The sequence below is a fragment of the Bacillus sp. 7705b genome (assembly GCF_002289525.1).
GTDB classification, from domain to species: Bacteria; Bacillota; Bacilli; order Bacillales; family Bacillaceae; genus Bacillus; species Bacillus halotolerans.
Map to the genome: position 1 here is coordinate 1 of NZ_NSDH01000016.1, position 97,668 is coordinate 97,668.

Below are 97,668 nucleotides of genomic sequence, written 5' to 3' on the forward strand. Positions count from 1 at the left end.
ACCTTTAAGTTACACATATAAACATGTACTTTGACATTATAATATAAGCCTTCAGTCAGGTCAACTAAGTGAGTTCACTTTTCCGTCATGAGCGGGACTGCCTGTCTATATAATGATAGAAAGGGGTTGGTGAATAAAATGTTGCTTCTGATTAGTTTTACTGCTCTTATATTATTCTTTCTCGCAGGAATGAACATGCTTCGGAAAGGTTTAATTTCGCTGACGTATTCAAAAATTGAAGAGCAGCTGCTGATTTTTACGGATCATCCATTAAAAGCATTCCTCATCAGTATTGTTTTTACAGGATTTCTCCAAAGCAGCTCCGCCTTTATGGTAATTGTCATCGGATTTGTAAGTGCGGGGGCCCTTTCTTTCAAACGGACAATACCGATGATCCTTGGAACAAATGTCGGATCTACCTTTACAACCGAATTTCTTGCAATCAAAATGGATGTGTTGATTTGGATTCTATTGATTGGCGGTTTGCTGTTTTTTCTGACGGGCAGGTATCCGTTCAAACAGCTGGGAACAAGCTTTCTCGGACTCGGAATTATCTTTTTTTGCATCAGCGGCTTCAGCCGTCTTGCAGAACCGCTTACTCAGCTGAAAACAGGTGCAGGGATTCTTCATCATGTAAACGACTCAAACTGGTCTGCTTTGCTTATCGGCATGGTGTTAACTGCAATCATTCACTCAAGTTCTGTCTGCATCGGCATTTTAATGAGCTTTATGAATGAAGGCGTTATTGGACTGACACAGGCAATGAGCGTTGTGCTTGGGTCAAACATCGGGACATGCATTACAGCTGTCATGGCTGCTGTATCCGGCGGATATGCCGCAAAACAGACAGCGTGCGCCCATGTTTTGTTTAACATAATCGGTGTAGCAATTGTATTCCCGTTTTTGGCGGCAGCGACCGGATTTGTTGAACAGCTCTCGGCAGACCCTGCCCAAAGAATCGCCCATTTCAGTCTGCTATTTAATGTCGTATCAGCTCTTTTGTTTTTACCGCTTACCAACTTGTTCTACAGCTTTATTAAACTGCTTATCCCAGCTAAAAACTGAACATAAAAAACCGGCACATTCAGATGCACCGGTTTTTCAGATTAAGAAGACATACGCATTTGTTCTGTTATGTCATCCTCAACAATACGGACAAACTGTCCTTCATTGTATGGATAGCCTGCTTTTAGTATTTTTACTTTCACGATTTTGCCGATCATGTCTTCCGTACCTTTGAAAACAACTTTCATGTAGTTGTCTGTGTAGCCGACATACATGTTTTCTTCATCTGATTCTTTAAATGCTTCCTCAGGGATAATTTCAAGGACTTCATTTTCATAATCAGAGGCATATTCCTTCGCAAGCTGGTCAGAAAGTGCAATCAGGCGGTGTACACGTTCGTTTTTGACGTTTTCATCCACTTGGTCTTCCATCCGCGCAGCTGGCGTTCCCGTACGTTTGCTATAAGGGAAAACATGCAGTTCAGAGAATCTGTTTTCTTTGATAAAGTTATAGGTTTCCATAAATTCTTCTTCTGTTTCACCAGGGAAGCCTACAATGACATCGGAGGTTACGGCTAAGCCCGGAAGTGCTTTTTTCAGCTTATTTAAACGGTCAGCGAAAAATTCCATAGTGTATTTGCGTCTCATCCGTTTAAGCACTGTGTTTGATCCGGATTGAATCGGAATGTGCAAATGGCGCACAATCTTATCTGAACGGTCTAAAACTTCAATTACTTCGTCTGTGATCTGGCTTGCCTCGATGGACGAAATTCTGATCCGTTTCACACCTTGAACACGGGCGTCAAGTTCTCTCAAAAGCTTGGCAAAGTTGTAATCTTTCATATCTTCACCGTATCCGCCTGTATGAATACCAGTAAGTACAATTTCTTTATAACCCGCATCAACAAGCTGCTGTGCTTGTTTAATAACTTCCTCCGGGTCACGTGAACGGAGAAGTCCGCGCGCCCACGGAATGATACAGAACGTGCAGAAGTTATTGCAGCCTTCCTGTATTTTTAATGACGCTCTTGTCCGGTCTGTGAAAGCAGGTACATCAAGCTCTTCATATACTCTCGCTTTCATAATGTTGCTGACGCCATTGATCGGCTGACGCTCTTCACGATATTGATCGATGTAGCCGAGCATTTTTTCTCGATCCTGAGTTCCGACTACAATGTCAACACCCGGGATTGCCATAATCTCAGCTGGCGAGGTTTGCGCATAACAGCCTGTGACGCAGATGACGCCGTCAGGATTTTGACGAATGGCGCGTCTGATCACTTGTCGGCTTTTTTTATCTCCCGTATTTGTTACCGTACATGTATTAATGACATATACGTCAGCTGTTTGTTCAAAGTCTCTTCTTTCATAGCCCGCATCTTTGAAAAGCTGCCAGATTGCTTCTGTTTCATAATGATTGACTTTGCAGCCAAGCGTATGGAACGCAACAGTTGCCATTATTGATCACCTCTTAATAACTCTGTATGATAAGAAATTGCGCTCAGCGCGTATAGCGGAGCGGTTTCTGTTCTTAAAATTCTCGGTCCGAGGCCGCACGGAACAGCGTTTTTCGCCGTGAGCCGCTCAACCTCCGCTTCTGTTAAACCGCCTTCGGGACCGAATACGATCAAAAGAGATGATCCTTTCGGAAGGCTGCTTACAACTGCGCTGAACGAGCTTGTTTCTCCTTGCTTCGATGACTCTTCGTATGCAACGACACATTTATCGAAATTCTGCACCTTGTCAAGAAGCTGCTGAAAGGAATGGATATCCAGCACTTGCGGCACTTCGTTTCGGTACGATTGCTCCGCCGCTTCCTTCGCAATTTTTGTCCATCTTTCCCGCTTTTTCTTAGCTTTCTTGTCATCCAGCTTGACAACAGAGCGTGCGGCTTGCAGAGGAATAAAGGCATGAGCTCCCAGCTCAGTCCCCTTTTGGATAATCCATTCAAGTTTATCCCCTTTCGGGAGGCCGCTTGCAATATAAACCTTTATCGGAAGCTCTCTGTTTTCATTCGTCCATTCTATCATAAGACAGGACACTTTTTCTTTGGTAACAGATTGAAGTTCACATTTTGCTTCGAAGCCATCCTGAGAACAGCAGATAATCTCGTCTCCCTCGTTCATTCTCATGACATTGACAATATGATGAACATCTTCTCCGGTAATTGAAATAGCCGGCGCTTCCTCCATTTGCTGCTTCGTGAGCTCGATAAAATATCGTTGCATACGCTGTGACACCTACTAACTGTTATTTTTTCGCAATAATGCTGACCCAATCTTCCATTGAGAGAATTTCCACAATGGTAAAGCCAGCCTGTTCCAATGCTTCTTTTACCTCTTGCTTTTTATGGCTGATAATTCCTGAAGTAATAAAATGCCCGCCGTCTTTCAGCAGATGGTATGCCTGTGAAGTAAAACGAAGGATGACTTCAGCCAAAATGTTGGCAACGATCACATCATATTCTCCTGAAATCCCGTCTAACAAATTATTTTGTTTGACTTGAGCTATATCGCTAACCTTGTTTAACTTCAAATTGAGACGTGCGCTTTCTACAGCAACGGGATCAAGATCATAGGCATGAACCGATTCAGCCTCAAGCATTGCAGCCGCAATACTTAAAATTCCGGAACCTGTACCTACATCAATCACCTTATCACCCTTTTGCACAAAGCGTTCAAGCGCCTGAATACAAAGTACGGTTGTCGGGTGTGTGCCTGTTCCGAATGCCATTCCCGGGTCCATTTCAATAATCAGCTCATCCGTATGTACCGGCGTATATTCCTCCCACGTTGGTACAATCGTAAACTTTTCGGAAATTTTCACAGGATGGTAATATTTTTTCCAGGCAGTCGCCCATTCCTCTTCATTCACTTCGGAAATGGTGATATGGTTTCTGCCCAAATCAATATCATAAAGAAGCAGATTATTAATTGTTTCTTTAATGCCCTCTACCGTTTCTCCAAGAAAGCTGTTGACCGGCAGATACGCTTTGACAATGACACCCTCGTTCGGATAATCATTGGGGTCGAGCTGGTAGATTTCCCCGTATACATTCTCACGTTCTTTAATTAAATCAAGCGGGTCCTCTATCACAACCCCACTCGCACCAGCTTCATGCAAAATATTTGAGATAGGTTCGACCGCTTCATGTGTTGTGTGAATGCTTAATTCGGACCATTTCAAAACTACCAACTCCTCATCCAATAATTAATCGCCTTTAAACGCGCGTTTTACCTTATCAAAGAAACTCATTTCCTGTTCATCAGGCAGGTTTCCGCTGACTTCGGCAAATTCGCGGATAATATCTTTTTGTTTATCTGTCAAGTTTGTCGGAGTGACAACGCGGACGACGATATGCTGGTCACCCTGTCCATAGCCTCTGACATTTTGAACGCCTTTGCCTCTTAATCTGAATTTTGTTCCTGTTTGTGTACCGGCAGGGATTTTCAATTTCACTTTCCCGTGAAGCGTCGGAACTTCCACTTCATCTCCAAGCGCGGCTTGAGCAAACGTTAACGGCATTTCACAGTAAATATCATCTCCGTCGCGCTCAAAGAATTCGTGGGCGCGCACGTGGAATACGACAAATAAATCCCCGGCAGGGCCGCCGTTTACGCCTGGTTCACCCTGTCCTGAGAGACGCAGCTGCTGCCCGTCATCTACACCGGCAGGAATTGTGACGTTGATTTTTTTGCGTTTTTTGATTTTTCCTTTGCCGCCGCAATCCGCACATTTGTTTTTAATGATTTTACCTGTACCTTCGCAGTGGTGGCAGACTCGTCTGTTGACAACTTTACCAAACGGCGTGTTTTGCTCCACATTTAGCTGACCGGAGCCTCCGCAGTGTGAGCACGTTTCCGGATTTGTACCAGGTTTCGCCCCTGAGCCTTTACATGTATCGCATGTTTCCTCACGCGGAATCTCGATGGTCGTTTCTTTTCCGAAAACGGCATCCTCAAATGACAAAGTCATCGTATATTGCAGATCCGCCCCTTGACGCGGTGCATTCGGATCTCTTCGTCTAGTGCCGCCGCCGAAAATACTTGAGAAAATATCATCGAAACCAAAACCGCCGAAGTCGCCGCCGCCAAAACCGCCGCCGCCGAAGCCTTGGTTAGGATCAGTATGGCCAAATTGGTCGTAATGAGACCGTTTTTGGTCATCAGACAGCGTTTCGTATGCTTCTTTGACTTCTTTAAACTTTTCATCTGATCCGGCTTCTTTGTTAATGTCAGGATGATATTTTTTTGACAGCTTTCGATAAGCCTTTTTTATTTCATCCTTTGAAGCGCTCTTACTTACACCCAGCACTTCATAGTAATCACGCTTACTCATCTACTTCACTCTCCCGAATTTCTCACATAAATTAGATTGTATCATTTTGAATTATGATTTTTCAATTCCTTTTATCCCGGGCAAGAAAAAAAGTCAAAGCCAAGAGATGCCTGACTTTGACTTTCTAACCATTGAATCAGATTATGAAATATGTTCTTTTCAGCCAGCCCAAAAGCGGGCTGACTCAAAAAGAAACTTATTTTTTGTTTTGGTCGTCGTTTACTTCTTCGTATTCAGCGTCAACAACGTTGTCATCAGCTTTGCCTTCAGCGTTTGCTCCGTCTTGAGCTTGCTGTGCTTTAGCAGCTTCTTCGTAAAGCTTCATAGAAAGCTCTTGAACGATTGCTTGAAGCTCATCTTTTTTCGCTTTGATCTCTTCAAATTCGTTTTTCTCAATCGCTGCTTTTAAAGCGTCTTTGGCATCGTTGGCTTTTTTCACTTGTTCTTCGTCCACTTTGCCTTCAAGATCTTTTAATGTTTTCTCAGTTTGGAAAACAAGCTGATCTGCTTCGTTGCGGACTTCGATTTCTTCTTTTTTCTTCGCATCAGCGTCAGCATTTTCTTCCGCTTCTTTTACCATGCGTTCGATCTCATCATCAGAAAGACCTGAAGAAGATTTGATTGTGATGTTTTGTTCTTTTCCTGTGCCTAAGTCTTTTGCTCTTACATTTACGATACCGTTTTTGTCAATATCGAAAGAAACTTCGATTTGAGGCACGCCGCGCGGTGCTGGCGGGATATCAGTAAGCTGGAAGCGGCCGAGTGTTTTGTTGTCGGCAGACATTGGGCGCTCACCTTGAAGAACATGGATATCAACAGCTGTTTGGTTATCAGCAGCAGTTGAGAACACTTGTGATTTGCTTGTCGGAATTGTTGTGTTGCGGTCGATCAGTTTTGTGAACACGCCGCCCATTGTTTCAATACCGAGAGAAAGCGGTGTAACGTCAAGAAGAACAACGTCTTTTACGTCACCAGTGATAACGCCGCCCTGAATTGCAGCACCAAGCGCTACAACTTCATCCGGGTTTACGCCTTTATGTGCTTCTTTTCCAGTTTCTTTTTTGATTGCTTCTTGTACGGCAGGAATACGAGTTGATCCGCCGACAAGGATGACTTTGTCGATTTCGCTTGCAGAAAGTCCTGCATCTTGAAGCGCTTGACGGACAGGGCCCATTGTGCGCTCTACTAAATGAGAAGAAAGCTCTTCGAATTTAGCGCGAGTTAATGTAAGTTCAAGGTGAAGCGGTCCTGCTTCTCCAGCTGTGATAAACGGTAAAGAAATTTGCGTAGAAGATACGCCGGAAAGATCTTTTTTCGCTTTTTCTGCTGCGTCTTTCAAACGCTGAAGCGCCATTTTGTCTTTTGACAGATCAATGCCGTTTTCTTTTTTGAATTCAGACACAAGATGATCGATGATAACTTGGTCAAAATCGTCTCCGCCCAGACGGTTGTCACCGGCAGTTGAACGAACTTCGAATACACCGTCGCCAAGTTCAAGGATGGAAACGTCGAATGTACCGCCGCCAAGGTCGTATACCAGGATCGTTTGATCTTCATCTGTTTTATCAAGTCCGTATGCAAGCGCTGCTGCAGTCGGCTCGTTGATGATACGTTCTACTTCAAGACCTGCGATTTTACCAGCGTCTTTTGTCGCTTGACGCTCAGCATCGTTAAAGTATGCAGGAACTGTGATAACTGCTTTTGATACTGTTTCGCCAAGATAGCTTTCAGCGTATGATTTAAGGTGTTGAAGGATGATAGCAGACACTTCTTGAGGAGTGTAATCTTTTCCTTCAATTTCAACTTTGTAATCTGTACCCATATGGCGTTTGACAGACATAATTGTGTTAGGGTTTGTGATAGATTGGCGTTTAGCCACTTCCCCTACTTGGCGTTCGCCGTTTTTGAATGCGACAACTGATGGAGTTGTGCGGTTTCCTTCAGCGTTAGCAATAACTTTAGGCTCGCCGCCTTCAAGCACTGCCACACATGAGTTTGTTGTACCTAAGTCGATTCCGATAACTTTACTCACTTGAATAACCTCCTGCTATGTAATTATTGATTCACTTTTACCATGGAAGGGCGAATGACGCGATCCTTCAGCTTGTAGCCTTTTTGCATTTCCTCAACGACAATGTTGGAGCCGTAGTTTTCATCTTCAGCCTGCATAACGGCTTGGTGAAGGTTCGGATCAAATTCCTGTCCTACAGCTTCGATTGCTTCTACGCCTTCTTTATTCAAGGCTTCTACGAGCTGGCGGTGGACCATTTCCATTCCTTGGAGCAAACTTTTCGTCTGTTCATTGTCGGCTTCAACCTGAAGCGCTCTTTCAAAGCTGTCAAGAGCCGGCAGCAATTCAGTAACGATGTTTTGAGAACGGTATTTCTGTGACGCTTCCATTTCTAAGCGGCTGCGTCGTTTATAGTTTTCAAAGTCTGCTTGAACACGCAAAAGTTTGTTTTCCTTTTCCTCAAGCAAACCTTGCAATTCGTTAATTTGATTTTGAAGAAGTTCGCTTTCGTTTGTTTCTTCCTGCTGTTCTTCAGCGGCAGCTTGTTCTTCGATTACTTCTTGCTCTTCTGTTTCGTTTTGTTCCGCGGTTTGTTTTTCTTCTGACATTGTGTTCACCTCCCTCAAAAGTGTAAGGAGAAGGGCGGGTGATGCCCTTCGATAAAATTTGCCAAATTTCCCTTACTCATCATACAAACTTGTTAATGCTTTTGACAAGTCTGAAGTCACATGCTGAAGCAGACTGACGACCCGTGAATAATTCATACGGGTTGGTCCGATGATCGCAATTGAGCCTATTTGCTTCTTATCTACTGAATAAGAGGCTGTAATCAGGCTGCAGTTTTCCATCTCTTCATAGTCATTTTCTTTTCCGATTTTAATCGAAATGCCTGTATCTGAAGATTGGACGAGCTTCAAGACGTCCTGCTCCTTTTCGATTAGAGAAAGCAGCGACCGCACTCTGCCGATATCATGGAACTCGGGCTGGTTCAGCATATTGATTTTCCCGCCGAAAAACAATTTTTCAACGTGACTTGTCGAATGAAATGTTGAACGCAGCGCTTCAAGGATGTTGTCGTAGTTCTTAATGTGCTGCCTTAAGTACATGACAACTTCTTTAAAAATGCGTTCATTCAGTTCATCCATCGGAACACCGGTTAAACGGTCGTTCAATATATTTACCAGCTTTTCAATATCAGACAGATCCATTTTGGTTGGAAAATTAATCGTTTTATTTTCCACATGCCCCGTATTGGTTACGAGAATGGCTACCGCTTTATCGGGCTGAATCGGTATGATTTGAATCTGTTTAAGATAATTCTCGCTCAACTTCGGCCCGAGTACGATAGACGTATAATTCGTAAGATCGGACAAAATTTGTGCTGATTTTTGAACTGTCTTTTCCAGCTCGAATATTTTTTCTTTGAAGATCGAGTGGATTTGGTCTAGGTCGGTTTTTGTCAGTTTGACGGGCGACAGCAAATGATCAACATAATACCGGTACCCTTTTTCCGACGGAACACGTCCTGAGGAAGAGTGGGTTTTCTCAATAAAGCCCAGCTCCTCCAAGTCAGCCATCTCGTTTCTTATTGTTGCAGAGCTAAATGTGATTTCATCTTTTTTCGAAAGAGTTCTAGATCCGACCGGCTGCGCCGATTTAATAAAATCGTTGATTATGACCTGAAGGATCAGCAGCTGACGATTTGTTAACATCATCATCACCTCTGTTAGCACTCTCAACAAGCGAGTGCTAAATCTATAACAAAAGTATCAAACCACAAGAAAAATGTCAATTATAACTCACCCAAAAAAGCGCCAAAAACTTCATTACCCAATAATTTTCCCTGATGAGTCAAACAAACGGCAGACTCTGTGTTAAGAATCAGTCCCTTTTCAGAAAGCTCTTTTAAAACGCCGGGAAAAAGTTTATCAAGAGAACGACCGTATTTCTCTTCAAACCGTTTTTTGCTGACTCCGGATGTTTTTCTTAATCCTAAAAACATCTCTTCTTCAATTTGTTCTTCCATCGTCACTTCATGTGTATCCCGGTAAGGAAAACCTTTTTCAGCTATCAGGTCAATGTAATGCTTAACAGGTCCGACGTTTACTGTTCGAATTCCGCCGATATACCCGTGGGCTCCTGCTCCGAAACCGAAATATTCCTCATTGCTCCAGTACGTCAGATTGTGCTGAGATTCCATGCCTTGTTTTGCAAAATTGCTGATTTCATATTGATGAATACCGGCAGCTTCCATCCGGCTCATCACCGTTTCGTACATTTCGGCTTCCTGTTCCTGCGCCGGCAGATGAAGCCCCCCTTTTTGCATCAAATTATAAAATACCGTTTTCGGTTCTACAATGAGAGAGTAAACGGAATAATGCTCTGCGTTCAGGGATAAAGCAGTTTTTAAAGAATGATCCAGATGTTTAAGCGTTTGTCCGGGAAGACCGAACATCAAATCGAGACTGATATTTTCAAAACCAATTTCCCTTGCACGTTCAAAAGAGGCAAATACGTCTTTTTGTTTATGCACCCGTCCGATTTTTTCTAGAAGGTCGTCTTCGAATGTTTGCACACCGAAGCTTAAACGATTAACGCCCGCTTCCTTGAGTATTTTCAGTTTTTCTGCCGATAGGTCGTCCGGGTTCGCCTCAACAGCGAATTCTTTTAAAGTGTCTGCAGGCTTCAGCACACGGCTGACCATGTCCATCAATTTTTTGAGCTGGTCCTCTGAGAGGGATGTCGGCGTGCCTCCTCCGATAAAAATCGTATCCAAATCAGGCTGCCCCGTTTTTTCTATCGTATTTATCATTTCCTTCTCGAGTGCGTTTAAATACTCGCCGACGGGCTGGCTTTGAATAAAATATTTATTGAAATCGCAGTAGTGGCAAATATGCTCACAAAATGGAATATGGATATAAGCTGATTTCAATGTATTCACCTTCTTTACAGAAAGAAGCCGCAGTACAGGACTGCGGCGGCTTCTATTATTTTTTCGGACTGTCGTCCATTTTCAGGACCGCCATAAATGCTTCTTGCGGCACTTCAACTGAGCCGACCTGCTTCATTCGGCGTTTTCCTTCTTTTTGTTTTTCAAGAAGCTTCCGTTTCCGCGAGATGTCTCCGCCGTAACATTTAGCCAATACGTTTTTACGCATCGCTTTAATGGTAGAGCGGGCCACGATTTTTTGGCCGATCGCCGCTTGAATCGGTACTTCAAAGTGCTGGCGCGGAATGAGCTCTTTCAGTTTTTCTACAATTACTTTTCCGCGTTCGTACGCGTAATCGCGATGCACGATAAATGAAAGGGCGTCGATTTTTTCTCCGTTCAGCATAATGTCCATCTTGACAAGTTTAGACGGTTTGTAGCCGATCAGTTCGTAATCAAAGGACGCGTAGCCTTTTGTGCTTGATTTCAGCTGATCAAAAAACTCATAGACGATTTCCGCTAATGGCATGTCATAGACAATGCTGACACGATTTGCGTCTAAATATTGCATGTCGATAAAATTACCCCGTTTTCCTTGGCAAAGCTCCATCACCGCACCGACATAATCGTTCGGCACCATCATTGTCGCTTTTACATACGGCTCCTCGATTCTTTCGATCTTTTGTGGGTCAGGCATGTTGGACGGGTTGTCGACAACAACCTTTTCGCCGTCTGTCATATACACATCATAGATAACACTCGGTGCCGTTGTGATCAGGTCGATTTTAAACTCACGCTCAATCCGCTCCTGGATGATTTCCATGTGAAGCATACCTAAAAATCCGCAGCGGAAACCGAATCCGAGCGCTTGGGATGTCTCTGCTTCATATTGAAGCGATGAGTCATTCAGTTCAAGCTTCTCAAGAGCTTCCCTTAAATCGTTGTATTTGGCCGTATCGATCGGATACAAACCGCAATACACCATCGGGTTCAGCTTGCGATATCCAGGCAATGCTTCGGCAGCTTGATTGGCCGCGCTTGTTATCGTGTCACCGACGCGTGTGTCACCGACATTTTTGATCGCAGCAGTTAAAAAGCCTACATCGCCGACGGTCAGTTCATCTGTCGGAGTTGCTTTCGGCGTGAACACACCGACTTCTGTCACTTCAAACTCTTTGCCGGTTGCCATCATTTTGATTTTTTGCCCCGGCTTTACCGTTCCTTCAACGACTCTGATATAAGCCACGACACCGCGGTAAGCGTCATAAAGCGAGTCGAAGATCAGCGCTTTAAGCGGCGCCTCTGGATCTCCGGTCGGAGCAGGCACCTTTTCCACGATCTGCTCTAATATCTCTTCAATCCCGATCCCGGCTTTTGCTGAAGCGAGCACGGCTTCCGATGCGTCAAGGCCGATGACATCCTCCACCTCTTGGCGAACTCGTTCCGGCTCTGCGCTTGGCAGATCGATTTTATTAATGACTGGAAGAATTTCAAGGTCATTATCAAGCGCCAAGTAAACGTTCGCAAGCGTCTGCGCTTCAATTCCTTGCGCCGCATCCACGACAAGTATCGCTCCTTCGCAGGCAGCAAGGCTTCGGGATACTTCATATGTGAAATCGACGTGTCCCGGTGTGTCAATCAGGTGGAAAATATATTCCTCTCCGTCTTTCGCTTTGTATTTAAGCTGAACAGAGTTTAATTTAATGGTAATGCCCCGTTCGCGTTCAAGATCCATAGAATCAAGCAATTGTTCTTTCATTTCTCGTTGAGTGATTGCCGACGTTTTTTCTAAAATTCGATCCGCTAAGGTCGATTTTCCGTGGTCAATATGGGCGATGATGGAGAAATTCCGAATTCTCGACTGCCTCTCTAAACGCTTTTCTTTATCTGTCACAATCTATCACTCCTACTATTAAACGCAAAATACACTAGCTTAGATTATATCAATAGGATTGTAAAGATTCAATGTAAAACAAGAAAGAGAAAAGTTCCCTCTCATACTGGGGCTGCTTTTCTCTTTCAAGCACTTATTTTCTCATATCCCGTATCCATTCATACATCGATTGGGCTGTGTTTGTCACTGTGTCAGAAAGCGTTTTTCCGGCTTTAGAGAAAACGTTAAAGGTTTCCACCTGTTCCAGCTCTTTTTGTTTTTCTTCTAAATCTTTCGAGGTTACTGTTTCCCCTAAAACGGTCGCTTCTTTTTCATTATTTTCTCCGTCTGTGAGCGTAAACGCGCCTTTCAGTGAAGGATCATGATAGCCTTTCATGCTCAGCATGCCGTTATTCGCCTGCTGCATGCCGAACAGGACGCCTATAAACATCATCGCCACAAGAAGCAAGCATTTGCCAAGATATGCAATCAACTCAACCACCTATTTCTTATTGTTTTTTCGTCTCGCCGCTTTCAGCGTTAACCTTTTCAGCATCCCAGTACATTTCGCTGAATACGTCAGCGGTTGCGTCAGCCGCCCGCTGCAGCTCTTCGAGATTGTTATCCACTCCGCCGAATTCAAGCAAAAGCGCTCTGTCGTTTAAGTCTTGGTTGTAAACTCCGTTATCGCCTGGTGAGCCTTTAGAAAAGACCCCTGTGCTGAGTCCCGGGTATTTTTTCTCCATCAGCTTGTGAAGCTCACTTGCAATTTTGTAGTTTTCTTCGAAATTCTTGCTTTTTTTGCCGACCACAAACGCCACCCGGGCATAGCTTTTCCCTTTAATGGTTGCCGTCGTATTTTTCTTGCGCCTGGAGTCTCTATGGATGTCAATGATATATTGCAGATTTTTATTTGACGCAAGGGCTTCCTGCACGACCGGCCTTGATTCATCATAGGATCTGGCATAATTCAACCCTTTTTTGCTCAGTTTTGCCTGTATATCCGTTTTATTAACTGTGGCTCCGATACCTTGAGATTGCAGCGCTTTTCCGAACATGTCTCCCACGAGGGTGACGTTTGCTTTAGAATGACGCGCCATATCGGGGTCGGTCTCACCTTTTAATAACGGGAGATAAGATTCTGTATTGTGCGTGTGATAGATAAAGACAACCTTCTTATCGCCGGTTGTTTGTTTTGGCGGGTCTTTTTTCGTATTGTCTGTTTGCGTCTGCTGTTTTTCAATCTCCGCCAAATTCGCTTCTCTTTCTTCCTGCATCACCTTTGAAGGCGGCGGGGATTCCGACGGCATGTTTGTATAATCGGTGCCTTGTCCCGCTAAAAGAATCTCTGTGTCAAATTGCGCAAACCCAGGCAGCTCGCGTCCAAGAAAACTTCGCGGATCTTCGAGATTAATACTTGTCGCCAGCTTTAAAGAAAGACGTGATAGATGAAATGAGCTGTCGGTTTGAGAAAGGTCAGAAGCGAAATAATGGTTTTCCATCCGCAGCAAGTGTGCAAATACGTCACCCGGCAGTTCGTCGGCAATCCCGTAAAAAGAGTCAGACGAAGGCCTGAGTTCCGGCCGGAGAGACGTCAGCACACCAGATAAAACAAAAATCACTACTAGGCTTGCGATAAATAGAAAGATCGCCTTTATCGCTTTCCCGCCATTCACCGCAACAACAATTTGTCTGTTTCTGCGTTTATTTCTCATTGAATCCCTCCAGCGCTTGTCTAGTAATTACTCTATGAACAAGCTAGAGGAAGTAGAACCGTTTAGTGATTATAGGAGCCTTTGTTTTCTTGAGACACCTTTTCATGAAGCGCTGTATTTAATCCGTTTGCCAGCACATTTGCCATATCGTCAATAAATGAATCGACTTCCTTCGGTGTGACCATCAAATTATGGCCCAGAGGCGCCAGCACCTCATGAATGAGCTGCCGCTTTTCGTTTTCTTCAAGAGTCCCGACAATGCCGAGAAACGATTGACGCTGTTTTGGGTCGGGAAGATCCTCTTCAGTAAGCACTTTCTTTTTCCCAAACGTCATTCCCGCCGGAACAAGCGATCTCGACGGACTGTCATCTCTCATTTCTCTGCCAAAATGCTTTAATATGTAGTCAACCGTATCGCTGGCAATTGTTACCGCGTCAACGACTGTCGGTACACCGATTGCAATGACAGGTACGCCCAGGGTGTCCTTGCTCAAGTCTTTGCGTTTATTTCCAACGCCTGACCCCGGGTGAATTCCTGTATCTGATATTTGAATGGTTGTGTTGACCCTTTCTACCGCACGCGCCGCAAGTGCATCAATGGCAATCACAAAATCAGGTTTTGACTGTTCGATTACCCCTTTAATAATGTCGCTTGTTTCGATGCCTGTAATTCCCATGACACCAGGAGCAAATGCGCTGACAGGCCTGTAGCCCTCCTGCACATTTTCAGGCTGGAGTTTAAATAAATGTCTTGTCACCAATAGATTTTCTACAGCCATCGGACCGAGCGCATCAGGTGTCACGTTCCAGTTGCCGAGGCCGACAATTAAACAGCTCGCATCCTTTGAGATCTTAAGGCTTTCCAGAAAGGCTGAGAATTCTTCCGCAAATACAGCAGAGACTTTCTCTTGCATTTCCGAGTCATTTTCTCTGATCCCTTGGGCCTCAATTGTTAAATAACGTCCTTCTTTTTTTCCTGAAAGCTCAGCGCCTTCCTTCGTGATATCAACAGTGCGGATTTTTATTCCGCCATGATCGCGTTCTTTTTCGATAAAACCTTTTATCTCTTTTGCAGGCACAGCCTGCTGATTAGCCATGGCTTCCTTCGTTTCAACCGCTAAATCCGTACGTACCAAATACTGATTTACATCCAGCTCACTCTTTTTCATACAGGGCCTCCTTCGATATTCAGTATCCATATTGTTTCCATTTATAAAATGAATCATGCTTAAAAGCATTCCTTCAATGAAAAATACTTTACATTTATATTGCAATCTAAAGGTGTGTTTGATAGAATACAATTTGTTCTATTGTGAAGAAGATTTAACCTTAAGACACTGTGCTACAGGTTGTATCTTAGGAGGTGAAACACATGCCAAACATTAAATCAGCGATTAAACGTACAAAAACTAATAACGAACGCCGCGCTCATAACGCGACAATCAAATCTGCTATGCGTACTGCAATCAAACAAGTTGAAGCTTCTGTTGCAAACAACGAAGCTGACAAAGCGAAAACTGCTCTTACTGAAGCAGCTAAACGTATTGATAAAGCAGTGAAAACAGGTCTTGTACACAAAAATGCCGCAGCTCGATACAAATCAAGACTAGCGAAAAAAGTGAACGGACTTTCTGCATAAAACAAAAACGATCCTCAATGATGAGGATCGTTTTTTTCATTTCTTTTTAACAGCTGCAAGAGAAAAAGCTCTAGTAAAAGCTGCTTGTCCTTTTTCCCGGTTTTCATCTCATAGTCCATAACGGCAAGCTGTTCAATAATAGACCGGAGCTCGGCTTCTGAAAAAAGCCTTGCTTGATCCATCGCCAGCTTTACCCGGAATGGATGCACCTTTAAATTAGAGGCAATCTGTTTTTGGCCGTACCCTTGTTCCGCGAAATATTTTGTCTGCAGGATCAGCCGGAACTGGTTCGATATAAGAGCCATAATTTTGATCGGTTCTTCATTTTGTTTGAGCAAATCATAAAAAATTTGCAGACTCTCAGTTCGTTTCCGATTGACAATTTTATTAATCAGTTCAAAGATATTTTGTTCCAGGCTTCTCGCTACAAGCATTTTTACATCATCCAGCGTAATTTCTTCACGGTCTCCAATAAACGTGCAGAGTTTCTGAATCTCCTGAAAAAGGGATGACAGATGCCCGTTTACAAGCAAAACCAAATGCTCTGCCGCCTCGGTGCCGATCGTTTTCTGCTCGGTTCTCGCCAGATTGATCGTAAAGTCTGTCGTTTCCTTCGCGTTTAATTCCTTTGCCTCCATCATGAACGCCTGCTTTTTTAGCGCTTTGGTCAGTTTTTTCCGCTCATCCAGTTTTTCATAAGGCGCAAGCAGAACAAAGACCGTATATGGTGCCGGTGATTGTATATACGATTCAAGCGCGCTGACGTTGTGCTCAACTTTTTCTTTCTTTTTCTCACCCGTTAAAAAATATGGATTTTTCACAATGACAAGGCGCCGCTCCCCCATAAACGGGAACGTTTCAGCGTCGGCAATCGCCTGATCCAGCGGGTCTTCTTCCAAATCAAAAACAGACAGGTTGAAATCTTTCGTCTCTTGATCAATCACCGTCTGTCTGATCCTGCTGACGGTTTCTTGGAGCAGATACGTCTCTTTTCCGTATAAACAATAAACCGGATGGACTTCTCCTTTTTTCAGGCTTTTCCACACATCAAATACCATTGTTGTACGACTTCCTCTCTTTCATCATCCCCTTCTATCCTAAATTGAGTTTGCAAAATAGTAAAGAGGAAGCCTGACAGCTGCTTCCCCATTTATATTAAACGCCTGTTCGCAAGCCCCCGGGACAGCTTGTAAAAAGGCGATAATCACCAGAACAGAAAACGTTACCTTAGCTTCTAGATTTTTCAAAACGATTCCATTATACTTAAGTCAGTCAGGGGGGATGAAATTGAATGATTTTGAAAAAAACGTTCAAAGCAAACGAAATGATGCTGTAGATTCAGCGGTTGGTTTTGTTGTGTCCTTCGGATTTTTCGCCTTATTGTTTGTCATGGCAACGGTTATTCACCTGGTTGGTTCATAACGCGACTGCCCGGGCTGCTGATTTCTCGGCAGTCTTTTTTAATTCGTCTCTGTCATATCTGATGTATCATATGGAGGATAAACAGAAAAGGTTCCAGATCCGCTTTTGTACGTGTATTGGATCGTGCCGCTTTGATCAGTGCGCAGCACACGAATGGATCGGCTCTTTAACAATTGAAGAACTTCTTGATGCGGATGATGGTACCTATTGTTTTCACCCGCTGAGATGACCGCCGTTTTGGGCTGAAGCTGTTTGATGAATTCTTCACCGGTCGAGCCCTTGCTTCCATGATGCCCCACCTTTAACACATCCGCTTTTATATTTGGGAACACATCGATAACCTCCTGTTCCCCCTCTTTTTCCAGATCACCCGTCAGGAGCCAGCTGATCCTACCTGTTTTCATCCATAGAACGAGAGAAGAATTATTTTTACTTTCCGGATCAGGCGTTTCCGGTGACAGCACATGAAACTGTAAGTCCTTTATTTGCAATACATCACCCCGCTTCACCTCTTCAATTGCCACACCCTCCTGTCTGGCAGTCCGCAGCACTTTCTCATCATGAGATTCAGAAACAAACCCTTTCGGAATGATGAGACGCTTCACTTTATGAAGCTTCAGCAAAACCTCTGCCTCTCCGATATGATCTTGATCTGCGTGCGTCAGTATCAGCGCATCAAGCTGCTTGATGCCCTTTGCCGTTAAAAAAGGGATCAGCACCTTTTCCCCCAGTGAAAAAGGATGCTGTTTTTCCCGCCAAGGCTCTGACGAATAAGATAAAGTGCCTCCCGTATCAATTAAAACACGGCCTTTCTGATACGGTGCACTGACAAACATACTGTCACCTTGTCCGATATCAATCATATCTACTTCTCCCTCGGAACTAACATAAGGGGAAACAAAGAGCAGGATAAGCGTTGCACAAAAAAGGCCTGTGGACACTGTCAGCCGGGGAAATGAGGGTTTCTCAATACTCATAAGCAATATGATGACAGTGAGCGTGAATAAGAGAAGAAGAGCAGGTGCAGGGCGAGAGATGATGATTGTGAATATTTCTATATCAGCGATTTTAGTGATCAGTCTGTTGATCCAGGTCATCATTACATCAAACCAATAGAACAGAAATTGACCGACGGACGTTGAAAAAAATAATAGAATAACTCCTAGAATAGCAGCCGGTAAAATACAGAATGTATAAAAAGGCACCAACACCATATTCATCGGAATGCTAATGATAGAAAACTGCTGAAAATGATACAGAAGAATGGGTAGTGAGCCTAGCTGGGCAATAACAGATACAATCGTCAGCTGTCCCAGACTCGTTTTGATATGCTGAAAAATAGACGATGAGAGAATTAAAGAAAAACTGACCGCAAATGAAAGCTGAAATCCAGCTTCAAAAAGGTAGTAGGGATTAAAAAGCAAGAGGACAATATACGAAAGACAGATTACCCCGGCAGAATTCACCCGCTGCTGAAAAAGGCTTCCCGCTAAGTAGATGCCGGACATCAGAGCGGCTCGGAGAACAGAAGGCGCTGCACCTGTCAAAATAACATAGATCGGCAGAAACAAAAGCAATAGGATTGACGCATTTTCTCTTGTTATGCCCAGACGGATCATTGCGTAAAATAGGCCTGCTGTCAAAATCCCGATATGGAGTCCTGAGATGGCTAACAGATGGACAACACCTAGACTTTGGTAAGCATTAAGCACATCGTCATCTAAATAAGATCTTTCACCTACTGTAAGCGCCTGTACGATTCCTGCTGAATCTGGCGGAAGCTGTGTGTTCGTGAATGATACGATGTATTTTCTCAAACCGAGAAGCTTATACCGGACACCTGAAGGCTCGCTGCAATTTCCAATAGATGTGACAGAATAGCTCCAATGAATATGCTGCCGGTAAAGATACTGTTGATAATCAAATGTTCCCGGCACTGTTGCTTGTTTTGGCTTCTCCAAAGCACCAGTCAATTCGCATGCCATACCCGGCTCTAGATGTGACAGTTTGTCTTTTTCAGCTAAAGACTGAATCCGATAAGAGGCAGCCCATTTTTCGCCATCGGGCGTCTTGATCAGCATAGACATCCGATCCCCGTCAATTTTAGGAATACTATGAATAACCGCCTTGAAGTGATAGCTGCCCTGCTGATACGAAGAAGTATTTTGAGAATCTGTGATCTTAAACAGGGCAAAATTGAGTACAAAAGAGAATAAACAAACAAAAATGAGTGGAGCGTGCCTTGTTTTGATTGACACAATAAGAAGAAAGAGGAAGAAGAGAAAGACAGCGGAGAAATAAGAGGCGGCAGCAATTCCAGCCGTTGCTGAAGCTGCCGCCAAAGGCAATAATAGACGCGAATTCCGCATCAATCACACATAACTCGTAAAAAGTTTATTAGCCTGTTCATGTATTTTCTTCAAATCTTCCTCTGCAAGACCGGCATCCGCTAATTTTTCTAAAAGCCCCGCTACAAATGAAAGCTTTTCTCTGTTTTTCAGATCAACGATCATTTCATCGAGTTCAACCTGTTCAACCGTAACGCCTGATTGCTCAAATAGCTCCTGGGCATACGGATGTGTTTTATAATCCTCAGCGTAATATACTGTTTTGATACCGGCTTGAATGATAGACTTACAGCATTGAATACACGGATAGTGCGTGACATATATCTCCGCTCCATCTGTCGGCACTCCAAATTTAGAGCATTGAAGTATCGCATTCATTTCCGCGTGAATCGTTCTCGCGCAATGATCGTCTATCATTAAGCATCCTTCGTCCGCGCAATGTACGCCGCCTGCGATTGATCCGTTATAGCCTCCTGCAATCATGCGTTTATCTCTGACAATGGTAGCGCCGACAGACAATCTCGGGCAGGTGCTGCGCAGTGCCAGTAAATGGCTTTGAGCCATAAAATATTGGTTCCATGAAATTCGTTCCACGTTGTTCCCTCCAAATGTTGTGTTGCCTGTTCTTTAGTTTACCTATCATCATGCATGACCGTCAATTCACTTTACTGTAATGGAAGACTTTATTTTTTCAAAAGATTTTTCGCCAATTCCCGAAACCTTTGTGATATCTTCGATTGTCTGGAAACGCCCGTTCTCTTCCCGATACGCAATAATCGCTTCGGCTTTTGAAGGTCCTACTCCCGAAATGCTTTGTAAATCCTCTAATGTTGCTGTGTTGATATTGACCAATGTCTCCTTCCCCTTACTGCTTTGTACAGCGCCGCCGGCCGCTTGCTGCGCCGCCTCTTCTCCCTCACTCGGTATGTACACCACTGTACCGTCCTGTAAAAGTTCCGCCAAATTCACTTGCGTTTCATCTGCTTTTTCACCAATGCCACCTGCTTTCTCAATAGCCTGCGATACTCTGTCTCCCGTATGCATTTCATAAACGCCGGGATGCTTAACAGCGCCTTTTATATCAATTACAATATTTTCTTCCGCTTTGTCTTTTGTTGCTTCCTGCTTGACCTCCGCATTTCCCTTTTCACTAGATATAACTTGTTTTACAGGCTCTTTGTTATGTCCGCTGAAAAAAAAGAGGCAAAGAACTGCAATGAGAACAGCAGCAGCGCCCGCTGACATGATTATCGTTTTATGTTGATTCAACCAATTCAACTTGCATGCACCCCGCTTTCGTCATATTTTGTTTCTTTATCACATATGGTTTAGAGGATAATAGCTCAAAGGAGGGGAAATCATTGAAGATTGGCTTTATCGGCACTGGAAATATGGGTACGATCCTTATAGAATCATTTATTGAATCACAAGCAGCCGATCCCTCAAACATCACAATCACAAACCGCACAATTGAAAAAGCGTTGAAGATAAAAAACCGCTACAACAGCTTAAACGTAACAGAGAGCCTCGAAAAGCTTGTTGCAGAAAATGAGATCATTTTCATCTGTGTAAAGCCGCTTGATATATATCCATTATTGTCAAGGGCAGTCCCTTATTTAACAAAGGATCACATTCTCATTTCAATTACAAGCCCGCTTCAGACTGATCAGCTGGAACAGTATGTGCCATGTCAAGTGGCACGAGTTATCCCGAGTATTACAAACCGGGCGCTTGCTGGCGTTTCTCTTGTCACCTTCGGTAAAAGTTGCGGGGAGGCAGCAAAAACAAAAATCAACGAGCTGATGAAGCACATTTCTAATCCGCTGCAAATTGAAAGTGACATCACAAGAGTAGCGTCAGATATCGTAAGCTGCGGACCCGCTTTTATGAGCTATCTGATTCAGCGGTTTATAGATGCAGCCGTTACGGAAACGTCAGTGTCTAAACAGGACGCTATACTCATGTGTAAAGAAATGCTTGTCGGGCTGGGAAAACTGTTAGAAACAGAATTGTATACCCTTCCTGCATTACAGGAAAAGGTTTGCGTAAAAGGCGGCGTGACAGGAGAAGGCATTAAAGCACTCGAAAGCGGTGTACAGGATATGTTTCATCGGGTGTTTCAAAATACGCATTTGAAGTACGAAGAGGATATTTCCGCGGTGAAGAAGCAGTTTCATGTGTAAACGAGTATGTCATAGCCGTTTGTTATATGCAAAAGGGTAAAAAGGCATTTTAAAAACCATCGTCTTAGTAAACGATGGTTTTTGATTTCTGCGCTTTAAAGAACAGGCGTTCAGATTGTGGTGACGGCGCTGAATCGGTAAAATCAGCGGTAACCTTATGAAGCTGAAAGCCGCAGCTTGCCAGCATTTCTTCGTATTCATCCACTCGGAACGTTCTTTGCTCATGTGTTTCGTCGAAGCGGTCGTACGCCTCTCCGTTCCAAACAAAAAACGACATATCATGAATGGCGGAAAGCTCTTCACTTCCGGCAAAGCTTTTCCAAATATAGCTGATATCTTCGTCCTGATCAGCAAACGTGCTCCCAGGAAAAACCTCGGTTATTTTATACGGTGAATGAACATCAAACAGCAATATGCCGTCCGGCTTCAGCACCTGAAATACACTTTTAAAGGTATTCATTACGTCATTTTTCGTTTTTAAATAATTCAAGGAGTCACAGCAGATCACAACCGCGTCAAACTGGCCTTCAAATCCGGTAATCTCTCTCATGTCCTGCTGAAGGAAAAGAATCGGCTGTTTAGCTGGTACTTTTTGCTGGGCGTAAGAAAGCATTTCTTCACTGAGATCAATCCCGGTGACTTCAAAGCCTTTTTCGGCAAGCCGGATTGAAATTTCTCCGGTGCCGCATGCCAAATCGAGAATACGGCCTTTTTCCGGTAGAGATGCTTCAATCCACTTTGTCCATTTGTCGTAAGGTGCGTGAGACATTAACTCGTCATACACGCTTGCAAAGCCTTGGTAAATCATTGGTTCATTCCAAGTTCCAGGTCTGCGAGAGGAGCGTCTCCCCACAGTTTTTCTAGGTTGTAATAGCTTCTTTCATCCTTATGAAACACATGGGCAATGACATCCCCAAGGTCAACTAATACCCATCTTGCTTCATCGAAGCCTTCCATCTTTTTGACTTCAATGCCGTTTTCTTCAGCCTGGTCCTTGATTTCACGCGCAATGGCCTGCACTTGTTTGTCTGAATTACCGTGGCAGATCAGAAAATAATCCGCAACCAGAGAAATTCCTTCCATATCCAGTGCTAAAATACCCTCTGCCCGCTTATCGTCGCAAGCCGCAGCTGCAATCTTTAAAATGGACGTTTGATTCATTCACATATTCCTCCTGTTCATTTGCCAGACACAAGCCAGTTATAAGTTAAACATGTATCTGGGAAAACCTGTTGATTTTTTTTCATTAGAAAAATCATTGTATTTTTGATCGACTGAATCAACGCTTGATTCAAATCCGTTTCTGCAAGTTCACGAACCTCATTTACACCGGGAAATTTACGGCCTGGTTCAATATAATCAGCAACGTAAATGACTTTTTCCAAAAGCGTCATGCCCGGACGCCCAGAGGTATGGTATCTGATCGCGTCAAGAATATCTTCGTCATGAATTCCCGCTTCTCTCTGGACTAGGTAAGCGCCGACCGGAGCATGCCACAGTTCCGGGTTGTGATCCAACAGATGCGCGGGCATTTTTTCTCTGGCTATAATTTGTTTCATTTCTTCTTTCGGGCGGAATTTGGCGTAATCATGAAAGATAGCCGCCGTTTCCGCTTTTTTGGAGTCGGCGCCAAAGCGCTCCGCAAGTTCAATCGCCGTGTTCATTACGCCAATTGTATGGATATATCGATGCTCGGTCAATTGCTGCTTGACGCAGGCAAGTGCCTCCTCACGATTCATATAAACCATTCTCCTCTACATACTTCTTCACTTTATCAGGGATTAAGTAGTCAGTGGGCTTCTTGCTTTTAAACCGTTCCCTTATCATAGTCGATGATACCTCAAACTCCGGAACGTCTGCAAAGAGAAGCGGATAAGGGGTTTCAACATGAAAACCGGGGCGCTTTACTCCGATAAATTGAATAAGATTCAGCAGCTCGTCCAGCTTATACCATTTCGGCAGGTATTCAATCATGTCAGCACCGATAATAAAGAAAAGCTGATCATTCGGATATCGCTGCTTTAGTAAAGAAACGGTATCAAAGGTATATGACGGCCCTTCTCTTTCCATTTCAGCCAGCTGCAGCTTAAAGGATGGATTAGACTGAATAGCAAGCTTCAGCATTTCCACCCGATGAGTGCTGTCTGTATAGTCTTCATCCTGTTTATGCGGAGGAATTTGATTGGGCATAAACCAAATTTCGTCGAGCTCCGCCTGATACAGCACCTCATTCGCCATTAAAAGGTGACCGTTATGCGGAGGATCAAACGTGCCTCCGAAAATTCCGATTTTCTTCATTTCAACCACCTTAAGGAAGCTCGATTTGTTTATTTTCCTTTGATTCCTTATATAAAACAATTGTATTGCCGATCGTCTGAACCAACTGTGCGCGGCTTCCTTTTACAAGAGCTTCCGCAACATCATTTTTATCGTCTTCGCAGTTTTGAAGAACGCTGATTTTAATCAGCTCTCTCGCTTCAAGCGCTTCAGAAATTTGTTTAATCATGTTGTCATTGACTCCGCCCTTTCCTACTTGAAAAATCGGGCTTAAATGGTGCGCTTTTGAACGCAAGAAACGTTTTTGTTTTCCTGTTAACATTATTTTCCTCCTAATTTCCCTACTACAATAGATCTCATTTTTTCAACATCAGGCTCATGTCCCGTCCACAAGCGGAAAGACAATGCCGCCTGCTCAACAAACATGCCGACTCCATCCAGTGTTTTCAGACCTTTTTGCTTTGCTTCTTTTAATAGTGAAGTCTGAATCGGATTATACACGATATCGCAAACAACCGCACTGCTTGCAGCACGCTGCAATGAAAGCGGAATATCTTCCACGTTTGGATACATGCCTACAGATGTTGTATGGATAATTACATCATACTGCTCAAGCCGTTTTTCTGCTTCTTTTATGCTTAACACTTCTACATTGCGGAACGAGGGAGCAGATTCTGCGAGCTGTTTGGCTTTTTCTATCGTTCGGTTGCAAATATCAAACTTTTCCGGATTGTCGCGGACGATCGTTGTAAAAATCGCTCTGGCTGCCCCGCCCGCGCCGATCATTAAGAAAGACAGTTCGGAGACTGGTTTGTCCAAAATTCTCATTAAAGATTTCACAAAGCCTTCTCCGTCTGTATTATATCCGACAAGCTTGTCTCCTTCTCTTCTGACAGTGTTAACGGCACCAAGCACTTTTGCGCTCTCATCAATATGATCGAGATGATCCATGATGGAAACCTTGTGCGGAACAGTCACATTGATGCCTTGTACACCAAGAGCTCTTATCCCTTTTACCGCATCTTCCAGACGATTCTCTTCCACCTTAAATGCATGGTAGTGTCCGTCCAAACCAAGATCCTTCAAAGCCGCGTTATGGATATCCGGCGACATGGAATGCGCAATCGGATTTCCGATAACCCCGTACAGCTTCTTCATACTCCTCTCCCCTTTTTGTTAAATTAATGAGCGCCGAACAAATACGTGAACGCCTTTTGGCGCATAAGCCGTTATTTTTTTATTCGCGTCATGCACCGTTACCCAGCCTAACCCAGAGAAAACGATATCTGTCTTTTGCTCTTTCATCGTAAACGTATGGGCAACCAGCTCTGGAAACTCATCCATATCATCTTTTCCCGGCGGTGTGAGCAATTCTCCTGCGTGCTTTTCATAAAGCGCGTCTGCATTTTCCAGTTTCGTTCTGTGAATCATTAATTCATTCGGCATATAGCAGACAAAGGCAGCTCTTTCACCTGAAACATAATCAAACCTTGCCAGTCCGCCGAAATACAGCGTTTGCTGATCGTTTAGCTGGAATGTGCGCGGCTTCAGTTCCTTTTTGGGCGAGAGTACTTTTAAATCCTTTTTGTTTACATAGTGCGCCATTTGATGGTGATTGATGATTCCCGGTGTATCATAAAGCGCAGAGCCGTCATCTAACGGAATTTCAATTGCATCAAGAGTTGTGCCCGGGAATTGGGATGTCGTGATAATGTTGTCTTCACCTGACACTTCTTTAATAATCCGGTTAATGAACGTTGATTTCCCTACATTGGTACAGCCGACAACGTAAACATCCTTGCCGTTACGGTAATGCTCAATCGCATCAATGACTTCTCTGATTCCCTGGCCGCGTCCCGCACTGACCAAAAATACGTCAATCGGTTTTAAGCCAAGCTCTTTCGCTTCGCGCTTCATCCACTGGATCAGCCGTTCTCTTTTGAGCGATTTAGGCAGAATATCCGCCTTGTTTCCGACTAACAATATAGGATTGCCTCCGACTAAGCGCTGCAATCCATTAATCCAGCTGCCGTTAAAATCGAAAATATCAACAATTTTAACAACGAGAGAATCAGTTTCTCCAATTCCATGAAGGATGTTTAAAAAGTCATCATCCGTTAAGGAAACGTCTTGTATTTCATTGTAGTTTTTCAGTCTGAAGCAGCGCTGGCAAATCACACTTTCTTTAGAAAGCGAAGCCGGCGGCGCGTATCCCAGACCATTTTTGTCTTCGGTTTGGATTGTGACTCCGCAGCCGATACAAACAACCTTTTCCATTCTTACTCCTCCCACTGAATGTGCCCTTTTCGTTTGAGAGCACTCAGTATTCTGCGTTCGACCTGGCGGTTAAAGCGCGTAATAAAGCCATCCGAGGAAGCGACAGGCACGACCAGGATCGTATGGTAGCCGTTACGGTTCCCGCCGAGTACATCAGTCAGCAGCTGGTCTCCGATGACAACACAGTCCTCTTTTTTCAGCTCCATATTGCGCACTGCTCTATTAAAGGCTTTGCCCATCGGTTTTCTTGCTTTATAGATGAATGGTATGCCGAGCGGTTCCGAGAAAAGTTTTACTCTTCGCTCATTATTATTAGAGACAATCGTCACTTTAATGCCGTGCTCTTTCATTTCTTCAAACCACTCGATCAATCGCGGCGTCGCGTTTGGTCTGTCCCATTCAACAAGTGTATTATCCAGGTCAGTGATAATTCCTTTTACATTTCGTTCCTTTAATTTTTCAGGTGTAATATGAAAAATATTTTTAACAAACTCGTCAGGTAAAAAAAACTTTTTTAACAAAACCCGCACCCTTCCCTTTTCTTTCTCTTAAAATTCATGTCGAAAAAAATCGAACTTGCGCTTAAAGAAAAACTGAGCAAAAAAATTTCGACAAAAATTGGGTTTCTTCACCAGGTGTGGATAAATTTACACACACTATCCACTCTTATTACATCACTCTTTAGACAAATTATAAACACGATACTCACAAGTTATCCACTTTTTGGTGTGGATAACAGAACGATTGTTCTTATATGCAATTCATGGTAGATTAAAGATAATCTTCAGCTTCAGATGAACGCAACCTATAAATGTATGTCACAAAGTCATGAATGATTCCAACTATGAAGGAGGTGTCTCTCCCATTAATTGGGTTCCTAGCATGAGAAAATTATCTGATGAATTATTAATAGAATCTTATTTCAAAGCCACCGAAATGAATTTAAACCGTGACTTTATCGAGTTAATCGAAAACGAAATAAAAAGAAGATCGCTCGGACATATTATTTCCGTATCTTCTTAATAGGAATTTGTCTATTTTTTCCGGGCGTATTTCCTTTTTTTACTCAGATGACTGATATTATATCACTTCAGTTACGCGCTTTACTACTGTTTTCAGCAAAAAACACCCCTAAAAAGAGGTGTTTCCAGGGCTGGATTTCATGTGAACCAATACACTCCGCCCACAATCAGGAGAACAACAATCAAAACAACGATAAAAGCGTATCCGTATGCTCTGCTTGCGCCATATGGCCAGCCGCCGAAAGGATACGTGTATAAATAACCGCTGTACATGTGAAGCGCGCCTCCTTAAAAATGTTTCTATAACAGCCTATGTAGGAGAAATAAAACCGCTTAGGCCTTTGTCCGGATCAGCGCTTCAGGACCTGCCCATCTTGTATTCCTTCATAAACAACCCTTGCTCCTTTAGGTGTCATATGATTGCCTGAAGGATCTATCAAGCCGGATTGGATAAGTGCTTCATCAGTAGCTTTTCCGCCGTCTGCTTCTATAAAGTGCTTCCAGTTGTCTACGAGAGGCACATTCATATGTTTCGCGACATCTCTTGTAATATCATTGTATGAGTTATGCCACTTTCTCGCCCCGCCTTTTGATTCAAAAGCAGCCGCTTTATACCTGGAATAGTAAAAGAGGTGATGCTTCCCGTTTCCTTCAATAATAGGGATACACGTCATTAAAACAGGCTTGATGCCGTGTTTTCTGCTTTCTTTTATAAAGTAAACCAGATTCTCTCTGAAACGCAGCTTTGACACTCTTGGCTTTCCTTCAGCCAGAATCCCAGCGTCATTAGTGCCAAACATAATAAAAAGATGCTTAGGTTTTGGATCGAGTACATCTGTTTGAAACCGTAAACGGGCATCTTCAGTCGTTTGTCCTCCAATTCCTGCGTTGAGGATATCAAGATTCCCGCGTTCAGCCGTTTTTAAAATATTGACCCACTGCTGCGCTTTTGGATAGTCACGATAATCCCAATTAGAGCCGCGTGTATTGCTGTCACCAAATGCTACCACGTCTTCGTATCCCTTTCCTTCACATCCTGCTGTAACGAACAGCAGAAGGAAAAGGATGAACATATACTTCATCTTTACACCCCCAAAAGCTTCATCTTTATGTTATACCTCTGTTCTGTTTCATTCAACGCAGAGTTTTTTCGTTATAGCGTTCTCTCTATTGTTAACGTGTCCCTCTCAACTAAAATCATTCTGTTTCCAGTAAGGGATGAGATATCTATTTCAGTTCCCGACTTTTTCTGCGAAAAAACACTTCAAAGAGTTGAATGCAATAACCTGCTTCCGCCAGAGGAAACAGGCTATTGATTACCTCTGCATTTATTTTAATTTCGCTTTAAGCTTGGCCTTTGTTTTTGGTCCGTATATACCATCAGCTTTTAATCCATTCATCAGCTGAAAACGTTTCACGGCATTTGCTGTTTTCGGTCCATAAATGCCGTCAATACCGTTATTCTTCGCGCCTTTATCGGGGTAAAAATGAAGGGCGGCTAAAGCCTTTTGCAGCTGAAGAACTTTAGTGCCTTTTCTATAAGGCGCAGTGAGTTTTATTACTCCTGAAGGCAGAGGATAAGATTTGGGTGATTCTTTAGATGGCGTATCAGAGGAAGAAATTCCGTTTTTGAAAGCACTCCATTGATGTAAGAGTTTGCGGGGACATTCTTTTCCAGACCATTTTTTGTGGGGAACAACACGATCCAGCGAAATATTGTGATCCTTCATTAATTTTTTGATCAGCCACTGCGCATTAGCTACTGCTTTGTCAAAATCGCCGTCTGCATTTTCACAGATTTCAATCCCGATTGATTTGCGATTCCCTGTCCCATTGGTGCCGTCGCCAGCATGCCACCCGTTTTCAGTAAGAGGAAGATGCTGATAGATGTCTGAATCGTCTACTGTAAAATGCCAGCTGACAGATGTACTTGGGTTTTTCACATAATCAGCGTGCATTTTTGCATCGGCACCTTTGGCGGTATTTGCTGTATTGTGCACCGTAATATAGGCAGGTGTCATCGCATAGCCGGGACGGTTATCGTTTGATTTTGGTATAAAATCCCTTTTTATCGCTACCATTTCTATCCCTCCCTACTATTAAAGAATGCAGCAACAAGAGAAATGGACAGCCTATTTTACTAGATAAAAAAAAATTGTATTTCCCCCCACTCGTATGACAGTTGAACCACCGAAACGGTACAAGTTATACTAACGTAGATGCCGGAGATTCTGCCTCCTGACATCGCCACAAGTGTTGGGAGTGGATAATTGATATGTTAAAAAAGACTTTAGGTATAATCTTGATCATCGCCGTTATTGCAGTCGGGTTCTATCAGAAAGAAGCTTGGCTTGATGCTATAAAAGCAGGCGGATTGATCTCCGTTTTATGTAGTATGCTGCTGATAGCCGCCGACGTCTTTTTCCCGATTGTGCCGTTTGCAATCATTGCAGCTTTAAATGGCGCTGTGTTCGGAATTGCAAATGGTGTTTGGATTACACTGGCCGGTTCAATGCTCGGTACGATATTGCTGTTTTTTCTCGCGAGGTACAGCTTTCGAGATTGGGCCAGAAAAAAAATAAAAGCTTATCCTGCTATACAAGGCTACGAGGCTTCATTCGATAAAAATGCGTTTACTGCAGTTTTATTGGGAAGGCTTATCCCTGTTATCCCTTCTCTAGTCATGAACGTTATATGCGGACTAAGCAGTGTTCGGTGGCATGTTTTTTTCTTCGCCTCTTTAATAGGAAAAATTCCGAACATTTTAGTTGTTACCATTGCCGGCGCCAATTTCTCCAGCAACAAATTGCTGTCTTTCAGTATTTACGGGGCCTACGTTCTGATCCTGATGCTAATCATATATATAAAGTTTCCTCATCTGGTGAAAGCGTCAAAAAAATAAGGGCGGCCCGCTTCGCCCCCCTTACTTTTTTTCTGTTGCATGTCCTCCAAATTCATTACGGAGCGCAGCAACGACCTTTCCTGTAAACGTATCGTCTGTTAACGAACGGTATCTCATCAAGAGCGACATCGCGATCACCGGAGCTGCTGTCTGCAGATCTAGTGCCGTTTCCACTGTCCATTTCCCTTCCCCGGAGGAATGCATGACGCCTTTGATCTGGTCCAGCCTCGCGTCTTTAGAAAAAGCTCGCTCAGTCAGCCCCATAAGCCACGACCTTATGACAGAGCCATGATTCCATACCCTTGCAACTTTCTCATAGTCAAATTCAAACGGACTGTTTTCCAGCACTTCAAATCCTTCACCAATGGCAGCCATCATTCCGTACTCAATGCCATTATGAATCATTTTCAAAAAGTGGCCGCTGCCCGCTTCTCCGGCATATAAATATCCATTTTCTACAGCAGTATCCCGAAACAGCGGCTCCGCGATACGCCATGCTTGCGGGTCTCCTCCAACCATATAACAAGCCCCGTGACGCGCTCCCTCCATACCGCCCGAAGTTCCGGCGTCGAGATAATGAAGACCGGCTTCTTTCATTTGATTGTACCGCCGGATCGACTCTTTATAATGAGAATTTCCAGCCTCAATGATAATATCCCCTTCGTTTAATAACGGTGCCACATCACTCAGTACAGCATCCACAACGTCATGCGGCACCATCACCCACAGAATTCGCGGCGTATCTAATAATGAAATCAATTCTTTTATATTTGTTGTCCCCTCAGCCCCATAAGATATCAGTTCATCAACAGCCGCTTGATTCACGTCATAACCGATTGCTTGATGATTGCGGTCGATCAATTGCTTTCCTATGTTTATGCCCATTTTCCCTAAGCCGATCAATCCTATTTTCATGTGAGTTCCTCCTGGTTGTCTAAACTCTAAAGCCATTACTCTTTATGTTCCCTGTGAACTGCTATGTGATACGTCCTGTTTTCTCAAATAAAAAACAAAAGCGGGCCGCGATCAGCAAGAGTAATTCCTTTTATCCCCAGTAACTTACTGCTCCGTGTCATATCGTTTCTGTATGATCTTTATCATAAAGAAGGCTTGATAATCATTTGGCGGCTTCATGCATGACAGCAAAAATAGCGGAAACATTCTTGATTTCCTCTCTATTTAAGTTAAAATATGGGAAGGGAATTCAACTTATTTCTAGCTAAGAAGGTGACAACTTGCAGGATCAAACACAAACTATAATTGGAATTACGAAAACCGCGAAATGTTTATTATACGGTACACTTGCAATCATCGGTCTTCTCATTGGTTATTTTTTTCATCAGCTTGCGAAATGGGCATTATCCCTGCCGTGGATTCCATTAGAAGGCCCTCTTCGGCTTGTTACCTCTTTTCACGGATCACCGGTTAAGTTTATCACCGCGCTGCTTGGCCTGATTGCCGGTATATGGTTCGCTCATTCAATCATGAAATTGCTATTAACTGTACAGATTACAAACGACTCCGTAGCATTAATGAAAGGCAAGCATGTTCAAACGATCAACTCCGAAGACATTGCTCTGGTATTTATTGATCACAAACGGCTTGTCCTCTTAGGAACAGACGGATATGAACTGGCACGTGAAGAAATAGATGAAAAACCTAAAATCATTGAGCAGGCCTTTAAAAAGCACCATTACCTGTGGTCGGCTGAAGGTGACCCGTTTAAAGATAAATTTAGACGATGGGTACCTGAATCACCCGCTCTCTCTCCAAGCGCTCATGCTATATTGAAGGCTCGTCAGAAAGCACTGAAAGAAGAGGAAACAGACGACATTGAAGATTTCCGTCTTGAACTCGCAAAGATCGGAATTGTTGTACGTGAAGAAGGAACACGCCAGTATTGGCGAGAAACAGAATCGTATCCTCCTCAGGAGAATCAGCCTAGCGGCAAAATAGGATCATAGCAAAAGAGGCTCAGAATTGAGCCTCTTCTTTTATCACTGAACAATAAACAACACTTTGGTGCCATCTGGATAACTGCTCATTTGATTTCCTACCCATGAACCGGCGCCGCGATTATCAGAAGGCGTTACATATCGGACATCGGCTCCGGCACCTCCTTCTTCACAAACTGCCATCGGCCATTCATCCCGATCGTAGCCAGGCTTCGTCGGAATTCCTTTTAATGATTCCTCCCGCCTTTTGTCCGCTCCATCACGATCAATTGTACATATATCAGAATGTCCTTCGGCAATCGCATCTCTTATATGATCCCCGGTTTCCGGATAACGAGACAACGGAAAATATAAAACTTTGTCATATAAAGCAGCCCCCTTGACCTGTTGCGGAGCCGTCATATCCTTTCCCAATAAACCAAGAAAAACTGCTGCCGCCAGAAGAAGCATTGCCATCCATCTTTTCATCCTCATCCCCCCATACAGTTTCGTTCATTTAAATGTATGGGGGCAGCGTAAAGATTATTTTAAAAAACAAAACCTAAGCTCCCCATTGAGAAATTTCCCGGTACAGACACAGACAGCCTTCCGATCACATACATTGACATATAGGCTTTTGCCTACATAATCATGTGGAGGTGACGATGGTGACAGGTGTTTTCGCAGCGCTCGGTTTTGTAGTTAAAGAGCTTGTCTTTTTAGTATCTTACGTGAAAAACAATGCCTTTCCACAACCGCTCTCAAGCAGCGACGAAAAAAAATACTTAGAGCTCATGGCTAAAGGGGATGAACATGCCAGAAACATGCTGATTGAGCATAATCTTCGCTTGGTCGCCCATATTGTAAAAAAGTTTGAAAATACAGGTGAAGACGCAGAGGACTTAATCTCCATCGGAACAATCGGGCTGATCAAAGGAATTGAAAGCTATTCCGCCGGAAAAGGGACAAAACTGGCGACGTATGCTGCGCGGTGTATTGAAAATGAGATTGTAATTACAAAAGGGGGGTGCATACACCCCTCTTTAATACGTTTCAATATATACGGTGTCAGAATCCACAACGGTAACTTCTTTCACGATAAAGTTAACAATTGTTTTTTTATCTTCAAGAGTTAAGTTATCTGCACCGATTGATTGAAAATAGTCGATGGCTCTCTTTAGAGCATTTTCGCTTGAGCTTGTATCATCTAATACTTTCATTTTTGATTGAATTTCGTTACACTTTTCAGTAAGCTGGTTTTGCTTTTTTTGCAGCTCAATAATTTGTGCTTTGATTTCATCAATATCTAAATCATCGTCATCGCTTAGGCTGATTAGCGTTAAAAGACGCTTGCGGCCTTTTTTTGTTTTCTCTATCTCTTTCTGAATAAGTTCTAATTCATCAGACAGGTGATTTGAGTGTTCAATTTCTTTAAAAGAAGCATACTTTTGAGGATTTGTGATGAATTTAAAAATCTCACTCCATACATGTCGGTTTAATTTATTCTCAGACATTTCTTTTCCGCAGCCGCGATCCTTTGCTCCAGAATAATTTTTCCGGCAAGTATACACATAGTAGTCTTTACCGTGTGACTTTCTTTTCTTCCCTGTCATGGTATTTCCGCATTTCCCGCATCTAACCAAACCCGATAACAAGTAATTGTGAGGGCTGATACTCAAGTGTTTTCTTTTACTTTGACCTAAGAGTTCTTGAGCATAATCCCATTGTTCAGCTGGAACAATTGCTGGAATTGCCACAGTGATTTGCTCTTCTTCAGGCCTTATTTTAATTATAGATTTGTTCCCTGCCTGTTTTGAAACATAGGAACCCTCTGTATCATATTTATACTGTCTATGTTCACCCTTATAAGAAGAGTTCATTAATATCTGTCTAACAACCTGCCTGTGCCATACTTTAGCGCCTTTTTTTGTTTTAACCCCCATCTGAGTTAAATGTAGAGCAATCCCATTTACTCTGCCGAAAAAAGGGCTTTTATGATCGGTGAAATAGTTAAAAATCATCCGAATGATTTTTGCTTCCTCTTCAAATATCTCAAGAGTTCTTTTCTCTTTAACAAATTTATAGCCATATAGTTTAGAATCTTTAATGATCATGCCTTTTTTCATTTTTTGAAGTCGACCGCTTGATGTCCGTTCTTTGATTTTGGCTTTTTCAAATTCTGAGATTGCTCCACGCATAGCGAAAAATAATTGACCTTCTGGAGAATTGGCGTACTCTCCATTTACAAATATCAATGGTATATTTCGCTTTCGTAGTTCATCATCAATGATAAGCTGATTCATTAATTTCCGAGAAAGACGGTCTGGATCGTAACAAATGACTTGACTTATAAGTCCTTTGCTTGCATCCTCCCTCAAGCGATTCAAAGCCGGACGTTCTAAAAGCTCTCCAGAAAATCCTTCATCGGCATACTTCAGTACATCCTTAGTCCCTGCTTTCTTTATGCAGGCCTCGATCTGGCTGTCGATGCTCGATCCCTTGATCGCTTGTTCCTCGGTCGATACCCTTACATATATTGCTATCACCCTGAATCTCCTTCCTATATAGTTTTATTAAATAATGATAGCAATCGTTAATGCATTTGTCAGCTTGCGGTCCCTCGATGATTATGACCTTCATAAAATGCATCACCCCTTGGGTAATGCTATGTAGGAGCTGTTTGTCCAAATGAGGAGATTTTCAATGAGTATAAAAAAGCAGTAAAAAAACCGATGGTAAAAACCACCGGTTTTCACTACACTAATTAGGCCCTCACATGGTATATCTATATTATTGGTTATGAAAACTTAATTTTTATTACCCTCTTTATATTCACTTTGATCATTTCTATACGTTAAATGAAATATGGTTAAAAAATGGTGAGCTAAAACAATAAAGATACCAACCTGTTCATTTGGTATCCTCATTCTTCAAATACCTCAATAAAATGGGCACTGTTTTTAGGTTATTAAACCACTGAATATTTTATGTTATTGCACGTGTACTGGTGCCAATAACCACCATTCCACTTTCGATATCAAAATTTCCCATCTAGTTTAAAAAAGCTGGCGAGAGATAGTTTATCCCACACTCTTTTTAGTATTGTTAATCTGTCTATGTTTTTTCGCCCATAGTCTTCCAATATAACCTGTTCCAAATAGAACACCCGCTACAATAAATACAAATCCTATTAATTGTGAAATTGTAATTGTTTCATTTAAAAAAATAGCGGAGAATACAAGACCAAAAAATGGAACAAAGTTGTTAAATATGGCTGTTTGACCTGCACCTATCTGCTGAATAGCTGCATTAAAAACAATATATCCAATTCCCGTTGCTACTAACCCTGATACGATAAATAAAAAGTAAGTAAATAAAGGTGCAGAAGTCATTTCATTGACCCCACCAGGTTCCGTTATAAAACTAATAATCAACAATCCAATTGAGCCAGCTAGGTACATTATTGTTGTTACCTGTTTTGAATCAAGTGTTTCTGTTGCCTTTTTTACGAAAATAAAACTAATTGCTTGGACAAACATGGCAATAATTAAAATTAATTCTCCCTGAGATAATTGCATGTTACTGAATGATCTACCCTGAATAAAGAAGACGCCGGTTAATGCTAGAATAAAACCAAGCACTCGTAATTTTGTCAGTTGTTCACCTAAAAAGAGAACAGCAAGTATTGCGGTTGTGAGTGGAACTAATGCAAGAATTAAAGAAGCATTCGAAGCATCAATCATTGTTAAGCCTACTGCTATTAGCGAATGATGTAAGATGACACCAAATAACATTCCAAGTAATGTATAGATCCATTCCTTTTTCGTTAAACGACGAAATGATTTCCCCAGAACGATTATGATTAATGCTGTAATCCCAGCCATCATAATTCGAAAAGCTGTCATTGTTTGAGGGGGTAAATCTTCCACCAATACTTTAATTATAACAAGATTAAGTCCCCAAATAGCTGTAACAAAAAACACTAAACCGTATAGTAATAAGCGTTTTTGATTCACAAGTTACTCCTCCATTTTCCAAGTGTAATGCTATGTTTAACTATAAGTGCCATATTACTTTAACGTTTGTATAACACTCAACACATTTCTATAACACTTATCCTTTATGTTTTCATCTGTGGAACTACTGTATGAAGACTTGCTTAATAGCGTTTTATTCTTATGTATGAATAATTTTCATTCAAGGGTTAAAATAAATATATTAAAATCTGCTATATCAGATAAGACTATAATACTAACCAAATGTATAACACTTAGGAGGATTTCTGGTGCGAATTGATATTCAAAGAAATAGAGGGGAATCACTATCTAAACAAATATATCAATCTATTGTTGACCGAATCCGTTCAGGACTTTTGGATGAGGGGTCGAAATTGCCTTCTGTACGTAGTCTTTCCAAACAACTGGAAGTAAGTTTGGTTACAGCTGTCAAGGCTTACAAACAATTAGAAAATGATGGATTTGCTACTTCTATCCAAGGAAAAGGTACTTTTGTAAAAGCAAAAATAAGCGATAAAAAGAAAGAAGAAGCAATACCTTCATACGATTGGCAATTATCACTTCAAGATTATCTACCAAGATCCCAGTTTGCTCGTTATCATATAGCTCCTCAAAAAGTTCATCTTTCATCGTCCATGATAGATCCTAAACTACTTCCAAACAGATATTTTGAGCATGAGGTACAACAGGTTCTTTCGGAGAACCCAGAGTTATTGTCTATATACGGCAATGTTCAAGGTGATAATCAACTAAGGAGTGAAATGTCTGCCTATTTAAAAAGGTCAGGGGTTACTTCCACACCAGAAAATATCTTAGTTACAAGTGGTCTTCAACAAAGTATAGATCTTGTTGCTCGTACATTTGTTGGACCTGGGGATGTGGTTGTAATGGAAGCACCGACATACCCGGGGGCAATTGATATTTTTCGGGGAAGAGGTGCCACCATACTTACGGTGCCTGTTGATAAAGATGGAATGCGAATAGATATACTCCAAAACGTGTGTGAAAAGCATAAACCAAAAGTAATCTTTACGATTCCTACATTTCATAATCCAACAGGTGTTGTTATGTCTCTAAAACGACGTAAGCAGTTACTTGATATAGCCGGGAGTATTCATTGTATTATTGTGGAGGACGATCCATGCAGTGAGATTTATTTTGGAAAAAAACCACCTGTCACCCTTAAAAGTATGGATCAGTTTGGTAATGTAATTTATTTAAGAGGATTGAGCAAAACGATTGCTCCGAGTTGCAGAATAGGAATATTAACAGCTTCTGGCTCTATTTTCAATCGTTTATTAGCTGCAAAAGCAAATGCTGATTTAGGAAGTCCTTTACTTACACAAAAGGCTATTCTTCCCTTGATTAACTCTAAAAGAATGATAGATCACTCAAAGAAGTTGAGGACGGCTCTAAAAATCCGAAGAGATTTAGCTCTTGATTTACTTACAAGTCTTTCTCCTGAGGGTGTATCTTGGACGATACCAGAAGGAGGATTAAATTTATGGATCAGTTTGCCTTCTTGGATTGATAGTCATCTTCTTTTATCAGAAGCAAAAAAACAACAGATAACATTTTTACCAGGATCAGCATGTTATCCAGTGGGGCAAGAAAATAATCATTTGCGTATTAGTTACTCATATATAAATGAAGAACTATTAGCACATGGAATTAAAACATTATGTAATATCTTTCATACTGCGATTTCATCCCAAAAAATAAGTGAAAATAGACCAAATTTTTAAAGTAATCATTGATAATATAAACTGAATTTTAGATTTCATCGTTCACTTCTAAGAATCTTCGAAACAGCTTATATTTTGAAGATTCTTGGTCAGTATTTAATTTCTCAAGTCCTCAAAATATTCAAATGTCTGTCGGTTATTGAAATAATCTTCGTATTGGATCATGGGTATCTTATCCGCTTTTCTTCAATATATTCCACATTACGAGTAATGTAGTTTTATGAAGAACAGCAAGAGTTACAAAAGCAAGTAATCCCATCGGTTGAATTGTTTTCGGACCGACTGTTATTTTGCATACAAAACGGTCGGTAGTTGCTTCTTTACATGTTATCCCTAACGCCCCAATCCAACCTGCCAAATCGTTTTTCATTTTGCAATTCTTTGTTTTTCCTTATCCTGTATCTCAAACGTTAAAGCCCATTCAATCCTTATATTTGCATAATGTTACATTCATTTTGTGTACAAAATAGTCACTGATACCGCATCATGAATAATTCTATAGAGATTTAATAACCTATATTAAAAACAAAAAAGATACCAATTTAATCTTTGGCATCTTCTCTATTTGATTCCCTTCACAATTATTTACATATTTCATCCTACTAATTGAAAATATAAAGTTAACTTAACGAATAAAAGCAAGGTCTTTCTTTGCTAAAGCATCTTCCAACCACCTAGGGTGCATTGGCAATAGATTATCTGGTAACTCGTGAATATTAAAATACCTAACTTCTAAGGCCTCCTCTGTGGATTTTTTCAATGTCCCTCCAATAACTTCACATTGAAAACAGTTGGTAATAAAGTGACTGACTCTTCCGTCAGGGTAAATAAATGTTTGTGAGCTTGGATCTGAATAAACTCCTATCATTTTAGAAACTTTAACAGTTAATCCGGTTTCCTCTTTTATTTCTCTTATTATCGCTTGCTCAACTGATTCACCAGGTTCCACATGTCCTGAAGGGATGCCCCATAGACCATTATCAGCACGCTTCATTAATAAAACCGAACTTGATTCTTTGATTATTATTCCAGCGACTCCAGCTTTAACTTGTTCTGTCCATTGATAATCTGGTTTCTCACGCACTTCTATCTTAACTTCACTATCGAACAAATACTTCAAATCTCGGATCACAACATCTGGATTTCTAAAGTCATGTTCTACAGGAAATAAAGTATTTTGATCAGAAACTAAGATTGAAGCTATCCCCATTCGATTCGCTCCAATAATATCTGTCTCAGGTGTATCTCCAATCATGACGCATCTCTCTTTGTCTTCAAAGGACTCAAGTACTTTTTCAAATATTGAAGACTCCGGTTTTCCAATTATAATGGGCTTTTTATCTGCTCCCGTTTTAACAGCCTCAACTATGGCACCTGTAGCTGGAGCTGGTCCTTTAGCGGTGGGAAATGTTTTATCCCCATTTGTAGCAATAAATGAAGCTCCACGGCGGATGAGATTTACCGCCTTATGTATATCTTGAAAAGTAATATTGTTATCCCATCCAATAACAACAGCCTCTGCTAGGTCTTCTTCAAGATCAATACCAGCTTTTTGAATCTCGTTTTTTAGTTCATCATTTCCTAATATATATGCTCTCTTTATTCCAGCCTTAACAAGGTAATCAGCTGTTGCCCACCCCGAAGTAATCACTTCATCAATACTTGCTGAAAAACCGAGTTTATGAAGCCTTTTAACAATCGTTTCTCTTGTAACACAGGGATCATTCGTTAAAAAACGAATGGATTTCTTTTCTTCACGGAGGCGTTTTAAAGAAGAAACAGCTTCTGGTAAAGCTTTGTCTCCTATATAAATAACTCCGTCTAAATCGAATAAAAATACATCATATTCCTTATAGATCATCGTAACACTCCTTAAGTAGATGTCTTTTAGTTAATGATTGAGCGATACGCGAAATGATTTGTAGGCCCATGTCCCTTCCCAATCCCTAAAGGATGTTTAATCGCAGCTGAAATAAATTCTTTTCCAGTTGCTACAGATTTCGGTATACTGTGCTGCTTTGCTAGCTCTGCAGTTATAACGGCAGAAAAAGTACAGCCTGTTCCATGAGTATGTTTTGTATCAAAGCGAGGAGAAACAAATTCCTCGAAGGCCTCATCAAAATACATAATATCGCGAGCTTCTCCGTTCAAATGCCCCCCTTTTACTACAGCACTCTTTGCTCCATATACTTCCACAATTTCTTTAGCAGCATCTCGCATCTGCTGTACAGTTTTTATTGATTTGCCGATTATTACTTCTGCTTCTGGAATATTTGGTGTAATAACAGTTGTTTGAGGTATTAATAATTTTTTCAAATGATTAACGGCATCCTTTTGAAGTAGATGATGCCCACTTTTAGCAACCATAACTGGGTCCATCACATACGATTGGATATTAGCCGCTTTTAATTTTTCAGCTATCAGTTCTATAATTTCCACACTTGCAAGCATACCAGTTTTTACAGCATCCGGTTTTATATCTCCAATGACACAGTCTATTTGCTGAGATATATTATTCAAGGATACCTCCTCAAAACTTTTCACACCAAGTGTGTTTTGAGCAACAACTGATGTAATAACAGCCATTCCAAATACTTGCTGCTCCTGGAAGGTTTTTAAGTCTGCATGAATTCCCGCTCCCCCGGTTGGATCTGTTCCAGCAATCGAAAGTGCTTTATAGATATCCGTCAACTCATACACCTCCTAAGGTAGGTTTCACTGCTTCAAAAATTATAAAAGGCGGGTATTCCTTTTCACTTTTCCAATTATTAAATTTAAATTTTTGTTCGATGGCCTTTAACTGCTCTCCGTCAATATCGTTTAACGTTGGTTCCAGTAATGTTACACTTTCAAAACCTACATTAGATAAAAGTTTATAGTACATTGACTTCGGCCAATGAAAGTCATTTAAAATTAAATCTTCTTGTTCAGGAACATGAAGCCACTCATTTCTTTCTTCTCCATAAGAATACTCTTTCCCCGGTATTCCGTTGCGAAAGGTTGAAAATTCTATTCCAGTTGAGTCAGGGTTTGTATCGAGTATAACAAAAGAAGCACCTGGTTTTAACACACGAAAAATTTCATCCATGATTCTTTTGATACGTTGATCACTATCTGTATTAATAAAGACGTAACAGGCCATAGCAGCATCAACTGAATGATCTGGTAAGAAGGAAAGATTATCATGTTCAATTAAATGATAGTCAACATGTGGATGTTTTCTTTTTGTCTTTGCTATATCCAACATCTTACTTGATTCATCTACTGCGATTACATTGCAATCTATTCTGTCAGCTAACCTATATGCTACCTTTCCGGGACCACAGCCAAAATCGAGCACCTTTTTAATATCCGCTTTATCAAATTTACGAAAAACATACTCAAAACCTAATGTTTGTTCTAAAACGTCGTTATAAGCATCGAATTTACCAGCAACACTGTCTTCTTTCCAAGAAGTTTTCATTAAATTTCCTCCTTTTGTTTAGTTGAGAAGTAATTAAACCACTTATTTCTAACAAAAAATTGATAAGTAGGAAGTAAGCCTTGAAATAGAGAAAGGTCCATATCTCGCTTATAAGCAATATGCTGATATATACTGAAAAGTAAAAGAACCTGTTCCCAATACTCAGGTAATTCTAGAGTTTCAATATCATGCCTTGACAATGAAATTTGATCTTTTCTAAGCAAAGACTCATATTCTAAAACTGTTTCAATGAAAGGCCAATTATTCCCGGCAGGCATTTTAGGAAATTCAAAAGCCGAGGTATCATTATAATTTTTAGCTTCCTCAAGTACTGTTTTTGCCCATTCGTTGTCGGACTCGTAGATATGAAAGGAACCAACATTATGGAAATATTCTCCGACTTCTAAATGAAGTTCTCTCGCCATTAATTCTTGCATAAATGTAAAAGAGAAAAGATCACTAATCATTCCTCGAAATGCATCATTTGCACGCATTACGGAAGACATGTATAACTTGTTTTCTCTTATGAAAAATTGCAAACCGATTGTGCAAGAAACATCAATGTTTCCAGAAACGAAGAGTTCCGAGGCATCGAATATTTGAATAAATGCCCTTTTTGAATCAATGTCTTCTTGTGTCAAAAGATTTTTTATTCTATTCCATTGATTTAGTTTTGCGTTTCCAAATTCAAATATTTTAGGTCCATACGCAGTGCCTGTTAATGTTTTTTTATTCATTGAATATAAAGGCATTTTTTTATTGTAATAACTAATAAAATCTAAGTTGTTACTCCCCGACAAATACCATAAAACTTCAGCAAAATTAAACACGATATTTGTTTTTCTAGAGGGTAAGTAAGTGACACGTTCTACTGGATTTTCAAGGGTCAGATGATAGTTCAATTTTTCTTTGCTTTTTTGTCCACGCGGTGAATTCAAAAATTCAGGGTTGTGATAGATGTCATACAGGGTTTCCATATATGCTTCATGAAAAGTTCTCTTTCTCATTTAGATTCCACCTTTTATTTCATAAGGATACTTTTAATCTTCTGTAATAAATCATCGGTATCTTTAAAATTAATGTATTCAACATCAGCTACTACATTTAACCCTTGGATTAAGAATGCGTAATCTCTATCTTTTTCTAGTAATAACACTATCTTTTTTTTCAAGGCAGAAGCCCATCCAATTTCTATATGTGTTCCAGGAGAAGCCGGTGAGCCAGGAAAAGCTACAAAAAGGTCACAAGTGCTTATTTCATCAAAATCAATTTTAGTGCATTGTTGAGGTGTCATGAAATCTTTCCCCCATCCTTCTCGCTTGTGAGCATTATGAACTAACCATCCTTCATTTTCAAAAAAAGAAATTAAAGATTCCAACTTTCCCCTTTCATGTAAGCTCATCAATCCAGTATTCTCGTCTACTAAACTTTTAAAAGGCCCTGCTAAAAAAACTTTTTTAGTTGTCACTTTAATATCATCCTTTCAAAATAAATAAAGCCACTTTCATATGGAAAGTGGCTTAAAAATAGATAAGATAAAAAATCTCTCTAATTTTCTCACTTCCCTACGCTGGTGTTAACCAAATCAGGTTCAAAGGGTCAGGACTTAAGTCTCTTCTCAGCTTCTAAAAGCTCCCCTAGTGGATAAAATATAAATATTTACTTTAATCCTAAACTATTCCACATGATTAGTCAAACAATGTTAGGTTAACAAGAAAGCAGCTAATTATAATTTAAAAAATGATACCTATAAGTTTTGGTATCTTCATCTAAATCGAGTCCCTCAATAAAGTGAAAGTATATTGTCAATTACAAAAGCCTGTTATTTCAAGCATATGAAGTCATTCAATACATCTATTTATATCGGTTTATATCTATTTTGGACACAAAATGGGCGCAAGTTCAGCAATCCGTCCAAATAAAAAAGGAAGGTCTAATCACCTTCCTCTTTATGGACCAACTCGATCTGCGCCAATTTTGAAACCACCATTTGAAGCATTGTCTGTATCTGAAAAGTTAGTAAATGCTAGACGCTTTTTAACACCATTACTGTAAATTGAATTCGGCCTATCTTCATTAATATTGTTTAATATTTTAAAGAATAAAGTTATACTATAAGAAAAATTGGAAAGGTGAAGATTTGAACATGGAGAATTATTTATTATTTATCTTTACAGCAATCCTAATCATAATTATGCCCGGACCAGGATTTGCATTAGTTACAAAAAATACTCTCTCACATGGTAAAAAAGGTGGTATAAAGACAGTATTAGGAACGGTATCTGGAATGATGATTCATACAGTAATGGCTACACTAGGACTTTCTGCTATCCTAATGAAATCAGCGATACTATTTACAATAATAAAATATGCTGGTGCTGTTTATTTAATTTATTTAGCTGTAAAATCAATTAAAAGTGCTTTTTCTAAAAAAGAAAACATAATAGTAACAGAGGACGCAAAAGTTAAGGTAACTAGTACAGTTAAAAGTTTCAGACAAGGATTTATTACTGCTATATTGAACCCAAAAACAACCGTATTTTTCCTTAGTTTTCTACCGCAATTTATCGTGAGTAATCAAAGTCATTTTTTCCAATTTCTTTTCCTTGGACTCACGTTTACAATTTTGACAGGTATCTGGTATTTGTTTTATATCGTTTTAATACATAAATTACGAATTTTCTTAAAAAAAGAGAGTATAAACAGAACGATAGAAGGGGTTATGGGAACGGTATTATTAGCATTTGGTATTAGATTATTTTTTCAAAAATAAAAAAAAAAGAAAAGAGAAATATCCATCATAAAGGATTTCTCTTTTTTTACTTAACTCTAATCACCATTGTAATTTTTTAAGGAATGATAAAATATCTGAATGGATGATTTCTTGGTCTTTTCCTAATGTCATCAAGTGCTTTGAATTAAGATAACATTTGACACTTTTATTAGTCGTAATTAAATTATCATATATATAGTTCGCACTTTCCTTATATAATGGTTCATCTAACTCTCCGTACATGATTCTGATTGGTTTATTAATCTCTAAGTCTTGCATTGTCATATCAATATGATCCTTGAGGAACACTAGTCTTTCGGACGACAATTTTTCTAGTTTTTTTATTTCAATGCAGATTTGTTGTTCTTCTTTTCCTTCAAATTGTTTGTAAGCCCTCGCAAATTTTAAAATACGATCTTTTAATGAATCAACTTCTCTTTTATATGGTACAGACATGATAACAATGCCATTAACATCATTGAATCTTTTCCCTACATTTAACGCAAGCACTCCTCCTAGAGACACTCCGATAACGGCAATATGTTTACAGCCTTGATTTTTTAAGAAAGAATAACCTTCTTCAACACTTTTCCACCAATCAGTGGGGGTTGTTTGAATTAATTGTTCAGGTGATAATCCATGTCCTTTATAGAGAGGGGCAAAACATGTATAGCCTTTTCCATTTAAATACCTTCCTAGTTGTTTCATATCACGAGGATTACTAGTGAAAGAATGTAATAATAAAACTGCTTTTGTTCCTCCCTTTAAGAAGAAAGACTTTGGTTTAATAACTTTCATCATTGTTTCACACCCTTAAATCAATAATTTCTTCATTAATACTTTCATACTAATATGATTATAGCATTATCAAATTCAGCAAATTGACCATTTTTTACTTACCTTTTTTACCTAACCTTCTTCGCGTTATTTAAATAATTAATTTATAAGTAAATAGGAGTAAACATGTGGTTACTCCTCTAACTTTGTCTGTTCACCTTTTGCTTCTTCATAGTCTGGTGTTTTCTTAAATAGAGCAAGACAATCATCTCTCCATAACCTGGTAGAAGCTCCTTAATTAAAAAGCCAAAAAGTTCTTGCGGTCCCACCGAAAATTTAAATTGCGGTGCCCTATTGCCTTTTTCTGCGAACGAAAACTTGTTAATATTTACATTACTAGTAGAGTTAAGGGAAGGGTGAATTTCTTGATATCAATCACATCAGCTGAAGTGGGAATGAAGATTAATGAATGGCATAGGCATATTCAAAAATTCAACGTTACTGATGCTGAAATGTTAAAGGCTGAAATAGAACGTGATATAGAGGTTATGGAAGAAGATCAAGACTTGCTTATTTATTATCAACTAATGGCCTTTCGCCATAAAATCATGTTGGAATACACGCTGCCATCTGATGAAAACCGAATGGAACTTTCAGAATATTCGAAGAAAATTGAAGGCCATAAGAAAAAACTAGACAATATGCGTGCATACTATTATAACTTCTTCCGTGGGATGTATGAGTTTAGAAACGGTGAATACACAAAGGCCATTACATATTACAAAAAAGCTGAACGTAAAATTCCAACAATCTCCGACAAGATTGAAAAAGCTGAGTTTTATTTTAAACTGTCTGAAGTCTATTATCATATGAAAATGACACACATTTCGATGCATTACGCTGAGCTTTCATACAACATCTATAAGAAACACGAGCTTTATTCTGTTCGACGTATACAGTGCCATTTTGTTATTGCTGGCAACTACGATGACCTTGAAAATCATGAAAAAGCTCTCCCCCACCTTCAAGAAGCTTTAAAAGGTGCTGAGCTGCTCAAAAGTAAAAATACTCACATCTATGCCACTGCATTTTTCAATCTCGGCAATTGCTATCACAAAATGGACAACTTAAATAAGGCTGCACGTTACATCGAACAAGCCTTGGTTCAATACAGAAAAATAAACTCTGACGTACTTCCGCAAGCTTATCATGACCTAGCGTTGATTTATTTTAAACAAGGCAAAAAAGAACAGGCAATGGATTGCTTCCGCAAAGGAATCAGAAGTGCTGTAGATTTTAAAGACGAACTTTTTATGAACTTATTTGAAGCATTAGACGTTCTTTATATAAGAAATGGCGATACACCTAAACTCCTCAACATTTTTTCTCGTTTAGAGAACGGCAAAGGATACCCTTATCTGGAAGAGCTGGCATTGTTAGGAGGCAACCTTTTCGATTATAATGGAAAAATAGAGGATAGTATCATCTGTTTCAAGAAGATGGTATATGCTCAAAAGCAAATATCGAAAGGGGAATGCATGTATGAAATCTAAATTGTTTATCAGTTTATCCGCCGTTTTAATTGGACTTGCCTTTTTCGGATCTATGTCTAATGGCGAAATGAAGGAAGCATCCCGGAATGTAACTCTAGCACCTACTCATGAATTCCTTGTTTGATTCGATAAACAACATTAGTTCTGATTCCCTTTAGGCCGTTTCATAACGGCTTTTTCTTATTTCTAATACTGAAAAAACCCATCATACATAAAGCTTTTGAGGTGAAAATTTTGGACTTATATGATGAATGCTTAGAAGCTCTAGGAAAAAACAAAGAAATCTTATCAGAAGAATTATCGGCAAAATATTATGAACTACTTTCAAACAGTTTCCCCTTTACATCTTGGGGACGAATCAAGTGGGAAGAAGTTTGTTGTCACCAACCTATAGATTACGAGGAAGAGATTGACGAGTGGCTAGCTAAACACCATTTTAAAGATAGGAACATTATTATTCTTTGGGGTTACGGAGATCAGCCAGCATTAAAAACCAGTCTTGAGCATGCATTAAACGTAATTGATGATGTAACTGCCGTTGGATCAGATACTTTTATGTTTAGTGAATCCGGCTACGTTATCGAATTTTTTCATGATGGCGATGTTACAATTGGAAAGTCCCCTTTTATTGAAAGGATCAGAAAATAGGTAAAATGACACAGATCGAATGATTCATTTCCACCCTTTGATCCACATAACAGTTAGTTTCATCATTCTTCCATGGTAATATTTTGTTATATGATTAAATGAGAGGGTATGATTATGAAAGTCTTTGAAGCTAAAACACTTATGTCTGAAGCTACAGACCGCGCCAAAGAATATAAAGAACTAAGGACGCAAATGGTCAACTTGAGAAAAGCTTTACAAAGCGTCGCTGAACTGGACGACAGCGAATTCTCAGGTAAAGGCGCTAATAACATTAAAGCATTCTATCACGATCATGTTGGTGTCACTGATCAATGGATCGACTACATTGACATGAAAATCGCATTCTTCAACAGCATTGCCGGAGCTGTCGAGGACAAAGGACTCTCTGACGCATACGTGGAAGAATCCTTTTTAGAACATGAACTGGCTAACGCCCATAAAAAATCAAAGTCCATCGTGTCTGAACAGAAAAAAGCCATGAAAGATATCCTAAGCGATATTGACGACATCCTCCCGCTCGACTTGTTTTCAACAGAAACCTTCAAGGATGAGCTTGCAGATGCCAATGACAAACGAAAAAAAACAATTGAAAAACTAGGTGACCTTGACGAAGATTTACTGACAGAATATGTTCTGTCAGAGCCAAATGAACAATTCATCAAGTCAGATTTCCAAAAGCTCCAAGAAGCAACGGGCAAAGGGAAAAACGCTACGCCCATTCACTACAACGCCAAGGCATACCGTGAGAGTGATATACATAAGAAAAAAGGTGATATTGAGAAGCGTACAGAGGCTTATTTGAAGATCAAGAAAGAAGAAGCGAAGGAACGCGAGATAAAAGACTTAAAGAAAAAGCTGGCGAATGGTGTCTCAGATCCGGATGAGTATTTAGAAATTGCGAAGAAGATCGGGTATGAGAACCTTGAACCTGCACAGTTACAGTATGTGGTGCAGCTAGAACAAGCAAAACAGCTGAAGTCCGTCGGTGAAAGTGTAATCAATGCAGGTAAAACGGCATTGGATATCATCGATGGGGTTAATGATGGGCTTAACGATGCGATTGATGATACGATATATGGCATCAAAGACTTGGTAGTAGGAGCCTGGGAATATTCACAGCTTCCTATGGAACTAAAACTTGCAAAAACAATTACAACAGTCTTAAGTGTCCCCTCCTACCCTAAAATAATTTGGACAAACATCGTCGATTCATGGAATGATAAAATGATAAATGGCGATGCATACACAAGAGCACATTATATCAGTTATGCAGTCGGTAATATCGTTGGTCCAAAAGGTGCGGGTGCCGCAGTGCAAACCACTACTAAGCTGTCAAAAGTAGGTAAAGTGGTGGAAGGTGGAACAGCCGCTGCTCATGTGAATAAAGGAATTACAAAAGGAAACAACCTTATTAATCCCTTTTTTAAAAACAGATATGAACCTGCACTTGTAGGAATTGCACAAGATATTGAGAATACTCATAATGTAAAGAATACGTCTATATTAAAAAAAGCAATACAATCCAAACATGATCAATTTGTTAAAGCTGCACCATACACGTACGAAAACAGTGCAGGTAAAACAACGACTATTAACTTAAGAATGGGTCACTTGAAAAATGATGTCCACCCAGTAACAAAAGTTCCCTATGATAAAGATGGATTTCCAATATTCGAATCAAAGCATACACTCACACTTGATAAAGCCGACTTTAAAAAAAGTAGAGACCAACATTTTGACAAATTAAATAAACAATTATATAAGCAGATTGAAGAAGACCCATCATTGATTAAAAAGCTTGATTTGAACGAAGATGATTTACTTGATCTTCAAGATGGAGTAACACCAGAGAAATACACATGGCACCACCATCAAACTCCTGGAAAAATGGAGCTAGTGGACCGAGTAATTCATGCTAAAACAGGTCACACTGGCGGATATAAAATTTGGGGGAAAGATGAGAAATAGGAGGTTAACCAATGCAAAGTATTAAATGGAGAAAACGAAGCACCTTTCAAGAGGCTACAAACAGTCAGATCAAAGAGGTAGAAGAGAAATTAAAAATCAAGTTCCCGACAGATTACAAAGAATTCATTAAAGACCATAATGGATGTTCCCCTATAGATAAAAAGGTTGTTTTATTCCAAGATTCTCGAGAATCAATCAACAATTTACTGAGCATAGGAGATCCTACTCGGCCAATTGATCTCCTTAGTACAATTGATAATGTTAAAGACCGGTTAGTTGATAAGATCATACCTTTTGCTACAGATGCAGGGGGAAACCTCTTTTGTTTTGATTACAGAATGTCTTCTCAAGAACCCGTAATTGTTTTTTGGGATCATGAGATCGCTTATGAAGATAAGGAAAGTTCCATTAGCTATGTTTGTGATTCATTTACAGAGTTGATTAATAAACTATACGAGGGATAAACGGATAAAACCTTTCCCCTTCTTTTTGTGAGGAGAGAGTAAAAAAAGGTGGAAAGCCCTTCTTGTTATGAGAGGGCATAATTCGGTGTAAAAATGAAATGGATAATAAAAATAAAGCATTAATTAATTATTTCTTTAAGGTTATGGGTGATGAACGATTTATACAAATTTTAGAGAAATTCTCCAACGGAGAAGGTTATGGTATAGAGAATGTTTGGTGTGTATTTGCTGATGACTACAAAGAGTGGGAAGAAGATTACTTTGGAGATGAGGGTATAGCTTTTTATTTCGATTACCCAGCAGTCGAAGAAGATGAAGAAGTCATATTAGATTACGAAAATTTTTATAAATATTTAAATGAAATTGTTGGTCAATATGTAGAACGACACCCAGACAATAAATTAGAAGTAGAAAAATACATGGGAACCATTAAAGAGAAATATAATATTAAGCTATAAGGAAAAGCTGAATATTTCTATGTTGTACATTGTTATGTTATTTTAAAGCCCCATGAAATTTCTAAGGGGCTTTGTTCTATTTCAAGAAGGCTTCGCTTTGAGCAAATGGTAAGGCTATAACTGGACGTGATATGTTCAGGAATAAAGTCTTCAAAGAAAGGCAAGAACATAGCCTCAGTAGCGCAAAATGTTGGTTCCTTTTGGAGTACGCAGAATTAACAAAAGCTTAACTCCAAGTCAGGTTTTTAAGTTAACGAATCCTAAACTAACAACAAAAATCCAGAGCTTTATCAACCTGAATTACCTTTGTCCTAAAGGAGTATACTTTGGTGATTAGGAGAGATTGTCTAATGGGCGTTACACAAGAAAATAAAGTAAATGCTAGAACAGTTTTAGGAGCTTTTGGGGGTAAACCTAAGGTTACGAAATATTGGGATGATAACAAGAGTAGCAGCATTGATATTTTATCGGTTAGTGACCAACCTCAGGAAGGTATCACATCATATTCAACTCTAGGCTTGTCGGATTATTCTATTAATTATGAGGTGAATGGCACTCCCTTACGGATAGAAATCGTAGCTGCAATGGAGTCAGCTTCAGACATATATGCTAATGTTTTATCAACTTGTGCCTTTAATATAATCAACTCAAATTTCTCTTGTGCACCAGGTGTTATTTTTAAAGATGTGATTAGTATGTATGATCAGGAAACCGATATGAAACATGTTATGTTCGTTCCCCCATTTTTATGGGAGGAAGATTTAGAACTACTTGAATTTAGTAACAAAAATGTTACTTGGCTAATGGCTTTACCTATTTCAGAAAGAGAATTGCAAGTAGCTGAACAACACGGTCCAGACCATTTACAAGATCTTTTGGAATCAAAGCAGATTGATATTTTTGATATAAAGAGAGAATCTGTTGCTTAAATAACATTCATTCAAAATTGATGTTTTATTTAATAAAGAAGAGTACTTTACAAGTCCCTCTTAATGGGGGCTTATTCCAACCAACCATATAAAAAAGAGAGGAAGTACCATGGATGAAAGTTATGATTTCTTAGACGAATTAGTAAATTTTTTAGGTGGAACATTTCATCAAGATATCCAATCGCCTGAACACGCATTAGACGAATTTATTGAGGAAATTAGTAAAGAAGGTTTGCTATTTACAGTAAAGTATTGCGAAGAGTTTCTAAATAGCAATCTAACTAAAGAAGAAAAGGAAGACATTATAAAGTGTAATGCAGAAATATATTTCCCGACAATTGGATTACCACCAATAGAATGGTTGAAAAGTGTAATAGAACAACTAAAAGAAGCTATTTTAAAAAAACACTGAAAGGCCCCCATTTTATGAGAGGGCCTTTTATATTACTTCAATTTTAGCTTTAGTCTTAGGACCATAAATGTCGTCCTAAGTAACCTACACATAGACTAAAATCGTTTGACGCACTCTTGTGTTCTGCGAAACCTTATTTCACTAGCAAAAGTAGAACCTAATAAAAGAATTCCACCTATAATTTGTAATAACGTGAATTGCTCTTGTAATACTAGACCAGAAATGAGAATAGCAACAAATGGGTCAACATAACTCAACACAGCTATGCTCTGACCTTTTAATTTTTCCATGCCAGAGAAGAACAACCAGAACCCTATTCCTGTGTTTACAATCCCCAGAAAGATTATAAAAGGAATTGATGATGATGATACACTTAGCATGTTAAGTCCTTCTGTAATAAGGACGTATGGTAGAAGAATTAAAGCTGTGACCAACAGTTGGATAATGGTTACTTCCAGCCGATTCATCTCTTTAATAAACTTATTTAACAACATTAACGCAGCATAAAATGCAGCTGCAATTAACCCCAAAATAATCCCAATTAAATCCTCTCTTCCGGATGCACTAACACCATTTCCGACAATGAACATCATCCCTAATACTGCTACGAAGATACATATCACTTTTTTAAATGAGAGTTTTTCCTTTAAAAAAATAGGTGAAAGTAACATCACAAAAACAGGTGCAAAATAATAACCTAACGTGGCATTCGTTAGTGTTGTATACTCATAGGATTGATAAAGAAATATCCAATTTCCTCCCAAAGCAATACCCGATAAAAAAAGAAATATCCCACAACTTTTTATTTTTTGCCACGAGAAGCTTTTTCTCTTATTAATAAACACAAGTGTTAAAAAGAGAAAACCAATTGAGCTACTTAAAAATGCTGTTTCACTCGAAGATAAGTCAATGTATCTCACAATTAAACCAATTGTACCAAAAATAATCATTGATAATATAAACTGTATGCTAGATTTCATTTTCTACTCCTTCGAATCTGCGAAACAGCTTATATTTCGCAGATTCTTAATCTGTTTTAAATATAAGCGTGTTTATGAGTAGAAACGGTGGTGGTGGAGAAGTAGCAAGTCTAACACTCGGATTTGTCATTGAATTTGATAATGGCATAAATAAACCAACCTCCAGTTTTTTTGGTTAGATAAGTATATAATAAAAATATTTGGATGTATATTAAGAATTTTTGGATATAAAGGTTGTAGTGGCTAATGGTAAAAGTCACTAGACCAAAATTGTGCTATTTAAAAGGATAAAGAGCTGGTTATTATTCTTAGAGCTTGTTCAGTTCCTCTTTGATAGAGCTTCAAGTTTGGCTTTAGTCTTAGGTCCATAAATTCCATCAGCAGAAAGCCCATGCATCAACTGAAATCGTTTAACCGCGTTCGCCGTTTTCGGACCATAATAGCCGTCAATGCCGTTGTTTTTCGCTCCTTTATCCGGGTAGAAGTATAGTTCAGCCAGTGCTTTTTGAATTTGTGTTACCTTTTCTCCTTTCATCATTGGGCTCTTCACTTTAAAAATACCGGAAGGCAGCGCATATGACGTTTTCTTGCTGCTTAATTTTGTTGTTTTCTTTTTAGCTGTACTTGTTTTACTTGTGCTTGTTTTCCCACCTAGCGCTTTCAATTCTTTTTCAATGGCAGCCTTAACCTCGTCCCATCTTCTTTCTGACAAGATACGGTGTGGGCAATACTTCCCGTTCCAGTCTTGGTGTTTGCGGACTCGATCAACACCCCATCCGCGTTCTTTAAGTAGTTGCGCTACAAACTTAATAGCGAGTTTTTCCGCTGCCTTATATCGTGCCCCTCCTGATTTGCTATAACAAATTTCGACACCAATCGACTTACGATTCCCTGTACCGTTTGTTCCATCTCCGGTGTGCCAAGCGTTACGATTCGTTGGAATCCCTTGAATGACTTGTTTATCGTCTACTGCAAAGTGAAAACTCGTTGAGCTAGAGTTATTCTTCATGTAAGAAATCTCATTGGCTGCTGAAGCATCATTCGCAGTGTTGTGAATAGTGATATATTCAGCTTTCATTGGATTAGGACATTTCAATTCATACTTTGATTTAGAGACTAAATTCTTTACAACTTTAATGGCCATATATCCTCTCTCCTTCTGTCTGTGTAATAAAAAAGTCACTGGCTTAGCCAGCAGCTCTGTCTGCGTTATCCTTACTCTGTTCTTTTTCGTTCTCAATGGTTTGTAATCGATCTGTTATTGTTGAAGGGATTTTAACACCGATCTGTGCTAAGTTTTCAGTTATTGACAAACCTTCATTAGCGATATAAAAAAGAACGGTACCAAAGGTTAAGACACCGTTCAAATTGAGTACTGTATCAATCACGTTTGCTAAAATGACCGCAAAGAAATTGAGTAGCTTGCGGACATAGCCAAACCATGCGCTTCGGCTTCGCAGTTTTTTGAATTTCCATGCCTTGATTACTCCTGTTAAAACGTCAATTATGCTAAGTACTAGAAGTAAATCAAGGTACTTCACCCCTCCAAATAAATATACTCTTGCTAAATCTAATGTTTCAAAATTGATAAACAAACTTGTCTCCTCCATTCTAATCACCTCCTCCGAGGCAAATAAAAAAGGACAGCCGGATCTTATGAGACGGCCGTCCCTCTAACTGAAAAGTTTCCATTTGTTAAAGCTGTAAGCTCCATAACAATTTCTTTAAAGCCAGTAATGCTAAAAGACCAAGCTTCTGATTTCCCTTTGGTGCTAGTGGCAAATGTTCCGTCATCTACTTTCTGCCCTCTAAGGGCTCTTTTTGTTCCCGATAAGGATTTACCCCAGAACTTCAATTCACTTGTCTCAGCCGTCCCATAAACCTCAATGAGTAACGTTTTGAATGATCCAACGGTGAATGGGTTACCCTCACCTATGGTTTCTGTTTTATCGTGAAAGACAATATCCATTGTTTTTGCTTGAGTGTCTAATGAGCTAAGGTTCAAGCCTTCAGTTTGAACTTTTAAACGACCATCATTAGTTAAACCGTTTTTATCTAACTGGACTGACAACGGAGCAACTGCTGTAATAGGAACAGTGTGGTTAATGTTTATATCCTCTTCACCTGCGCCCAGTGACTGGTATAGTAAAAATTCAGATTGCTGCAGGTTACCATTTGCGTATCTGAAACGGAAATAGCGTTTAGTTAAATGAATCCATTCAGTCTCGCCAAGCGTATTTGCTTTAACTACCAATGAAGAGACAGTGGTCCATGTATTCATATCATTACTTTCTTCGATGAATAAGGTTCCTTCACGATCAGAATAAGCGTGACCTTTTACTTTTGAAATTAAAACCTGACCTAATCGATCTTGTCCATATTGCGTGTAGACTTCAGTGGCTTTTAAAACTGCGTTCGTCAGCAGCTCTGAATTACCGGAGATTGAAGCTACCGGCACAACAAAATCTCTGTTTCCTTCTCTGTATGGCTTGGCTGCCCCCGGCTTACCAGTTGCATCTGTTGAAAATTGAAAACTATATGATGCCATTATAAATCCTCCTTGCTATTGTAGATCATTAGTGGTGAGCATGGGTTTACAACGGAACCACCTCCTTTAAGGAAAAATAAAAAAGCCCTAAATGGCTTCTCCTGTGATCTCTTTATACTGTTCAGCTGTAATGAGTTTTTTCTCTACCCCTTTTTGTAAATCCTCAGGCGAGCAATCTTTATAATGAATTGCCTGTTTCACCATTTCAGGAGTAGCCCAGTCATAATGTAAAGCCCAAATCCAATAATTCATGAATCTTTCCCTCCTTGTAGAGTAAGCAGTTGCAACTTTATTTTTGAGAGCTCGCTTCCCAAAGTTTGGTTTAATTCTTCAAACTGTTTACGGGCTAGCTTCTCCTGAGATAACTCTCTTGCAAGTAGATCCACTTGAACTGGTGGTTCATATGCAGATGTACTCTGAAGCTCTTCCCACCAAGTTTTTAACTCTGCTTCCGTTGGTATAGGTGCCCTAATATTCCACTCTGCTATATATGAGGGAGTTCCGTCACCATTATTCTGGACAATAAAATCCTTTGTGGGATCAGCTGTTGGGTATTTAAAAAGAATAGCTTCACCTATATTCATCGTTACCTCCTAAAATCTTGGATAATTTCTCCCGCCTAATTCCTGTATGTCAATAAAGTTAAACGATCCATCCTTATCGTCCACGCCCCTTTGACCATTTCCTACGTAATTACAATAACACCAGATTTCTAAGTAATCACCTTTGTTCATTGGGACAGTTGCATTACCATTTAAACCGAGGTACATTTCATTATCTCTATTTTCATAATACCCTCGAATATGATGTAGCGTTTTGTATTTTTTTCCATTTAAATAAACTTTTAAATGAAGGTTAATATAAGAAGGAGAGTTTATCACATAAATTCCTGAACCAACCAAATACATTCCATCATTCGGTGCAATAAACCTGTTATTTTTAATGTCAAAAGCATTGTGACTGTCCTTGATTATTCTATTGAAAGCTATTTTAGTATGGTCAACTTTTTTTAAGTATTGAATGCCTGTAGTTCCCACATTTGCATGAGCAAAACCCGATATTTTCTCCCATTTTGTCCAGCCTGAACCACTCCACCAGTGCCTAATCCAAACTCCTGTACTGTAGTAGTAAGTCCCAGACTCATTTCCTGTCCCATAAAAGTATTGCGTAAATCGGTAATTATTATATTTTTCATTTTTGACAATGCCATAACTCAAAGGGTACCCTGTAGTATTGCCCTGACCAATGTCCATTAAGGTCAGTCCTAAAGGATATTCTTCCCCTCCCTTTCTAGCATCTTGAATAGCATTGTCACCAGTAATTAATGTCAGATTGTTATTTTTGTAGTTGGTATCTACGTAATATTTTGCATCCGATAAAGCCTTATCAGCTTTTTCCTGAGCTCCGGCAGTTGTTTCTTTTGCATTCCAATTCTCCCGCTCTACTGGTGTTATGTGCCGTTGTGTATCATTAATATGCTCTTCAAATTCTTTTTTCGAAGCTTGCTGTACATTATCAACGTTCCCTAGCCCGATTTGCGCCTTTGTTGTATTGTGAGGGTTGTTCATGTCATTTTTATGTACATCTAAATCTTTATGCGCGTCTTGAATACCTTTCTCCCAACGGTTCACATCATCCTCATTAATAGGATCATCTGGCAGCCAGTCTGTTTTTGCTTCATATGCCATTTGTTACACCACCTCAAAAGTAATCCTAAAATCAAGCGTTCTATTATTACTGACGTCTAAATCTGTTGTTCTTCCCGTAATCACGTTGTTTTGCTCATCAAGGATCTGCACACTCTCAATGTGTTTGATATCTTCTTCTCGATGAGTAAGCACCGTGACAACGGCCCCCTGAATAGTGACTTCCACAATTTTTGTTTCATTTCCATTCAGCAGCACTTTCGATATTCTATTTTTCAAATCTGCAGCTGTTCGCTCTCTATAAAGCTGTGTAATCATACAAGGACCACCTCGTTATTATTGAGCGTGACGGAATAACCTACCTTTAGCTCACTTGTTTTTCGATACCTTCTGTTATTCAGAATGACAGTATCTTTTATCTTGAGTGGCTCATTCAAAGCAGCTCGCAAGGTATATGCCAAATGAGCTGGCTTCATATTCTCCAATGTTTCTATGAGCTCGCTCATATGCTGCATATCATCTATATCAATATCAACATTAAAACGGTACTCTCCGGGAAGCAGCCGAACCTGAGCAGACGGATTTTTCAGGAACCGATTTAATGCCTGTTCAATAGCCTTATATGTTGCCGGCGGTATATTGGACATTTTAGAGATTATGCGCAATCGGCGGATCTCATCGGTGTCACCTGATTCCCGCGGTACGTTCAAAATCTTTTCCCATCGTTCAAGCCCCCAGGTTGCTGTAGTAACAAACAGCTGATCTGTCAGATCAAAGATGCTGTTATTTTGCTTCTCAAATTCCGGAGCTTCCGCTTTAAGGAGTTCAGCCATTTCCTTTAACTTGGTAAGGAACGGCGGCAGGTAAGCGGTCATTTCATCGAGTTTGCTCAATGATTGTCACCTTCCCAAGCTTAGGAATTTCTACGTCACTAAGAATTAAATTTTCATCCATGCCGTTGATTTTGATATCTGCATAATCACTTACTGAGGGTGAATTATAGACAATATTATTGATCTGCGATAAGCGGATGACATTGTCTTCGAACGCCATCTTTTTAAAGAGATTTAATACACCTGATTCGATTTCTTGCTTTACCTGATCGATAGAGCTATTGACCTCGGGAAGTACCTCGGCTGAAATCTCAACCTCTTTCCATACCGCACTCTCCACTGTGACAAAGGCACCTATTGGCGCTTGTCCCTCACCTTGTCCGGGTTCAGGATCAATATAGTTTTTAACCTTAGAAATCAAAATATCGGAAGCAGGTTCCAAATTAGCATCGGTTACGACAATTTTGACTGTGCCGTCCCCGTTCCATAGCGGAAAGATCTTCGCCTTCCCCACTCCGTCTACTTCCTCTGCCCATTGTTTATAGTGAGCTTTATTGGCACTGACAGCTTCCCGACGCACGCGGGTAAAATATCTAGCTCTTAAACTGTCATCATCCTCTTCTTCACGTCCAGGAATCAGAATCTCTTTCACAATCGCTTTTTGAAGCCCAGGTATAGTGTCTAATGACAATAGATTCTGGCCAGAAATATTCGCGTTCCCCGCTTCTCCGGCTGTTTCACATTCCAACGTCCCGTCAGCTGTGTATTGAAAATAGAGGTTATCGACAAAAAAACGGGAACCCACTGGAATAGTTACTCCTTCAGTAAACTCCGCTGCCCGGACTGCTTTCGTGGCAGCCGTTCGCTCGATGCCGGCTTCAGTAGCCCGACGATCTAAAAATTCCCCTTGTGCTGTGTCTGAGAAGACAAGTTCCAGCACAGTATCGAGCCAAATATAAGACTTGGCTAACTCTGCAGCAGCAGGAGCTAAGGCATTATAAATCACGCTGCCTTCCCTTGTATCGATGTCCGCTGAAATGTTGTTTAACATCCGATCCATAATCACTTCAAAGGTTTGATTTTCAAACATCTTCGCCAAGCACCTCCTCGATCTCCAATGTCCCCTCGTCAGTCTCGACTGTAAAGGAAACATGGAACGAATCGCCTTGTTTTTCTATTTCAAAATCTGTAACAGCAGAAATTCGGTCGTCATAGATCAGTGCTTCCTCTATCAGCCGAGGGATCTCCATTTTCTTATATGCGTCTGTTGTTTCGTTATCTGTAAGAACGTCTTGAAGCTCATTCCCTATGTCATGACTGAAAACAGAATAGGCGTATCGCTCAGTATGGAGAGACAGATATACAAACTGCTTGATCGCCTCAAGGCCTGTGATGATTTCATTTGTGATACGGCCATTTTCAAAATCTATTTTGTAGGTTTGCGAGGTCTCTATGACTTCGCTGTCATCTTCAATATCATCAAATTCAACTTCTGGTGAAAGGGCCAACCTAGGCACCCCCTATATTTTGTCGAGAATAAAAAATGATTGCCCGCCTTTTAAGGAGACAATCATCACACGCTCACCTGTATTCAATGCTTCTTCTTCACCGGCCCGCAGCCGCTTTGGAACAATAATCAAATCGGCAGGTATTATTAATTTGTCACTTTCATTAAGCTTTATTTCAATAGGTGAAACGGAAACCACTTCAGCCGGCATAATATCCACTGGTGACTCAGAATCAACTGCACCGACAGCCAAATGTTTGATTGCTTCACTTAATCTCATGAGGAAACACCATCAGGGATAGAATTTTTCTCAACCACATCAATGGTCATCGTGTGTGTCGATCCTTTAAATTCGTGTTTATCTGTATCAATCCAGTATGTTTTCTTAACCCCGACTTCCGGAATTGAAATATAGACGGGCAAACCGCTCTGAAGATCTAGAATCCCAATTGCTTGAATACTTTTGAGTTCTTTTTTGACGCCTTTCTTCTGTGCCTGTTTAACTTTCGCACGCTGCTGAAGCTGTGCTTGGTTAATGTTATCTGATACTGTTTCAACATACTGAAGCACGCCGTATTTGCTGATACCCGTGTTGTCACTTGCGGTAGCCGTATAAGTTTTATTGTCTTTCTGACGCCGCAGCTTTACTATTGTGGCTGTGTCATTAATGGAAGTGCTGTATTGATAACCAGTAATGTTCACACCCGATTCTAGCACCCATACTTCTGAGGGATCAGGCCAAGCGCGAAGGCCGAGCTTCCCCTTCGCCGAATATAATTGATAATTCCTTCCGGTTTGGCTCTTCGTTTGTTTCAAGGCTTTCAGAATCATGTCATAAAGGCTCGTATCATCTTTAAACACTAATGATTTAATGGTGTAACCCGTATTTGCAATGGATGTCGTTGGGATTTGAAAATCTCTTGCCAGGCGTTTAATAATCTCGTCTGCACGCTTATTGGAGAACACATAAACATCTTTGTTCTTAACCAGATATTGCAGCATGTCATAAGCCGTAAAGGTCAGCCCATGTTCTTCCGGATTGCGAGAAAACACAATACCTCGAAACAGCTCTTTCCCTTTCCACTTAAACAGAACCGTATCCCCTTCTGATACGCTGTAATATGAATGGGTTCCTTGTTTCGTAATGATCTTTGCTGTGATCGATCGGGGTGCCTGATACCGTTGTCCCTCAAGAGAAACACTTTCAGTTACCAGCTCAAGCCACTCCGTTTCTTTAATGACGAAAAGTTCTATCATGTCATCACCTGCTTACTGCGGTATCTTTAATTTTTGACCAGGAAAGATCCAGTGCCCTGGCTGCCTGATATTCCGTTTGCTTCGTTTGATCATAGCCTTTTTATTGACGTTCCAGATCTTGCGCCATTTTGTGCTGTCTCCATAAAATTTGCCGGCAAGGTCCCACAGTGTATCGCCTTTCTTAACGGTGTACGTTTTAGGAGCTGATTTAGATGGCCGTTTCTTCTTCGTCTTTTTCTTCTGCTTGATCTTCCGCGGCGAAGCAGTTTTGTATTCCTTCAGCTTTATTTCATAATCACGATCACCTATATCTTTTTGGCCCTCGCTATAAGAAAAAACCTCGATACTGCAAGTTAAATTAATTTTCGTTCCAGTAATTAAGAATTGAACCGGCTTTTTAGATTTCACCCATTTCTCGATCTTTGCAATAGCATTTTCAGGAGAAGGAAATCCTTTATACTCAGCAAGCGGACTGTGTTTCTTTGGAAAAAAAGAAGAAAACGAAATTTCTTTCGCTCCCGGTTTATCAATAAAAGTGATCTCCCCAAAACTAGCCACTTTTACTGATTCATTTTGAATTGTGTTTGAAATATCAATTTGTTCAGGAAGGACAGGAAGCCGCAGCTTGTCCTTCCCTTGCGAAATCCAGAATTCATATATGGATTTAGTCAAAAGCAACGACTCCCTTCGTTCCAATGTTGATATCCTGTTCAAGCTCATCGACAAGGGCCTGCTTAATCTTAGCTACAAGGCTGTTCATGTCTTTGTCATTGTGAAAATGCTGATCACCATTAAATTGAATAATAACCTCTTTACCTCCTGATGCTGTAACAGTTGTTTGCTGACTGCCTGTTGTAGCTGCTGTTACCTGACCGGAAGATAATTCAGTTTGACCTTTTTGAGATGGGTCTGTGACTTCCATTCCGAGTGCCTTAGCTGCTTGGGCTAATAAATAACGTCCACGGATACCTCTCTCCTCTGGGATGATCCATTCCCTTTTGTTTCCTTCACCGACACGTGCAATCTGCTCTTTGGTAATAAGTCCGCCGTTAGCGTAGCCAACATATGGACCTCCGTGCCTCATGCTTCTAATGCCTGGTACATTATTAATTGATCCATATCTGCTTTTGATATAGCCAATCGCAGCAGCAGCGTTGTGTATCGGGTTAAGAATATTATTCATTCCCGGCAATTTGTGTGCGTTGAAGGTACTTGGGATTGTCTGCATGAGCCCCTGAGATGGATGTCCTGCTTTCGCATTACTATCCCATAAGTTGATTGCCTTCGGATTACCGCCTGACTCATGCTGAGCAATTGTCATCAGCCCTGGAAGCCAGCTCATCGGTGTCTTTGTAGCCATGATAGCAGCCATGAGCCATTGCTTCACATTTCCGCTTACTGCGCCCATTCCAGAATAAGCGGCAGCTAGTGAGCCTGCTTGTTTTTCAGCAAACTTTTTTACATCAACAGAATCCAGACCTTTTACAATACCTATAGAGGCAAAACGCCCAAGACTCATCATGACACGGGAAGGTGAATGAATATCCAGCTCTTCACGAAATGCCTTCTCAACTTTTTTCGCCAGTTCCTTGGCAGCCTCATTGACTTCACTTGCCTTAGAAGTCATGCCTGAAACAAAATTACCAATCATACCGCTTCCCCATCCGTTTGATGATTCTTTAGAGCGGATAAACGGCTTGTTAATATGAGTGCTGACGTATTGATCAGTACCAGATTGTGAACTATTTTGTCCAGAAGCAAAACCTTTGACCGTTCCACTTCCCCATGAAGAGGATTTATTTACGGTGTTCTGGAATGGTGTTTTAACCTTCGTCTGCAAGAAACCATCTGTACCGGTAGAAGTGCTGTTTTGACCTTTAGCATAACCATTGACCACTTGCTTTCCGTAATTCGGAGAATAAGAGATTAAATTGTTCATTGGCTGTCCAACGTTTTTCTGTTTCCATGCTTCCATAGAAACAACATTATCTCTAGTTCCTTGATCAAAGCTCTTCGTGAACTGTTGACCAAATGATGTTGCTTGTTCATCAAGACTGGATGTGTCAATAATAGGAGATACAGAAGCAGTCACCGCCGCACTACGAACTAGCGGAGAAGTTGCCGGTTCACCTCCTGCAGATGAAGCAGACGCTATATCATCAACAACACTCATCCCTAATTTCGAAGCAGCTTGAGAAAGGAGCATTTTGCCGCGACCTTTATTATTCTCAACAGGAATAACAAACTCTTTACCTGCTTCACCAATCCAAGATATTGTTGGCTTCGTAATGTAACCACCAGTAGCATGTTTCTTTGGCTTTTCTTTTCCCGTACCAAATAAATAATTTACGCCACTCTTCACATACCCCCACGCTTTACCAGCAGTTTTTTTCGCACTTGAAGCTACTTTCCCACCGACTTCTTTTACTCCGCCCAAAATACTGCTTCCCAATTCCTTTACACTTTGCCACTTTTCAGACCACCACTTCTTACTAAAAAGGGTTTCTGAGATGGAACTCTTAACACTTTTCCATATTGATTTAACATTGTCCCATTTATTTTTTGACCAGCTTTTTACACTTTCCCATTTTCCTGACCACCACTTCTCGCTAAATAAAGTGGATTTCAGTTTTCCTTTAACAGATTGCCAAACAGAAGACGCGCTGTCCCATTTACTTTGAGCCCAACCTTTTACGCCTTCCCACTTTCCTGACCACCACTTCTCACTAAATAAAGTGGATTTTATTTTTCCCTTTACGGACTCCCAAACAGATGATGCACTATTCCATTTGTCCTGTGCCCAGCTTTTAACACCAGACCACTTCTCAGACCACCATTCACTATTAAATAAAGTAGACTTCACCTTTTCTTTTACATTAGACCATGTCTCACTTAACCCATCGAGAGAAGTCTTCGCATTACTCTTAATGCCCGACCACTTTTCAGACCACCATTTTTGATCAAATAATGTACTGTCTAGTTTCTTCTTTACTTCTGAACCATCAAACGCTTTACCTAAACTTGAACCACCCATGGTGCCTGCTATACCACCAACTATTCCACCAATGGCTGTTCCCACTCCTGGAATAACACTGCCAATAGCTGCTCCTGTAGCCGCTCCAGCAAGACCACCGCCAGCTGATCCAATTTTTTCACCAACATTGTCTTTATTCATCCCAATTAAATCGGTTGCCGCTAACGCTGTTCCTAATAGAGGGAATCCCTTTGCAAACTTGCCAACACTTTTCATGGGACTTAAGACTTTCCCGAACTTCGATGTACCGCCTGCAGCTCTACCAGCTGAGTATAGCTCCGATCTCGTAGTGGTTATTGCTGGTCTTGATCCTCTGGTTGGATTAGTACCTACAGTTCTACCGGAACGCCTTCTCTCCAACCGTTCAGATGACACAACAATTGAACTGTCAGAAGGGTTCATTCGGTTTGGATTACCGAGTCGTCCTAAAACTCTTTTCCCTCGTCTTCTACGAATGCGATCATTTTCACCTCCATCGCTACAACAGCAACATGTTAAGCAGCAGCTACGAGGTAAACTCGTTGGACCTGTGGCAGTTTTGGATTCTCTGCTCCTTGTGCTGGCATTACGATTACTGTTTCTGTTCCTCCTTTCACTTTGCGTATTAGTGACAGCTTTAGGAGTACGTTTTGGAATTAACTTTCGGATTACGCCTGCTGCATCACTTCCGACAGTACCTATCCCTTTTAACAGCGGACGTAGTATTTTCAAATAACCAATCAACCCAATTAAAGAAGGGATCACAACTTTAATCGCTGTTTTCAAATCATCCCAATGGTTGACGCTCCACTCAATGGCTACGTTTAACTTATCACCTATCTCCTCACCAAGATCGGCAATATCTTTTTTGATCTCTTTAAGCTTTTCCTGACCTTCTTTACTGTTAATGAACGAGCTGATTTTATCAAAGGCCGGCCCTAATCCAGTTAGCAGAGAGGTTCCCATATCCTTAGATATGCTTTCAAAATCTCTCATGGCATCATTAACCGGTGTCATCGGGTTATTATCCCGAAGTTTCGTAAAGCTTCGTTCCAATTCACCGCTTGTTTTGGCACTTGTACCAATACCCTCAGCCATATCTAAAATAGGCTGCTTAAGGTCTTCATATTGTGTACCGATAAGCTCAGTCGCAATGGCAGCCCGCTTTGTTTTGTCTTTCACTTTAGAAAGGGCTTTTGCCACCCTAAATAAACTTTCCTCACCGCTTATTGAACCATCTTTGAAGCCCTTGAACATTTTCTTAGTTTCCTTGGCTCCGAACAGCGTTTTAAATGCGTCCACTTGGCTATCAGACATTTCGGTTCGACGAATGTTAAACTCACGCATACTATCAGCTAGGTTATCGAAGTTTCTGGCTCCACCCTTTGTTCCTTTTATCATGGCGTTTGCAATTTGGCCGCCTGTGAGCTTCAAGTCTTTAAAGGTGGAACTGTATTCATTCATCGTGTCCAATAAATCGTCAGCTTGGTCACCGGCATTCCGATATACATAAGCAATTAAGTCTCCACTTTGTTTCCCGGACAATTTCAAGTTGTTATACATTGAACTGAAAGCACGATCTACCTCTGGCTGATCAGCATTCATGAGCTGGGCAATCTTACTTGACGACTCAGTCAATTCAGCAAGAGCTTTTTTAGAAGCCCCTGTCTGTTGCGATAAGTTTCTCAAAGATAAACTGACTTCTTCCCGAGAACTGCCCGCTTTATTGTTGAAATAGATCTGATCCGTCATTCTTGCAACATCTTTCTTATTAACGTTTGAAGTTGCTGACACATAAGCATCCTGAGACATTGTACTTTTACCAGAACCCATAATTGAACCTGCAGAAAAACCACCTGCAACTGCCAGAGTAATGGTAGCATCCTTCAAGTTGTCTATTTTCGCTTCAATTGCATCCAGAGCCGTTGAAGCTCTATCCTTAATAGAAACAGTTGGTTCAGCATGTTCGCTGTCTACATCGGACACATGATGACGGATCTCATCTAATTGGTTTGACGCATGATCACGTACAGATACAGATGGTTCAGCGCTTGAGTGGTTCAAATCAGAAAGACCTCCACGGATTAAGCGAAAACGCGGTGTAGCTTGATCATTTACGGAAACCGTCACCTCATGGCGGCTCTCGGTAAGATCCTCAGCTTGCTGACGTATAGAATGTAAGCCATTTGAAGCTCGATCATCTAAATCCACTTCAATCGATCGTGCCCGACCGGTCAAACGGTTAGCTGATCGGTCAATTCGCCGCATAACTCTTTCAGTCCGATCTTCAGCATCAAAAATCAGAGGGCCATTAGCGGCCCTCTTAAGTCTTTCAGCATTGCCTTGTATCATTCGAAGCTTGCGGGAAATCTTATCATGTAATTCAAACGTGGCTGTTAGTTTAGCCATAGTTAATTACCTCCCTTCTTCGCTTCTTTTTCTAACAGCTCAAGCTTATAACCGATTAACCCATATAAGAGCGCCTTGAATTCTTTCGGAGCCTCATATAGTTCTCTTAATTCTGACGGGGCGTATTTGAGCTCATGCATCGCGTAATAAAGATATACAGCCTCTTTGTCCCCGTCCTTTACTAGTTTTTTGCCGCTTCTTCAAGGTCTTCGAGATTATCATCAAATCCATTGATTTCAATTGCTTTGTTTAGCCAGTTCGCATACTCACCGCCGACTGAAAGAACACGTTTGGCGACTTCCACTGGATCTTCTGTTTTGTAAGCCTCACGTAGTTCCTTAGCTTTAAAGTTCGGGTAAACAGTCGTTTCAACCGCAATACGAGCATAAAAGCGTTGGCTGTCCAATTCCTTCACACGGCCGCGGCCTTTTACATTCTTGTAAGTCGTATTCTCTTTCTCAAGTTCGTCAATTCGTTCAGTCGTAATTGCTTTGAAAATGAATGGAACAACGTTGCCCTCTTTGTCTACAAATCGTTTAGAAATCGGCACTTTTACTTCTTCCGCTTCAATTGTTTGTCCTGGCATAAAGAATGAAAGATCGTATACTTTTTCGTTTTGTTTTTCGCTCATGTCCATTAGCTCCTTTGAAATTAGATTCAATTGATTTAAGCCCCAACAAAAAAAGACAACCACAATATGGTTGTCTAGTGTATAATTATTCCTGTACATTTGCACGGCTAACTCAAAGGTGGTCTGCTGGCTAAATCCCCCGCGAAAGGGGGTGACGCCTATGTCAACATTTCAAGCAATTACTTTAATGCTTGGATTTGGGATGTTTATCCTCGCATTGTTGACGTATTTAGACAAAAAGAAATAGACCACCCTTTGAGCCTGAGAAACTTCTAGGGTTGGTCCATAGCGTACCTTCATAGCCAGCGCTCCAATGAGGGGCCAGCATTTGTACAGGCCGGAGTGTTGGCGCACTCCGGCGTTTTTTATTTTATGCAAAATCCAATGTTATAGTATCTGTTTTTTACATTAGTTCTATTATTTATTACTAATGTAAAGTATATATCCAGTATATACCGAGTATATACCGTTTGCAATGCAAACAGAGAATTAACCCTTATTATAAATAGCTGCTAATTAAAACGTGGATTTAAGCTTTTCCGGCACATCGAAGTCCTCAAAGGTAAACGGTACCTCTTCCTCTAAAGCTTCCGAGTCCACATCAAGCCCAGCGATTTTCGCAGAATCAAAGTTCACATCATACAAGGTGACACGTTCAGTGCCACGTCCTGAAGAGGCATCATCCAGTACAGCTTGTAAAGTGAAGTAAGGATCACTTCCCTTTTTCACATAGTCCATCATAATAAGAACAAATTGAGAAGTCACTTTATAAAAAGTGGCTGTTCCCGTTCCATTTGCTCCGGTCGTTTTGTGCCCCGTCATCCGACGACCCATGATATTGACCTCGGATTTGTTTTTCTCTACATTGGCTTCAAACGTTTTGATATGGGCCATTTCTTCTCCATCAAGAAACAACCTGCCCTCTTTACCTGAAATGGTGTTTTGCGCTTTTAATGCCATTCCTATTTCACCTCAACATTAAAGTAGAATTTTTCAGCTGCATCCACCGGTTGAACTGCAAGATCAATCAGGAAGCCGTCACGATCATTATTCAGAGCAATTGTAATGTCATTCTCTGAATCAAAATCAGTAATGCCCTCGTTATCTTGAAGAACACTCAAGTATTGAGTAATTAGCGTTTTTACAAACTGCAGTCCGTCATTTGTAGCGGGAACATCACTGCCGCTCGCTTTTCGAGACTTGATCAATGCTTTCAATTGTGATGTCAGGTCATTATTGATTGCATCAAGTACACGGACAATTTTGTTTTTCTGGAACATCTTATTTTTCTCTGCTGTTAGGCTTGTGAGTGAATTAATGTCCTTTTCAACCGATACTGATTTATCACGAGAATCATAAGTAAACAAGAATTCCCCATTTGACAATCGTTCAACGATTTCGTCGTTGTCAATTCGGTTAAGAACATCTACAGCTCCCTCGTATTCTACAAATGTAAGTGATTGATTAAATGTAGCCCCCGCACTCGCGCCGGCAACCCAAGCCGTAGCTTTTTCAGGAGTGATCTCCGTTCCATTTTCAAGTAGGACTCCACCAGTTACATTGATAATACCCTCATGGTCTCCCTTATAATTTGAAAGTACACCTTGAACCTTTTGCCCTTGGTTGTCTCTCAGCCGTTTGATAAACGCAACAAACGTTGCTTTTAATTGCTCGTTATCCTCTACAGGCAGTGCGATTGTGTCAAAGTATTCCGTTTCAGCCGCTTCCAAGAAAGCTGTATAATCGGCATTTGTCGGTGTTTTGTCTGTCCCGCCTGACAAGCGGATTCCGGAAGATGCCGGAAGAGCCCCGCTAATGTCTTCAGGGGCCGTACCGGTTAACGGAATAGTGACTGTTAAATCACCTTTCCCTGTAAACGTGACATAGTTATTTTGTTTAAGCTCTTCAGCTTTAGACACTGTTTGTTTATCCACTTCTGACTGATCAAGGTAGGTAGTGACATCAACTTTCGAAGAGTCAATAACGTTCTCAGTGATGCTGATAATGATGTCATTACCCTTTGTGCCGCCATAAAGAGCAGTAGCTTTTACACCTTCGCTAATGTCTGCTGAAGCACGAAGACCTTCCGTCAGACGATAAAGCAAGACTGTACTTGCCTTTTTCATTGCTTCACGTAAAAGCAATAGCGATGGATCATCAATATTCAACCCTACTTTTTTATTCAAGTCCTCGATGGAAGAGATAGAAATGAATTTCTTAACCTCACCCCAGCTGGATGCTATCGGCAGCGCAACTGTTCCACGTTCTCCGGCAGAAACACGGTTCTCCGCGGTCGTTTTGAAGTTAAAGTAAATACCGGCACGCTCTTTTTCCTTGCCGGGTGTGAATGTTCCGCCGTTCATCTATTTGACCTCCTTTTGAAGAAACTGAGTAATCAACTTCTTCGCTTCCGATTTTGTAATACTCGTTTTATGAACATGAAAAAGAGCACCGTCAAACACCTCGGGTTTTACCCCAAAGAGCTCTCGACTGTGCTCTCGCAAATCCTTAATATAAAAAGCATTTTCTGCTTTCTCTTTTTTAGTGGCCATCATTTCACCCCACTTTTAAATTTAAAACCATCTATTGAACGCTGTTCTTCTCGCTCATACCAATAGCGGCTCGTCCAGTTTAAGACAATGGTCGCGTAATCATCTGATACCCGCGTTTCTATTCGAGATAGCCGAATAAAATCACCTGTATCCTCGCCAGATTCTTGTATAAGCGGAATTATGCCCCTTTTGCTTCTAAGTGTATCCACAATCCTTTCTGCTTCATTATGAGCCTTCTGTGCGTTTTCGTGAAAGAGTTTTACGTTTAAAATATAGGCTTTCTGAAACGTAGATACTGTGTCCGCCCCATCGACCGTGGAAGCCGGTGGAAAGTAAAGAGACGGAACAGCAAAGTTCTGCGGTATTTCTTCTTCATACACTTGAACAGGATACAGTTTGTATAGATAGCCCATAATTGAACCTACTTCTTGATTCATGGCAACACCGCCTTAAAATTCTTCATCAATCCATTGCTGCAGCTTCCGCTCAAGGCTTCGCTCAAACATCAACTGAAATATAGCCATGGCGTTATCCCAAAAGCCAGAACCGTCGACCCATTGGAACTTCAGTAGCATACCGGAATTTCTTTCGGCAGGGTCATATTCGAAACGGTCGCCTTTCCAACGCCCCGGGACCCACCGTCTATCCTGATTTTTAGACGGATCGATAGTAAAGTGCCCGTCATTGATGTATGAGGCGTATTCCAGATTTGTTCCAACATCCAACTTTAAGCTGCCTTTTGTCATTGAAAAGATATTATCCTGGTCACCTCGTTGAAAAGAGTTAAGCAAGCGGCGTGTGTACACCGTCTTCGTCCTGATAATTTCATCTTGGATAATGTCTAGGAACTCAAAACCCATAGCTTCAAGCCACTCTTCGTATTTCCCTTTCAATCCTCCACGAGAAGCATGGTTTAATGACTGAATGAACTGATCAAGACCTTTGATCTTCACAAATATTCAACCTCCCGCACTGCTGTAACCTCCCAATGGTGGTTCCTGATTTTGCTGGGCTTCTGTAATTTATAAGCAGTACCATCCCAAACCACCCTGTCATTTACTCGAATATCAGCAGTAGCAGGGAAATGCACAAGGAATGATTGATAAATAGCTACATTCGGTTCCTGTTGGATAATGGACTGACTCTTTTCTGTAAAATAACACGGCTGATTTTCTATGTCCGGCTCATCAGGGTACGAAAAAACCGGTTGAACATCTTCAACCGGCACCCCGAATTTTTGCTTTCTATTTTCTTTTTTCTCCTGCAGATGGTAAATGTCGCATCTGTGAGTCAGTAAAGATCGATAACTCATATTGATCTCATCCGCACTTTCGCTTCAACCCCTTCTAAATCAGGGTCAGCCGGTTTTACATAATCTTTTATTAATGCATACACATCAGGTTTTTGAAGAGAACTGCCATCCCCTAGAGTATATGAATAGTCACCAATTTTTTCAGTTGTATATCCTTTAATAATTGACTCGTCGCCATTTATAAGAGCATAAAACTGAGACAACTTTAATAGGGCCAGTCGAACCGTTTCAGGCAAAGGAATATACTCTGCATCTGAAAAATCATGTCCAACTTTAAGAATGATATCGGCAGTTGCCTCAAGTATATCCTGTTTTAACAACTCGTCAGGTCTGGTCTTTACAGACTCAAAAACTGAATAACCCTTTAATTCATCGGGAGTGATTAACAGCATAGGTCACTCCCCTTTGTTATCTATTTGGTTAAGGATGTAGGCAATTCTTTCATCTGCGTTTTTGAAGTCAGACGGATTGCCACCAAGATTAGAAATAATGGATTCATGCTCTGCTTTATTCATACCTTTCAATTCCGATTCAGTATAATTTATCGGATCATCCTTTTGATTATTAAGCTCTTGGGTTAGTACAAAATATGGATTTTCATTTAAATACTCATAGAGCTTTTTTGATACTGTTTGACTGACACCTGCTCGAAAGGTTATTCCCATAACATTGTACGTTTTGCCTTTAATAAGCTTTGCAGTATACACGCCAGACCACCTACTCCTTCACTTTCACGATCTTGGCTACGGCGTCCTCTTCTTCAAAAACACTATCCAATTTCGCTGTCAAAACAATGATAAACATACGGCGACGGATGTCCTTATCTACTTCAATCCGAATGTTACGAGAGAATCCAAGAATAATATTCTTCGGATGAGTTAGGATGATATCAGAAACATCGGCTGCAGTATCTCCCTCTCCAATCGTATAAGGCTGTAAATTTGCAATACCTTTGATCGGAACACCAAAAGCAGAAGAAAGGCCACCTTGAACAGCTGCATCCCCTAAATTTGTTTGACGATCAGCTACGCGATCTTTCCATTCAACCTCAATACCAGGCGATGTATAGAAGCGGAACTCCTGTGGAATTCGCAAATATTTAGGAGGTACAGCTTTGTATCCTCGCTTGAACGTTTGGCGTGTCAGTTCCTCACCCGCAGCATCGACAATGTGAGATGTAGCTTGTTTTCTGATGCCATCTAATTGTGCAAGATATGAGTCGGATGAAGATGTATCTCCATTTACAAGCAACTCTTCAATATCAACCGCAGCACGCTCAGCTATCATTTGCATAATTGTATTTTGAAGACCATCTTTTTCGATGTTGTTTTCAAGTGTGTCATAGGTAATGTTAACTTCAGCAATAACTTCTTTTGTGCTTAAGTTAACTGTGCTAGTTGATGGAACTGATTTTTGATCTTTAGTTAACGCAACTCCCTCTTGGGCTGCCCTTAAAATACGCTGACCAAAACCGATCTTCTCGATTTTCTGTGTGTCATGGTCCATTTGAATAACACGCGCATCTCTTAAAATAGTTGGCGTATCTTGAACCATTCGAATAAAAGTTGAAGCTTGAGTAGGGTTCATAATCCCGCCGCTCTCTAAAGTAGAAAGCGTCATTTCTGCTTTATTAATAACTTCTTGATTTCTCATTCGTATCCTCCTTATACATTAAAACAACCCTGACCAGATTGATTTTTGAACTTGTTCGGAACCCCTTTCTTCAGTTTGCTTAGATGTTCCCCGGCTTTTTTCGATTGCTTCAATTCGATCAACGAGCGGTTGAACAGCTTCTGAAATTGCCTTTTTCAACTTCTCGCCCTCTTTTTCAACCTCTTCTTCTGTTTTTTCTTTATCTTTCTTTTTAGGATCTTCTTCTTTTTCTAGATCTGCCAGCCGCTTCTCAATCGGCTCTAAAGCGGCTTGAATTGATTTCGTTACTTCCTCCGAAGTCATTTCTTTTTCCTCCTCTTCTGTCTCAACCTGACTCAGCAAGTTACCGAGAGCAGTATGAGCATTTTTAATTTCTTGCAGGTTTGAAGCGGAAAACTTTCTGCCCGCCTTTTCAACTGGCTCATCATATGACTGCTGTTGCTTTCCCATAAAAAAGTTTTTGAGCAAATTAAAAAGCCCTTTCTCATCTGTTTTCTCTTGAGAAACGGGCTTTTTTTCTTGTTTTTCAATTGTCTCAGCAGTCCCTGCCATTGAATAACCGGTAATTTCGCCTTTTTTGATTTGCTCCCATACTTCATCAGAAGCCTTTGTGACAAGGACCCATGAACCCTTTTTGATGGTTTCCCCATTCATTTCAAAGTCAGCAGGTGCAACATAGGACTCTACCACCTCGCCAACACCACCTTGAAAATCATGTTGCTTATCAATTTCACGGGCATCTTTCAGGAATCCATGAGCGGCCTTTTCGATTTCTGTAGCTGTCATGAAATCCCCGTGGGCGTCCACTGTGTCAGGTTCATAAACAATACCGTAAACGAGTTTTTCCTCGCCTGCTTCTTTTGCAAGAACCTTGACCTCCTTTTGAAAGTCAGGCTGTTTATCTGATTTCATAAAAAAGAACTGCTTTTGATTAGCAGCCTTATCCACGTAAGAAACATGTGTGATTTTTGCGTTCACCAATTCTCTTGGCATGTTGTTCACCTCCTTTCAAATATTAAAACGCCACTAAAAATTTAATGGCGTTACAAGTGCTAAATAGGACGTCCCTTTATCAGCCCTCAGCTCACCTAGAGCTCCTAAGCAGGTGTAGAGTTAAATGAAACACACATTTACACTTTTTCCACTTCTTTAAATTTCATTGTTTTTATAAACTGTATCGTGGCTAAAGTATTTAGGAGTCTCAAGACGTCCGCTTTTCCCCAGTGTTGAGGATTATCCCGACCATGAAGTATCCAGTTTCTATTAATCATAGGTTGTCTTTCTTTATCAAAAAAATGAGTTTTGAAAAGCTTGTCCTCAAAAAAATAAAAAATAGAATACGATGCAATTGCTAAGTATTTATCACTCTCATCAATCTTGTCTTTAAATTCACTCATCAATTTCATCCCGACTTTTAAACTCTCCGTTAACTCGCTAATTTCACCTTCAATAATTGTGATGAGTGCAGGGACTGATATCCTAAATCCACCTTTCTTATATAATTCAAACGAATGATCAATAAGTTCCTTCCATCTATCACCTAGACCCTCCAATAAGACTTCTTTTAGCCCATCAAGTTGCTTATAGTTATCTTTTTCATAATATGACACAAAGGTATTATCTAATTCCTCTTGATTGTATTCTAGGAAATCATCATCAAGATAAAAATGTATTGGAATTTCTTCGGTTAAAGTCCATCCATGACGAGAGTTGTGATATGTAATTTTTTCAATTCTTGAATAATCAATTATAATCTTTGGCAATCGCAAGTTGATTTTAGGAAATGTCGGAAACCTCATTGCTCTAACAGAAGATGCAGCAGATGCAGCCTTCATAACTCGTTGAATTCTGGCGGCGGGGTTAGTATGAACCATCTTTGTTAAAGCTTTTTGTTGCGCCATTAGCGACTCAAATCTTTGTCTTGGTAAATTTAATGTTCGGTGGAGAGAATGAATCTGTGAAGACATACTGGTAGCCTTAAGAAGTTCTCTATTTCTCTTCTCCATTTCTTCAAAAACCTTTGCGATCTGACTATAATAATTCAACTGCTTCACCTCCCATTTTTTAGTAACGAGGTAATTATACTACTTTATTCCATATTTGCTAAGACTTCCCTTCGAATCTCTTCTTTTTCATCTGCTGACAACCCCAAAATCTCGTTATCAACCACGGGCGATAATACACAATGACAATGTACCCGCTCTCCGGCTGATAGTCTAGGATCTCTCGGAAACATGCAGGTCTCGCTACTACCTGGTATCTCAAATTCTTCATCTACGCCAATTACTGTGCCGTCAAGATCGATGTGATTCTCACGTGGGTTGTTCTTCTTCCCGCCGCTGTGCCGCCACTTCTTTTTCTTTACTGCCGGCGATTGTGCATAAGATTCATGCTGCGCGGCAGAGGAAGCGGCAAGTACTTCAGTAATAGCCGTTGTGCGAGCCCTTCCCCTATCAAATTGAGGCATGTCTTTGAGAGTCAATTCAATGTCTTGAATAGATGACCCGTGTTCGATCGCCTTCACTAACACGTTCTCCACCGCTTCATGAGTGTTTAACTTCATGATCTCAGCTAGCTTCTTTGACCAATCCTTAATCCAACTAATCGCCCGATTTGATAAGACTTTAAAAGGAATTTCTGGATCTATAGAGTCCATGATAACTTCGGCCAGCTCTTCAATGGTTTGTTGCAGGAATCCCTCAGTCAGTTCCTGAAATTCCTCCTCGAAGTCATCCTCCGCAAAAAGGTTCTGAGTAAAAAACACCAGAAGGGCTTCCAGCGTCTCTTTTGAGTCTTTGCTTACAAAACCTTTCAGACCATCTAAAAACTTTTTACGTTGGCGTCTGAGTAATCGAGCGATGCCTTTTTCATATACCTCTACATATTTGGGTATATTAGATTTGCCAGGAAAGTCAGGTACCATCTCCCCCAATTGCTTAAACTGATTTTCCTCGGCTTTTAGAATGAATACGTTCAGACTTTCCAACAACTTATCCGTTTTGTTCATCTCTTCAGATCCTCCAGAACATCCCGCATATCTTTTAATAAACCGATCATATCAGGAGTACCGTTCTTAGATTTAAACAGCGTAGCCAAAGGATCGGAAGCGGACTCAGTGCTATTCTTACCAAGCGGCCTGTTATATTCTTCTTCAGGCCATTCCTCAAGCGTCTTACCAAGAACTCTCCCAGCTAAATCACGTAGATCATTCGGAGAAACTGCACCAGCTGTTATAAACGGTGTTAGAACCTTAGCAATCTCAAGTGGATCTCTAAAGTCAGGTCCTTTTAGCTGAAGACGAACCTTATGAATCTCAAGATCATTTAGAAATAAAGCGTTCAGTTTACCTGTGATTAACTTTCGTTCAGGCTGAAAGACTTGTTCCTCAGTAATCTTTCTTGCTGTATCCGCAGTCGCTCTATTGTAATCTTGAGCTTCACCTGTATAAAGTGGAGGCAAACGAAAAGCCGATCTAATTTTATCTCGGCTCTTTTGGTCATATTCAAGAAACAAAGCATCTTCTTGGAGGATTTCAGCAAGTGATTTAATATCGACTTTCACTGGAGCAATCTCTTCATCGCCATGAATGTTTTTCCCCTTCGCTATGCCTTCCGCTTCAAGTAAAAGAAACTTATGTGCATTCTCCACTCCTTCAAGCCCATTCATGTAATCCTGCAATTGTGTGTATGAATCCTCTGACAACATACCATTTTCAATTGTAATGGCAGCGGGAATATGTCTACCTTGCTTGAAGTACATGAAGTTCAGCTCTTCAGCTTTACGAGCCCCGTATAAATTAACAATATGACCGATCCATCGGGGCTTTCCATAAGTACCGCTTCCTATCTTGAAATGAACCACTTCATTTGCTCGTTTTTCGAATGGAGTCTGTTCATCATATTGGCCTGTCTCTAAATTTAAAGTACGGGGATCACCATATTCCTTAAAGTAAACCATACGACCGTCAATCATCTGAACATACTTGCGAAATCGTTTTTCTCTTTTGATTGATTTCATTTGTCCTTTTTCGAAGTACGTGAAATCAACTTCGATTGGTTCAGACAGTTTGCAAACTCGTACATTTTGAACGTCCATGTATTCAATGCCGGCTGGCTTATTTTCACCGTTTCGGATAACCTCAATAAATCCATTACCGGTCTTTTCTCGGTCTTCAATCACAAAGCCGAGTAAAGTCTCAGCTGACTCATCAAAGTGAAGATATTTAACGAACTCTTCAAGCTTTGTCCATTCACTTTCAGCTTCTACTTTTTCTTCATTTGTTACATCTGGCGAATTCACATCAAAAGAATACTCAAAATCAAATCCAAAGCCCACAATATTTGTCCTGTAGGCATCAACACATTGCTGTAAGATTGTTGAATACTCAGCAATCATTTTTAATTCCTTTAGGTTATACGGAGGCGGCAAAATATTGCTGTCATAACTGTCCGCAAATTCATCTTCATAAATTTGTTTCGTTGATTCAGTAGGTGGAGAAGCTTTGATTACTCGTGCTTTAACAGATTGTTTTGACATGCTCTACCTCCTTCCCGGTCTTGATCTTTGCGGTCTTCCTTTAGATTCTTCTTTCAAATCAGTTACCTCATAATCATCGAGAGCGTACCAAATAGCTGACAGTGTATGCGGGTCTATGGTGAACTCGTCTTCTATGATGTTCCCCAGCTTATCAGTAGCATAAGTGAGCGGCTTGAGCTCATAAATCGTGTTCTCGCAACTGTCAGAGCAAATGATCTTCTTGAACCGTTTGATCTTCTTTGTGTATTGGAGGCGTGATCCTTGGTACTTACGGGCCCCCACCATATTGAAACCGTGTTGTTGAAAATAACGGATTGTCTTTGGCTCTGCTGAATCTGCCTTGATTAATTCCTTAGTCTCTGCAAATTCCTTAAGTTCTTCGGCAGTCTTATCATCCGTCAGCCCATTTTTGTAATACTCCCAGTAGATATAGAGATATTTATTTACATGATCTACAGCAACCCTAACAACGGCGTTATACGATTCCACAAAACCAAAGTCCATGCCAACTCGTTTAAGAGGGCGGTTAATATCAGCGATAGCCTTCAAAACCTCTTCATGCGGTCGCTCTTCGAATTGTGGCAGTACCCGTATTCCATTCACGCCAAAATGACCTTTCCGCGCAATTCGGTAAAGGTCTGAATCGTATTCCTTCAATTCTTCAAGTTGCTGGACATAGCTTTCTGGCAGGAAAAGATTATCATCTGCCGTTGAGTGATGATAATAGGTGTCGTTAATTACGACAGTACGCTTTTCATAAAGCTCTTTATCATCGAGTACAAACCGCTTCTCTCTATCATCTTTAAAGAAATGTTTAAAAGTCCAATTGTCCTCTCCGACTGGATTTGTCGAAAGTATCATGTGAAGCGGCAATGTCGGGTGACGAAGACGTCCTAGAAGCTCCTTGAATCCTTCATATTTCACTTCGGAACATTCCTCAATCCAAATGAGCGAAATATTATTGATCGATTTCAGTTTGGCCGGCTTATCCATCCCTTTAAAGATGATGCGGCTGCCATTTGAAAATCGAATCTGCATAGGGGATGCAACACACCTAACAATATGATCTAATTTCAGATCACTTACAATTTCATCAAAAAGAGAAAATGTGGAGTCCCTATGTGTGTCATACACTTCTCTGATAACAAGAGCAGTCCGCTTTTCTATAAGCAATTTCAAAACAATCTTGAGTGCCACATGATAACTTTTAGATGAGCCATAACCACCCACGAGAAACTGAAACTTTTGATTCCAATCAAAGAGAAATTCTTTAAAATGGGGATTTACTTGTTTAATCATTGTCATCACTCTTGTTTACAATAGTGATCTCAAAAGGTTTATCTTCTTCCGTAAGCTCTTCAATCTCTAATTTTTTCTTGTTGATATTTAAACGCATTTGCTCCAATTTAAGACGTCGTTCGTCTTCATTATGAGCTAATTCGTCAAACTGCTTTATAAGGTTTCTGAGCTCTGCCATGGCCCGAGATTGAGCGTTCAAGAATGTGGCATGACGATCCCAAGAAAATTGAAATTCGTATTCTTCCTCTTCGACCTCGTTTGTCTCAGATAGGACAGAATTTTTCTTTTTCAGTTCTTTAATCATTTCCTGCTTATCAGAAACGAACATGATCTTTTGTGCCCTTATAATTGCAGCATATTGGATTTGTATTTGGTCCCATATCATATCGACAGGTGAGCGCTCCTGAATCTCTTTCATTATAGAGAGTGTGTCTTTAGGTAAGAATTTAGAGAAGAAACCATGAGTCACAGCGTTTTGATTTCTTAGTGGAGCAGCACCACCTTTATTACCCAATGCATTTTTATTACCAAGTGGTGCTCTTCCTCCCTTGTTTCCAATTGCATTTTTGTTCCCTTTAGGTGCACCTCGACGTAAAAGAGCGCTCCCTTTCGATTTAGGAGCGCTCCCTTTTATTTTTTCTTCCCATTTATCGTTTGCTTTCCATTTGCGAATAGTACTGCTTGTGATTCCTAATTCCTCGGCAATGTCTTTTAACTTCTTGCTCCCACTGCTCTCTTCCCACAAATGAAACGCTTTTTCTCTGCGTGGATCTCGTGGTCTTGGCATTACATCATCCTCTACCTCCAGACAATTTATTTGTGTTTATGTTTGTTTCGGAATTTGTTAATCCACTCAATTTTCAAAAATGGTTCCAAAAATCAGAAACATTCTTAAGTTCTACTATTTTATTAGAAAATAATTCAGTAATTTTATGTCCTTCGCCCTCATCAAAGTAATAGTAAGTTACTCTAATAATATTTTCATTGTTATAAATCATATCCATTATATGTGAGTCATTATTTGGTGAAAGGCCTAATATTGTTATATTTCCTGAAGCATTCTTTAGTTTGTCAAAAGGATAATAATCTTCAAATTTTAAACTTCTATCTTTAAGTTTTAAGATTATAGATTCATACATATTATTAAGTAATTTGTTATCTGAATTTTTATAGGGTTCAATTTCTTTTAACATATCAGGATCTTTATCAATCGCTTCAACATATTTATCTATTGCTTGATTAGCAGAAACACTCATACTTGCCATGAATTCTTTTGAGGAACCCGAATAAGTAGACAGAGCAGTTGAATATAAATGATCAAATCCTTCCACAATTTTATAATTTTGCAATGGATTATCCGACAATTTATTTCGGAAACTGTTCTTATCATATATATCTTTCCTTATATGAAAAGCTCCATGTAAGTAATTAACTGCCTTGTGAGTAAGTAATTCAATATTTTTGTCATAGTTGGTTGTAAATATCTCATCAAATTGATTAAACCAGTCGATTAATCCTTTCGGGTATAATTTATATAAATTATTTATTTTTCCTTTGTTATAAATTGAATCAAGGAAAAAACATCTCAATATTTCTTGATAATTAAATTTATCAGGGTTTTCAATATTATGTTGTCTGCAAAACAATTGGTGCAATAAAAAGTAGTCCTCAAAACCGATTTGATAGTACCTCAACTTTCCTTTATGAAATCGGTATCTCGAAATGAAATCATTTAATTCTTTTTTATCTTTCTCTGTAATAGCATGGTGATTAAGCCTTCCGTTTATCACTTTTGGACTGAGTTTGTATAACATTTCAAAATATTTTTTTGTCTCGTATGGATAAATCTCTTCTGGAAAATCTCCATTTTCAATATTTCTAATCGCTCTATCAATAATGTTTCGATTAAGATATTCTCCTTCACTAAATTGAATATTGATGCCATTCCCAACTAAAACGCAGTTTTTCATGTAATCCCCCTCCTTTCTTTATTATCGACTTTGATAAGGAACAAAGGAACTATTTGCAAAATTTGTCGAATGAAAAAAGCACCCTAAAAGGATGCTTTATTATTTTCTGCTCATTATGTAATCTTCTTTACTGATACCTAAAAGTTCCGCAGAATGCTCATCTGCTGATTGTTCTAAATGATGCATTTGGTATTTAACGAATTCTTCTTCAGTAAACACCTTTTTATCGATGAGAATATCAATTAGAGCTTCTATTGTGCATTGACGGTTTACCGATCCGCCTGCTAGTTGTTCAAGCAAATGTTGCTGATTAACATTAATAGTTCTTGTCATGTTTTTCACCTCCCGCCTTAATATCGGCAAGAGATTATGACAAAGAACATTTTGCAGAATTTGTCGAATGATTTATTATCTTGTGTACTATATGGTTTAAGTGGCTCAATAAAATTCTGCCGCGCCGACCTGCCTCCCATTTTACACTACAGATTTTTTCAGATTCAACAAACGCTCAAAGTGGCAATCTTGGCATAATTGGTTGATCAACTCGTCTTTCATTTTGCGTACAGTTTCTCGTGAAATACCAAGGTGAAGGCCAATAGCACGGTAACTCATCCCCTCCATCATGCAATCATAAATGACTTTATGCTGCTCTCCTTGTATCTTTTCGGCACCTAGCTCCACTGCATATACTCGTTCCTCATAGTACTTAAGACGTTTGAAAAGACGTTCCTCTCTCATATCCATTTGCCTTAGCTCAGCCTGACTCTTCCCAGGACTTCCTTTTGGCATAGCAGCTGCTAATCCATATTGTGCAACCCCCCAATTCTTCATGGAAATTACTGAACCATAAAGTACCCTTTGCAATCGATGAACCTCTTTCACCATCCAGTGATAGCTATTGATTAGATTTTCAATTTCTTTTTGATTCATGATTGTGTCCTCCTTTTCAAATAAAAAACGGACACCAAACAAACAGCGTAAATACTGTGAGTTCAGTGTCCGCAGGCTTTCCGTCTTGGACTTAACTATTTTTTCTTCTTAGATTTCTTTTTTGATTTTTTTGAGGGATTCCCCCCCTGTTCTAAAAGATAATTATAAAAAAGAGTTTCCAGCAACCTGTAATTTTTATTGTAACTCGATCCATTTTGGAATTGATGTATTGCTGAGTATATAAAAGCTCCTAATATAATTACTTCAATTCCTAGTGCTAACCATAAAATCATGACTTGATTAAACTCTTCTTGTTTTAGATTTGGTTCTTCAACAGCAGTATTAATAATTAGTGTAAACCAACTGGTAATCATGGAAACTAAAATAGATGGGATGATAATTTTTAAATATGTTGTTATAGAAGCTGCTTTCCTATCTTCATTAATCGATTTCAGATAAGGCAAGAGATAATTTTCGATTTGGTTTATAGAATAATTACGAGTTTCCAAATTTTTTTTAAAAGCTTTATAAATAATTTCTCTTCTTAACTTATGAAACCCACTATATCCTGATAACTTCGCAAATTTTGTTAGAGCCTTACTTATACTTAAAATAGCAAAAATAAAAACAAGCAAAAAAATAGCCCCAAATACAATTAAAAACATTTTTCCATGAAGGCATTTATATAAGAAAAAACCACATGAAAATACTACAAGTAAATAAAAAATTATTTTATATAAAAGCTTTAAAAAAATTTTGTTCTTTTCTTGCACTTTCTCTTCATCTTCCTCTAAAAAAGGGGAATCTATAAAGAAGTATTTTATTTTCTTTACCTTGCTCACTTCCTTATAAAGCTCAAATAGTTCATTATCTATATCCACCATAGTATTACACCACCTCTATTCTTCCTACGAAGAAAAATATAAAAAGTTTCACTTAATTTAAGCACACCATAACTACCTCTTTGGATAATACTTTTTAATGCCCCTACCATTGCAAGTTTCGCTTTCATGTCCGTTCCTCCCTTGCAAAGGAAAAGCCCCTGCTACTTAACTTTGTAACCTATTTCATGATCAACCCGCGCAAAGCTTCCCTTTACAGTTTGAATAACAGTCTTACCGTGCTCTGGAGCTTCTAAGACATGTGCAGTTCCCTGATTCCCATCTAAAACAATGATCTGAACTTTTCCTGGGTCAATTTTCTGCTGAATAGTGAAGTCTTTTTTGATGTTTATTTCTCTAGGATTGTACACTCAAAGCGCCCCCTATGTTATGATAGAAGTACCAGTTCATATCAAGAACACTGAGGCTAAGCGCTTCGGTGTTTTTTATTTTTAGGCAGAAACCTCTTTTATCATGACTTCCACTCGCGGCTCTTCGCTATAAAACTTGCTAACTTTCAGGTCCACTACTTGGCTATCATCTTTGTAAATAAGATGATTCAGGGCATCTTTTACACCCTTTACATAGTTATCAACATCAGGCTTTGTAGTAGGCCGCAGAAGACCCTTTTCAGCTTTTTCTTTCCTCTTTGATGAGTTTGAAACTGATTTGGGCATTGGTCTGTACACTTTGACATCCATTGAGACAGGACCAGTAATAATTGTTTCTGGTCGATACTGAGACGCAACCAAAGCTACATACTGCTTGAAATACTTTGATTTCGCTGGATCACGCATATGCACCTTCCCATTTCGTATTGATCCACGCGGCCTTCCTTGTGCGACTGGCTCACCATAAACAGTGAACTTAATGCAATCCAACTGTTCTTTACCTCCCGTCAAGCTGTTCCCATAGCTGAATTTCTTTTTCTATTCTCGGTGCGGAGAGTAAAATTGCCAGCAGAGACACGACTGCTTTAAGCACTCAGCATCCGCTCCATTTGCTTTATTTTTTCCTCAAGTAAACGGATAGTTGGCGTAAGATCTTTACCTGTATTTCGATCTGAAGGTCCAAACATATAAAGTCCACCAGTTGCTTTTACATTCATTTTCTCCTTCATACCCAATCACCTAACCTATGATTTAATTGCATTCGATCGCCTTTAATAATCACTATGTAATCACGGCACATCTGGTGAATCCGTGAACCAAGAGCCTCATCTATATCCAAAATCTCATCGATTGTTAACTCCGAAGAAATCAGCAAAGGCTTGTGATTTAAATATCGGTAGTTTAAGACTGACTGGATTTGTTCAACCTGCCAGTCTGTTGCCCTTGGTTGACCGTTTATTGGTTTAAATAAGTCATCAAGGAATAGAACTTCGACCTTTCTCATTGCATTGAGTTTTGCTTCTAAATTGTCAAAGTCAGCTTTCAAATCACCCATGCCCTCTACGTAAGGGAAATACATGCAGTGTACTGATTTTTTCTTGATCAGATTATTCATAATCGCCGTGAGCAAATGAGTTTTGCCGCTGCCAGGCTGTCCAAGTAATGCGATACTGTTTTGCCTTTCTCCTTTAATCTTTCCAAAATCTTTATAGTATTCTACTGCACACTCATAAGCGTCCTTGATCATATCTGGCTTACCGTCCGTGATGAAGTTACCAAAGAGAAGCTTTTCAAACTCTTCTGTAATGCCACTAGCTGCCATGAGTCTGGCAATTTTCTTTCGTCTTACACATTCACACTGTTTTGAATAAGTATCTTTCCATTCGCTAGCTTTATCCGGCGTGCAAACCTTACCTAACAGAAAATCATCTTCCGACACCATATCGTCTGGAACCATAAGGTCTAACTGTTCATTTAAATGCCAAGAAGTGTCCTTATGGACCCGATAAACGACAATTCCACGATCCTTACAATAAGGACAATCAAATTCAGCCTTTTCTTCTGATACGGCCTGTTTTGTTCCCAAAAAGCGGGCTGACCTTTCCCGAAGTTCCTGCATGATCGTTTGAAATGCGGTGTCTATACTGACTGCTTTGTTTATAGCCATATTGTTTCTCCTTTCTCTTTTGAGTGAATGGATTTGATAAGATGGCTTGAACATATGACAAACTTGCAGCTTTCCCCTTTAACTGAAATGCTGTCTTGATAGCCTCCATCACTTTTTCTTCACCATAGTCATCGACCATGTAGCCGATCCGCTGTGCCTCAATGGGGCCGACTGACCGAGCAACTTTGTTTTCATATAGCTCAAAGGCATTTTTCATTTTGTCATCGACCTCCTGATGTTCAATCTCAGCTGGTTCCAAAGCTTTTTTCTTCATGTAATTTCCTAGTTGTATGTAGTCTGCATAATGAAGTATGGTGACGATAAACCCTCTTTTTTGTGGAAGACGGTGCAATTTGATATATCCCTGTTTCTCCATTCGGTCTAGTGAGTATTTGATCTGTGCAGCTGACCAGTTAAAATCTTTTGCAAGTTCCACAACTTTGATAATGGTCTGCCCAAGTTCTAGCTCTTGATTTGGCCTGTATTCAGCTCTTTTGAACAAGTGATCATAAATTTTTTCATCCCTAAACTCTTTGAATGGTAGTCGGGGTATGACCACATACCCCATTGCTTTTATGTCCAAGTCTCTCACCTACTTCCTTTCCCAGAGTGCAGTTATGTCACGGATGCCGACCTCAATCGAACGGAAGTTCATCTTCTTTTATATCTACAGGTTTGCCGTCAAAAGGATCAGCTTCCTGCGAGGTTGTTTTTTCTGTTTCTTCTTTATCTGAAGGTTCGGAATCGATAATTTCTGAACTGTCTGCTTCATTGGTAATGTCAATCCGTTCCCTTGTTTCATCTTCTTCAATAACGGCTTTTTGCATTTCCACAGAGAGAATCCCCCACTTACTCAAAACTGCTTTTAATACAGTCTTAAGAGCCATCGCATCCCAATCATTTTTCCATCCAAAATCAGATTTACTGAATTTCTTTTTGTGCTTCTCTACTTGTGCCTTTGTCCAGTACACTGTTTTTCGGAAGCCATTTATCAACTCAAAATAAGCTGCATAACCAATCACTGCATCTGATTCTCGTTTTTCAAAATCAATCTCGATCTCCTCAGTCAACGGATTCCACTTCTGCAATTCGCCTTCATGAATCGGTATGCAATTGATGGATTTATATCGGCCTGTTCGCAAGGCAAGCTGTATATATCCTTTGTATCCAAGCTGGAATTGAGCCTTTCCTCCGTAAGGTACAATCCAGGCATACCCTAAGTTTTTATCTATAGGTAGGTCGAGTGTAGCTGCCACCATTGCAGATGAGATAACGCTCATAGGATCTGTTTTCTGTAGCATCTGCTCGCTGTTATAAAGGCTTAAGATAGAAGCAGTAAACTGTGTCGCCCTCTTCCCTAACACTTCCTCAAATCGCTTAATAACGGATGGTGAGGAAAGCAAGCCTTTCATGGTTGCCCCTTGTTGCTGAACAGGAGCGCTTTTTTGTTTCTTTTGGATGTTGTTTTTAATTGATTGATTAGTAGCCATAATCAGCTAACCTCCTTGATTCCAAAACGTCTGAAATGAGTTTCCTTTTTGACCGTCTCGTAAATATCCGGAAACTGCTCTTTCAGCTTTTTCGTGTCAACTCGATTTGAGACAACTGGCTTCCAACAAGCTTGGTAGTTTCCGATAAACCCATACTCTGCATCCTTCATTTCATGTTTGATCTGGTTCTCTAACTCTTTTGCCTGACTTTGAAGCTCTGAGATCTGTTCTTTTAGATGCAAATATTGTTGAATACGTTCTCGATTAGCCGCAGTTAAATCAATAGCTTTGTTATTTTCCGTTTCGGCATATCGTTTTTTGAGATATTCCTCCGCAGTGCTTGAACCATCTAAAACAGGAGCTTGTCCGCCTAAGACCTTGTCATTCCAGAACTCAATCTCTGCTTCAAAGATCATGTCAATTAACTCGTCGTCTCTCTCAATCTCTTTCCAGACAAATTTGTTTCCGCCGATTAGCACAGCAAAATAAGCTTTCCGATATTCAGGTCCAAGCACCCCCAGATAATGCTGTACCTGAACGATATAGCTCTCGGGGATTTCTTCATCTTCCCATTCTTTTAAGTTGTAGGCTGATGTTGTTTTACATTCAAGGATCGCTTTTTCACCAACAATCATTCGATCTACATTCGCCAAAATGAAATCATGATCTGGGTGTTTGAGTATTGCCTTTTTACGTCTAACCTTCTTGCCACTACGTATCTCAAATTCTTTTGCAACAATGTCTTCTAGCAATGATCCAAAGTAAGCAGCTTCACTTTGCGATTCACATACAGGGACCTGTCCTGTTTTGTCTAACCATAATTCAAAAGGTGTCTTCCACTTGTTTAACCCCAAGATAATGGATGCATCTGAGCCACCAATTCCTTTTCTTCTTTCAATAAGCCATTCATCACGGCTCATTTCAGAAGTCTTAGCAAGAACCTTTGGTTTCAACAAAAATCTCCCTTTCTTAACTCCTGCTTAATTTCTTCTTAATTACAAGCTAGATTATTGTATTTTTTTTGTAACTTGTTATAATGAGGGCACAATACTTGTTGTGTAACACCCCGAAAAGCTCACTCTGCCCAGTGGGCTTTTCTATTGTGCATTTTTAAACTCAAAACCAAGTTGCTCCCTTAGATATCTTTCCAAGTTCTCTTTCAGAATGATTTCGCCGCAATCAATTACATAATCATCAACTGGTGTTACTTCATCACCGTAAAAGTCTATTTGCACATCCGTTTCAGTCAGCTTATCGTGCCAGTTGTTTATGACCATTGGGTTTTCGACCATTCATATTCTCCTCTCTGAATTTGTCTGCACGTCTATCCCATAACAGATGGAATTCACTATTGTTACGAATCATCGCACACCATTTACGAACTTCCAGAGCAGTTGCCGGTTTATGAACAAAATGAACCATTATCCTATACACCTGCTCACTACAGTTAAGTTGATACCTTGCTGTTGCATTTTTAATGCCGTTTCATAAAGACGTCCTTTGTTTGCAAGCCGGCTAATATCCTCAGTAAGAACCTTGATGCTTCCAGCAAGACTAATCGCTTCTTCATAATCACCATCACGTAATGCCTCTGACAGCATGATTGATAGCTCTTCTGCTGATTCGATTTTTCTTTTTGCGATTAGAACATCTGACTTCAAGAAATGATTAGTATTCATACTGAAACCGCCTGCCTTCCTTCTTGTTTTGCCATAGCAACTTGATCAACTAGCGCTTTCCGCGTCCATCTTTCTGCAAGTTCCTGCATTTTCAACCCGTGAGTACGAACAAGTGAATAAATCAATGTTTTGTTAGCCGCAATCAAATCAAAAATCTGCTTAATATCAGCCATTGGCAGCTCCTCTGTTTTACCTGGTCGGTTATCCGTGAGCCAACGGGCTAAATGTTTGGTTGCTTGCAGTGCTTCCTCCAATTGGTGAACCATATTAATCACCGCATTACTTGCACATTCATTGAGTGCCGGATCAATAGGAGCGGCCGCAGTTGGATGGAGTTTAAATAAGTAATGGACAAGATCAATATGTTCATAGGCATCGCACTTCTCAAACCACTTGATACATAACTCTGGAGTGAGCTTGGCAAGTCCATTTTCAACATCTGAAACATACCTTTGATCCTTACCTCCGATTAATTTACCGATTTGGTATTGGGAAAGACCTGCAGCCTTACGGGCACTACGCATAATCTGCGGTAAATTCCGCATGTTGTATGGGTTGTTCTCCATATGTTTGCCTCCTGATATATTCGATTTTCAGTTTTAAAATTGAAGTTAATAGACCATGCTGGATATAAATGACTTAGGCTGATTCCTTTTTCTTTTGTTGTGCTAACTTTTCTTGATGTTCATTCATTCGCTGAACAAGTATGCCACTGAGGTATTTGTAAGCTTTGGCCTCTGCCAGTTCAAACAGTGGTCCTTTTTTCAAGATGACTTTCATAATTAAGCCCCCTTATCTGTACTTGTCTCATATCAAGGACACATTTTGTGTCTACTTTGAGCAAAAAAAATTTCATCTACAGTTGTTCCATAATAGTCTGCAATCTTTTTGGCCAGACTTAAGGAGGGAGTTCTATCCCCTCTTTCAATTGCCCCTAGCATCTGTGGAGTTATGTTTAAGTCATTAGCAACAACTGTTCTTGACGTGTTTCCACGTAAGGAAAACAAAACTTCCCTTTCCACTTATAACACCCCCTTAGAAACGTTTTGTTTCCTTCCACGATTTATAATATACAGGACACAAAACGTGTCCGTCAAGTGTTTTTAGAAACTTTTTGTTTCCAAATGTAGAAACGCTTAGTTTCCAAGTTATAATTAATAACAAGGAGTGAGTGTATATGTTAGGTAAAAGGATAGCAGCTTTAAGAAAAGAAAAAGGTCTAAGCCAATATGAACTCGCAGACAGATTAGGCTTTTCAAGAGGAAAACTTGCTAATTATGAACAAGGCACTCGCGAACCTGATTACGAAACATTAATCAAAATAGCCGACTTTTTTGATGTTTCTACAGACTACCTTTTAAGAGGAAAAGATAAATCATCCAATATAATCACTGACGATGCAAAAAAAGTGTTAAACGATCCTGAAACGTTCCTTGCAGCTAAAGACGGTGAAGTAACTGATGAAATTCTACAGGCTGCTTTGGAGATTATAACGGAGCAATTAAAGGAAAGACGGAAATCAGATAAATAAACGCAGTTAGTTTATTATTATTTATTTCTGTTTATTATGTTTAATTCTGTTTACTAATAAGATTTAGATTCTCATTTATATCTCAATCATACCCTCATTTATAAAGTGACTTTTGAATCCTATACAAACCCTTACGTGGCAAGGGTTTTTGTTGTTTTTCTCATTTATATTTTCATTTATGTTTCTTTTACATTTTCATATATAAAAATGAAGTGGCCTGATTACATAAGGAGCGTTTATTGTGAAGAGAAACATTGAGTTTTTTTTAAGTTTGACAGGGAGCCTATTGGGTGTTGTAGCATCTATTTTTGCTTTAGTTATCGCCTATCTTGATTTATTTTTTCATTTAATTAGATACTTTGAAATGACAAGCGACCTTCTTGTTGAGGCATGGGTATCTTTGGTCTTTTCATGTATTGGGTTTACAGCTTCAATTGTTGTCTTATTTAAGCCAAAGTTGAGCAGTGTTCTACTATTTGTCTCAGGGGGAGGACTTATATGTATTGATTGGTTCTATTTAATACCAGCTATACTTATGATCATCCCCGGGATCATGGTATTTGTAAGGAAAGAAAAATCTGCTCTTAAATCAGATTGAATCTGAAAACAAAAGAACCGCGACTGGCGGTTCTTTTATTGTGTTTCCTGTTTTAAATAAACTGATTCATTATCATTGGACAGTACCATAATCAAAATCAATATCTTTCTTGTCTAAATCCCCCTTGAAATTTTTAGCAAAAGTCATGGTTAAATGTACACTTTTATCTATCCACCAAGTTCCATCCTCAGTGTTCGTATCCCAAGTAACATCTATATCCCTACCCAAATTCTCAAAAAACACCAAATTTCCAACAGCTACTGTTTTTCCGTTGATCTTGTAATATATTAAAACAATTTTCTTATCGAATATACCTGTTCCGTGCTTTACGATTGTTAAACTGTAAGGCTTATTAGGACATTGCTCTTCAAGTATAATTTCAGGATTTAAAAATAAAACATAACAGATGAATAAAATGGGCACAATCATTAACCTTGTTAATAATTTTTTATTGATATTAACTCCCTCCAACCAAGAAACTCCGTTTAACAATCCATTTTATTTGGATACCCCTGCATCTTTTGGACGTTTTTCCTATGAAAAAAGTTGTGACTTCCCTATAATATTTAACGAATCCAATTTTTAGATTGTCGTCTTTAAGGAGGTTTTTCATCTTGAGGTATACAAACAGTCATTTAGAGGATTGGATTGAAAACTTATACAGGAAGATTGATATTACAGAACCTGAACAAATTAATTTTGAACGGATTGCCGAAGCTTTAGACATCAGACTGTCGTTTAAACCTGTTACAAGCTTCGCACTTAAACACAGCGGAATTTATAATATATGCTTGGACAGCCGAAAAAGCCGAACTGAACAATGGTATGATTTCGCTCATGAATTTTGCCATATATATAGACATGAAGGCGATAAAAAAACAATGCCTGCAACTTGGACTGATTATTTAGAGTGGCAGTCCAATTATTTTACATATCACTTTTGCATTCCAACTTTCATGTTGCGTAATATTAATCTTTCGTACATACAATCACAAGCAATTGAAAATGTAGCTTGGTTATTTAAGGTATCCCCTTCGTTTGCGAAGAAACGTTTGAGCATTTATTACAGGAAGCTGACTCAACCTTTATTTAATCAAACAGTTACGGGAAATCTGTGCACCCCCCTTTTGTAATTAATAATGAAATCCTCATGCATTTGCGAGCATTGAAAAAAACAAAAAAAGATGTGTCCCTTCATGATCCGATCGGGCAGGATAAGGAAGGGAATGAAATAAGCCTCATCGATGTCCTGAAATCAGAAAATGAAGACGTGATTGATACGATTCAGCTCAATATGGAGCTTGAAAAAGTGAAGCAATACATTGACATTTTAGATGACCGTGAGAAAGAAGTGATTGTCGGGCGGTTTGGGCTTGATTTAAAGAAGGAAAAAACGCAGCGTGAGATTGCCAAAGAACTCGGTATTTCGCGCAGCTATGTATCTCGGATTGAGAAACGGGCGCTGATGAAGATGTTCCATGAGTTCTACCGGGCGGAAAAGGAAAAGCGGAAGAAAGCGAAGGGGAAATAATGCAGAAGAAGCCGGATCTAATATTCCGGCTTTCTCTCATTCATTTACATGCTTCTTTTAAAACTTTCGAAACTAACGAAGACAGAATATACGATAGAGACATGAAAATATTTCCATCCAACCGCTTGTCTCACTCTCTCAACTCGTCAGCACTGATAAGCTCAATTATCATTTCCGAGAAAGACGGTCAGCATCTTAGAAAACTTTACTTATAAGTCCTTTACTTTCATCCAAACTCGCCAGAAAATCCCTCAACGCATTCTTCAGCACATCCTTAGAGACCTCGAGCTGGCTGTCGATGCTCGATCCCTTGATCGCTTGTTCCTCGGTCGATACCTTTTTACATACAAATTTCCATCACCCTGGATCGCATTCCTACAAATTTTAATGATAGCAATCGTTAATGCATTTTGTCAGCTTGCGGTCCCTCGATGATTATTACCTTCATAAATGCATCACCCCTTGGGTAATGCTATGTAATAACTGTTTGTCCTAATGAGGTGATTTTCAATGAGTGTAAAAAAAGGAAAAACTAGTTACTGATCAGTAACTAGTTTTCATCTTAAAGATTTAAATGTTTGGTTTCACCATATCTTCTGGCTTAACCATTTCATCAAATTGCTCTTCCGTTAATAGTTCGAGTTGGACAGCAGCCTCTTTTAACGTTAAGCCTTCTTTATGAGCAAACTTAGCAATTTTCGCAGCTTTTTCATATCCGATATAAGGATTCAATGCTGTGACAAGCATCAAAGATCCGGAAAGATTTTCTTTAATGGTTTTCGTATTAGGTTCAATACCAACCGCACAATGATCATGGAAAGATTTTATTCCATCACTCAGTAACTGCACGGATTGAAGGAAGTTATAGATAATAACCGGTTTAAATACATTTAGTTCAAAGTTGCCCTGACTTGAAGCAAAACCAATAGTTGCATCATTCCCCATAATTTGAGCCGCAATCATGGTTAGGGCTTCACATTGAGTAGGGTTGACTTTACCGGGCATAATGGAGCTGCCAGGTTCATTTTCCGGGATTGAAATTTCCCCGATACCACAGCGAGGACCGCTTGCAAGCCATCTAACATCGTTCGCAATTTTCATTAAGTCAGCAGCTAATGCCTTCATAGCACCATGTACATACGTTATTTCATCATGACTGGTTAAGGCATGGAACTTATTCGGTGAACTTTTAAACTGTTGGCCTGTAAAATTCGAGATTTCCTCTGAGACAACTTCTCCAAACTGTGGATGTGCATTAATGCCTGTCCCTACTGCCGTACCCCCGATAGCAAGTTCACGCATTTTTTCAGTTGCTTCCAATATCATTTCTTTCGAACGATCAACCATATACACCCAACCGCTAATTTCTTGTCCAAGGGTTAAAGGTGTAGCATCTTGAAGATGTGTACGACCTATTTTTACAATGTCATTGAATTTTTTTGCTTTTTCATTTAATGTGTTCCGAAGTTGATCAAGTGCAGGAACTAATTGTTCATAGATAGCTAATACACCTGCAACATGCATCGCTGTTGGGAAAGTGTCATTCGAACTTTGACTGCGATTGACATCATCATTTGGATGTATGGTTTGTATAGAGCCTTTTTCTTTTAATAAAGCTGTTGCAAGGTTCGCTATAACTTCATTAACATTCATATTGCTTTGTGTACCGCTTCCCGTCTGCCAAACAACGAGTGGAAAATTGTCATCATATTTGCCTTCAAGAATTTCATCACAAACTGCTGTAATAACCTCTGTTTTTTCGTTATCCAAATTACCTAGACGATTATTAGCAATAGCTGTACTGCGCTTCAATATAGCAAAAGCTTTAACAATACGGATAGGCATTTTTTCAGAACCTATCTTGAAATTCTCTCTACTCCGTTGTGTTTGCGCTCCCCAAAACTTATCAGCAGGCACCTTTATTTCTCCAAAAGTATCTTTTTCAATTCGATAGTTCATTAAAATAGTCCTCCTTCTGAACACATAATTAGTTTAAAATTCATATAAAAATTCATATATTTTTTCGATAAATTTATCATAACACTAATAAATCATGATGTATAATGCATAATAAATATGATTTTAATTCATTTATGTAATGATTTATAAAAAAGGTGGATTTCTAATGGAATGGGAACAATTAGAATACTTTCAAACACTTGCTCGTATACAGCATGTAACTAAAGCTGCTGAAACATTATCAATAACACAGCCAGCACTTTCTCGGTCTATTGTTAGATTAGAAAATTACTTAGGGGTTCCGCTTTTTGATAGACAAGGCCGGTCCATTACATTAAATAAATATGGGGAAAGATTCCTCAAGAGGGTCGATTCCATCATTAAAGAATTTACTGAAGGAAAGGAAGAAATTCAATCCCTTTTACAACCAGATCAAGGTGAAGTGTCTTTAGGCTTTTTACACACTCTGGGTACAACGATCGTTCCAAATTTAATTGGAGCATTTAAAGATCAATACCCAAATGTTCATTTCCAATTAAACCAGTCTCACTCTAATCAGCTTTTAGATAAACTAAAATCAGGTGAACTAGATCTCTGCCTGCTTGCTTCTTTTCCAGTCGAATCAAATATAATGTGGAAGCCCTTATGGAAGGAGGAGCTCTTTTTATTTTTGCCCAAAAAACATGTGTTAGCTACTCGTAAGGATATTACCTTAAACGAAATTGCTCATGAGCCTTTTGTTTTAATGAAAGAAGGTTTTGCTCTTCGAGTAACAATAGATCATATATTTGAACAGGTTAATATTACCCCAAACATTGTATTTGAAGGCGAAGAAGCTGCTACAATCGCAGGTTTTGTTGCAGCGGGTCTTGGCGTTTCAATTCTTCCTGATTTTAAAGGCTTAGACCAAACAAATATCGCAAAGGTCCGTATTAGTTGGCCAAGGTTTGAGCGTGTAGTCGGTATTTCTTGGATTGAAGGGAAGTATCTATCACCTGTCACTGAAAACTTCAAGCAATATATCATCAATCAGTTTCCTCAAATAGATTCGAGATAGTATTAAGTTACTGTTGTTGAGGCCAAGTCATAGTGCTCCCAGATGGATTTAATAGCTCTAAAGCAAAAACAAAGAAGATACCAATATGGCTTTGGTATCTCTTTATTAGTTCGAGGCCCTCAATAAAGTGGAAGTATATTGTCAGTTACAGAAGCTTTCAAGCATCTGAAGTTATCCAATACACTCATTGCATCATTTTATATCTATTTTGGGCACAAAATGGGCACGGTTTTTTTCCTTCCAAGTAAAAAAGAAAGGTTCTTTCCTTCCTTTAGTCCCTAACTTGATCTCCAACTATTATGAAACCAACATTTGAATCTGTCTGTATCTACAAAGTGAGTAAATATTAAAATGCTTAATACCATTACTGTCAAATGGAATTAGACTAATCATCATCAATGATAGCTGAGTCATTGAGGATAACTTGCTTATGAGTCCTTTACTTGCGTCCTCCCTTAAGCGGTTAAAAGCTGGACGTTCAAACAACTCACCAGAATACCCTTCATCAGCATACTTCAGCACATCTTAGTCCCTGCTTTCTTTATACAGGCCTCGATCTGGCTGCCGATACTCGACCCCTTGATCGCTTGTTCCTCGGTCGATACCCTTACATATATGGCTATCACCCTGGATCTCCTTCCTATAAAGTTTTATTAAATAATGATAGCAATCGTTAATGCATTTGCCAGCTTGCGGTCACTCGATGATTATCACCTTCATAAAATGCATCACCCCTTGGGTAATGCTATGTAATAACTGTTTGTTCTAATAATGAGGTGATTTTCAATGAGTATATAAAAGCAGTAAAAAAAACCGATAGTATTAAACCACCGGTTTTTACTACACTCATTAGGCCTTCAACATTATAAAACCATCTTGCACGTTATGAATGTTTATTTTTATTATACTCTTTACTTTCATTTTCTATAATTTTTAATTTCTTCCTTATGATAGCTTGTTTTTATGAATTGTATATTTCTCTGTTTAGATTCACAACATCCTCGTGTGAAAATTTAACATCCTTTTTCTCTGCAAATATTTCCATCACTTTGTCGCGTAGTAACGGTGCTTTTTCTTTATTCGCCTTTTTCAACGCTTTCGTAAGTTCATCTTTTGTTAGCTCTGTGCAGTAAGCAGGAGTTCCTGGTTGCTGTCTCCAAGAATCACTTAAAGAACCACTGTCTATTGCATCGAAGCCTAACTCGGATACTACGTCTATGACTACTTGTTTTTGTGATGTGTCATCACCAGAAACTGCTATCGCGATTCGTTCACTAGAATCTACGGTTGTTCCTTCATTTTCTAAAGTATAGGCTAATAAATTGTTGAATGCTTTAATGACAGGTTTGCCTAATTGATTTGATACCCAAACACTTTCAACCATCCCGTTCTCGATTTCTTCAATTTTGTCGTCTCTAAAAGGATAATAATTTGAAGTATCTACAATGATTACATCCTCTCCGACTTGATCGATCATATTTCGAATGCTTGACATTGCTTTTGTAGGAAGAGATATGATCAGAACATCAATGTTTTTAATTGCATCCTCTACGCGCACAGGGGTTCCAGCAAGCTTTTTTCCTTCTAAATATTCAATTGCCCTTGCATCTGCAATTTTGACATCATGCCCATTCTTAACTAATTTTTTAGAAATAATTGACCCAATTGTTCCTGCACCTATAATTCCGAATTTCACTATTTTTCCTCCTAAAGAATTTGTATATAAAAGAATATTTCTGCTTAAAGTTACACCATTATATGTTCACCAAATCGTAAACATATATTAAGAAAAGCGTAATGAGTATTGAGTATTTCTTTTACATATACTAGAATAAAACCGTTTCTCATCTATTTAAAGTAGGTAATTTAAATTGCCGTAGTACATTTTTCTGTACTTAACAGCAGAAAGCAGGTGAAAAGGTGTCTAAAATATGTAAGGATGGATTTGACAAAGAGTATATAAAGGAACAGAGAGAAGTATATGGAATTGCATATGCTCAAAATATGCTTTCGGGACGCTGGAAATATATTATTCTCTGGTTTTTAAAAACAAAAAAACGTCGTTATAGCGAAATTAAAGCTTTTTTATGGGACATTTCACAAGGTTCTCTTACAAAGCAGCTGAGAGAATTAGAAACAGATGGATTAATTAAGAGAGAGGTGTTTCCTGAGGTTCCTCCTCGTGTAGAGTATTCACTAACCTCAAAAGGGAAAGAATTCATTCCTATAATTGATTTGATGGAAGAGTTCGGAAAGAAGTTTGGGGAGCAGATAGAGTAATTTTACGATAAGAGTTTATGAAGAAATGTATTAAAGTATCGGGGCAAGAGTTAAAAGATCAGAAGCTGTCGAATGTGACAGCTTTTTTTTACTAACTAAGCAGGTTGACACAAGCTTCCTTTTTCGGGACATTTGCCGGATCTTTTGTTTATTCCATTTAAATTCTTTTTCAAATTCGTTTTAACAAAATCTAGCCACCTTTTTATCTAGTTTTTGGTACTAAGTACAAAAAAATGCACTACGGCAATTTAAATTGCCCTCTTCATAAATTAGAGTGCTGATTTTATCATATTGTATACAAGTTACACTTTTTTCAAAAGTAACTCTAGCCCAACTTAATCAGCTTGAATCTAATATGTAAGAAAGGAAGAGTGTCAATATGAACAATACAATTGAATTACTTTGTAATCATACTTCCATTCGGTCTTTTACAGATCAACCTCTCACAAAGGAGCAACGAGAAGCAATCTTTAAGGCAGCTAATCAGACTTCATCTTTCAGCCTTCTTCAGGCCGTTTCTATCATTAGAATTACAGATCCAGATCTTCGAAAACAAGTAATGGAGCTTTCTGCGAACCAGCCTTATATTGAAGAGGCAGCAGAGTTTTGGATTTTTTGTGCAGATTTTAACCGAAATCATCAAATCGCTCCCGATGTAGATCTTGAGTATATTGAATACCTTTTAATAGGTACATTTGATGCTGGGCTAATGGCTCAAAATGCTTTGACTGCAGCCGAATCAATGGGACTCGGTGGCGTATATATCGGTGGAATTAGACTACATATTACAGAATTAACTGAGATATTACATTTACCAAAACATGTGGTTCCTTTAGTAGGGCTATGCATAGGCAACCCTGCTGAAGAGAAACCTGGATTAAAACCACGTTTGCCTCAATCGATGGTCATGTTTGATAATCAGTATCAATCGCTAGATGATGAAAAATTAGCAACCTATGATCAACAGATGCGTGAGTATTACCAGAATCGTCCTGTTAAAGCGCCTTTCACAGTGAAAAAAGTAAAGGGGTGGAAAGATCATATTGAGGATCATCTTGAAAGAAGCAAACTCCCCTTCATGCTTGAGTATTTAAATAAACAGGGATTTGCTAAAAAATAAATTTTCCAAGAGAAATTTTCGGTATTCTATCCAAATAAAAGAGGAAGAGTTTTGACGCTCTTCCTCTTTATGCTTAAAAATTTTTATTGATATTTACCCCCTTCAACATAGCACTCCCTTTTTAACAATCCATTTCATTTGGGATACATCCCCATCATTAAACGTATTTCCTATGAAAAATGATTTTGAACCTCATAGGAACCCTTACATGACAGGATTTTTGTTGTTTTTTCATTGTTTATCAAGACCTAAATCAAAAAAAGCCGTAAAAAATAAGGAGTAATACATATTATACATCAATATGTATCACTCCTTTAGTTCTTGTTCAATAATCGCGCCCGATTGTGGAAGATCGTTATTGAAACTAAAACCCCCGATAGTTGGATAAGAAAAAGCAAAAGAACTGGCTATTTCTCAATACATCCACCAAATTTTCAATGTTAGTTTGTTATTCATACATACTAATAAAAAAATAAAACCTTGTTATAACTTTACAAGACAAACTGAATTGACTATAGTCTAATTAGACTAAAATATTGATGTAAAGAAGTGAAAAATGAGATGATAAAGTCTTTTTTAATGTTGGGGCAGTCGAATATGGCGGGCCGTGGATTTTTGAATGAAGTAGACCCTATCTATAATGAAAAAATAAAAATGCTGCGCAATGGACAGTGGCAGATGATGACAGAGCCGATTAATTATGACCGTCCGGTTTCTGGCGTTGGCCTAGCGGCATCTTTTGCAGATGCATGGTCGAAAGCTCATCCCGATGAAGAAATTGGCTTGATCCCTTGTGCGGAAGGTGGCAGTTCATTGAATGACTGGCATCCGGAAGGCATCCTTTTTCAGCATGCTTTGTCCGAAGCCCGCTTCGCCCTCCGGTCCAGTCAAATTTGTGGAATCCTTTGGCACCAGGGTGAGAGTGACAGTTATCAGTCGCTACATGAAACTTATTACGAGAAATTAACTCTTATCATCGAGACGCTAAGAAACGAGTTGAAACTTGATGAGATACCGTTAATTATTGGAGGGCTTGGTGACTTTCTTGGGAAGACCGGTTTTGGACAGCACGCGACCGAATTTCGACAGGTTAATGAACAATTGCTGCGTTTTGCTAATGAACAACAGAATTGTTATTTTGTTACTGCATCAGGTTTGACTGCGAATCCTGATGGCATTCATTTAGACGCAGCTTCACAACGCAAATTCGGTTACCGCTATTTCGAGGCTTTTTCGAAAAAGTACCATATCCTGAAACCCATTTCGGGAGAGGAGCAATCACTGAAAGTGAATGGTGACTATTCTAAAACAGAACAGATTTACCTTCA

116 protein-coding genes, 5 pseudogenes and 1 riboswitch are annotated in these 97,668 nt (G+C 39.8%); of the genes and pseudogenes, 27 read left to right on the top strand and 94 right to left on the bottom strand.

Features of this window, described 5'->3' with window-relative positions:
- The first annotated feature begins 138 nt into the window (after window positions 1–138).
- The gene (locus tag CJU60_RS06800; RefSeq protein ID WP_095713311.1) at window positions 139–1,065 is read left to right on the top strand and encodes a Na/Pi symporter; all 927 of its coding nucleotides are present in this window, start codon (window positions 139–141) and stop codon (window positions 1,063–1,065) included.
- A gap of 41 nt (window positions 1,066–1,106) precedes the next feature.
- Here the strand turns inward: CJU60_RS06800 and mtaB are convergent, their stop codons facing one another.
- The 12 genes from mtaB to gpr form a co-directional block, all read right to left on the bottom strand.
- Window positions 1,107–2,462: a tRNA (N(6)-L-threonylcarbamoyladenosine(37)-C(2))-methylthiotransferase MtaB gene (gene mtaB, locus CJU60_RS06805; protein WP_024122098.1), complete on the bottom strand. Its 1,356-nt coding sequence runs from the start codon at window positions 2,460–2,462 to the stop codon at window positions 1,107–1,109.
- On the bottom strand, window positions 2,462–3,232 hold the full coding sequence (locus CJU60_RS06810; RefSeq protein WP_095713312.1) for a 16S rRNA (uracil(1498)-N(3))-methyltransferase: 771 nt from the start codon (window positions 3,230–3,232) through the stop codon (window positions 2,462–2,464). Before CJU60_RS06810 ends, mtaB begins: the two co-directional genes overlap by 1 nt.
- Before the next feature lie 22 nt (window positions 3,233–3,254).
- The gene (gene prmA, locus CJU60_RS06815) at window positions 3,255–4,190 is read right to left on the bottom strand and encodes a 50S ribosomal protein L11 methyltransferase (protein ID WP_024122100.1); all 936 of its coding nucleotides are present in this window, start codon (window positions 4,188–4,190) and stop codon (window positions 3,255–3,257) included.
- Between the two features lie 24 nt (window positions 4,191–4,214).
- Entirely contained in the window at window positions 4,215–5,342 is a 1,128-nt protein-coding gene (gene dnaJ, locus CJU60_RS06820) for a molecular chaperone DnaJ (RefSeq protein WP_024122101.1), read from the bottom strand.
- Window positions 5,343–5,538: 196 nt separating this feature from the next.
- Window positions 5,539–7,374, bottom strand: a complete 1,836-nt coding sequence (gene dnaK / locus CJU60_RS06825) for a molecular chaperone DnaK (protein ID WP_024122102.1) — start codon at window positions 7,372–7,374, stop codon at window positions 5,539–5,541.
- A gap of 23 nt (window positions 7,375–7,397) precedes the next feature.
- Window positions 7,398–7,961, bottom strand: a complete 564-nt coding sequence (grpE, locus tag CJU60_RS06830; protein ID WP_024122103.1) for a nucleotide exchange factor GrpE — start codon at window positions 7,959–7,961, stop codon at window positions 7,398–7,400.
- A 72-nt stretch (window positions 7,962–8,033) separates the two neighbouring features.
- Window positions 8,034–9,065, bottom strand: a complete 1,032-nt coding sequence (gene hrcA / locus CJU60_RS06835) for a heat-inducible transcriptional repressor HrcA (RefSeq protein WP_095713313.1) — start codon at window positions 9,063–9,065, stop codon at window positions 8,034–8,036.
- Between the two features lie 80 nt (window positions 9,066–9,145).
- Window positions 9,146–10,285: a radical SAM family heme chaperone HemW gene (gene hemW, locus CJU60_RS06840; protein ID WP_095713314.1), complete on the bottom strand. Its 1,140-nt coding sequence runs from the start codon at window positions 10,283–10,285 to the stop codon at window positions 9,146–9,148.
- 55 nt (window positions 10,286–10,340) lie between these two features.
- Window positions 10,341–12,176: a translation elongation factor 4 gene (gene lepA / locus CJU60_RS06845; RefSeq protein ID WP_044154493.1), complete on the bottom strand. Its 1,836-nt coding sequence runs from the start codon at window positions 12,174–12,176 to the stop codon at window positions 10,341–10,343.
- A gap of 133 nt (window positions 12,177–12,309) precedes the next feature.
- Complete coding sequence (locus CJU60_RS06850; RefSeq protein WP_024122107.1) at window positions 12,310–12,648, bottom strand: YqxA family protein; 339 nt, start codon at window positions 12,646–12,648, stop codon at window positions 12,310–12,312.
- Window positions 12,649–12,664: 16 nt separating this feature from the next.
- Entirely contained in the window at window positions 12,665–13,870 is a 1,206-nt protein-coding gene (gene spoIIP / locus CJU60_RS06855) for a spore autolysin SpoIIP (protein WP_095713315.1), read from the bottom strand.
- A gap of 62 nt (window positions 13,871–13,932) precedes the next feature.
- Complete coding sequence (gene gpr / locus CJU60_RS06860) at window positions 13,933–15,039, bottom strand: GPR endopeptidase (protein ID WP_044154490.1); 1,107 nt, start codon at window positions 15,037–15,039, stop codon at window positions 13,933–13,935.
- Window positions 15,040–15,242: 203 nt separating this feature from the next.
- Between gpr and rpsT the strand changes: the two genes are divergently transcribed.
- Window positions 15,243–15,509: a 30S ribosomal protein S20 gene (rpsT, locus tag CJU60_RS06865; RefSeq protein WP_010335003.1), complete on the top strand. Its 267-nt coding sequence runs from the start codon at window positions 15,243–15,245 to the stop codon at window positions 15,507–15,509.
- Between the two features lie 14 nt (window positions 15,510–15,523).
- Here the strand turns inward: rpsT and holA are convergent, their stop codons facing one another.
- Together holA and CJU60_RS21320 are read right to left on the bottom strand one after the other, a co-directional pair.
- Window positions 15,524–16,567, bottom strand: a complete 1,044-nt coding sequence (gene holA, locus CJU60_RS06870) for a DNA polymerase III subunit delta (RefSeq protein WP_095713316.1) — start codon at window positions 16,565–16,567, stop codon at window positions 15,524–15,526.
- 39 nt (window positions 16,568–16,606) lie between these two features.
- Window positions 16,607–16,756: a hypothetical protein gene (locus tag CJU60_RS21320; protein ID WP_003229985.1), complete on the bottom strand. Its 150-nt coding sequence runs from the start codon at window positions 16,754–16,756 to the stop codon at window positions 16,607–16,609.
- Between the two features lie 40 nt (window positions 16,757–16,796).
- On the opposite strand from CJU60_RS21320, the gene CJU60_RS06875 reads away from it, so the two are divergent.
- Window positions 16,797–16,931, top strand: a complete 135-nt coding sequence (locus CJU60_RS06875; RefSeq protein ID WP_010335005.1) for a YqzM family protein — start codon at window positions 16,797–16,799, stop codon at window positions 16,929–16,931.
- A gap of 38 nt (window positions 16,932–16,969) precedes the next feature.
- On the opposite strand, the gene CJU60_RS06880 is transcribed toward CJU60_RS06875, so the two are convergent.
- From CJU60_RS06880 to CJU60_RS06890, 3 genes are all read right to left on the bottom strand, one after another.
- Entirely contained in the window at window positions 16,970–19,300 is a 2,331-nt protein-coding gene (locus CJU60_RS06880; protein ID WP_095713386.1) for a DNA internalization-related competence protein ComEC/Rec2, read from the bottom strand.
- Between the two features lie 3 nt (window positions 19,301–19,303).
- Entirely contained in the window at window positions 19,304–19,873 is a 570-nt protein-coding gene (locus tag CJU60_RS06885; protein ID WP_010335007.1) for a ComE operon protein 2, read from the bottom strand.
- A 66-nt stretch (window positions 19,874–19,939) separates the two neighbouring features.
- On the bottom strand, window positions 19,940–20,557 hold the full coding sequence (locus tag CJU60_RS06890; RefSeq protein WP_095713317.1) for a helix-hairpin-helix domain-containing protein: 618 nt from the start codon (window positions 20,555–20,557) through the stop codon (window positions 19,940–19,942).
- A gap of 83 nt (window positions 20,558–20,640) precedes the next feature.
- Here CJU60_RS06890 and comER point away from each other — a divergent pair, with 83 nt between their 5' ends.
- Window positions 20,641–21,462 (top strand): late competence protein ComER, encoded by an 822-nt coding sequence (gene comER / locus CJU60_RS06895; protein WP_095713318.1) that lies wholly within the window; start codon window positions 20,641–20,643, stop codon window positions 21,460–21,462.
- Window positions 21,463–21,526: 64 nt separating this feature from the next.
- Here comER and CJU60_RS06900 read toward each other — a convergent pair whose 3' ends face one another.
- Genes CJU60_RS06900 through CJU60_RS06935 form a run of 8 tightly spaced genes read right to left on the bottom strand, consistent with a single transcriptional unit; the run spans window position 21,527 to window position 26,537 of the window.
- Window positions 21,527–22,270 (bottom strand): class I SAM-dependent DNA methyltransferase, encoded by a 744-nt coding sequence (locus tag CJU60_RS06900; protein ID WP_095713319.1) that lies wholly within the window; start codon window positions 22,268–22,270, stop codon window positions 21,527–21,529.
- On the bottom strand, window positions 22,267–22,623 hold the full coding sequence (gene rsfS / locus CJU60_RS06905) for a ribosome silencing factor (RefSeq protein ID WP_095713320.1): 357 nt from the start codon (window positions 22,621–22,623) through the stop codon (window positions 22,267–22,269). The genes CJU60_RS06900 and rsfS overlap by 4 nt, the downstream gene beginning before the upstream one ends.
- 17 nt (window positions 22,624–22,640) lie before the next feature.
- Window positions 22,641–23,201: a bis(5'-nucleosyl)-tetraphosphatase (symmetrical) YqeK gene (gene yqeK / locus CJU60_RS06910; RefSeq protein WP_095713321.1), complete on the bottom strand. Its 561-nt coding sequence runs from the start codon at window positions 23,199–23,201 to the stop codon at window positions 22,641–22,643.
- Window positions 23,191–23,760 (bottom strand): nicotinate-nucleotide adenylyltransferase, encoded by a 570-nt coding sequence (locus tag CJU60_RS06915; RefSeq protein ID WP_010335014.1) that lies wholly within the window; start codon window positions 23,758–23,760, stop codon window positions 23,191–23,193. The genes yqeK and CJU60_RS06915 overlap by 11 nt, the downstream gene beginning before the upstream one ends.
- 10 nt (window positions 23,761–23,770) lie before the next feature.
- Window positions 23,771–24,061: a ribosome assembly RNA-binding protein YhbY gene (gene yhbY / locus CJU60_RS06920; protein ID WP_024122118.1), complete on the bottom strand. Its 291-nt coding sequence runs from the start codon at window positions 24,059–24,061 to the stop codon at window positions 23,771–23,773.
- The gene (gene aroE, locus CJU60_RS06925) at window positions 24,061–24,897 is read right to left on the bottom strand and encodes a shikimate dehydrogenase (protein WP_095713322.1); all 837 of its coding nucleotides are present in this window, start codon (window positions 24,895–24,897) and stop codon (window positions 24,061–24,063) included. Before aroE ends, yhbY begins: the two co-directional genes overlap by 1 nt.
- Before the next feature lie 18 nt (window positions 24,898–24,915).
- Window positions 24,916–26,016 (bottom strand): ribosome biogenesis GTPase YqeH, encoded by a 1,101-nt coding sequence (gene yqeH / locus CJU60_RS06930; protein ID WP_024122119.1) that lies wholly within the window; start codon window positions 26,014–26,016, stop codon window positions 24,916–24,918.
- A 2-nt stretch (window positions 26,017–26,018) separates the two neighbouring features.
- Complete coding sequence (locus CJU60_RS06935) at window positions 26,019–26,537, bottom strand: YqeG family HAD IIIA-type phosphatase (protein WP_003226126.1); 519 nt, start codon at window positions 26,535–26,537, stop codon at window positions 26,019–26,021.
- A 361-nt stretch (window positions 26,538–26,898) separates the two neighbouring features.
- Between CJU60_RS06935 and sda the strand changes: the two genes are divergently transcribed.
- Window positions 26,899–27,039, top strand: coding sequence for a sporulation histidine kinase inhibitor Sda (gene sda, locus CJU60_RS06940; RefSeq protein WP_003226124.1), 141 nt, complete (start codon window positions 26,899–26,901; stop codon window positions 27,037–27,039).
- 137 nt (window positions 27,040–27,176) lie between these two features.
- Here the strand turns inward: sda and CJU60_RS21755 are convergent, their stop codons facing one another.
- The 3 genes from CJU60_RS21755 to CJU60_RS06950 form a co-directional block, all read right to left on the bottom strand.
- Complete coding sequence (locus CJU60_RS21755; protein WP_010335019.1) at window positions 27,177–27,311, bottom strand: hypothetical protein; 135 nt, start codon at window positions 27,309–27,311, stop codon at window positions 27,177–27,179.
- 77 nt (window positions 27,312–27,388) lie between these two features.
- Entirely contained in the window at window positions 27,389–28,120 is a 732-nt protein-coding gene (locus CJU60_RS06945) for an SGNH/GDSL hydrolase family protein (RefSeq protein ID WP_095713323.1), read from the bottom strand.
- Window positions 28,121–28,366: 246 nt separating this feature from the next.
- Window positions 28,367–29,119, bottom strand: a complete 753-nt coding sequence (locus CJU60_RS06950; RefSeq protein ID WP_095713324.1) for a peptidoglycan recognition protein family protein — start codon at window positions 29,117–29,119, stop codon at window positions 28,367–28,369.
- Between the two features lie 194 nt (window positions 29,120–29,313).
- Between CJU60_RS06950 and CJU60_RS06955 the strand changes: the two genes are divergently transcribed.
- Window positions 29,314–29,940, top strand: coding sequence for a TVP38/TMEM64 family protein (locus CJU60_RS06955; protein WP_095713325.1), 627 nt, complete (start codon window positions 29,314–29,316; stop codon window positions 29,938–29,940).
- Between the two features lie 21 nt (window positions 29,941–29,961).
- Here the strand turns inward: CJU60_RS06955 and gnd are convergent, their stop codons facing one another.
- Complete coding sequence (gene gnd, locus CJU60_RS06960) at window positions 29,962–30,855, bottom strand: phosphogluconate dehydrogenase (NAD(+)-dependent, decarboxylating) (protein WP_095713326.1); 894 nt, start codon at window positions 30,853–30,855, stop codon at window positions 29,962–29,964.
- Window positions 30,856–31,175: 320 nt separating this feature from the next.
- On the opposite strand from gnd, the gene CJU60_RS06965 reads away from it, so the two are divergent.
- The gene (locus tag CJU60_RS06965; protein WP_095713327.1) at window positions 31,176–31,904 is read left to right on the top strand and encodes a YqeB family protein; all 729 of its coding nucleotides are present in this window, start codon (window positions 31,176–31,178) and stop codon (window positions 31,902–31,904) included.
- 33 nt (window positions 31,905–31,937) lie between these two features.
- Here the strand turns inward: CJU60_RS06965 and CJU60_RS06970 are convergent, their stop codons facing one another.
- Window positions 31,938–32,363: a NucA/NucB deoxyribonuclease domain-containing protein gene (locus tag CJU60_RS06970; RefSeq protein WP_095713328.1), complete on the bottom strand. Its 426-nt coding sequence runs from the start codon at window positions 32,361–32,363 to the stop codon at window positions 31,938–31,940.
- Between the two features lie 176 nt (window positions 32,364–32,539).
- On the opposite strand from CJU60_RS06970, the pseudogene CJU60_RS06975 reads away from it, so the two are divergent.
- Window positions 32,540–32,890 (top strand): annotated as a pseudogene (locus tag CJU60_RS06975) (sigma-70 family RNA polymerase sigma factor); the annotation flags it as partial.
- Window positions 32,891–32,917: 27 nt separating this feature from the next.
- Here the strand turns inward: CJU60_RS06975 and spoIVCA are convergent.
- The 3 genes and pseudogenes from spoIVCA to CJU60_RS06990 form a co-directional block, all read right to left on the bottom strand.
- On the bottom strand, window positions 32,918–34,378 hold the full coding sequence (gene spoIVCA / locus CJU60_RS06980) for a site-specific DNA recombinase SpoIVCA (protein WP_255238328.1): 1,461 nt from the start codon (window positions 34,376–34,378) through the stop codon (window positions 32,918–32,920).
- Window positions 34,336–34,514, bottom strand: a pseudogene (locus CJU60_RS21760) (hypothetical protein). Before CJU60_RS21760 ends, spoIVCA begins: the two are co-directional and overlap by 43 nt.
- A 440-nt stretch (window positions 34,515–34,954) precedes the next feature.
- The gene (locus tag CJU60_RS06990) at window positions 34,955–35,890 is read right to left on the bottom strand and encodes a DMT family transporter (protein WP_095713331.1); all 936 of its coding nucleotides are present in this window, start codon (window positions 35,888–35,890) and stop codon (window positions 34,955–34,957) included.
- 269 nt (window positions 35,891–36,159) lie between these two features.
- Between CJU60_RS06990 and pdxR the strand changes: the two genes are divergently transcribed.
- A complete protein-coding gene (pdxR, locus tag CJU60_RS06995; RefSeq protein ID WP_095713332.1) occupies window positions 36,160–37,635 on the top strand; it encodes a MocR-like pyridoxine biosynthesis transcription factor PdxR in 1,476 nt (491 codons plus the stop codon).
- A 625-nt stretch (window positions 37,636–38,260) separates the two neighbouring features.
- Here the strand turns inward: pdxR and CJU60_RS07005 are convergent.
- Genes CJU60_RS07005 through CJU60_RS07025 form a run of 5 tightly spaced genes read right to left on the bottom strand, consistent with a single transcriptional unit; the run spans window position 38,261 to window position 42,566 of the window.
- Window positions 38,261–39,496, bottom strand: coding sequence for a TIGR01459 family HAD-type hydrolase (locus tag CJU60_RS07005; RefSeq protein WP_095713334.1), 1,236 nt, complete (start codon window positions 39,494–39,496; stop codon window positions 38,261–38,263).
- A gap of 26 nt (window positions 39,497–39,522) precedes the next feature.
- The gene (thiD, locus tag CJU60_RS07010; protein ID WP_095713335.1) at window positions 39,523–40,326 is read right to left on the bottom strand and encodes a bifunctional hydroxymethylpyrimidine kinase/phosphomethylpyrimidine kinase; all 804 of its coding nucleotides are present in this window, start codon (window positions 40,324–40,326) and stop codon (window positions 39,523–39,525) included.
- Window position 40,327: 1 nt separating this feature from the next.
- Complete coding sequence (locus CJU60_RS07015; protein ID WP_072183287.1) at window positions 40,328–41,098, bottom strand: class I SAM-dependent methyltransferase; 771 nt, start codon at window positions 41,096–41,098, stop codon at window positions 40,328–40,330.
- A complete protein-coding gene (locus CJU60_RS07020; RefSeq protein WP_095713336.1) occupies window positions 41,098–42,105 on the bottom strand; it encodes a thymidylate synthase in 1,008 nt (335 codons plus the stop codon). The genes CJU60_RS07015 and CJU60_RS07020 overlap by 1 nt, the downstream gene beginning before the upstream one ends.
- Before the next feature lie 14 nt (window positions 42,106–42,119).
- Entirely contained in the window at window positions 42,120–42,566 is a 447-nt protein-coding gene (locus CJU60_RS07025; protein ID WP_071578506.1) for a nucleoside 2-deoxyribosyltransferase, read from the bottom strand.
- A gap of 77 nt (window positions 42,567–42,643) precedes the next feature.
- Window positions 42,644–42,747, bottom strand: a riboswitch (TPP riboswitch).
- Between the two features lie 497 nt (window positions 42,748–43,244).
- Between CJU60_RS07025 and CJU60_RS07030 the strand changes: the two genes are divergently transcribed.
- Complete coding sequence (locus tag CJU60_RS07030; protein ID WP_095713337.1) at window positions 43,245–43,871, top strand: LysE family translocator; 627 nt, start codon at window positions 43,245–43,247, stop codon at window positions 43,869–43,871.
- A gap of 60 nt (window positions 43,872–43,931) precedes the next feature.
- Here CJU60_RS07030 and CJU60_RS07035 read toward each other — a convergent pair whose 3' ends face one another.
- Window positions 43,932–44,672, bottom strand: coding sequence for an alpha/beta hydrolase (locus CJU60_RS07035; protein ID WP_095713338.1), 741 nt, complete (start codon window positions 44,670–44,672; stop codon window positions 43,932–43,934).
- A 401-nt stretch (window positions 44,673–45,073) separates the two neighbouring features.
- Here CJU60_RS07035 and rapE point away from each other — a divergent pair, with 401 nt between their 5' ends.
- The 8 genes from rapE to CJU60_RS07075 all read left to right on the top strand — a co-directional run bounded on the left by rapE (window position 45,074) and on the right by CJU60_RS07075 (window position 51,080).
- Window positions 45,074–46,201 carry a response regulator aspartate phosphatase RapE gene (gene rapE, locus CJU60_RS07040; RefSeq protein WP_095713339.1) on the top strand — a complete coding sequence of 376 codons (1,128 nt, stop codon included), beginning with the start codon at window positions 45,074–45,076 and terminating at the stop codon, window positions 46,199–46,201.
- The gene (gene phrE, locus CJU60_RS07045) at window positions 46,191–46,325 is read left to right on the top strand and encodes a phosphatase RapE inhibitor PhrE (RefSeq protein WP_014114495.1); all 135 of its coding nucleotides are present in this window, start codon (window positions 46,191–46,193) and stop codon (window positions 46,323–46,325) included. Before rapE ends, phrE begins: the two co-directional genes overlap by 11 nt.
- Before the next feature lie 110 nt (window positions 46,326–46,435).
- Window positions 46,436–46,849, top strand: coding sequence for a CDI toxin immunity protein (locus CJU60_RS22150; protein ID WP_483294925.1), 414 nt, complete (start codon window positions 46,436–46,438; stop codon window positions 46,847–46,849).
- 114 nt (window positions 46,850–46,963) lie between these two features.
- Window positions 46,964–48,817 (top strand): T7SS effector LXG polymorphic toxin, encoded by a 1,854-nt coding sequence (locus tag CJU60_RS07055; protein ID WP_095713340.1) that lies wholly within the window; start codon window positions 46,964–46,966, stop codon window positions 48,815–48,817.
- 11 nt (window positions 48,818–48,828) lie between these two features.
- The gene (locus CJU60_RS07060; protein WP_019260159.1) at window positions 48,829–49,281 is read left to right on the top strand and encodes an SMI1/KNR4 family protein; all 453 of its coding nucleotides are present in this window, start codon (window positions 48,829–48,831) and stop codon (window positions 49,279–49,281) included.
- A gap of 98 nt (window positions 49,282–49,379) precedes the next feature.
- Window positions 49,380–49,739 carry a ribonuclease toxin immunity protein CdiI gene (gene cdiI, locus CJU60_RS07065; RefSeq protein WP_042976551.1) on the top strand — a complete coding sequence of 120 codons (360 nt, stop codon included), beginning with the start codon at window positions 49,380–49,382 and terminating at the stop codon, window positions 49,737–49,739.
- Between the two features lie 350 nt (window positions 49,740–50,089).
- Window positions 50,090–50,668 carry a type VII secretion system immunity protein YqcF gene (gene yqcF, locus CJU60_RS07070; RefSeq protein WP_095713341.1) on the top strand — a complete coding sequence of 193 codons (579 nt, stop codon included), beginning with the start codon at window positions 50,090–50,092 and terminating at the stop codon, window positions 50,666–50,668.
- A gap of 109 nt (window positions 50,669–50,777) precedes the next feature.
- Window positions 50,778–51,080, top strand: a complete 303-nt coding sequence (locus CJU60_RS07075; protein WP_095713342.1) for a contact-dependent growth inhibition system immunity protein — start codon at window positions 50,778–50,780, stop codon at window positions 51,078–51,080.
- Window positions 51,081–51,175: 95 nt separating this feature from the next.
- Here CJU60_RS07075 and CJU60_RS07080 read toward each other — a convergent pair whose 3' ends face one another.
- From CJU60_RS07080 to CJU60_RS07160, 17 genes are all read right to left on the bottom strand, one after another.
- Window positions 51,176–52,060, bottom strand: a complete 885-nt coding sequence (locus tag CJU60_RS07080) for a DMT family transporter (protein WP_042976554.1) — start codon at window positions 52,058–52,060, stop codon at window positions 51,176–51,178.
- 319 nt (window positions 52,061–52,379) lie between these two features.
- Window positions 52,380–53,204 carry a peptidoglycan recognition protein family protein gene (locus CJU60_RS07085; protein ID WP_095713343.1) on the bottom strand — a complete coding sequence of 275 codons (825 nt, stop codon included), beginning with the start codon at window positions 53,202–53,204 and terminating at the stop codon, window positions 52,380–52,382.
- 43 nt (window positions 53,205–53,247) lie between these two features.
- Complete coding sequence (locus CJU60_RS07090; protein WP_044154461.1) at window positions 53,248–53,670, bottom strand: phage holin family protein; 423 nt, start codon at window positions 53,668–53,670, stop codon at window positions 53,248–53,250.
- Between the two features lie 44 nt (window positions 53,671–53,714).
- Window positions 53,715–54,608 carry a phage-like element PBSX protein XepA gene (gene xepA, locus CJU60_RS07095; RefSeq protein ID WP_085186530.1) on the bottom strand — a complete coding sequence of 298 codons (894 nt, stop codon included), beginning with the start codon at window positions 54,606–54,608 and terminating at the stop codon, window positions 53,715–53,717.
- 87 nt (window positions 54,609–54,695) lie between these two features.
- A complete protein-coding gene (locus CJU60_RS07100) occupies window positions 54,696–54,860 on the bottom strand; it encodes an XkdX family protein (RefSeq protein ID WP_040082457.1) in 165 nt (54 codons plus the stop codon).
- Window positions 54,857–55,192, bottom strand: coding sequence for an XkdW family protein (locus tag CJU60_RS07105; protein ID WP_040082456.1), 336 nt, complete (start codon window positions 55,190–55,192; stop codon window positions 54,857–54,859). Before CJU60_RS07105 ends, CJU60_RS07100 begins: the two co-directional genes overlap by 4 nt.
- Window positions 55,193–55,201: 9 nt before the next feature.
- Window positions 55,202–56,296 carry a hypothetical protein gene (locus tag CJU60_RS07110; RefSeq protein WP_095713344.1) on the bottom strand — a complete coding sequence of 365 codons (1,095 nt, stop codon included), beginning with the start codon at window positions 56,294–56,296 and terminating at the stop codon, window positions 55,202–55,204.
- A 3-nt stretch (window positions 56,297–56,299) separates the two neighbouring features.
- The gene (locus CJU60_RS07115) at window positions 56,300–56,572 is read right to left on the bottom strand and encodes a hypothetical protein (protein ID WP_095713345.1); all 273 of its coding nucleotides are present in this window, start codon (window positions 56,570–56,572) and stop codon (window positions 56,300–56,302) included.
- Window positions 56,569–57,147 carry a YmfQ family protein gene (locus tag CJU60_RS07120; protein WP_095713346.1) on the bottom strand — a complete coding sequence of 193 codons (579 nt, stop codon included), beginning with the start codon at window positions 57,145–57,147 and terminating at the stop codon, window positions 56,569–56,571. The genes CJU60_RS07115 and CJU60_RS07120 overlap by 4 nt, the downstream gene beginning before the upstream one ends.
- A complete protein-coding gene (locus CJU60_RS07125; RefSeq protein WP_095713347.1) occupies window positions 57,131–58,177 on the bottom strand; it encodes a baseplate J/gp47 family protein in 1,047 nt (348 codons plus the stop codon). Before CJU60_RS07125 ends, CJU60_RS07120 begins: the two co-directional genes overlap by 17 nt.
- Window positions 58,170–58,595: a DUF2634 domain-containing protein gene (locus CJU60_RS07130; protein WP_095713348.1), complete on the bottom strand. Its 426-nt coding sequence runs from the start codon at window positions 58,593–58,595 to the stop codon at window positions 58,170–58,172. Before CJU60_RS07130 ends, CJU60_RS07125 begins: the two co-directional genes overlap by 8 nt.
- A 12-nt stretch (window positions 58,596–58,607) precedes the next feature.
- Window positions 58,608–58,874 (bottom strand): DUF2577 family protein, encoded by a 267-nt coding sequence (locus CJU60_RS07135; protein WP_024122153.1) that lies wholly within the window; start codon window positions 58,872–58,874, stop codon window positions 58,608–58,610.
- Window positions 58,871–59,851, bottom strand: coding sequence for an XkdQ/YqbQ family protein (locus tag CJU60_RS07140; protein WP_095713349.1), 981 nt, complete (start codon window positions 59,849–59,851; stop codon window positions 58,871–58,873). The genes CJU60_RS07135 and CJU60_RS07140 overlap by 4 nt, the downstream gene beginning before the upstream one ends.
- A 12-nt stretch (window positions 59,852–59,863) precedes the next feature.
- Window positions 59,864–60,523 carry a LysM peptidoglycan-binding domain-containing protein gene (locus CJU60_RS07145; protein ID WP_021480096.1) on the bottom strand — a complete coding sequence of 220 codons (660 nt, stop codon included), beginning with the start codon at window positions 60,521–60,523 and terminating at the stop codon, window positions 59,864–59,866.
- On the bottom strand, window positions 60,516–65,273 hold the full coding sequence (locus CJU60_RS07150) for a phage tail tape measure protein (protein WP_095713350.1): 4,758 nt from the start codon (window positions 65,271–65,273) through the stop codon (window positions 60,516–60,518). Before CJU60_RS07150 ends, CJU60_RS07145 begins: the two co-directional genes overlap by 8 nt.
- Window positions 65,274–65,275: 2 nt before the next feature.
- Window positions 65,276–65,413 (bottom strand): hypothetical protein, encoded by a 138-nt coding sequence (locus CJU60_RS07155; RefSeq protein WP_021480099.1) that lies wholly within the window; start codon window positions 65,411–65,413, stop codon window positions 65,276–65,278.
- Window positions 65,414–65,454: 41 nt separating this feature from the next.
- Window positions 65,455–65,904 (bottom strand): phage tail assembly chaperone, encoded by a 450-nt coding sequence (locus tag CJU60_RS07160; protein WP_095713351.1) that lies wholly within the window; start codon window positions 65,902–65,904, stop codon window positions 65,455–65,457.
- A 160-nt stretch (window positions 65,905–66,064) separates the two neighbouring features.
- Between CJU60_RS07160 and CJU60_RS07165 the strand changes: the two genes are divergently transcribed.
- Window positions 66,065–66,151, top strand: coding sequence for a putative holin-like toxin (locus tag CJU60_RS07165; protein ID WP_095713352.1), 87 nt, complete (start codon window positions 66,065–66,067; stop codon window positions 66,149–66,151).
- 269 nt (window positions 66,152–66,420) lie between these two features.
- Here the strand turns inward: CJU60_RS07165 and CJU60_RS07170 are convergent, their stop codons facing one another.
- From CJU60_RS07170 to CJU60_RS07320, 33 genes are all read right to left on the bottom strand, one after another.
- On the bottom strand, window positions 66,421–66,864 hold the full coding sequence (locus CJU60_RS07170) for a phage tail tube protein (protein ID WP_095713353.1): 444 nt from the start codon (window positions 66,862–66,864) through the stop codon (window positions 66,421–66,423).
- Window positions 66,865–66,866: 2 nt separating this feature from the next.
- Window positions 66,867–68,267 carry a phage tail sheath family protein gene (locus CJU60_RS07175; protein WP_095713354.1) on the bottom strand — a complete coding sequence of 467 codons (1,401 nt, stop codon included), beginning with the start codon at window positions 68,265–68,267 and terminating at the stop codon, window positions 66,867–66,869.
- Window positions 68,268–68,459 carry a YqzN/YkzM domain-containing protein gene (locus CJU60_RS07180; RefSeq protein ID WP_033880532.1) on the bottom strand — a complete coding sequence of 64 codons (192 nt, stop codon included), beginning with the start codon at window positions 68,457–68,459 and terminating at the stop codon, window positions 68,268–68,270.
- Window positions 68,456–68,893 (bottom strand): phage tail terminator family protein, encoded by a 438-nt coding sequence (locus CJU60_RS07185; RefSeq protein WP_095713355.1) that lies wholly within the window; start codon window positions 68,891–68,893, stop codon window positions 68,456–68,458. The genes CJU60_RS07180 and CJU60_RS07185 overlap by 4 nt, the downstream gene beginning before the upstream one ends.
- Before the next feature lie 12 nt (window positions 68,894–68,905).
- Complete coding sequence (locus tag CJU60_RS07190) at window positions 68,906–69,409, bottom strand: HK97 gp10 family phage protein (protein ID WP_095713356.1); 504 nt, start codon at window positions 69,407–69,409, stop codon at window positions 68,906–68,908.
- Window positions 69,406–69,768, bottom strand: a complete 363-nt coding sequence (locus CJU60_RS07195; RefSeq protein WP_095713357.1) for a YqbH/XkdH family protein — start codon at window positions 69,766–69,768, stop codon at window positions 69,406–69,408. The genes CJU60_RS07190 and CJU60_RS07195 overlap by 4 nt, the downstream gene beginning before the upstream one ends.
- Window positions 69,765–70,160, bottom strand: coding sequence for a protein YqbG (gene yqbG, locus CJU60_RS07200; protein ID WP_095713358.1), 396 nt, complete (start codon window positions 70,158–70,160; stop codon window positions 69,765–69,767). The genes CJU60_RS07195 and yqbG overlap by 4 nt, the downstream gene beginning before the upstream one ends.
- Window positions 70,161–70,163: 3 nt before the next feature.
- Window positions 70,164–70,475, bottom strand: a complete 312-nt coding sequence (locus tag CJU60_RS07205; RefSeq protein ID WP_095713359.1) for a YqbF domain-containing protein — start codon at window positions 70,473–70,475, stop codon at window positions 70,164–70,166.
- 10 nt (window positions 70,476–70,485) lie between these two features.
- A complete protein-coding gene (locus tag CJU60_RS07210; RefSeq protein WP_003229922.1) occupies window positions 70,486–71,421 on the bottom strand; it encodes a phage major capsid protein in 936 nt (311 codons plus the stop codon).
- Between the two features lie 18 nt (window positions 71,422–71,439).
- On the bottom strand, window positions 71,440–72,414 hold the full coding sequence (locus tag CJU60_RS07215) for an XkdF-like putative serine protease domain-containing protein (protein WP_095713360.1): 975 nt from the start codon (window positions 72,412–72,414) through the stop codon (window positions 71,440–71,442).
- Between the two features lie 137 nt (window positions 72,415–72,551).
- Window positions 72,552–73,466, bottom strand: coding sequence for a hypothetical protein (locus CJU60_RS07220; RefSeq protein ID WP_095713361.1), 915 nt, complete (start codon window positions 73,464–73,466; stop codon window positions 72,552–72,554).
- 44 nt (window positions 73,467–73,510) lie between these two features.
- Entirely contained in the window at window positions 73,511–74,428 is a 918-nt protein-coding gene (locus CJU60_RS07225) for a phage head morphogenesis protein (RefSeq protein ID WP_095713362.1), read from the bottom strand.
- Window positions 74,425–75,957 (bottom strand): phage portal protein, encoded by a 1,533-nt coding sequence (locus CJU60_RS07230; protein ID WP_095713363.1) that lies wholly within the window; start codon window positions 75,955–75,957, stop codon window positions 74,425–74,427. The genes CJU60_RS07225 and CJU60_RS07230 overlap by 4 nt, the downstream gene beginning before the upstream one ends.
- Window positions 75,958–75,960: 3 nt before the next feature.
- Window positions 75,961–77,256: a PBSX family phage terminase large subunit gene (locus CJU60_RS07235; protein ID WP_095713364.1), complete on the bottom strand. Its 1,296-nt coding sequence runs from the start codon at window positions 77,254–77,256 to the stop codon at window positions 75,961–75,963.
- The gene (gene terS, locus CJU60_RS07240; RefSeq protein WP_095713365.1) at window positions 77,249–78,043 is read right to left on the bottom strand and encodes a phage terminase small subunit; all 795 of its coding nucleotides are present in this window, start codon (window positions 78,041–78,043) and stop codon (window positions 77,249–77,251) included. The genes CJU60_RS07235 and terS overlap by 8 nt, the downstream gene beginning before the upstream one ends.
- Window positions 78,044–78,116: 73 nt before the next feature.
- Window positions 78,117–79,226: a hypothetical protein gene (locus tag CJU60_RS07245; protein ID WP_095713366.1), complete on the bottom strand. Its 1,110-nt coding sequence runs from the start codon at window positions 79,224–79,226 to the stop codon at window positions 78,117–78,119.
- 99 nt (window positions 79,227–79,325) lie between these two features.
- The gene (locus CJU60_RS07250; protein WP_095713367.1) at window positions 79,326–79,559 is read right to left on the bottom strand and encodes a hypothetical protein; all 234 of its coding nucleotides are present in this window, start codon (window positions 79,557–79,559) and stop codon (window positions 79,326–79,328) included.
- A gap of 141 nt (window positions 79,560–79,700) precedes the next feature.
- The gene (locus tag CJU60_RS07255) at window positions 79,701–80,156 is read right to left on the bottom strand and encodes a sigma factor-like helix-turn-helix DNA-binding protein (RefSeq protein ID WP_095713368.1); all 456 of its coding nucleotides are present in this window, start codon (window positions 80,154–80,156) and stop codon (window positions 79,701–79,703) included.
- 95 nt (window positions 80,157–80,251) lie between these two features.
- Window positions 80,252–81,040 (bottom strand): hypothetical protein, encoded by a 789-nt coding sequence (locus tag CJU60_RS07260; RefSeq protein WP_095713369.1) that lies wholly within the window; start codon window positions 81,038–81,040, stop codon window positions 80,252–80,254.
- Window positions 81,028–81,168, bottom strand: a complete 141-nt coding sequence (locus tag CJU60_RS21530; RefSeq protein ID WP_176471068.1) for a hypothetical protein — start codon at window positions 81,166–81,168, stop codon at window positions 81,028–81,030. The genes CJU60_RS07260 and CJU60_RS21530 overlap by 13 nt, the downstream gene beginning before the upstream one ends.
- Window positions 81,169–81,201: 33 nt before the next feature.
- A complete protein-coding gene (locus CJU60_RS07265) occupies window positions 81,202–81,408 on the bottom strand; it encodes an XtrA/YqaO family protein (protein WP_095713370.1) in 207 nt (68 codons plus the stop codon).
- An 81-nt stretch (window positions 81,409–81,489) separates the two neighbouring features.
- Complete coding sequence (locus CJU60_RS07270; protein WP_095713371.1) at window positions 81,490–81,918, bottom strand: RusA family crossover junction endodeoxyribonuclease; 429 nt, start codon at window positions 81,916–81,918, stop codon at window positions 81,490–81,492.
- A 95-nt stretch (window positions 81,919–82,013) separates the two neighbouring features.
- Window positions 82,014–82,163 carry a hypothetical protein gene (locus CJU60_RS07275; RefSeq protein WP_095713372.1) on the bottom strand — a complete coding sequence of 50 codons (150 nt, stop codon included), beginning with the start codon at window positions 82,161–82,163 and terminating at the stop codon, window positions 82,014–82,016.
- Window positions 82,154–83,095: an ATP-binding protein gene (locus CJU60_RS07280; protein WP_095713373.1), complete on the bottom strand. Its 942-nt coding sequence runs from the start codon at window positions 83,093–83,095 to the stop codon at window positions 82,154–82,156. The genes CJU60_RS07275 and CJU60_RS07280 overlap by 10 nt, the downstream gene beginning before the upstream one ends.
- Window positions 82,977–83,654, bottom strand: coding sequence for a DnaD domain protein (locus CJU60_RS07285; RefSeq protein ID WP_141243766.1), 678 nt, complete (start codon window positions 83,652–83,654; stop codon window positions 82,977–82,979). The genes CJU60_RS07280 and CJU60_RS07285 overlap by 119 nt, the downstream gene beginning before the upstream one ends.
- Window positions 83,655–83,730: 76 nt before the next feature.
- Entirely contained in the window at window positions 83,731–84,585 is an 855-nt protein-coding gene (locus CJU60_RS07290) for a recombinase RecT (protein ID WP_095713375.1), read from the bottom strand.
- 2 nt (window positions 84,586–84,587) lie between these two features.
- Window positions 84,588–85,505, bottom strand: a complete 918-nt coding sequence (locus tag CJU60_RS07295) for a YqaJ viral recombinase family nuclease (RefSeq protein ID WP_095713387.1) — start codon at window positions 85,503–85,505, stop codon at window positions 84,588–84,590.
- Between the two features lie 177 nt (window positions 85,506–85,682).
- Window positions 85,683–85,877 (bottom strand): YqaI family protein, encoded by a 195-nt coding sequence (locus CJU60_RS07300; RefSeq protein ID WP_019715119.1) that lies wholly within the window; start codon window positions 85,875–85,877, stop codon window positions 85,683–85,685.
- Window positions 85,837–86,010: a hypothetical protein gene (locus CJU60_RS21325; protein WP_122060486.1), complete on the bottom strand. Its 174-nt coding sequence runs from the start codon at window positions 86,008–86,010 to the stop codon at window positions 85,837–85,839. The genes CJU60_RS07300 and CJU60_RS21325 overlap by 41 nt, the downstream gene beginning before the upstream one ends.
- Window positions 86,007–86,264, bottom strand: a complete 258-nt coding sequence (locus CJU60_RS07305; protein ID WP_017697590.1) for a YqaH family protein — start codon at window positions 86,262–86,264, stop codon at window positions 86,007–86,009. Before CJU60_RS07305 ends, CJU60_RS21325 begins: the two co-directional genes overlap by 4 nt.
- Window positions 86,261–86,830 carry a helix-turn-helix domain-containing protein gene (locus CJU60_RS07310; RefSeq protein ID WP_095713376.1) on the bottom strand — a complete coding sequence of 190 codons (570 nt, stop codon included), beginning with the start codon at window positions 86,828–86,830 and terminating at the stop codon, window positions 86,261–86,263. The genes CJU60_RS07305 and CJU60_RS07310 overlap by 4 nt, the downstream gene beginning before the upstream one ends.
- Before the next feature lie 73 nt (window positions 86,831–86,903).
- Window positions 86,904–87,044: a hypothetical protein gene (locus CJU60_RS07315; RefSeq protein ID WP_032725213.1), complete on the bottom strand. Its 141-nt coding sequence runs from the start codon at window positions 87,042–87,044 to the stop codon at window positions 86,904–86,906.
- A gap of 32 nt (window positions 87,045–87,076) precedes the next feature.
- The gene (locus CJU60_RS07320) at window positions 87,077–87,286 is read right to left on the bottom strand and encodes a helix-turn-helix transcriptional regulator (protein WP_095713377.1); all 210 of its coding nucleotides are present in this window, start codon (window positions 87,284–87,286) and stop codon (window positions 87,077–87,079) included.
- 155 nt (window positions 87,287–87,441) lie between these two features.
- On the opposite strand from CJU60_RS07320, the gene CJU60_RS07325 reads away from it, so the two are divergent.
- Together CJU60_RS07325 and CJU60_RS07330 are read left to right on the top strand one after the other, a co-directional pair.
- Entirely contained in the window at window positions 87,442–87,795 is a 354-nt protein-coding gene (locus CJU60_RS07325) for a helix-turn-helix domain-containing protein (RefSeq protein ID WP_021480133.1), read from the top strand.
- 241 nt (window positions 87,796–88,036) lie between these two features.
- Window positions 88,037–88,393 (top strand): hypothetical protein, encoded by a 357-nt coding sequence (locus CJU60_RS07330; protein WP_095713378.1) that lies wholly within the window; start codon window positions 88,037–88,039, stop codon window positions 88,391–88,393.
- Window positions 88,394–88,465: 72 nt separating this feature from the next.
- Here the strand turns inward: CJU60_RS07330 and CJU60_RS07335 are convergent, their stop codons facing one another.
- Window positions 88,466–88,864 carry a hypothetical protein gene (locus CJU60_RS07335; RefSeq protein WP_095713379.1) on the bottom strand — a complete coding sequence of 133 codons (399 nt, stop codon included), beginning with the start codon at window positions 88,862–88,864 and terminating at the stop codon, window positions 88,466–88,468.
- A gap of 143 nt (window positions 88,865–89,007) precedes the next feature.
- On the opposite strand from CJU60_RS07335, the gene CJU60_RS07340 reads away from it, so the two are divergent.
- Both CJU60_RS07340 and CJU60_RS07345 read left to right on the top strand, forming a co-directional pair.
- The gene (locus CJU60_RS07340; RefSeq protein WP_095713380.1) at window positions 89,008–89,526 is read left to right on the top strand and encodes an ImmA/IrrE family metallo-endopeptidase; all 519 of its coding nucleotides are present in this window, start codon (window positions 89,008–89,010) and stop codon (window positions 89,524–89,526) included.
- Window positions 89,526–89,924: pseudogene (locus CJU60_RS07345) on the top strand (sigma-70 family RNA polymerase sigma factor); the annotation flags it as partial. The gene CJU60_RS07340 and the pseudogene CJU60_RS07345, both read left to right, overlap by 1 nt.
- Before the next feature lie 570 nt (window positions 89,925–90,494).
- On the opposite strand, the gene fumC reads toward CJU60_RS07345, so the two are convergent.
- Window positions 90,495–91,883: a class II fumarate hydratase gene (fumC, locus tag CJU60_RS07355; protein ID WP_095713382.1), complete on the bottom strand. Its 1,389-nt coding sequence runs from the start codon at window positions 91,881–91,883 to the stop codon at window positions 90,495–90,497.
- 166 nt (window positions 91,884–92,049) lie between these two features.
- Here fumC and CJU60_RS07360 point away from each other — a divergent pair, with 166 nt between their 5' ends.
- Window positions 92,050–92,940, top strand: a complete 891-nt coding sequence (locus CJU60_RS07360) for a LysR family transcriptional regulator (protein ID WP_095713383.1) — start codon at window positions 92,050–92,052, stop codon at window positions 92,938–92,940.
- Between the two features lie 420 nt (window positions 92,941–93,360).
- On the opposite strand, the pseudogene CJU60_RS21780 reads toward CJU60_RS07360, so the two are convergent.
- The 3 genes and pseudogenes from CJU60_RS21780 to CJU60_RS07370 all read right to left on the bottom strand — a co-directional run.
- Window positions 93,361–93,524: pseudogene (locus CJU60_RS21780) on the bottom strand (recombinase family protein); the annotation flags it as partial.
- Window positions 93,482–93,618 (bottom strand): annotated as a pseudogene (locus CJU60_RS21785) (hypothetical protein). The pseudogenes CJU60_RS21780 and CJU60_RS21785, both read right to left, overlap by 43 nt.
- Window positions 93,619–93,901: 283 nt before the next feature.
- Window positions 93,902–94,636, bottom strand: a complete 735-nt coding sequence (locus tag CJU60_RS07370; protein ID WP_095713384.1) for an NADPH-dependent F420 reductase — start codon at window positions 94,634–94,636, stop codon at window positions 93,902–93,904.
- Between the two features lie 224 nt (window positions 94,637–94,860).
- Between CJU60_RS07370 and CJU60_RS07375 the strand changes: the two genes are divergently transcribed.
- From CJU60_RS07375 to CJU60_RS07385, 3 genes are all read left to right on the top strand, one after another.
- Window positions 94,861–95,220: a winged helix-turn-helix transcriptional regulator gene (locus CJU60_RS07375; protein WP_024122237.1), complete on the top strand. Its 360-nt coding sequence runs from the start codon at window positions 94,861–94,863 to the stop codon at window positions 95,218–95,220.
- Window positions 95,221–95,599: 379 nt separating this feature from the next.
- The gene (gene nfsA / locus CJU60_RS07380) at window positions 95,600–96,340 is read left to right on the top strand and encodes an oxygen-insensitive NADPH nitroreductase (protein WP_095713385.1); all 741 of its coding nucleotides are present in this window, start codon (window positions 95,600–95,602) and stop codon (window positions 96,338–96,340) included.
- A gap of 561 nt (window positions 96,341–96,901) precedes the next feature.
- A partial coding sequence (locus CJU60_RS07385) for a sialate O-acetylesterase (protein WP_095713388.1) occupies window positions 96,902–97,668 on the top strand: 767 nt, incomplete at its 3' end.

Coding starts and splice junctions, on each gene's coding strand:
- yqeH (WP_024122119.1), bottom strand. CDS start 26,016: ATGGAAAAGGTTGTTTGTATCGGCTGCGGAGTCACAATCCAAACCGAA.
- CJU60_RS06880 (WP_095713386.1), bottom strand. CDS start 19,300: ATGCGGAATTCGCGTCTATTATTGCCTTTGGCGGCAGCTTCAGCAACG.
- CJU60_RS07315 (WP_032725213.1), bottom strand. CDS start 87,044: ATGAAAGTCATCTTGAAAAAAGGACCACTGTTTGAACTGGCAGAGGCC.
- CJU60_RS07195 (WP_095713357.1), bottom strand. CDS start 69,768: ATGAGTTATCGATCTTTACTGACTCACAGATGCGACATTTACCATCTG.
- CJU60_RS07110 (WP_095713344.1), bottom strand. CDS start 56,296: ATGGCATATGAAGCAAAAACAGACTGGCTGCCAGATGATCCTATTAAT.
- CJU60_RS06900 (WP_095713319.1), bottom strand. CDS start 22,270: ATGATTTACCAAGGCTTTGCAAGCGTGTATGACGAGTTAATGTCTCAC.
- CJU60_RS07160 (WP_095713351.1), bottom strand. CDS start 65,904: ATGAGCGAAAAACAAAACGAAAAAGTATACGATCTTTCATTCTTTATG.
- CJU60_RS06955 (WP_095713325.1), top strand. CDS start 29,314: ATGTTAAAAAAGACTTTAGGTATAATCTTGATCATCGCCGTTATTGCA.
- CJU60_RS07310 (WP_095713376.1), bottom strand. CDS start 86,830: ATGGAGAACAACCCATACAACATGCGGAATTTACCGCAGATTATGCGT.
- CJU60_RS07140 (WP_095713349.1), bottom strand. CDS start 59,851: ATGATAGAACTTTTCGTCATTAAAGAAACGGAGTGGCTTGAGCTGGTA.
- CJU60_RS07185 (WP_095713355.1), bottom strand. CDS start 68,893: ATGAATCAAGAAGTAGGTTCAATTATGGGCTATCTATACAAACTGTAT.
- CJU60_RS07175 (WP_095713354.1), bottom strand. CDS start 68,267: ATGAACGGCGGAACATTCACACCCGGCAAGGAAAAAGAGCGTGCCGGT.
- spoIIP (WP_095713315.1), bottom strand. CDS start 13,870: ATGAGAAATAAACGCAGAAACAGACAAATTGTTGTTGCGGTGAATGGC.
- terS (WP_095713365.1), bottom strand. CDS start 78,043: ATGCCAAGACCACGAGATCCACGCAGAGAAAAAGCGTTTCATTTGTGG.
- CJU60_RS07115 (WP_095713345.1), bottom strand. CDS start 56,572: ATGATTACACAGCTTTATAGAGAGCGAACAGCTGCAGATTTGAAAAAT.
- CJU60_RS07090 (WP_044154461.1), bottom strand. CDS start 53,670: ATGGAGGAGACAAGTTTGTTTATCAATTTTGAAACATTAGATTTAGCA.
- CJU60_RS07245 (WP_095713366.1), bottom strand. CDS start 79,226: ATGAAAAACTGCGTTTTAGTTGGGAATGGCATCAATATTCAATTTAGT.
- CJU60_RS07170 (WP_095713353.1), bottom strand. CDS start 66,864: ATGGCATTAAAAGCGCAAAACACCATTTCAGGTAAAGAGGGCAGGTTG.
- rpsT (WP_010335003.1), top strand. CDS start 15,243: ATGCCAAACATTAAATCAGCGATTAAACGTACAAAAACTAATAACGAA.
- CJU60_RS07215 (WP_095713360.1), bottom strand. CDS start 72,414: ATGCCAAGAGAATTGGTGAACGCAAAAATCACACATGTTTCTTACGTG.
- CJU60_RS07135 (WP_024122153.1), bottom strand. CDS start 58,874: ATGAGATTAAGTGAAGCAATCAAACATTTGGCTGTCGGTGCAGTTGAT.
- yqbG (WP_095713358.1), bottom strand. CDS start 70,160: ATGCTGTTAATCACTCCCGATGAATTAAAGGGTTATTCAGTTTTTGAG.
- sda (WP_003226124.1), top strand. CDS start 26,899: ATGAGAAAATTATCTGATGAATTATTAATAGAATCTTATTTCAAAGCC.
- CJU60_RS07325 (WP_021480133.1), top strand. CDS start 87,442: ATGTTAGGTAAAAGGATAGCAGCTTTAAGAAAAGAAAAAGGTCTAAGC.
- CJU60_RS07280 (WP_095713373.1), bottom strand. CDS start 83,095: ATGGCTATAAACAAAGCAGTCAGTATAGACACCGCATTTCAAACGATC.
- CJU60_RS06915 (WP_010335014.1), bottom strand. CDS start 23,760: ATGAAGAAAATCGGAATTTTCGGAGGCACGTTTGATCCTCCGCATAAC.
- yhbY (WP_024122118.1), bottom strand. CDS start 24,061: ATGTTAACAGGAAAACAAAAACGTTTCTTGCGTTCAAAAGCGCACCAT.
- CJU60_RS06970 (WP_095713328.1), bottom strand. CDS start 32,363: ATGAAAAGATGGATGGCAATGCTTCTTCTGGCGGCAGCAGTTTTTCTT.
- CJU60_RS07290 (WP_095713375.1), bottom strand. CDS start 84,585: ATGGCTACTAATCAATCAATTAAAAACAACATCCAAAAGAAACAAAAA.
- xepA (WP_085186530.1), bottom strand. CDS start 54,608: ATGGCATCATATAGTTTTCAATTTTCAACAGATGCAACTGGTAAGCCG.
- CJU60_RS07300 (WP_019715119.1), bottom strand. CDS start 85,877: ATGGTCGAAAACCCAATGGTCATAAACAACTGGCACGATAAGCTGACT.
- CJU60_RS07080 (WP_042976554.1), bottom strand. CDS start 52,060: ATGAAATCTAGCATACAGTTTATATTATCAATGATTATTTTTGGTACA.
- CJU60_RS07210 (WP_003229922.1), bottom strand. CDS start 71,421: ATGAGAAATCAAGAAGTTATTAATAAAGCAGAAATGACGCTTTCTACT.
- CJU60_RS07360 (WP_095713383.1), top strand. CDS start 92,050: ATGGAATGGGAACAATTAGAATACTTTCAAACACTTGCTCGTATACAG.
- CJU60_RS21755 (WP_010335019.1), bottom strand. CDS start 27,311: ATGTACAGCGGTTATTTATACACGTATCCTTTCGGCGGCTGGCCATAT.
- rsfS (WP_095713320.1), bottom strand. CDS start 22,623: ATGAATCAAACGTCCATTTTAAAGATTGCAGCTGCGGCTTGCGACGAT.
- holA (WP_095713316.1), bottom strand. CDS start 16,567: ATGGTATTTGATGTGTGGAAAAGCCTGAAAAAAGGAGAAGTCCATCCG.
- mtaB (WP_024122098.1), bottom strand. CDS start 2,462: ATGGCAACTGTTGCGTTCCATACGCTTGGCTGCAAAGTCAATCATTAT.
- CJU60_RS07260 (WP_095713369.1), bottom strand. CDS start 81,040: ATGGTGGATATAGATAATGAACTATTTGAGCTTTATAAGGAAGTGAGC.
- CJU60_RS06945 (WP_095713323.1), bottom strand. CDS start 28,120: ATGAAGTATATGTTCATCCTTTTCCTTCTGCTGTTCGTTACAGCAGGA.
- CJU60_RS07155 (WP_021480099.1), bottom strand. CDS start 65,413: ATGCATGAGCTCAAATACGCCCCGTCAGAATTAAGAGAACTATATGAG.
- CJU60_RS07230 (WP_095713363.1), bottom strand. CDS start 75,957: ATGTCAAAACAATCTGTTAAAGCACGAGTAATCAAAGCTTCTCCACCT.
- CJU60_RS07030 (WP_095713337.1), top strand. CDS start 43,245: ATGGAGAATTATTTATTATTTATCTTTACAGCAATCCTAATCATAATT.
- CJU60_RS07295 (WP_095713387.1), bottom strand. CDS start 85,505: ATGAGCCGTGATGAATGGCTTATTGAAAGAAGAAAAGGAATTGGTGGC.
- aroE (WP_095713322.1), bottom strand. CDS start 24,897: ATGAAGAAGCTGTACGGGGTTATCGGAAATCCGATTGCGCATTCCATG.
- gpr (WP_044154490.1), bottom strand. CDS start 15,039: ATGAAAAAGAGTGAGCTGGATGTAAATCAGTATTTGGTACGTACGGAT.
- CJU60_RS07085 (WP_095713343.1), bottom strand. CDS start 53,204: ATGGCCATTAAAGTTGTAAAGAATTTAGTCTCTAAATCAAAGTATGAA.
- CJU60_RS07255 (WP_095713368.1), bottom strand. CDS start 80,156: ATGAATCAAAAAGAAATTGAAAATCTAATCAATAGCTATCACTGGATG.
- CJU60_RS07165 (WP_095713352.1), top strand. CDS start 66,065: ATGTCAACATTTCAAGCAATTACTTTAATGCTTGGATTTGGGATGTTT.
- CJU60_RS07020 (WP_095713336.1), bottom strand. CDS start 42,105: ATGAGAAAGAGAACTTTTCATGAAGCATATATGGAAACCCTGTATGAC.
- CJU60_RS06950 (WP_095713324.1), bottom strand. CDS start 29,119: ATGGTAGCGATAAAAAGGGATTTTATACCAAAATCAAACGATAACCGT.
- CJU60_RS06800 (WP_095713311.1), top strand. CDS start 139: ATGTTGCTTCTGATTAGTTTTACTGCTCTTATATTATTCTTTCTCGCA.
- phrE (WP_014114495.1), top strand. CDS start 46,191: ATGAAATCTAAATTGTTTATCAGTTTATCCGCCGTTTTAATTGGACTT.
- gnd (WP_095713326.1), bottom strand. CDS start 30,855: ATGAAAATAGGATTGATCGGCTTAGGGAAAATGGGCATAAACATAGGA.
- CJU60_RS07225 (WP_095713362.1), bottom strand. CDS start 74,428: ATGAACAAAACGGATAAGTTGTTGGAAAGTCTGAACGTATTCATTCTA.
- CJU60_RS07105 (WP_040082456.1), bottom strand. CDS start 55,192: ATGAATATAGGTGAAGCTATTCTTTTTAAATACCCAACAGCTGATCCC.
- grpE (WP_024122103.1), bottom strand. CDS start 7,961: ATGTCAGAAGAAAAACAAACCGCGGAACAAAACGAAACAGAAGAGCAA.
- CJU60_RS07250 (WP_095713367.1), bottom strand. CDS start 79,559: ATGACAAGAACTATTAATGTTAATCAGCAACATTTGCTTGAACAACTA.
- CJU60_RS07305 (WP_017697590.1), bottom strand. CDS start 86,264: ATGAATACTAATCATTTCTTGAAGTCAGATGTTCTAATCGCAAAAAGA.
- CJU60_RS07180 (WP_033880532.1), bottom strand. CDS start 68,459: ATGATGGCCACTAAAAAAGAGAAAGCAGAAAATGCTTTTTATATTAAG.
- CJU60_RS07005 (WP_095713334.1), bottom strand. CDS start 39,496: ATGATCTATAAGGAATATGATGTATTTTTATTCGATTTAGACGGAGTT.
- yqcF (WP_095713341.1), top strand. CDS start 50,090: ATGGGCGTTACACAAGAAAATAAAGTAAATGCTAGAACAGTTTTAGGA.
- CJU60_RS06810 (WP_095713312.1), bottom strand. CDS start 3,232: ATGCAACGATATTTTATCGAGCTCACGAAGCAGCAAATGGAGGAAGCG.
- nfsA (WP_095713385.1), top strand. CDS start 95,600: ATGAACAATACAATTGAATTACTTTGTAATCATACTTCCATTCGGTCT.
- CJU60_RS07055 (WP_095713340.1), top strand. CDS start 46,964: ATGAAAGTCTTTGAAGCTAAAACACTTATGTCTGAAGCTACAGACCGC.
- CJU60_RS07150 (WP_095713350.1), bottom strand. CDS start 65,273: ATGGCTAAACTAACAGCCACGTTTGAATTACATGATAAGATTTCCCGC.
- yqeK (WP_095713321.1), bottom strand. CDS start 23,201: ATGAATCGTGAGGAGGCACTTGCCTGCGTCAAGCAGCAATTGACCGAG.
- cdiI (WP_042976551.1), top strand. CDS start 49,380: ATGGATAATAAAAATAAAGCATTAATTAATTATTTCTTTAAGGTTATG.
- CJU60_RS07035 (WP_095713338.1), bottom strand. CDS start 44,672: ATGATGAAAGTTATTAAACCAAAGTCTTTCTTCTTAAAGGGAGGAACA.
- fumC (WP_095713382.1), bottom strand. CDS start 91,883: ATGAACTATCGAATTGAAAAAGATACTTTTGGAGAAATAAAGGTGCCT.
- dnaJ (WP_024122101.1), bottom strand. CDS start 5,342: ATGAGTAAGCGTGATTACTATGAAGTGCTGGGTGTAAGTAAGAGCGCT.
- CJU60_RS07125 (WP_095713347.1), bottom strand. CDS start 58,177: ATGTTTGAAAATCAAACCTTTGAAGTGATTATGGATCGGATGTTAAAC.
- hrcA (WP_095713313.1), bottom strand. CDS start 9,065: ATGTTAACAAATCGTCAGCTGCTGATCCTTCAGGTCATAATCAACGAT.
- CJU60_RS21530 (WP_176471068.1), bottom strand. CDS start 81,168: ATGAAAGCGAAACTTGCAATGGTAGGGGCATTAAAAAGTATTATCCAA.
- CJU60_RS07075 (WP_095713342.1), top strand. CDS start 50,778: ATGGATGAAAGTTATGATTTCTTAGACGAATTAGTAAATTTTTTAGGT.
- CJU60_RS07060 (WP_019260159.1), top strand. CDS start 48,829: ATGCAAAGTATTAAATGGAGAAAACGAAGCACCTTTCAAGAGGCTACA.
- CJU60_RS07015 (WP_072183287.1), bottom strand. CDS start 41,098: ATGAAAACTTCTTGGAAAGAAGACAGTGTTGCTGGTAAATTCGATGCT.
- CJU60_RS07235 (WP_095713364.1), bottom strand. CDS start 77,256: ATGATTAAACAAGTAAATCCCCATTTTAAAGAATTTCTCTTTGATTGG.
- CJU60_RS07100 (WP_040082457.1), bottom strand. CDS start 54,860: ATGAATTATTGGATTTGGGCTTTACATTATGACTGGGCTACTCCTGAA.